The organism is Glycomyces tarimensis (assembly GCF_054776215.1).
In genome coordinates this window covers 333,191-423,198 of the sequence record NZ_BAAHCB010000020.1, presented here as the reverse complement: position 1 = coordinate 423,198, position 90,008 = coordinate 333,191, and the positions used below count along the sequence as shown (strand labels likewise).

73 protein-coding genes, 4 tRNA genes, 5 pseudogenes and 1 riboswitch are annotated in these 90,008 nt (G+C 69.7%); of the genes and pseudogenes, 47 read left to right on the top strand and 35 right to left on the bottom strand.

Annotation, left to right across the window (positions count from 1 at the left end; translation table 11 throughout):
• The 7 genes and pseudogenes from ACYVK3_RS16875 to ACYVK3_RS16845 form a co-directional block, all read left to right on the top strand.
• Positions 1-421: pseudogene (locus ACYVK3_RS16875) on the top strand (hypothetical protein); the annotation flags it as partial.
• A 312-nt stretch (positions 422-733) separates the two neighbouring features.
• Complete coding sequence (locus ACYVK3_RS16870) at positions 734-1,453, top strand: HAD family hydrolase (protein ID WP_460498517.1); 720 nt, start codon at positions 734-736, stop codon at positions 1,451-1,453.
• The gene (locus tag ACYVK3_RS16865; RefSeq protein WP_460498492.1) at positions 1,453-2,553 is read left to right on the top strand and encodes a hypothetical protein; all 1,101 of its coding nucleotides are present in this window, start codon (positions 1,453-1,455) and stop codon (positions 2,551-2,553) included. Before ACYVK3_RS16870 ends, ACYVK3_RS16865 begins: the two co-directional genes overlap by 1 nt.
• A gap of 81 nt (positions 2,554-2,634) precedes the next feature.
• Positions 2,635-3,432: a dihydropteroate synthase gene (gene folP / locus ACYVK3_RS16860; protein WP_460498516.1), complete on the top strand. Its 798-nt coding sequence runs from the start codon at positions 2,635-2,637 to the stop codon at positions 3,430-3,432.
• A gap of 230 nt (positions 3,433-3,662) precedes the next feature.
• Positions 3,663-3,769, top strand: a riboswitch (SAM riboswitch).
• 14 nt (positions 3,770-3,783) lie between these two features.
• Positions 3,784-5,061 carry a threonine synthase gene (gene thrC, locus ACYVK3_RS16855; protein ID WP_460498491.1) on the top strand — a complete coding sequence of 426 codons (1,278 nt, stop codon included), beginning with the start codon at positions 3,784-3,786 and terminating at the stop codon, positions 5,059-5,061.
• 349 nt (positions 5,062-5,410) lie between these two features.
• Positions 5,411-6,436 (top strand): GNAT family N-acetyltransferase, encoded by a 1,026-nt coding sequence (locus ACYVK3_RS16850; protein ID WP_460498490.1) that lies wholly within the window; start codon positions 5,411-5,413, stop codon positions 6,434-6,436.
• A 46-nt stretch (positions 6,437-6,482) separates the two neighbouring features.
• Positions 6,483-7,508, top strand: coding sequence for a GNAT family N-acetyltransferase (locus ACYVK3_RS16845; RefSeq protein ID WP_460498488.1), 1,026 nt, complete (start codon positions 6,483-6,485; stop codon positions 7,506-7,508).
• Here the strand turns inward: ACYVK3_RS16845 and ACYVK3_RS16840 are convergent.
• The gene (locus tag ACYVK3_RS16840) at positions 7,505-8,314 is read right to left on the bottom strand and encodes a potassium channel family protein (protein ID WP_460498487.1); all 810 of its coding nucleotides are present in this window, start codon (positions 8,312-8,314) and stop codon (positions 7,505-7,507) included. The two genes, ACYVK3_RS16845 and ACYVK3_RS16840, sit on opposite strands and share 4 nt — an antisense overlap.
• 85 nt (positions 8,315-8,399) lie before the next feature.
• Between ACYVK3_RS16840 and ACYVK3_RS16835 the strand changes: the two genes are divergently transcribed.
• The 5 genes from ACYVK3_RS16835 (at position 8,400) to ACYVK3_RS16815 (ending at position 15,718) form a co-directional block, all read left to right on the top strand.
• Positions 8,400-9,305, top strand: coding sequence for a hypothetical protein (locus ACYVK3_RS16835; RefSeq protein ID WP_460498486.1), 906 nt, complete (start codon positions 8,400-8,402; stop codon positions 9,303-9,305).
• 227 nt (positions 9,306-9,532) lie between these two features.
• Entirely contained in the window at positions 9,533-11,161 is a 1,629-nt protein-coding gene (gene groL / locus ACYVK3_RS16830) for a chaperonin GroEL (RefSeq protein WP_460498485.1), read from the top strand.
• A 219-nt stretch (positions 11,162-11,380) separates the two neighbouring features.
• On the top strand, positions 11,381-13,156 hold the full coding sequence (locus tag ACYVK3_RS16825) for a right-handed parallel beta-helix repeat-containing protein (protein ID WP_460498484.1): 1,776 nt from the start codon (positions 11,381-11,383) through the stop codon (positions 13,154-13,156).
• 23 nt (positions 13,157-13,179) lie between these two features.
• Positions 13,180-13,380 carry a hypothetical protein gene (locus tag ACYVK3_RS16820; RefSeq protein ID WP_460498483.1) on the top strand — a complete coding sequence of 67 codons (201 nt, stop codon included), beginning with the start codon at positions 13,180-13,182 and terminating at the stop codon, positions 13,378-13,380.
• A gap of 55 nt (positions 13,381-13,435) precedes the next feature.
• Positions 13,436-15,718, top strand: a complete 2,283-nt coding sequence (locus tag ACYVK3_RS16815) for a CDC48 family AAA ATPase (protein WP_460498482.1) — start codon at positions 13,436-13,438, stop codon at positions 15,716-15,718.
• Positions 15,719-15,904: 186 nt separating this feature from the next.
• Here the strand turns inward: ACYVK3_RS16815 and ACYVK3_RS16810 are convergent, their stop codons facing one another.
• From ACYVK3_RS16810 to ACYVK3_RS16800, 3 genes are all read right to left on the bottom strand, one after another.
• Positions 15,905-17,878 carry an HNH endonuclease signature motif containing protein gene (locus ACYVK3_RS16810; RefSeq protein WP_460498481.1) on the bottom strand — a complete coding sequence of 658 codons (1,974 nt, stop codon included), beginning with the start codon at positions 17,876-17,878 and terminating at the stop codon, positions 15,905-15,907.
• Between the two features lie 354 nt (positions 17,879-18,232).
• Entirely contained in the window at positions 18,233-19,291 is a 1,059-nt protein-coding gene (locus tag ACYVK3_RS16805) for a glycoside hydrolase family 43 protein (protein WP_460498480.1), read from the bottom strand.
• Positions 19,292-19,324: 33 nt separating this feature from the next.
• Positions 19,325-21,007 (bottom strand): metallophosphoesterase, encoded by a 1,683-nt coding sequence (locus tag ACYVK3_RS16800; RefSeq protein WP_460498479.1) that lies wholly within the window; start codon positions 21,005-21,007, stop codon positions 19,325-19,327.
• 212 nt (positions 21,008-21,219) lie between these two features.
• Between ACYVK3_RS16800 and ACYVK3_RS16795 the strand changes: the two genes are divergently transcribed.
• Entirely contained in the window at positions 21,220-21,474 is a 255-nt protein-coding gene (locus ACYVK3_RS16795; RefSeq protein ID WP_460498478.1) for a hypothetical protein, read from the top strand.
• A 42-nt stretch (positions 21,475-21,516) separates the two neighbouring features.
• Here the strand turns inward: ACYVK3_RS16795 and ACYVK3_RS16790 are convergent, their stop codons facing one another.
• Entirely contained in the window at positions 21,517-23,469 is a 1,953-nt protein-coding gene (locus ACYVK3_RS16790) for an ABC transporter permease family protein (RefSeq protein WP_460498477.1), read from the bottom strand.
• Entirely contained in the window at positions 23,466-24,155 is a 690-nt protein-coding gene (locus tag ACYVK3_RS16785) for an ABC transporter ATP-binding protein (RefSeq protein ID WP_460498476.1), read from the bottom strand. Before ACYVK3_RS16785 ends, ACYVK3_RS16790 begins: the two co-directional genes overlap by 4 nt.
• A 93-nt stretch (positions 24,156-24,248) precedes the next feature.
• On the opposite strand from ACYVK3_RS16785, the gene ACYVK3_RS16780 reads away from it, so the two are divergent.
• Positions 24,249-25,562 (top strand): sensor histidine kinase, encoded by a 1,314-nt coding sequence (locus ACYVK3_RS16780; RefSeq protein ID WP_460498515.1) that lies wholly within the window; start codon positions 24,249-24,251, stop codon positions 25,560-25,562.
• Positions 25,563-25,622: 60 nt separating this feature from the next.
• Here the strand turns inward: ACYVK3_RS16780 and ACYVK3_RS16775 are convergent.
• From ACYVK3_RS16775 to ACYVK3_RS16765, 3 genes and pseudogenes are all read right to left on the bottom strand, one after another.
• Positions 25,623-25,707: transfer RNA gene (locus ACYVK3_RS16775), tRNA-Tyr, on the bottom strand.
• A gap of 847 nt (positions 25,708-26,554) precedes the next feature.
• A pseudogene (recD2, locus tag ACYVK3_RS16770) lies at positions 26,555-28,756 on the bottom strand (SF1B family DNA helicase RecD2); the annotation flags it as partial.
• Between the two features lie 34 nt (positions 28,757-28,790).
• Positions 28,791-30,257, bottom strand: coding sequence for an alanine/glycine:cation symporter family protein (locus ACYVK3_RS16765; protein ID WP_460498514.1), 1,467 nt, complete (start codon positions 30,255-30,257; stop codon positions 28,791-28,793).
• Positions 30,258-30,418: 161 nt separating this feature from the next.
• Here ACYVK3_RS16765 and ACYVK3_RS16760 point away from each other — a divergent pair.
• Positions 30,419-31,087, top strand: a pseudogene (locus ACYVK3_RS16760) (exonuclease domain-containing protein); the annotation flags it as partial.
• 66 nt (positions 31,088-31,153) lie between these two features.
• On the opposite strand, the gene ACYVK3_RS16755 reads toward ACYVK3_RS16760, so the two are convergent.
• Positions 31,154-31,948 carry a hypothetical protein gene (locus tag ACYVK3_RS16755; RefSeq protein ID WP_460498520.1) on the bottom strand — a complete coding sequence of 265 codons (795 nt, stop codon included), beginning with the start codon at positions 31,946-31,948 and terminating at the stop codon, positions 31,154-31,156.
• A gap of 329 nt (positions 31,949-32,277) precedes the next feature.
• Here ACYVK3_RS16755 and ACYVK3_RS16750 point away from each other — a divergent pair, with 329 nt between their 5' ends.
• The 4 genes from ACYVK3_RS16750 to ACYVK3_RS16735 are packed head-to-tail and all read left to right on the top strand — an operon-like array spanning position 32,278 to position 35,282.
• The gene (locus ACYVK3_RS16750) at positions 32,278-32,775 is read left to right on the top strand and encodes a CarD family transcriptional regulator (protein WP_460498475.1); all 498 of its coding nucleotides are present in this window, start codon (positions 32,278-32,280) and stop codon (positions 32,773-32,775) included.
• A gap of 50 nt (positions 32,776-32,825) precedes the next feature.
• Positions 32,826-33,290: a 2-C-methyl-D-erythritol 2,4-cyclodiphosphate synthase gene (gene ispF / locus ACYVK3_RS16745; protein WP_460498513.1), complete on the top strand. Its 465-nt coding sequence runs from the start codon at positions 32,826-32,828 to the stop codon at positions 33,288-33,290.
• Positions 33,291-33,311: 21 nt separating this feature from the next.
• A complete protein-coding gene (locus ACYVK3_RS16740) occupies positions 33,312-34,136 on the top strand; it encodes a tetratricopeptide repeat protein (protein WP_460498474.1) in 825 nt (274 codons plus the stop codon).
• Positions 34,137-34,193: 57 nt separating this feature from the next.
• Positions 34,194-35,282 carry a fumarylacetoacetase gene (locus ACYVK3_RS16735; RefSeq protein WP_460498473.1) on the top strand — a complete coding sequence of 363 codons (1,089 nt, stop codon included), beginning with the start codon at positions 34,194-34,196 and terminating at the stop codon, positions 35,280-35,282.
• A 44-nt stretch (positions 35,283-35,326) separates the two neighbouring features.
• Here the strand turns inward: ACYVK3_RS16735 and ACYVK3_RS16730 are convergent, their stop codons facing one another.
• Positions 35,327-35,809: a RidA family protein gene (locus tag ACYVK3_RS16730; protein WP_460498472.1), complete on the bottom strand. Its 483-nt coding sequence runs from the start codon at positions 35,807-35,809 to the stop codon at positions 35,327-35,329.
• The gene (locus ACYVK3_RS16725) at positions 35,810-35,968 is read right to left on the bottom strand and encodes a hypothetical protein (protein WP_460498471.1); all 159 of its coding nucleotides are present in this window, start codon (positions 35,966-35,968) and stop codon (positions 35,810-35,812) included. It lies immediately after the preceding gene.
• 91 nt (positions 35,969-36,059) lie between these two features.
• Here ACYVK3_RS16725 and ACYVK3_RS16720 point away from each other — a divergent pair, with 91 nt between their 5' ends.
• The 3 genes from ACYVK3_RS16720 to ACYVK3_RS16710 are packed head-to-tail and all read left to right on the top strand — an operon-like array spanning position 36,060 to position 38,735.
• Positions 36,060-36,599, top strand: coding sequence for a hypothetical protein (locus tag ACYVK3_RS16720; RefSeq protein WP_460498470.1), 540 nt, complete (start codon positions 36,060-36,062; stop codon positions 36,597-36,599).
• A 14-nt stretch (positions 36,600-36,613) separates the two neighbouring features.
• A complete protein-coding gene (locus ACYVK3_RS16715; RefSeq protein ID WP_460498469.1) occupies positions 36,614-37,618 on the top strand; it encodes a P-loop NTPase family protein in 1,005 nt (334 codons plus the stop codon).
• Entirely contained in the window at positions 37,608-38,735 is a 1,128-nt protein-coding gene (locus ACYVK3_RS16710; protein WP_460498468.1) for an ArsA family ATPase, read from the top strand. Before ACYVK3_RS16715 ends, ACYVK3_RS16710 begins: the two co-directional genes overlap by 11 nt.
• A gap of 110 nt (positions 38,736-38,845) precedes the next feature.
• Here the strand turns inward: ACYVK3_RS16710 and ACYVK3_RS16705 are convergent.
• Positions 38,846-39,151: pseudogene (locus tag ACYVK3_RS16705) on the bottom strand (WhiB family transcriptional regulator); the annotation flags it as partial.
• A gap of 309 nt (positions 39,152-39,460) precedes the next feature.
• On the opposite strand from ACYVK3_RS16705, the gene ACYVK3_RS16700 reads away from it, so the two are divergent.
• Positions 39,461-41,980: a transglycosylase domain-containing protein gene (locus ACYVK3_RS16700; RefSeq protein ID WP_460498466.1), complete on the top strand. Its 2,520-nt coding sequence runs from the start codon at positions 39,461-39,463 to the stop codon at positions 41,978-41,980.
• A 93-nt stretch (positions 41,981-42,073) separates the two neighbouring features.
• On the opposite strand, the gene ACYVK3_RS16695 is transcribed toward ACYVK3_RS16700, so the two are convergent.
• The 4 genes from ACYVK3_RS16695 to ACYVK3_RS16680 all read right to left on the bottom strand — a co-directional run bounded on the left by ACYVK3_RS16695 (position 42,074) and on the right by ACYVK3_RS16680 (position 46,456).
• Positions 42,074-44,287 (bottom strand): acyltransferase family protein, encoded by a 2,214-nt coding sequence (locus ACYVK3_RS16695; RefSeq protein ID WP_460498465.1) that lies wholly within the window; start codon positions 44,285-44,287, stop codon positions 42,074-42,076.
• A 189-nt stretch (positions 44,288-44,476) separates the two neighbouring features.
• Positions 44,477-45,253: an ABC transporter ATP-binding protein gene (locus ACYVK3_RS16690; RefSeq protein WP_460498464.1), complete on the bottom strand. Its 777-nt coding sequence runs from the start codon at positions 45,251-45,253 to the stop codon at positions 44,477-44,479.
• A 46-nt stretch (positions 45,254-45,299) separates the two neighbouring features.
• A complete protein-coding gene (locus tag ACYVK3_RS16685; protein ID WP_460498463.1) occupies positions 45,300-46,235 on the bottom strand; it encodes an endonuclease/exonuclease/phosphatase family protein in 936 nt (311 codons plus the stop codon).
• Positions 46,236-46,366: 131 nt separating this feature from the next.
• Positions 46,367-46,456: transfer RNA gene (locus ACYVK3_RS16680), tRNA-Ser, on the bottom strand.
• A 108-nt stretch (positions 46,457-46,564) separates the two neighbouring features.
• Between ACYVK3_RS16680 and deoD the strand changes: the two genes are divergently transcribed.
• Entirely contained in the window at positions 46,565-47,272 is a 708-nt protein-coding gene (deoD, locus tag ACYVK3_RS16675; RefSeq protein WP_460498462.1) for a purine-nucleoside phosphorylase, read from the top strand.
• On the opposite strand, the gene ACYVK3_RS16670 is transcribed toward deoD, so the two are convergent.
• Positions 47,269-49,311, bottom strand: coding sequence for an acyltransferase family protein (locus ACYVK3_RS16670; protein WP_460498461.1), 2,043 nt, complete (start codon positions 49,309-49,311; stop codon positions 47,269-47,271). The genes deoD and ACYVK3_RS16670 overlap by 4 nt on opposite strands.
• A gap of 169 nt (positions 49,312-49,480) precedes the next feature.
• Between ACYVK3_RS16670 and ACYVK3_RS16665 the strand changes: the two genes are divergently transcribed.
• From ACYVK3_RS16665 to ACYVK3_RS16655, 3 genes are all read left to right on the top strand, one after another.
• Positions 49,481-51,010, top strand: coding sequence for an acyl-CoA carboxylase subunit beta (locus tag ACYVK3_RS16665; protein WP_460498460.1), 1,530 nt, complete (start codon positions 49,481-49,483; stop codon positions 51,008-51,010).
• Positions 51,011-51,018: 8 nt separating this feature from the next.
• On the top strand, positions 51,019-52,170 hold the full coding sequence (locus ACYVK3_RS16660; protein ID WP_460498459.1) for an acyl-CoA dehydrogenase family protein: 1,152 nt from the start codon (positions 51,019-51,021) through the stop codon (positions 52,168-52,170).
• A gap of 142 nt (positions 52,171-52,312) precedes the next feature.
• Positions 52,313-52,792, top strand: a complete 480-nt coding sequence (locus ACYVK3_RS16655; protein ID WP_460498458.1) for a Rieske (2Fe-2S) protein — start codon at positions 52,313-52,315, stop codon at positions 52,790-52,792.
• A gap of 82 nt (positions 52,793-52,874) precedes the next feature.
• Here ACYVK3_RS16655 and ACYVK3_RS16650 read toward each other — a convergent pair whose 3' ends face one another.
• The 4 genes from ACYVK3_RS16650 to ACYVK3_RS16635 form a co-directional block, all read right to left on the bottom strand.
• Positions 52,875-53,264 carry a DUF3151 domain-containing protein gene (locus tag ACYVK3_RS16650; RefSeq protein ID WP_460498512.1) on the bottom strand — a complete coding sequence of 130 codons (390 nt, stop codon included), beginning with the start codon at positions 53,262-53,264 and terminating at the stop codon, positions 52,875-52,877.
• Positions 53,265-53,335: 71 nt separating this feature from the next.
• Positions 53,336-54,715 (bottom strand): Na+/H+ antiporter NhaA, encoded by a 1,380-nt coding sequence (gene nhaA / locus ACYVK3_RS16645; RefSeq protein ID WP_460498457.1) that lies wholly within the window; start codon positions 54,713-54,715, stop codon positions 53,336-53,338.
• Between the two features lie 87 nt (positions 54,716-54,802).
• Positions 54,803-56,242 carry an alanine/glycine:cation symporter family protein gene (locus ACYVK3_RS16640; RefSeq protein ID WP_460498456.1) on the bottom strand — a complete coding sequence of 480 codons (1,440 nt, stop codon included), beginning with the start codon at positions 56,240-56,242 and terminating at the stop codon, positions 54,803-54,805.
• A 209-nt stretch (positions 56,243-56,451) separates the two neighbouring features.
• Positions 56,452-56,871, bottom strand: a complete 420-nt coding sequence (locus ACYVK3_RS16635) for a Fur family transcriptional regulator (RefSeq protein WP_460498455.1) — start codon at positions 56,869-56,871, stop codon at positions 56,452-56,454.
• Positions 56,872-57,063: 192 nt separating this feature from the next.
• Here ACYVK3_RS16635 and ACYVK3_RS16630 point away from each other — a divergent pair, with 192 nt between their 5' ends.
• Positions 57,064-58,533 (top strand): catalase, encoded by a 1,470-nt coding sequence (locus tag ACYVK3_RS16630; protein ID WP_460498454.1) that lies wholly within the window; start codon positions 57,064-57,066, stop codon positions 58,531-58,533.
• Positions 58,534-58,791: 258 nt separating this feature from the next.
• Here ACYVK3_RS16630 and ACYVK3_RS16625 read toward each other — a convergent pair whose 3' ends face one another.
• Positions 58,792-59,391, bottom strand: a complete 600-nt coding sequence (locus tag ACYVK3_RS16625; RefSeq protein ID WP_460498453.1) for a helix-turn-helix domain-containing protein — start codon at positions 59,389-59,391, stop codon at positions 58,792-58,794.
• A 101-nt stretch (positions 59,392-59,492) separates the two neighbouring features.
• Between ACYVK3_RS16625 and ACYVK3_RS16620 the strand changes: the two genes are divergently transcribed.
• Entirely contained in the window at positions 59,493-60,263 is a 771-nt protein-coding gene (locus tag ACYVK3_RS16620) for a TSUP family transporter (protein WP_460498511.1), read from the top strand.
• A 68-nt stretch (positions 60,264-60,331) separates the two neighbouring features.
• The gene (locus ACYVK3_RS16615; RefSeq protein ID WP_460498452.1) at positions 60,332-61,711 is read left to right on the top strand and encodes an aldehyde dehydrogenase family protein; all 1,380 of its coding nucleotides are present in this window, start codon (positions 60,332-60,334) and stop codon (positions 61,709-61,711) included.
• Between the two features lie 75 nt (positions 61,712-61,786).
• Here ACYVK3_RS16615 and ACYVK3_RS16610 read toward each other — a convergent pair whose 3' ends face one another.
• Positions 61,787-63,724, bottom strand: a complete 1,938-nt coding sequence (locus ACYVK3_RS16610; RefSeq protein WP_460498451.1) for an HNH endonuclease signature motif containing protein — start codon at positions 63,722-63,724, stop codon at positions 61,787-61,789.
• 501 nt (positions 63,725-64,225) lie between these two features.
• Positions 64,226-64,705 (bottom strand): MarR family winged helix-turn-helix transcriptional regulator, encoded by a 480-nt coding sequence (locus ACYVK3_RS16605; RefSeq protein ID WP_460498450.1) that lies wholly within the window; start codon positions 64,703-64,705, stop codon positions 64,226-64,228.
• Positions 64,706-64,797: 92 nt separating this feature from the next.
• Between ACYVK3_RS16605 and ACYVK3_RS16600 the strand changes: the two genes are divergently transcribed.
• From ACYVK3_RS16600 to ACYVK3_RS16590, 3 genes and pseudogenes are all read left to right on the top strand, one after another.
• On the top strand, positions 64,798-65,226 hold the full coding sequence (locus ACYVK3_RS16600; protein WP_460498449.1) for a nuclear transport factor 2 family protein: 429 nt from the start codon (positions 64,798-64,800) through the stop codon (positions 65,224-65,226).
• Between the two features lie 19 nt (positions 65,227-65,245).
• A pseudogene (locus ACYVK3_RS16595) lies at positions 65,246-66,097 on the top strand (haloalkane dehalogenase); the annotation flags it as partial.
• 392 nt (positions 66,098-66,489) lie between these two features.
• Complete coding sequence (locus ACYVK3_RS16590) at positions 66,490-67,914, top strand: RICIN domain-containing protein (protein ID WP_460498448.1); 1,425 nt, start codon at positions 66,490-66,492, stop codon at positions 67,912-67,914.
• 125 nt (positions 67,915-68,039) lie between these two features.
• Here ACYVK3_RS16590 and ACYVK3_RS16585 read toward each other — a convergent pair whose 3' ends face one another.
• Complete coding sequence (locus ACYVK3_RS16585) at positions 68,040-69,251, bottom strand: zinc-dependent alcohol dehydrogenase (RefSeq protein ID WP_460498447.1); 1,212 nt, start codon at positions 69,249-69,251, stop codon at positions 68,040-68,042.
• 147 nt (positions 69,252-69,398) lie between these two features.
• Here ACYVK3_RS16585 and ACYVK3_RS16580 point away from each other — a divergent pair, with 147 nt between their 5' ends.
• Positions 69,399-69,557, top strand: a complete 159-nt coding sequence (locus ACYVK3_RS16580) for a hypothetical protein (protein WP_460498446.1) — start codon at positions 69,399-69,401, stop codon at positions 69,555-69,557.
• 205 nt (positions 69,558-69,762) lie between these two features.
• On the opposite strand, the gene ACYVK3_RS16575 is transcribed toward ACYVK3_RS16580, so the two are convergent.
• Complete coding sequence (locus ACYVK3_RS16575; RefSeq protein ID WP_460498445.1) at positions 69,763-70,728, bottom strand: anti-sigma factor RsbA family regulatory protein; 966 nt, start codon at positions 70,726-70,728, stop codon at positions 69,763-69,765.
• Between the two features lie 87 nt (positions 70,729-70,815).
• Entirely contained in the window at positions 70,816-71,613 is a 798-nt protein-coding gene (locus ACYVK3_RS16570; protein ID WP_460498444.1) for a SigB/SigF/SigG family RNA polymerase sigma factor, read from the bottom strand.
• 737 nt (positions 71,614-72,350) lie between these two features.
• Here ACYVK3_RS16570 and ACYVK3_RS16565 point away from each other — a divergent pair.
• The 7 genes from ACYVK3_RS16565 (at position 72,351) to ACYVK3_RS16535 (ending at position 77,359) form a co-directional block, all read left to right on the top strand.
• On the top strand, positions 72,351-72,755 hold the full coding sequence (locus ACYVK3_RS16565) for an STAS domain-containing protein (protein ID WP_460498443.1): 405 nt from the start codon (positions 72,351-72,353) through the stop codon (positions 72,753-72,755).
• Positions 72,756-73,113: 358 nt separating this feature from the next.
• A complete protein-coding gene (locus ACYVK3_RS16560; RefSeq protein ID WP_460498442.1) occupies positions 73,114-73,467 on the top strand; it encodes a YbaB/EbfC family nucleoid-associated protein in 354 nt (117 codons plus the stop codon).
• Entirely contained in the window at positions 73,468-73,788 is a 321-nt protein-coding gene (locus ACYVK3_RS16555) for a WXG100 family type VII secretion target (protein WP_460498441.1), read from the top strand.
• On the top strand, positions 73,785-74,807 hold the full coding sequence (locus ACYVK3_RS16550; protein ID WP_460498440.1) for a WXG100-like domain-containing protein: 1,023 nt from the start codon (positions 73,785-73,787) through the stop codon (positions 74,805-74,807). The genes ACYVK3_RS16555 and ACYVK3_RS16550 overlap by 4 nt, the downstream gene beginning before the upstream one ends.
• Complete coding sequence (locus ACYVK3_RS16545) at positions 74,804-75,067, top strand: hypothetical protein (protein WP_460498439.1); 264 nt, start codon at positions 74,804-74,806, stop codon at positions 75,065-75,067. Before ACYVK3_RS16550 ends, ACYVK3_RS16545 begins: the two co-directional genes overlap by 4 nt.
• Before the next feature lie 546 nt (positions 75,068-75,613).
• Positions 75,614-75,937: a hypothetical protein gene (locus tag ACYVK3_RS16540; protein ID WP_460498438.1), complete on the top strand. Its 324-nt coding sequence runs from the start codon at positions 75,614-75,616 to the stop codon at positions 75,935-75,937.
• Between the two features lie 279 nt (positions 75,938-76,216).
• On the top strand, positions 76,217-77,359 hold the full coding sequence (locus tag ACYVK3_RS16535; protein ID WP_460498437.1) for a M23 family metallopeptidase: 1,143 nt from the start codon (positions 76,217-76,219) through the stop codon (positions 77,357-77,359).
• A gap of 311 nt (positions 77,360-77,670) precedes the next feature.
• On the opposite strand, the gene ACYVK3_RS16530 is transcribed toward ACYVK3_RS16535, so the two are convergent.
• Together ACYVK3_RS16530 and ACYVK3_RS16525 are read right to left on the bottom strand one after the other, a co-directional pair.
• Positions 77,671-77,760, bottom strand: a tRNA-Ser gene (locus ACYVK3_RS16530).
• A 90-nt stretch (positions 77,761-77,850) separates the two neighbouring features.
• Positions 77,851-78,618: a CPBP family intramembrane glutamic endopeptidase gene (locus ACYVK3_RS16525; RefSeq protein ID WP_460498436.1), complete on the bottom strand. Its 768-nt coding sequence runs from the start codon at positions 78,616-78,618 to the stop codon at positions 77,851-77,853.
• A 284-nt stretch (positions 78,619-78,902) separates the two neighbouring features.
• On the opposite strand from ACYVK3_RS16525, the gene ACYVK3_RS16520 reads away from it, so the two are divergent.
• From ACYVK3_RS16520 to mshD, 3 genes are all read left to right on the top strand, one after another.
• Positions 78,903-79,745: an IucA/IucC family C-terminal-domain containing protein gene (locus ACYVK3_RS16520; protein ID WP_460498435.1), complete on the top strand. Its 843-nt coding sequence runs from the start codon at positions 78,903-78,905 to the stop codon at positions 79,743-79,745.
• 25 nt (positions 79,746-79,770) lie between these two features.
• A tRNA-Ser gene (locus tag ACYVK3_RS16515) sits at positions 79,771-79,863 on the top strand.
• Between the two features lie 89 nt (positions 79,864-79,952).
• Positions 79,953-80,888, top strand: a complete 936-nt coding sequence (gene mshD, locus ACYVK3_RS16510; protein WP_460498434.1) for a GNAT family N-acetyltransferase — start codon at positions 79,953-79,955, stop codon at positions 80,886-80,888.
• Positions 80,889-80,892: 4 nt separating this feature from the next.
• On the opposite strand, the gene ACYVK3_RS16505 is transcribed toward mshD, so the two are convergent.
• The 5 genes from ACYVK3_RS16505 to ACYVK3_RS16485 all read right to left on the bottom strand — a co-directional run bounded on the left by ACYVK3_RS16505 (position 80,893) and on the right by ACYVK3_RS16485 (position 86,815).
• A complete protein-coding gene (locus tag ACYVK3_RS16505) occupies positions 80,893-81,648 on the bottom strand; it encodes an NUDIX hydrolase (RefSeq protein ID WP_460498433.1) in 756 nt (251 codons plus the stop codon).
• A 50-nt stretch (positions 81,649-81,698) separates the two neighbouring features.
• Positions 81,699-82,712, bottom strand: a complete 1,014-nt coding sequence (locus ACYVK3_RS16500; RefSeq protein ID WP_460498432.1) for an inorganic phosphate transporter — start codon at positions 82,710-82,712, stop codon at positions 81,699-81,701.
• Position 82,713: 1 nt separating this feature from the next.
• Entirely contained in the window at positions 82,714-83,343 is a 630-nt protein-coding gene (locus ACYVK3_RS16495) for a DUF47 domain-containing protein (RefSeq protein WP_460498431.1), read from the bottom strand.
• Positions 83,344-83,567: 224 nt separating this feature from the next.
• Entirely contained in the window at positions 83,568-85,502 is a 1,935-nt protein-coding gene (locus tag ACYVK3_RS16490) for an ATP-dependent DNA helicase (RefSeq protein ID WP_460498430.1), read from the bottom strand.
• On the bottom strand, positions 85,499-86,815 hold the full coding sequence (locus tag ACYVK3_RS16485; RefSeq protein WP_460498429.1) for an AI-2E family transporter: 1,317 nt from the start codon (positions 86,813-86,815) through the stop codon (positions 85,499-85,501). The genes ACYVK3_RS16490 and ACYVK3_RS16485 overlap by 4 nt, the downstream gene beginning before the upstream one ends.
• A 181-nt stretch (positions 86,816-86,996) precedes the next feature.
• Here ACYVK3_RS16485 and ACYVK3_RS16480 point away from each other — a divergent pair, with 181 nt between their 5' ends.
• Genes ACYVK3_RS16480 through ACYVK3_RS16470 form a run of 3 tightly spaced genes read left to right on the top strand, consistent with a single transcriptional unit; the run spans position 86,997 to position 89,994 of the window.
• Complete coding sequence (locus ACYVK3_RS16480) at positions 86,997-87,335, top strand: GroES family chaperonin (RefSeq protein WP_460498428.1); 339 nt, start codon at positions 86,997-86,999, stop codon at positions 87,333-87,335.
• Complete coding sequence (locus tag ACYVK3_RS16475; protein WP_460498427.1) at positions 87,335-88,309, top strand: prephenate dehydrogenase; 975 nt, start codon at positions 87,335-87,337, stop codon at positions 88,307-88,309. Before ACYVK3_RS16480 ends, ACYVK3_RS16475 begins: the two co-directional genes overlap by 1 nt.
• Complete coding sequence (locus ACYVK3_RS16470) at positions 88,306-89,994, top strand: DUF885 domain-containing protein (RefSeq protein WP_460498426.1); 1,689 nt, start codon at positions 88,306-88,308, stop codon at positions 89,992-89,994. The genes ACYVK3_RS16475 and ACYVK3_RS16470 overlap by 4 nt, the downstream gene beginning before the upstream one ends.
• Positions 89,995-90,008 lie beyond the last annotated feature (14 nt).

Genomic DNA, 90,008 nt, shown 5'->3' with positions numbered 1-90,008 from the left:
CGACGAGCTCGTCGCCCTGCTGGAGTCCGCGGCGCAGCGCTCGGTGGAACTGCGCGAGGCGCTCTCGTGCACCGACCCCAGCGGTGCGTCCGACGAGCTGGGCCCCGTCCCGGGCGAATGCGTCAGCCATGACGCCATCGAGGGCGTCGGCCCGTCGAACCAGGGACCGGCCGGCTCCTCCGTGGAAGGCCAGGAGTCCGGCGGCGGCCAGGGCGAGGAGGCCGAGCCCGACTCGGAGGGCACGCCCTCGAACGGCGCCTCGCTCACGCCCGACACCGGCGACGGCACCACGACCCCGGTCGTGGACGCGGTGACCGACGCCGTCACCGACGCGGTCACCGGCGAGCCGGACGACGAGGACGAGGACCATGGAGGCGTGCTCGACGAGCTCTCCGGCGTCGTCGAAGACCTGTTCGGCTGAACCCCGCGGTCCGCTGACCCCACGTGTGGGCCCTGGTACGCGCCGGAAAGCTCGTTACGGGGCCCACACTGGAAATTCACCAAGGTCGCGTCCAGGCGTTACAGGGTGTCCGCCTTCGACCGGTAGGCTTTTAGCGTGTCTGAAACCGAGGCTTCAACCCGCACCTCCTACATGCCCCAACCTGCGGCCATGCGGGCCGGCGGCCACGAGCAACCGCGACACCACTCCGTCGTCGTCCAGGCCGACGCGCCGGGCGAGGACGAGCACGCCCACTCCCCCTCAGCGGCGTTCTTCGACGTCGACAACACCATCATGCACGGCGCCTCGATCTACTGGCTGGCCCGCGGCCTGGCCCGCCACGGCGTCCTCTCCGGCCGCGACATCCTGGGCGCGGCCTGGAAGCAGGCCCGGTTCAAGCTCAGCTCCGAACACCACGGCCACATGCAGTCCGTCAAGGCCTCCGCGCTCGAACTCGTCGCCGGCTACCCGGTCGCCGAGATGCGCGAACTGTGCGAAGAGGTCGTCGACCGCGACATCTCCCCGCGCATCCTCGCGCCCGTCCGCCGCCTCGCCGACCGCCACCTCGCCGATGACCAGGAAGTGTGGCTCGTGACCGCGAGCCCCGTCGAACTGGCCGGCGTCATCGCCTCCCGGCTCGGGCTCACCGGCGCGCTCGGCACCATCGCCGAAGTCGCCGACGGCTGCTACACCGGCCGCCTCGTGGGCGACCTCATGCACGGCCCCGCCAAAGCCGACGGCATCGGGAACCTCGCCGCCGAACGGGGCTTCGACCTGGAGCAGTGCACCGCCTACTCCGACTCGGCCAACGACCTGCCGATGCTGCGCAAGGTCGGCAAGGCCATCGCCGTCAACCCCGACGCCCGCCTCGCCCGCCAGGCCCGCCACAACGGCTGGCCGGTCCTGGACTACCGCCGCGGCCGGCGCGCCGCCAAGCTCGCGCTCCCCTCGGCCGCCGCCGCGGGCGTCGCCGCCGGCCTGTTCTACCTGCTGCGAGGGCGCGACCGCGAGTAATGGACCTCGCCCAGCACTCTTCCACCCAGCGGCTCACCCTCGCCGCCGCGATCGTCCTCGCCCTCGCCTGGCTGGTCTGGCCCGCCCCCGAACGCGCCGAGACGGTCACCGCGCCCGACGCCGACACCACGCCGACGGTCTGGGACGAGTGGGACGCCGAACCGGCCGACTGGCCGGGGACGATCGGCACCGCCGCATGGCGGCCGCTGTCCTTCCTGGACGACGACACCGCGCTCGGCACCGACGAGGCCGGCCGCCGGCTGCTGTACATCGAACGCGGCGACGAGGCGACCGCGACGGTGCTCGCCGAACCCGGCGGCGTGCCCGGCGTCGTCGCCACCGCCGCCACCGACGAACGCCTCGCCTGGATCCAGTCCACACCGGACGAGGATGGCCGGGTGGTCTCCGAGCTGTGGACCGCCGAACGCGGCCCCGACGGCACGCCCGAAGCCGCCGACCTCCTCACCGCCGACACCGGCGACGTCGTGCTCGCCGGCAGCGCCTACGACCTCCAGTTCGCCGCCGAGGAGCTCCACTGGCTCGCCACGGCACGCAGCGCCGAACGCGTCACCGAGCACCGCTCCGTCCCCGTCGGCGGCGGTGCGGTCCAGGTCGTCGGCCGCCCCGGCGCCTGGCAGGCCGCCGCCTGGCCGTGGCTGGCCGGCGCGGGCGCCGACTCCCTCGGCGGGTCCCGGCTCGTGCGGACCGACAGCGGCGCCGAGCTGCTCGTCACCGCCGACGCCGACGAACTCGTGCTGTGCTCGGCGACGTGGTGCCGCCTCGTCGCCACCGGCACCGACGGCTCCCGCGTCGACCTCGTCCGCCCGGACGGGACCGGCCGCGTCACCGTCGCCGAGGGCTTCGCGTCCGCCGTCGCCGTCGACGTCGGCCTCATCGACCGCTTCGAGCCACTCGAGGAGACCACCGGTACCGTCGGCGACGCGACACGCGTCACCCTGTTCGACCTCGAGGCCGCCGAGGCGTACCTCGTCGCTTCGGCCGCGGGCGAGACCGGCGCGGACACGCGGCGTCTGTGGTGGTCGACCGGCACCGACGAGCTGCTCCGGTGGCACGTGCTGGACCTCACGGACCTCGCTTGACGAGCTGCGGTACTCGCCGGCGCGGGTAACGTCAAGATCGTGACTACGCCACACGACACTCGGGCGGCCGTGCCGCAGATCATGGGGGTCCTCAACGTCACCCCGGACTCCTTCTCCGACGGCGGACGCTACCTCGACTTCGAGGACGCGGTGGGCCACGCCGAGCAGATGGCCGCCGAGGGTGCCGACCTGATCGACGTCGGCGGCGAGTCGACCCGGCCCGGCGCCGAGCGCGTGGACGCGACCACGGAGACCGCCCGCGTGGTCGACGTGGTGGCGGCCCTGACCGAGCGCGGCATGGTCGTGTCGATCGACACGACCCGCTCGGCGGTGGCGGCGGCCGCGATCGAGGCCGGCGCGAGCGTCGTCAACGACGTCTCGGGCGGGCTGGCCGATCCCGACATGGCCGGCGTCGTGGCGGCCACGGGCGTGCGGTGGGTGCTCATGCACTGGCGGGGCCACTCGACGGACATGCAGCGCCTGGCGCACTACGAGCACATCGTCGCCGACGTCAAGGCCGAACTGGAGGACCGCGTCGAGGCCGCGCTGGAGTCCGGTGTGGACGCGAGCCGCCTCATCGTCGACCCGGGGCTCGGATTCGCCAAGACCGCCGAGCACAACTGGCGGCTGTCGGCGCACCTGCACGAGTTCGTGGAGCTGGGCTACCCGGTGCTGTTCGGCTCCTCGCGCAAGTCCTACCTGGGCAAGCTCCTGGCCGACGAGGACGGCAAGCCGCGCCCGGTCGGGCAGCGGGAGGCCGCGACCCTCGCGACGTCGGTGCTGGCGTTCGAGGCGGGCGCGTGGGGCGTGCGCGTCCACGACGTGGCCGGCACCGCCGACGCCAGGGCGGTCTGGCTGGCCACCAGGAACGCGGCATAGGCCCCACTCCGGCTCCGCCCCGCGAGCATGCCCTCGGCTCAGTTCCGTGACCGTGGTTCTGAGTTCTGAGTTCGGAGTTCTGAGTTCGGAGTTCTCAGTTCCTGGTCCCGCTCCGTGACCGTGGGTCTGAGTGCCAGGTGCCGGGTTCCACTCCGTGACCATGCCTTCGATTCCACTCCGTGGAATGGTGGTTGCCGCTTCCAGACGAGCGGCCGTAACATTCGCCTCGTACTTCATCCAGAGCAGCTGAGGGGTCCGGCCCGACGACGCTGCGGCAACCACCGGCGGCAACGCCGGCAGGTGCCAATTCCGGCCCGCACAGCGGGAAAGATGAGGGAGGAGCCTTCTCGCATGTCTTCAGTTCAGTCAGCCAACGCTCTCTTCGCCGGCAGCCCGGCCAAGGGTCTCGTCTGCCGCAACTGCGGCGCCACCTACGAGCTCGTCGCCCAGCACGCCTGTTGGCAGTGTTTCGGCCCGCTCGAGGTCGACTACGACCAGGCCCGGCTCGCCACGGTCACGCGCGAGCAGATCGAGGCCGGTCCGCAGAACCTGTGGCGCTACGCCCCGCTGCTGCCCGTCGGCGTCGACCCGGCCGACCGCGTCAGTCTCGACCCGGGCCTGACCCCGCTCATCGACGCGAAGCACCTCGCCGCGGCGCTCGGCATGCGCAAGCTGTGGGTCAAGGACGACAGCGCCAACCCCACCCACTCGTTCAAGGACCGCGTGGTCTCCACGGCGGTCTCGGCCGCGGTCAAGCTCGGCTTCGACCGCTTCGCCTGCGCCTCGACCGGCAACCTCGCGAACTCCGTGGCCGCGCACGCCGCCCGCGCCGGCATCCCCTCGACCGTGTTCGTCCCGCACGATCTCGAGCCGGGCAAGATCATCCAGACCGCCGTCTACGGCGGCCAGCTGGTGGCCGTCGAGGGCTCCTACGACGACGTGAACCGGCTGTGCTCGGAACTGACCGAGACCGACGAGTTCGAGTCGACCGCGTTCGTGAACGTCAACATCCGCCCCTACTACGCCGAGGGCTCCAAGACGCTCGGCTACGAGGTCGCCGAGCAGCTCGGCTGGCGGCTCCCCGAGCAGGTGGTGGTCCCGATGGCGTCGGGCGAACTGCTCACCAAGATCCACAAGGCCTTCGAGGAGTCGGGCGAGATCGGCCTGACCGAGCCTGGCAAGGTCCGCGTGTTCGGTGCCCAGTCGGCCGGGTGCAGTCCGATCGCGGACGCCTTCGACGCCGGCACCGACGTCATCACGCCGGTCAAGCCGACCGGTATCGCCAAGAGCCTCAACATCGGCGACCCGGCCGCCGGGCCCTATGCGATCGAGGCGTGCCGCTCGACCGGCGGCGGCATGGCGAAGGTGACCGACGACGAGATCCGCGAGGGCATCAGGCTGCTCGCGTCGACCACGGGGGTATTCGCAGAAACGGCCGGCGGCGTGGTGGTCGCTACGCTCCGTAAGCTTGTGGAATCGGGTCGCCTGGACCCGGAGGCGGAGACGGTCATCTACAATACCGGTGACGGACTGAAGACATTGGACGCGGTATCGTCCCTGGTGGGGCCGACACATACGGTTCGTCCCTCACTGAAGTCGGCCCGCGAGGCCGGGCTCCTCGATGCCTGACCAGGCGTTTTGTAAAACGCTTGCCGAACTCACAAAATTATCACTCTCTGTGACCGATGTGAAGGCAACTGTCGGGTACCCGACAAAAAGAAGCGAACTTCGGGTCTTGACCGAATTCACTGAATGAGCAAGAATTCTTCTTGCGGGAGGCCGCAGCCGTCCTGTCGCCACTCACCCGGTTGACTGCGAGTCCTGGGGCTAGAACGTGTCGAGCAGCGCCAGCCGGTGTCAGGGACTGCGGTCTCCCGACCAATCCTCCCCGCAACAGTGCTACCCGGTTCCCCAGGGCATCAAACGCCCTCCGCTTGTCTCCTTGGTTCTTGTCGGTGCCGTGGACGAGACTCTTCGCATGAGCGACTTCACCATCGGCCGGCTCGACCCGACCGATCACCGCATGCTCCGGTCCATGATCGACACCGCCCTCGCCGTCCACGGCCACGATCGAGTGCCGCTGCCGGCCCCGTCGCTGCCGGGCTTCATCCTCAGCACCATCCAGCACCGCCTCGACCACGCCGAGGAGCACTGGATCGCCGTCGCGGACGGCGAAGTCGCCGGCTTCGCCCGCCTCGTCGTCCCGGTCCGCGACAACACCCACCTGCTGCAGTTCGACGTCCGCGTCCACCCCCGGCTGCGCGGCCGCGGCATCGGCTCGGCCATGCTCGACCACGCCGAGGCCCGTGCCGCGGAACTCGAGCGCACCACGCTCACCTGCTTCGTGCGCAGCCCCGTCCCCGAAGGGCCCGACTTCCTCGATCTCGGCACCGGCTTCCTCGAGCGTCGCGGCTACGGCAACTCGATGACCATGGGCCTGCGCGTGGTGGACCTCGACGCGGTCGACGACGCCGAGCTGGACCGGCTGTGGACCGAGGCGTGGCAGCGGGCCGACGGCTTCGAACTGGTCACCTTCGAGGGCGAACCGGACGCCTCGCTCGTGGACGGCATCGCCTACCTCCACGGCCGCATCTTCACCGACTCCCCCACCGGCGACTGGGACGTCCGCGAGATGGTCTTCGACGCCGACCGCCTCCGCGACGAGGGGCGAGCGGACCGCGAGCGGGGCGTGCTCCGGCTCCAGGCCGCGATGATCCACACCGCGACCGGCGCGGTCGCCGGCACCACCGAGATCCACGTCTACGGCGGCAACGAGCGCACCGCCGACCAGGGCGACACGATCGTCGACCCGCGCTTCCGAGGCCACCGGCTCGGCACGATCCTCAAGATCGCCAACCAGCGGCGCGTGAGGGAGTGGCGGCCCAGGATCCGCTATATCTGGACCGGCAACGCCGAGGACAACCGGCACATGATCGCCATCAACGAGGCCGTCGGCTACCGCAGAGCGGCGCTCGGATCGCTGTTCCAGAAGCGCCTGGCCTGAGCGAAACCCGATTGCCGGCCCGCGGGCGCTCGGGCAGACTCAGCGCATGAGCGAATACGACATCGTCCGGATCGACCCGCTCGATCACGACCTCGTGCAGTCATGGCTGGCCGTCGGCGAGGCCGTCGAGCGCGTCGACTGGTGCGACGCCATGGGCTGGCAGCCGACTAGGCGCATGATCGGCCTCCTCCAGCGCCGGGCCGACATCGACGCCGAGAACTGGGTCGCGGTCTCCGGCGGCCGCGTCCTCGGCTGGTACGAGCTCGAACTGCCCGTGCGCGACAACCATCACCTGGCCGAGTTCGAACTCGAGGTCCACCCCGACGAGCGGCGGCGCGGCGTCGGCACGGCGCTGCTGGCGCATCTGGAGCGGCGTGTCACCGAGCTCGGCCGCACCACGCTCTCGACGTGGGCGCCCGTCCCCATCCCCGGCGGCATGCCGATCGGCGACACCGCAAGCGGCTTCGCCGCCGCGAGCGGCTACAAGAACACCTTGGACAACGTCGTCCGCATCTGCGATCTCGACAAGGTCGACGAGGCCGAGCTGGACCGGCTGTGGACCGAGGCGTGGCGGCATGCCGAGGGCTTCGAGCTCGTCGCCTTCGAAGGCGCCCCGCCGGAGGACCTGGTCGATGGCATGGCCTACATGCACGCCCGCATGTACACCGACATGCCGCTCGGTGAATGGGACCTCCAAGAGGCCGACTTCGACGGCGCCCGCTTGCTCGAGATGGACCGGGTGCGCCGCGAGCGGGGCGAGCTCGAACTCCAGGTCGCGGTGCGGCACATCGAGTCCGGCGACATCGCCGGGTTCACCCACATCGTCATCGAGGGCGGGCGCGAGCGGCACTGCCATCAGGGCGACACGATCGTCGACCCGCGCTTCCGAGGCCACCGGCTCGGCACGATCCTCAAGATCGCCAATCAACGGCGCGTGCGCGAATGGCGCCCGAAGATGCGCTACATCTGGACCGGCAACGCCGCCTCCAACGAGCACATGATCGCGATCAACGAGGCGGTCGGCTACCGGAAGGCGTGCAACGAGGTCGTCTTCCAGAAGAAGCTCGCTTAGGTGCGCGGCCCGGGGACTTCGACGGTGTCGCTCTCCCCGCGGCCGACGACGGCGGCGTGGATCTCGTCGACCTTCGCCTCGAGCGCCGCCATGCGGCGCTCGAGGTCGGCGGCCTCGGCGCGGTCGGCCTCGCCCTGCGCGCTCACCCGGTCGACGAACCAGGACGCGAGCGAACCGCTGACCAGACCGACCAGGCCGATCGCGGCGAACATGAGGATCGTGGAGATGATCCGCCCGGTGGTCGTCTGCGGCACCAGGTCGCCGTAGCCCACGGTCGAGGCGGACACGACCGACCACCACACGGCGTCGCCGAACGTGGTGATCTGCGCGCCTTCGTGGCCGCGCTCGGCGTCGAGGACGGCGAGGCTGGAGACGAACAGGATCATCATCGTCACGCCGGTGATGTAGACGCTGGCCTTGGTGCGCAGCGAGGAGCGGGCGTGGCGGCTGAACGCCTCGATGAGGACCAGCACCATCCGCACCAGCCGCAGGGGGCGCGCCAGTGGGATGAGCACCATGATCAGGTCGAGCGGGTGGGTGTAGACGAAGCGGCGCCGGTTTCCCGCGCCGGCCAGGTACAGCCGAAGCCCGTAGTCGACGGCGAAGAGCAACCACACCGCCGCGTTGACCACCGTGGCGGCGTGCATGCCCCAGGCGGGCAGCTCGGGGTAGAGGATGGGCGCGGCGTAGGCGATGAGGAACAGCAGGGCGAGCAGGAACAGCGGCGTGTTCGTCGCGCGCTCCCATGCGGTGAGCTGCTCGGGCCAGCGCGGGTCGTGTTCGCGTGGGAATGGTGAGGCGGGCACGGACCCCAGGCTATCGGCTCGCCCGGCGAACGACCCTATGCCGCTTTGACCGTATTGCGGCTTTCGCGTGGTCTACGATCCGACCATGAGCGACGATCCCTACTGGAATGCCGAGCCGCCCGGCGAGCCGCCGGGGGCGTTCGCGAGCGGCGATCCGCTGGTGACCGACAGCTTCGAGCGCTGGTGGAGCGCCTCGACCGGTGTCGTGGCGCGCTCGTGGCGCTCGATGGGGCTGATCCTGCTCATCGGCGTCGCGCTGCCCCGGTGGATCCTGGGCTCCTATTCGAATCTGGCGTCCGGCGATGCGGACTTGGGCGAAGGCGGCTGGGGCGACGTCGCCGCCGACTACTGGCCGGGGTGGCCGGCCGCGACCGTCGGCGGCCTGCTCGGGCTGGTCCTGCTGTATCTGGTGGCCGCCTCGGGCCTGGCCGCGACGCGCGCGGCCGCCGCCGAGGCCGCGGGAGGGTTCCTCAGCCTCGGTGAGGCGTTCGGCTTCGGGTTCGCGCGCGGCTGGAAGCTGTGGCTGTGGCTGCTGCTGGCGTGGGTGACGATCGGCGTCGGCCTGGTGCTGTGCGTGCTGCCGGGCCTGTGGGCGGCGTTCGCGCTGAGTCTGATGGTCCCGGCCGCGACCTTCGAGCCGCACCGCAGCCCCTTCGCGCGGTCGATCGGGCTGACGCATTCGGCGTTCTGGGCGGCGCTGGGCCGGCTCGTCATCGTCGTCCTCGTCGTCTTCGCGGCCAATCTGGTCATCACGCTGCTCGGCGCGGTCCTGACCGCGGTCTGGTCGGGCCTGTTCGCCGGCTGGCTCGCCTCGATCCTGACCGTCGTGACCGAGGCGGTCATGGCGCTGCTGCTGCTCGCGCCCATGATCTGGGTGCTCGCCGCGGCCCTGTGCTCGTACGCGTGGCTGCGCGGGCGGCGCGAGTCGGTCTCGGCCACCTCCCTGTCGGCCGAGGCGTCGTCGCCGCACGGTGCGGCTCGCGAGCCGTAGACTGGCGCGGTTCGCCCCCGGCGAGGGGGCGCGCGGCGCTTGCGGACTGCCACTGGATTCGTGCCCCGGATTGGCACTCTCGAGGCGAGAGTGCTATACCTGAATTGGCACTCGCAGCCCGTGAGTGCTAAAAGCGTGTTGAGGTGGTCGGGCCGTTCTCGGCCTGCCGTCGCGGGGTGCCGCCTCACCGTCGACAACGAACGTTATCCGAAAGGAAGCCATCTGCAATGGCGAAGATGATCGCATTCGACGAGGAGGCTCGCCGCGGGCTCGAGCGGGGTATGAACGTCCTCGCCGAAGCCGTCAAGGTGACCCTCGGCCCGAAGGGCCGCAACGTTGTGCTGGACAAGAAGTGGGGAGCCCCAACGATCACCAACGACGGCGTGTCCGTCGCCAAGGAGATCGAGCTGGAGGACCCCTACGAGAAGATCGGCGCTGAGCTGGTCAAGGAAGTCGCCAAGAAGACCGACGACGTCGCCGGCGACGGGACCACCACCGCCACCGTGCTCGCCCAGGCGCTCGTCAAGGAGGGCCTGCGCGCCGTCGCCGCCGGTGCCAACCCGATCGCCATCAAGAAGGGCATCGAGAAGGCCGTCGCGGCCGTCGTCGAAGAGCTCCAGGCCGCCTCCTCCGAGGTGGACACCGAAGAGCAGATCGCGAACACCGCCTCGGTCTCCGCCGGCGACGCCACCGTCGGCGCCATCATCGCCGAGGCGATGGAGAAGGTCGGCAAGGAAGGCGTCATCACCGTCGAGGAGTCGAACACGTTCGGCCTCGACCTGGAGCTGACCGAGGGCATGCGCTTCGACAAGGGCTACCTGTCCGGTTACTTCGTGACCGACCAGGACCGCATGGAGGCCGTGCTCGAGGACCCGTACATCCTCATCGCGAACCAGAAGATCTCCGCGGTCAAGGACCTGCTGCCCACGCTGGAGAAGGTCACCCAGACCGGCAAGCCGCTCCTCATCATCTCCGAGGACGTCGACGCCGAGGCGCTGGCGACCCTCGTGGTCAACAAGGTCCGCGGCATCTTCAAGTCCGTGGCCGTCAAGGCCCCGGGCTTCGGCGACCGCCGCAAGGCCATGCTCGGCGACATCGCCATCCTCACCGGCGGCCAGGTCATCTCCGAGGAGATCGGCCTCAAGCTGGAGTCCGCCACGCTCGACATGCTGGGCACCGCCCGCAAGGTCGTCATCACCAAGGACGAGACGACCATCGTCGACGGCGGCGGCGAAGAGGAGCAGATCCAGGGCCGCGTGAACCAGATCCGCGCCGAGATCGACAACTCCGACTCCGACTACGACCGCGAGAAGCTGCAGGAGCGCCTGGCGCGCCTCGCCGGTGGCGTCGCGATCATCAAGGTCGGCGCGGCCACCGAGGTCGAGCTCAAGGAGCGCAAGCACCGCATCGAGGACGCCGTGCGCAACGCGAAGGCCGCGGTCGAGGAGGGCATCCTCCCCGGCGGCGGAACCGCGCTCGTGCAGGCCGGCGCCACCGCCTTCGACAAGATCGAGTCCGAGGGCGACGAGGCCACCGGTGTGGAGATCGTCCAGCGTTCGCTGGGCGCCCCGCTGCGCGCCATCGCCGAGAACGCCGGCCTCGAAGGCGGCGTCGTGGTCGAGAAGGTCAAGGGCCTGCCCAAGGGCGAGGGCCTGAACGCCGCGACCGGCGAGTACGTCAACATGCTCGACGCGGGCATCCCCGACCCGGCCAAGGTGACCCGGTCGGCGCTGCAGAACGCGGCAAGCATCGCGGCGCTGTTCCTCACCACCGAGGCCGTCGTGGCCGACGCTCCCGAGAAGGAGAACGCCGGTGGCGGCGGGGCTCCCGACATGGGCGGCATGGGCATGATGTAAAGAGCTGCCCGCTCAGTACTGCACGGGAGAGCCACGCACGGTAGAGTGAGTGGTTCTCCCTTTCTCTGTACTGGCCACCAGTGCAGACAGGCAATACAGCGCCTGATGCGCACGCGGCATCCCGTTCTCCCAGAACGGGATGCCGCACTGGTTTACTGGACGTGCCCGCCACGCTACCCTGGACATATGCCCCCGCACGGTCGCGAAGCCCTACTGCCAGTGGCAATCGGCGCACTGGCGGTCGGCGCCGCGCTGGCCGCCGGCTCCCCCGCCGGCGCGGCCGAGCACGAAGCCCCCGACTACCGCGACGACGGCCCTTACCTGCTGGTGTGCCCCGCCGACGCCGAGCACTTCACCGAACGCAACGCCGAGGTGTCCTACAACCAGCGCATCGCCAACGAGCAGCTGCACGAGCGATGCGCCGACGACGGCTTCTCCGACCTCGCCGACGCCGTCGCCGCGATCGACGAGGCGGGCGCCACCGTCAAGATCCTCCCGGGCTACTACGTGCTCGAAGCGCCCCTGGTGCTCGACGGAGCCGACCGCCTCCAGATCGAAGGCCTCGGCGACGGCCCCGAAGACGTCCGGTTCACCACCGCCCAGGCCGCCGACACCGTCATCACCGCGCAAGACGCCACCGGCCTGTACCTGGAGGGCTTCACCGTCACCGGAGCCGCGACGAGCGGGCTCCACCTAGAAGGCGTCGAAGGCGCCACCGTCGCATCGGTCGCCGCGACCGGCAACGGCGAGCACGGCATCCGCGTCGGCGACTCGACCGCCGTCGCCATCGCCGACTGCGCCGCGAGCGGCAACGGCACCGCCGGCGTCACCCTCGACGGCACCGAAGGAACCGTCACCGGATGCGCGAGCGCCGACAACCTCACCGGGCTCCTCCAGACCGGCGGCGGCGACGTGGTGCTCGAAGCGAACCGCCTGTACGACAACACCACCGGCCTCGTCGTCGCCGACAGCGCCGAAGGACACCGCCTGCGCGCCACCGGCAACAGCATCTACAACAACAACGCCGACCACTACGGCGGCGACTGCGACACCGGCCTGTGCCCGCGGCAGCGTGCCCCGATCGGCGTCGGCGTCCTCATCGCCGCGGCCAACGACACCCGCTTCACCGGCAACCACATCTGGGGGCAGCGGACCGCCGCCGCCATGATCTGGGGCGAGGCGGGCATCGACGACGACGCCTCCCACCGCAACGAGTTCGAAGGCAACACCCTCGGCTTCCGCGACGACGGCCAGCGCTCCCGCAACCGCCTCGACCTGTGGTGGGACGGCCAAGGCGAAGGCAACTGCTTCAACGAGCCCGAAGCGCTCCACACCACCCCCGCCGTCCTGCCCGCCTGCGGCGGCGAATCCGGCCCCGCCCGGCTCCTCGGCGACCCCGTCAAGACCTTCAAGCTCTGGCACTGCGGGCCGGGCGAGCTCGACGGCGGGGCCGTCCCCGCCGGATGCGACTGGTACGGCGCGCAGTTCACCGACCGGCTCGAATTCCAGACCGCCGTCGTCTTCGCCGCCGCCCTCCTCTTCCTGACCGGCGCCGGCTGGCTCGGCGCCGCCCGCTCCCCGACTCCGCCGCCGCCCATGTCGATGACGTTCTCAGCCATCGCCACCGGCTCTGCCGCGGTCCTGATGATGCTCGCCGCCTGGTCCGGCCGCAGCGACTACGAGGCCCTCGCCATCGGCCTGTGGGGCCTGGGCTGGATCCTCGCCGGCCGTTCCTGGTTCTCCGCCGGTCTGCACGCCTTCGGCGGCTTCACCGCCCTCATCGGCGGGCTCGCCATCCTCGACGCCGTCGACCGCGGCGTCTGGATCGTCCCCGTCATCCCCGCCTCCCCGGCCTGGATGTGGTTCCTGCTGCTGCCGGTGTGGATCCTGCTCGCCCTCGGCGCGGTCTTCCGCCGCTACACCCCCGAGCCCGCTTCACCACCGGTGCAACGCACCCCGGTCACCGTTCCCTCCCACAACCGCTTCGACTGGTAGGCCCGATCGCGTAGGGTTACCGCATGACTTGGACCTGGCAGATCGAAGACGCCGACGGCACCACCCTCGACACCCCCGACACCGACCTGGGCAGCCAGGGCGACGCCGAATCGTGGCTGGGCGAGCGGTGGCGCGACTTCGTCGCCGAAGGCGCCACCGTGGCCGTCCTCCTCGAGGACGGCAGGCCCGTCTACCGCATGGACCTGGACGCCGCCGAGGAGTGACGGCGCCGCCGCCGGAGCTCGCCCGGCCGCGTCGATCCGCTATAGGCTGGGCGGCGTGACCGACTCTGGCCCTCTCACACTCACCGCGACCCGCGCTCGCGCCGCGCTGGACGCCCGCCGCGGCATCATCCGCCTCCACCCCGAGGTGCTCAGCGCGCTCGGCCTCCGAGCCGGCGACGCCGTCGACCTGGCCGCACGGCGCAGCACGACGGCGATCGCGCTCGCGGCCGACCGCGTCGCCTCCCGGCGGGCCCTGTACGCCGACGACCTGACGCTCGGCAACATCGGCGCCAGGGACGGCGACCCGGTGCGCATCGCCCCCGCGGAGCTCACGGCGGCCGACCGGGTCGTGGTGAACGGCCCCGCCTCGGTGATCGCCGCGGTGGACCCCGACACACTGCGGCTGGCGCTGCTGAGCAAGGTCGTGAGCGTCGGCGACGACGTCTCGCTCCTGCCGATCGAGATCGGCGACGGGCACCGGGAGATCGTCTCGGCCACCAGGCAGACGCTGAACAACACCCTCGGCATGGGCTGGACCACGATGGTGCTCAACGTGGTCGAGGCCGAACCCGCGACGTCGGCGATGATCACCACCGACACGATCGTACGGTGGGAGCACGACGCGCCGGCCTCGATCGACGTGCCGCTGCCGGGCATGGGCCGAGTCGCGAGCCTCCAGCGGGCACGAGTGGCGACGCCGAGCGGAGGCCAGACGGTCCAGCCGCGAAGCCGCACGGCCCCGCCGCGGCTCGAACCCCCGGCGGAGGCGGCACCGAAGGAGACCCGGCACATCCCCTACGAGGAACTGGTCGGGGCGCGGATCCCCGCCGAAGAGCTCCGCGAACTGCTCGACCTCGGCTTCCACCACCGCGAGGTACTGACCGTCGTCGGCACGGACATGACCCTCGGCGTGCTCGTCTCGGGCCCCTCGGGCGCGGGCAAGGCGACGGTGGTGCGCTCGGTTGCCGCCGAGGTCGGCGCGGGCGTCAGCGAACTCGACGGACCGGAACTGGCCGCGATCGAGGCGAACGCGGCGGCCGAGCGGCTGCGCGCCGCCGTGGCGGCGCTCCCGACGCCGGGCGTGCTCCTGGTGACCGGCGCCGACGCGATCGCGCCCGCGGAGCGCAAGACCCCGCTGGGCACGATGTTCAAGACGCTCGTCGAGGAGGTTCTCGACAACGACCACGCCGTGGTGTGCACGACCTCCCGCACCGAGGACCTCGACGCGGACCTGCGTGGACGCCTGGAGCACGAGGTCGTGGTCCCGATGCCGGACGCCGACGCGAGGCGGGAGCTGCTGCTGTACTACACGCGCGGCATGAAGGTCGCCGAGGACGTCGCGATCGAATCGGTGGCGCACCGCTCGCCCGGCTACGTCGCGGCGGACTTGGCGACGATGGTGCGCGAGGCCGGGGTGCGGGCGGCGATGCGCGCCAAGGACGGCGGCGCGACGGCCCTGCAGAACTCGGACTTCGACTCCGCTCTGGACTCGGTGCGGCCCTCGAGCATGGCCGGCGACTCGGTCGAGCTCGGCGGCCTGACGCTCGCCGACGTGGGCGGCATGGAGGACCTGAAGCAGACGCTCACCGAAACGGTCCTGTGGCCGCTCACCTACCCCGACGCCTTCACCCGCCTCGGGATCGAAGCGCCGCGCGGCATCCTCCTCTATGGCCCTCCCGGTTGCGGCAAGACGTACATCGTGCGCGCCGTCGCCGGCGAGGGGCACGCGAACGTGTTGAGCGTCAAGGGCTCCGAACTGCTCAACAAGTGGGTGGGCGAATCGGAGAAGAACGTGCGCGAGCTCTTCAGGCGGGCCCGCCAGGCCTCTCCGACGCTCATGTTCTTCGACGAGCTCGACGCGCTGGCCCCGGTGCGGGGCGGCGGCACGGACGGCGGCACGGCCGACCGGGTGGTCGCGGCGCTGTTGACCGAACTGGACGGCGCGGAGGCGCTGCACGACGTGGTCGTGGTGGGGGCGACGAACCGCCCCGACATGATCGACCCGGCGCTGCTGCGCCCGGGACGCCTCGAGCGGCTGGTCTACGTGCCGCCGCCGGACGCGAGCAGCCGCGCGGAGATCCTGCGCGCCAACGCGAAGAACGTGCCGTTCGCGGACGATGTGGACCTCGACGAGATCGCCGACGAGCTATGGCTGTACTCGGCGGCGGACTGCGCGGCGCTCGTGCGGGAGGCGGCCTTGACGGCGATGCGCGAATCGCTCGACGCCACCGTGGTGACCGCCGCGCACATGGAGCGGGCAATGGAACGGGTCCGCCCGAGCCTGGACCCGAAGCAGCTCGAACGCCTCGAACGCTACGCCGAAGACCGCGAGTCCTGACGCCCGTCCGTAAGCGCCAGGACCCGCCTGTTCGGCTTCGGCGCCGACCCCGAGCCCGCCCCAACTCCGGCCGACTACTCGCCCAGACCAGAGCGCAGGTCGAGCCGTACTCGACGCGGAGCTGGTCGCTCTGCACCAAGGCAGCGATGACAAGACCAAGGCAGCGATGACAAGGTGCCGGGGTGATCAGGGCAGGTCTCTGAAGTTGGCGCCGGTGTGGTCGGGCGGGTGGCCTGCTGGGCCCGGCAATGGCGGCGGGTGCGTTGGCGGGATCGGTGTCGTGGATGGCCCGGCTGCGCTGAGGCGACGACAAAAGCGGGAGCAGGTGGAGGGTGGAGGCGGTCTGCCGTCGCGGATGTGGCAGGTGGTGCCGTGCCGAGTGGCGCTGGGCTCTGGCTGGGCGGCGGATTCGGGATGATTGGTGGTCCGGTTCTGGGCCTGGGCATGGAGAAGGGCTCGAAGCCGTTGCCGGTTTCGAGCTGGCGACCTATGAGGTGCCTTCCCCGCCACGGCCTCCCGCAGCGGGCGGGTTAAGAACGGCGGCGGTCCGTAGTCCGGTGCCGGTGCGGCCCTTACCGGTTCGCGAATCCGCTTCGCCTCGGTCAGCGCTGCCGAAGTCTCGTATTCCCGCCTCTGGCCCTGCCCCAGTTCCGGCGCTGAAGCCGGTTCGGGTTCGGTCTCGGGTTGGGGCGTCGGGGTAGTGAAGCGGGCTCGTGCTTTGGCGCGGGCGGCTTTCGCGGCGGCCATGACCTGCTCGGTCTCGGCCCGCTCGGCAGCCGCTTCGAGGTCCGGTTTCAGGGTCTCCGACCATTCCTCGGGATACAGCCCGGTCGGGAAGGCGTTCGCGATGTCCTCGGCGAAGCCCAGATCCAGGTCGGTGTCGGTGCGCCAGTCCGAGCACCCGCACTTGAGGTCGGGGTCGGTGTCCTCGTGCCCGTCGTGGTGGACGATCAACGCCTTACCCGGTCCGGTCTTCTGAATCGACCAGCCGGGGGTGTGGATGCGGCCGTGGTGGAACCGGCACAACAGGATCAGGTTCTCCGCCACCGTCGGCCCACCATTCACCCAGTGGCGGATGTGGTGGGCTTCGGTCCACTGCACCGGTGCGAGACAGCCGCTCCACGCGCACCCGCCGGGCTGCTCGAGTTCCAACTTCCTGCGCAGCGCCGAGTTCGGCAGGCGCAGGGCACGACCGAGTTCGATCGCTTCCCCGGTGCGGTAGTTGAACACGTTGGGGATGACCAGGCCCTCGCAGGCGAGCAGGCGGGCCTTCCCCAGGGAGATAGGGTCGCCCTCCAAGGTGGCCACTCGTCCGGTGTCTTCCCCGGCCAGGGTCTCGATGTCGACCGACAGGTGCAGGATGGCGGTGTGCCCGTGCCGCTTCGCCGCGTGCGGGTCGGCCCCATGGGCCGCGAGCACCTGGTGGAACGCCTCGGCCCGCCGGTTCGCCGCAGGCGGCAGGCACCCGTCCTCGTCGAGCTCACCCTGACGCGGAGGCGGCAGCGCTGTCGTCAACAGCTTCGCGAACAGCTTCCCGGTATCCGAAGACAGCAGCCCGGAGAGGACGAACATACCGTTCTCGGTCTCCACCAGGTCCAGCCGTTGCAACGACTGCTGCCCGAGCCCGTCCAACAGCTCCTCACCCGAGTCGAGCGCGGCTTGAAGTTCGTCGAGTTGGGCGTGCACGTCTTTGACGGTGGCGTGGACGCAGTACTCGGCAATCAAGTGCTCCGGGGTCGCACACAGCGTCTCGGCGTCGAACGGGGAGGGCACCGGTTCCTTGTAGGGAGTGCGGGCGTAGACGCGCAGTGCCTTGGTCGCGTCCAGTCGGCGCACGGCTGCCGCGACCCGGTCGATCCGGGCCGCAGCCGACGTCGCCGTGTCGGCCAGGACGGTGAACTTCCCTGCCGTGCGGGCGATCGCCGCCAGATCAGCAGCCGTGCGCAGGTGGAAGTCGAAGGTCGACACCAACCATTCGCGCAAGGCCGAGAAGCCGTCGCAGTCGCGGTGGATATTCCACGCTTTCGCCTCGATCACCCGGGCGAGCACCTGCGCGTGAGCGGAGTTGATCAGGGAAGCGGCCTCATCGAGATCGGTGTGGATGACCTTGGCGCGTTCGCTCCGCTCGGTCCTGCTGGGCTTCGTGCTCGCTTTGGCCATGTCACACCTCCTTGAGGTCTCGTACGAACCTGCTGTTTCCGCCGGTTCGTGCTATACCTCTATTCTCCCAGGTCACAGGGTCTTTGTCATCACCCATTAGGGTGGGAAAACGCTCACGTTTCCGCCGCCCGAGACCACGAGAAGTCCTGCCCCGCAAGAGAAACCGGACACCACACGGCCCGCCGCGAAACGGCCCGCGCCCACACCGCACCGGCACGCCCGCCGACCCAACCTCCACAAGCCACCAACCTCTTCGTCGCTGACGCCTTTAGTGCAGCGCAACCATCAACGCCACACCGTTCCCGCCAGCGCCCCACCTTCCATTGCCGGTCTCCCCCGGCGGACTGCCAGCGCTCAGGCGTCTCCGTCGAGATCGGTGCGCTGTCGTACCACTTCGAGCCCTTCGTCGGTCATCGCCATCTCGTAGAGCTTCCCCCGTGCATGCTCGAACGGGCGGTGCAGCACCAGCATCAGCCGACCTTCAAAGGTGGTGAACAGCATCCCGTGTCCCGAGTCGCCGCGCACCAGCGGTTCTCCTTGCGTCCACGGGCCTTCGAGCCTGCCGCTTGTGGACACGGCGTAGGTCTGCACGTAGTCGCCGTCCACCTGCCCGCCCGATACGCGGTTCTTCTCGTAGGTCGACCACAGGCAGATCAGGGCGCCGGAGGGCGCGCGGTAGAGCTGCGGCCCGTCGGTGACGTAGGGTGCGAGCTGGGCGGGTACGCCGGCCGGGAGTTCGCGGGTGATCCAGCCCGCGTCCGAGCCGCGGAAGAGCACGACCGCGTCGCCGACGACCTCGTCGAGTGTTTCGGAGAGCGGAAACGCCTCGATGGTGCCGTCGATGCGCTGGATCCATTCGTTGGCGAAGACCATCCACGGCCTGCCGGCTTCGTCGGTGAACAGGGTCCCGTCGAGTGTCATCAAATCGGCGGGGAGGATCGGTGCTTCGGGTTTGAGCATCCGGAACGGGCCGGTGAGGGAGTCGGAGACGGCCACGGTCGTCGAGCGTCGGTAGTTGTCGAGGCCGAACGGCACCCCGTACCGGCCCGGCTCGGGCACCTTGATCTCGGCGTCGGCATTGTGGAGCGTGGTGAACAGGTACCAGGCTCCGCGCCAGCGGTGGACTTCCGGCGCCCAGGCGCCGTCGCTCGCCCACGGCTCGCCGTCCTGGTCGTCCACGAGGAACACGGGGACCGGCTCGGCCCAGTCGCGCAGGTTCTCCGAGCGGTAGACCATGGTGCCGACGCCGTCGGCGCTGATCGGGCCGGTGGCGCTCGCGGTGAAGCCCTGGTTGGCGGTGTACAGGTGGTAGAGGCCGCTCTCGGCGTCGGCGACGATGTAGGGGTCGTGCAGCGGCATCTCGGGCAGCCGCAGCGGGAACGACGTCGGCCGGGCGGGGTGGGCGGCGCTCATCCGGGAAACGCTATCAACGGCTTGTGGAGGGTGTCAATCGCTCCGGCCGAACCACGCCTCGGCCTGCGCGACGAGCCGCCGCACTGGGTTCAGACGCGGCGGTGCGGGCGGGTGGGGGGCGCGGTCGGGGAGCTTGAAGCCCGGCTCGATCAGCCGCGGGCGCAGCTCGCCGACCGGTTTGATCCACGAGTCGGCCACCGCCCCGTCGGGGTCGGCCTCCCATTCGCGCCCGCTCCGGTCGAGCCCGATCGGGTAGACCGTGATCCCCTCGCGGGCGATCTTGATCCGCAGGAAGCACTTCTGGTCGGTGATGGACAGGCCGGCGAACAGCTCGTTCGCGTTGACGCCGAGCCGGTTGGCGATCACCAGGTAGAGGCCGACCAGCCAGGTGCAGACGAGCCCGGCCACCGGCAGATAGGCCACGAACGCCCAGAAGTCGTTCCACGGCAGCGCCGTGAGCGCCCGCGCGCCCGCCCACGCCAGTCCGATCTGTGCCGCGCCGTGCCCCAGGCCGAGCAGGTAGTGCTTGAAGCCCCGGGACCCCTGACCGGGATGGGCGAAGGCGATTCCGGCGGCGATGAGCACCGCGGCGGCCGCCACGAACGGGCCCGTTCCCTCCAGAACGGAGGCCGTGGCGACGAGCATGATGACGCTCATCAGGAGCGTGAAGCCCTTGTTGAGCCACGGCAGCCGCCCGAAGATGCCGAACGCGTACCGCAGCGACCGAGTGCGGCTCGGATAGGTGTCCGTGAGCTCGTACTCCCGTTGCGCGACCTCGGGCTTGCTCACCGACTGGCGTGGCGCGACGATCGTCGGCGGGAGGTTGTGCGTCGGCGACAGGTACGCCCCGCCGCCGCCGGCGGTCAGCAGGTGCCGCGTCCCGTCGACCTCGGCGTAGTGCGCGTAGTGGTGGCGGTCGCCGGTGAGGATGAGCGGCACCTCGGCGTCCCGCTCGGCCACGATGTCGCGGATGAACTGGTCGATCCGGTCGAACGAGCTCGGGTCCTCCTCGGTCCACACCCACGACGGCTGCTGTACGCACAGGATCACCTGGTCGCCGGGCCGCATGTTCTCGGCGACGGTGGTGAAGTACTCCAGTTGCGACTGGTCGAGGTGCGCGTCGAACTGGGCGTCGATGGCGAACAGCCACCAGTTGTGCGGGAGGTTGAGCGCGAAGTACGACCGGGTCTGCGCGGTCTTGTAGCCGCCGACGCTCCGGCCCTCGATGAACTGCCGCCCGAAGGCGGTGAGCCCGTCGAACCAGTCGTGGTTGCCGGGGATCGCGTACAGCGCCACCGGCGAGGCCGGGTTCGCCGCCTCGTAGGGCCCCTTCATGCGGTGCTCGTACTCGCGCCAGTTCGCCGCCGGGTACACCTCGTCACCGCCCATGATGAGCACCGAGCCGCGCGGCAGGCGCTCGCCGCCGACCTCGAGCTCGCGCTGCCCCAGCAGGTAGGCGATCGAGTAGGTGGCGTCGAAGCCGTCGCCGATGTCGGCGACGTAGTCGATCCACAGCTCCTCGCCCGCGTTGTGCGCGAACACGCCTTGGGGCCGGCCGCCGAAGATCTCCCGCTTGTCGAGGTACCCGCCGAGGAGTCTGGCCAGGCCGAACCGGGCGGCGGTCTCGGCGAGGGTTCGGGGCGACATCCACCGCACCGGTTGCTGCGGAATGAAGCGGAGTTCTTCGGGACTCAGATCACGCGGACGGCGGGGCATGCGCACATGGTGGCATATTCTGGGCACCAACGGAACCCGGGCGAGCCGTGCAAAGGCGGACAAGACGGCGCACGAGGGCGTGCGCGCAGGGGCCGCTGTGTGCGATGACAGGACCCGCCCGATCCGCTACCGTGATGAGCGGTCGTCTCGCCGGTCCGGTCGGATGCCAAGGCCGCCAGCATTTCCCCCGATGAGAACGGAGCCATTCCATCATGGCCAATATCGATGAGTTGTCGAGCGCGATCGGCGCGAACAAGGAGGCCATCGAGCAGGCGAACGCGAGCGTCGCCGCGTCGATGAGCTCGGCCGACGAGCTTTCGGGCCAGTTCTCCTCGCTCGGCACCGAGGACAAGGTCGGTCAGATCGAGCAGATCAAGCAGGGCTTGGAGCAGTTGCAGCAGGCCCTGGCCGGTCTGGCGTCGACGACGGAGTCCCTTCAGGCGCAGACCGAGGCGCTCCGCGGCTAGCCGGCGGCCGGGTGCGGCGCCGCCGCACTCGGCCGCCTCGCGCTAGTCGGGCCGCGGGCTGACGTCGCTCATGACCGAGCGCAGGAGCGGCCTGGAGGCGGCCCCGGCGCCGATGACGGCGGCGGTCCCGATCGCGAGCGTCGCCGCGAGGATGATCAGGCCCGAGACGTCCAGGCCCATCATGCCGATGAGCGGGAGGGTCATGCCCATCCCGCACGCCACTGACGTGAAGCCGAGCGCCGCCAAGGGCAGCACGGTCTCCTGCCTCCTGGCGCGGTCGAGGACCTCCTGTGGCGTGCCGGAGAGGTGCAGGAGCCGGTAGGTCTTGCGCCGGTCGAGGACCGAGCCGATCGCGTTGATGCCGGCCGAGACGGCCGCGGTCGCGAACACCACGGCGAGGACGACGGTGACACCGACGCGCACGCTGCCGAGGATCCGGTTGGACATGATCGTCTCGTCGACCTCGCGTTCGGGCGGGTCGCCGGGGAGCGCCGCGGTGAGGATGGTGCGGGCGCGTTCGACATCGCTGCCGGCGGTGGTCGCGGTCAGTTCGGTGTACTCCTCGTCGCCGGCCGCGGTCGGGACGGACACTTCCGCGAGACCTCCCAGCGCCGCATCGGCCCGCTCGGCGAGCGCTTCGGCCTCGCCGGCGGGGACGAGCACGGTGAGCGTCTCACTCGCGCGTGGTTCGGTGTCCGTCTGGACCATGGGGAACAGGGCGACGGAGCCGGCGATGAAACCGGCCACGGCTACCCCCGAGACGGTCCGCCACGCCGCCTTCGGGTCGTCGGCCAGGCGCCGGCCCGCGAGCATCCTGGCGGGCGTCCTGGCGGTGCGGGCGAACAGGCTCCCGATCTTCTGGACGACCCAGGGCCCCATGAGGTTGAGCGCGCCGATGGCCGCGGCGAGCAGTCCGAGCAGGACGGTCGCGACGACGACCTCGCCGCCGAACTGGACCTGGGAGGCGATGAGGAACGCGATCACGCACCCGGCGAAGACCACCACGCGGATCGCCCGCAGGCCCTTGGCCCGCACCCGGCGGGCGACGCCCAGCGGGCTGATGACGACCTGGCGCAGGCCGATCACGGCCGAGACGGCGACGAGGACCGGCACGGCCAGGGCGACGGCGGCCATCCAGGGCGCGCCGGCCCACAGGTCGCCGACTCGCCAGTGTCCGCCGTCGATGGGGATGCGCGCGATCAGCGGCGTCGCGGCCATCCACAGGGCGGTTCCGGCGACGGCGCCGGCGACGGCGGCGATGAGGGTCTCGATGAGCGTCAGCCGGACGACTTGCCCGGGGGTGGCGCCGACGAGCCGCATGGTGGCGAGGCGCTCGTCGCGCCGGGCGACGGTGAGGCGGGCCGCGGCGGCGCCGAAGATCGCGACGGGCACGGCCATGAGGATGGTGGCGAGGAGCATGAGAATCCGGTAGAGCCCGTACTCGACTCCGGCCGTGCCGTGCTCGAAACCGTCGATGGTCCGCGGGGAGACGCCGTCGGCGCTGACGCGTTCGGCGGTCATGGCGGGTTCGTCGGGGGCGCGGCCGACGATGGCGAGCAGTTCCTGGTCGTGGGCGAGGGCCTCCTCGCCGACGCGGCCGGTGGCGGTGCCGTCGTAGCGGTCGAGGAAGTGGTCGTCGGGGACGTCCGCGAGGAGGTCGGCGAGCGCCGGCGAGAGCCAGATCTCGCCGGGGGCGGGGAAGGCGTCCAGGCCCGGTGGTGCGGGGGCGGCGGGGTCGAGCGCGGCGAGGTCGACGCGGGTGATGCCGTCGCCGCCGAGGTAGTCGACGGCGGTGGCGATGACCGCGGTGCCGCCGTCGGCGGCGTCGGGGTCACGCCATTCGGTGCGTTCGGCGCGTTCGGCGAACGCGAAGTTCCCGGCGACGGCGAATTGGAGGAGCATGGTCGCGACGGCGACGGCGAGGACGGTCAGGCCGGTCGAGAGGAGGGCGCCGCGCCCGCCGAGGCGGGTCAGGCGCCAGGCGAGGGCGGTCATCGGGCGGCCCCGGTGACGGCGCCGTCGTGGAGGCGGCCGTCTCGGATCTCGATGGTGCGGGTGCAGCGGGCGGCGATGAGCGGGTCGTGCGTGACGACGACGAGCGCGGCGCCGAGGTCGGCGACGGTGGCGAGGAGGACGCCCATGACCTGGTCGCCGGTGGTGCGGTCGAGCGCGCCGGTCGGTTCGTCGGCGAAGACGACGGCGGGGCGGACGACGAGGGCGCGGGCGAGGGCGACGCGCTGGGCCTCGCCGCCGGACAGTTCGCCGGGGCGGCGGTTCTCTTTGCCGGCGAGGCCGAGTTCGGCGAGGCGCTCGCGGGCGGGGCCGAGGGCTTCGCGGCGGCTCGTGCCGCCGAGCATGAGCGGGAGGGCGACGTTCTCTTCGGCGGGCAGTTCGGGCAGCAGCTGCCCGAACTGGAACAGGAACGCGAACCGGGAGCGGCGCAGGTGGCTGCGCTCGCGTTCGGAGAGGGTGTCGATGCGTTCGTCGAAGAGGCGCACTTCGCCGGAGTCGGGGCGGATGATGCCGGCGAGGCAGTGCAGGAGGGTGGACTTGCCGGAGCCGGAGGGTCCGGTCACGGCCACGGACTCGCCGCCGGCGACGCCGAAGTCGACGCCGGCGAGGGCGGTGGCGGTGCCGAAGCGCTTGTGGAGGGCACTGCCGGTGAGCATGGGCGGGTTCATCGGCTGCGTTCCTTTCGTTCGGGCGTGACGAAGGGCAGGATCGCCCCGGTGATGAGGAAGACGGCTGTGACGGCGAGGCTGACGGCCGTGCCGATGTCGATGAAGGCGTTCATGTCGTCCAGCTTCGCCGCGACGAGGGTGCGGCGGCGTCGGTTCGATGGCCGGTTTCGTCTCGGCGGGGTCGGTCATTCGGCGGAGGGGCCGTTTTTCGCGGCTACCGTCGAGGTCATGACCGCGAAGCCCGCCTGGAATGTGCGTTTGAACCGGCTGAGCATGCGCTTGCTCAAGATCGGCATCGTCTCGGTGCTGCTGTTGATGCTGGCGACCGAGTCGCTTTCGAGCGGTCCGAACGACCCGATGCCGATCACCCGGCCGATCGCCTGGTTCCAGTTCCCGGTGTCGCTGCTGGTGATCGGCGTCTACGTGTGCTACAGGCCCGGGCGCAAGCGGTGGATCGCGTATGCGGGGTTCGCATCGCTGGCGGCCACGCTGGCGGCGGTCGCGTTGTCGCCCGGGCGGGGCATCGGTATCGCGGAGAGTTTCGCGCTTCTGCTGCTCCTGCTGTTCGCGGTCCGCCACTGGGACGCCGCACCGGGCCGGTGGGTCGCGTTCGTGCTCGGGGCGGCGATCACGGTGATCGGCTTCCGGTTCTTCATCTACCCCGGGTCGCAGGTCGGCGGGACGGTACTGCTGATTCTGGCCATGTCGACCGTGATCGGTTTCGGCGCGTACCTGCGCAGCCTGGACAAGCTGCGGCGGGAGACGCAGGAGGAGGTGCGGCGGGCCGAGCGCATGGAGCTGGCGCGGGAGATGCACGACTTCGTGGCGCACCACGTGACGGGGATCGTCGTGCTGGCGCAGGCGGCGCAGGTGACCGACACCGACCCGCGCAAGTCGTTCGGGGACATCGAGGAGGCGGGGCTGGCGGCGCTGGCGTCGATGCGGCGGATGGTGAAGATGCTGCGGGCCGAGGACGCCGGCGCGGGGGTGAACCCCTTGGGGGACTTGGCGCAGATCGAGGACTTGGTCGAGCGGTTCAGCCGGGAGGGCACCGACGCGTCCTGCTTCATCTCCCCCGAGCTGGCCGGGAAGGTCGCGCCGGAGATCGCGGCGACGGCGCACCGGATCGTGCGCGAGTCGCTGACGAACGTCCGCAAGCACGCGCAGGACACCAAGCAGGTGCGCGTGGTCGTGGCGGCGGCCGGTTCGCGGGGTCTGGAGGTGTCGGTGCGCGACGACGGGCGGGCGGCGCGGGGGAAGCTCGCGGACACCGGCGGCGGTCTGGGCCTGCTGGGGCTCGGCGAGCGGGTGGAGACGGTCGGCGGGCAGTTGCGGGCCGAGCCGCGGCCCGAGGGCGGCTGGGAGGTCGTGGCGTGGCTGCCGACCGAGGCGGCCATGGCCGAGTGACGCGGGGAGCACGAAACGGCCCGTGACCGGGTTTCCCCTGGTCACGGGCCGTTTGCTCACTGGTGGCAGGTGTAGGATTCGAACCTACGTAGGCAATGCCGGCTGATTTACAGTCAGCTCCCTTTGGCCGCTCGGGCAACCTGCCTTGCTGTGTAGCGAGAGCAAGAATAGCGTCATCCGGGTGGGACCGCGCAAGCGGGTTGGCACTTGAGACTGCGTTCACTCCGGTTCGGGTGGCGGCGGGTGGGACTCGGCTCTCGCCGGGCGGTCGGACTAAGCTGGACCACCGTCGCCCCTACCGACCGGAAGGACTGGTTTCCATGGCTGACGCCTCGTTCGACATCGTCTCCGAGATCGACCTGGCCGAGCTCGACAACGCCGTGAATCAGGCGCAGCGCGAGCTGTCCACCCGGTTCGACTTCCGCGGGACCGGCGCGAGCGTCGAGCGTTCCGGCGAGGAGGCCGCGGTGATCTCCGCCGAGACCGAGGACCGGGTCAAGGCCGCCCTCGAGGTGCTCAAGGAGAAGCTCATCAAACGCGGGATCTCCCTGAAGGCCATGGAGGCGTCCGAGCCGCGCCAGTCCGGCAAGGAGTCCAAGATCGACGTGGCCTTCCAGCAGGGCATCAGTGCCGAGCACGCCAAGAAGATCGGCAAGATCATTCGAGACGAGGGCCCCAAGGGCGTCAAGCCGCAGATCCAGGGCGACAAGCTCCGCGTCACCGGCAAGAAGCGCGACGACCTCCAGGAGGTCATCCAGCTGCTCAAGGGCAAGGATCTCGAGGTCGCCCTCCAGTTCACGAACTACCGGTAGGCCCCGGTGGAGCCGGAGCTCGTCAACATCGTCGTGCTGGCGCTGTTCGTCGTCGGCGGCGGTCTGGTGGCGCTCATGGTCGTGGTCACCCAGAACTCCTACAAGGAGGACGAGCGGTCCGAGCACTGGGTCGTCTACCCCGCGGCCGAGAAGCCGCGCTCTCCCGAGGAGCGATAAGCCGGCGAGCCGGTGCGCGAGCCCGGTGTGGCGCTTGCCGCTGCCGGCCGTGCGCACCGCCACGGCGAGGGCCTTCTTCGAGCCGACGAGCACCACGAGCCGCTTGGCGCGGGTGATCGCCGTGTAGAGGAGGTTGCGCTGCAGCATCGTCCACGCGCTCGTCGTCACCGGGATCACCACGGCCGGGTATTCGCTGCCCTGGGAGCGGTGGACGGTGATGGCGTAGGCGTGGACGAGCTCGTCGAGCTCGGCGAACTCGTAGTCGACGTCCTCGTCCTCGTCGGTGCGCACCCGCAGCGTCTGCGCCTCGGGGTCGATCGCCTCGACGACGCCGACGGTGCCGTTGAAGACGCCGTTGGCGCCCTTGGCGTAGTTGTTGCGGACCTGGATGACCTTGTCGCCGACCCGGTAGACGCGCCCGCCGTAGCGGCGCTCGGGCACGCCCTCCCGCGCGGGGGTGAGGGCCTCTTGGAGCTTCAGGTTGAGGTTCCCGGCGCCGGGCCCGCCGCGGTGCATCGGGGTGAGCACCTGGACGTCGCGCACCGGGTGGAGACCGAATCGGGCGGGGATGCGGCGGGCGACGATGTCGACGATGTTGTCGGCGACCAGCTCGTTGTCGTCGCAGGCGAAGTAGAAGAAGTCGTCGTAGCCCTCCAGGGCCGGGAACTCGCCGTTGTTGACGCGGTGGGCGTTCGCGACGACGCCCGATTCGGCGGCCTGGCGGAAGATCCGGGTCAGCCGCACGCGCGGGACCGTCTCGGCGGCGAGGATGTCGCGCAGGATCTCGCCGGCGCCGACACTCGGCAGCTGGTCGACGTCGCCGACCAGGAGCAGGTGCGCCCCGGGCGGCACGGCCTTGACGAGCTTGTTCGCCAGGATCGTGTCGAGCATGGACGATTCGTCGACGACGAGCAGGTCGACGTCGAGGGGCTTGTCGCGGTCGTAGGCGGCCTCCCCGCCGGGGCGCAGCTCCAGCAGGCGGTGCAGGGTGGTGGCCTCGAAGCCGGTGAGTTCGGCGAGGCGCTTCGCGGCCCGCCCGGTGGGCGCGGCGAGCATGACCTTGGCGCCCTTGGCGCGGGCGAGGTCCACGATGGAGGAGACGGTGAAGCTCTTGCCGCAGCCGGGCCCGCCGGTGAGCACGGCGACCTTCTCGGTGAGGGCGAGCCGCACGGCCTCGGCCTGCTCGGGGGCGAGTTCGGCGTCGCGGCGGCGGCGCAGCCACGCGAACGCCTTGTCCCATTCGACGTTCGCGAACGCCGAGAGCCGGTCGCCCTCGGCCCGCAGCAGACCGAGCAGCCCGGCGGCCAGGCCCCGTTCGGCGTGGAAGAACGGCGCCAGATAGCGGGCGGGGACCGTCGAGTCGCCGGCGGGGACCTGATCGGCGATGACGTGCTCGGCCTCGCCGGCGAGCTCGTCGAGCGCCTTCGCGACCGGGCCGGCCTCCAGGCCGAGCAGGGCGACGGTGTCGGCGATGAGGTTCGGGGCCGGCAGGAAGCAGTGCCCGGCGTCGCCGGCCTCCGAGAGCGTGTACTGGAGGGCGGCCTTGATGCGCTCGGGCGCGTCGTGGGCGATGCCGACGGCTCGGGCGACCGCGTCGGCGGTCTTGAAGCCGATGCCCCAGACCTCGTTGGCGAGGCGGTACGGCTCGTTCTTGACCACGCCGATCGAGGCGTCGCCGTACTTCTTGTAGATCCGCACGGCCAGTGAGGTGGAGACGTCCACCGACTGGAGGAAGACCATGACCTCCTTGATGGCCCGCTGCTCCTCCCAGGCCGCCGCGATCGACTTGGTGCGCTTGGGACCGAGCCCGGGCACTTCGACGAGCCGCCCCGGGTCCTCGTCGATGACGTCCAGGGTGTCGACGCCGAAGTGCGCGACGATCTTCTCGGCGGTCTTGGGCCCGATCCCCTTGATCAGGCCCGAACCGAGGTAGCGCTCGATGCCCTGGACGGTGGCCGGCAGGACCGTCCGGTAAGACCAGACCTCGAACTGGCGGCCGTACTTGGGGTGGCTGGTCCACCGCCCGGTCAGATCGAGGCTCTCCCCGACCTGGGCGCCGAGCAGTGGACCGACGACCGTCAAGAGTTCCGAGCCCGACCTGGCCGTCGACGCCCTGGCGATGGTGTAGCCGGTCTCCTCGTTCGCGTACGTGACGCGTTCGAGCACCGCCTCCAGTTTCACCGCGCCGGGCCGGGTCTCGGACATGGCCTACATGCTATGCGCGGACTGCGACACCGCGTCAATCCGACTTGGACTCGCCGTCCCCGTCGCCGGACTTGGCCGCTCCCGCGGGTTCGGGCACGGCGTTGTCCGGGAGCATCCGCCAGTCCGGGTTCGCGAAGAACCGCTTGGTCTCGCGGTAGACCACCGGCGAGAGGATGGCCAGGCCGATGAGGTTCGGCAGCGCCATCAGGCCGTTGGCGATGTCCGAGAGGTTCCACAGCAGGTCGAGGCTGGTGACCGCGCCCAGGTAGGCGACCACGACGAAGATGATGCGGTAGGGCAGGATGAGCGCCCGGCCGCTGAAGCGCTCGAGGCACTTCTCGCCGTAGTAGGACCAGCCGATGAGCGTCGAGAACGCGAAGGTCGCGACGCCGATCGCGACGATGAGCCCCCCGATGGTGCCGCCGATGGTCCCGGCTCCGCCCAGGCCCGTCTCGAACGCCAGCCGGGTGAGCGCCGCCGAGGTGACGAGCGTTTCCTCGCCGTCGACGACCGCGGTGCTGCCGAGCACCCCGGTGACGACGATGACCAGGCCGGTCATGGTGACGACGATGAGCGTGTCGATGAACGTCTGGGTCATCGACACCATCGCCTGGCGCACGGGCTGGTCGGTCTTCGCCGCCGCGGCGGCGATGCCGCCGGTGCCCAGGCCGGACTCGTTGGAGAAGATGCCGCGGGCCACGCCCTGGCGGATCACCTCCATGATCGCCGCGCCGGTGAAGCCGCCGACGGCCGAGGCGCCGGTGAACGCCTGCTCGAAGATCATGCCGAACGCCGTGCCGAGCACGTCCACGTTCATGACGATGACGCCCAGGGCTCCGGCGATGTAGAACACGATCATGAGCGGGACGAGCGCCGAGGCGACGCGGCCGAGCCACTTGATGCCGCCGAGGATGACCAGGCCGACGGCGACGAGGATGACCACGCCGGTCCACGACGGGGTCCAGAAGGTGTCCTCGGGGAGCTGCTCCTGGATGGCCGAGGAGACGTTGCCGGCCTGGACGGCGTTGCCGATGCCGAAGCTCGCGATGACGCCGAAGACCGCGAAGGCGATCGCGAGGATCTTGCCGACCGGGCCGCGGATGCCCTCCGAGAGGTACCACTGCGGGCCGCCGGACTGCTGGCCCTTGGCGTTGACCTTGCGGTACTTGACGCCCAGGAGCGCCTCGGAGTACTTGGTGGCCATGCCGAACAGGCCGGTCACCCACATCCAGAACAGGGCGCCGGGCCCGCCGATGGCGATGGCGGCGCCGACGCCGCCGATGTTCCCGACACCGACGGTCGCGGCGAGCGCCACCGACAGCGCCTGGTAGTGGCTGATGTCGCCTCGGGCCTTTTCGTTCTCGCGGCGCTTGAACAGCGCCAGCCACAGCCCGTAGCCGAGCCTGCGGACCTGGATGCCCGACAGCACCGCGGTCAGGTAGACGCCGACGGCCAGCAGCAGCGGGATCAGGAGCCACGGCCCCCAGACGAACGCGCCGATGTCGGCGACGGTCTGGCCGTGCTCGGCGTTGAGATCGTCCGCCCACGACTGAATCGCTTCAGTGATGGGATCGAGAAAGTCCACTGTTCCTCCAGGGGATCGCATACGGGCATAGAAGGGGTGGCGCACTCGCGCGGCCCTGAGCATATCGGTGGTTTGTCATGGGCGGCCGTTATGGTGTCGCCATGAGCGAGAAATGGTATGAGGGTCCCCTTTTGGGCTTCGACACCGAAACCACCGGGGTCGTCTGCGAGGCCGACAGGATCGTGCAGGCCGCGCTGGTCACGGTCGAACCGGTGGGGCCGGGCGAGGCGCCGGCGGCATGGACGGGCGAGACGTGGCTGATCGATCCGGGGGTGCCGATCCCGCCGGGTGCCTCGCGCGTCCACGGCATCACCGACGAGCGGGTGCGCGCCTCGGGCGAGGCGCCCGAGCGGGCACTCGCCCAGATCGCCGGGAGCCTGGCCGCGGCGGTGGAGGCCCGCACGCCGGTGGTGGCGTTTCGGGCCGGGTTCGACCTGACGATGCTGTCGTTCGAGCTCGACCGGCACGGGATCGCCCCGCCCGACTGGAGCCGGATGGCGGTGATCGACCCGGCGGTGCTCGACAAGCGCGTCGACCGGTTCCGCAAGGGCAAGCGGACCCTGGGTGCCACGGCGCAGTGTTACGGGGTGGCGCTCGACGGCGCCCACTCGGCGGCCGCCGACGCGGCGGCGACGGTCGCGCTGGCGCGCGTCATCGGGTCCCGCTACCCCGAAGTCGGGGCGTTGGAGCCGCGTGAGCTCCACGAGGCGCAGGTGCGGTGGCACGCCGAGGACGCGGCGAGCTTGGAGGCGTACTTCCAGCGCAAGGGGCGGTCCGAGACCGTGGAGCGGCGGTGGCCGCTCGCGCGGTGGTTAGTGGTCCGCGCCGGGGTGCTCGTAGTATTCGCGGTCGGCCGGTTCGAGGGGCTGCCCGACCGGGAGCTCGACGGTGATCTCCTCGCCGTTCGAGAACAGGAAGGTCACCGGTACGTCGACGCCGTTGGGCACCGCCTCGGTCAGGCCCTCCAGCAGGAGGTACTGGCCGGTGGCCTGGTCCAGGCGGACGTAGTCGGCCGGTCCGATCTCGATCGCGATGTCGGTCGAGCCGGCGGTGGCCTCCTCGTCGGGCGACTCGGTCGTCTCACCGGTCGGTTCGTCGGCGGGGCTCTCGGTGGACTCACCGGTGGGCGTCTCGGTGGCGTCGCCGGTCGGCTCGTCGGTGGCGTCACCGGTCGGCGTCTCGCTGGAGTCGCCTTCAGGGGTCGCCTCGTCGTCGCCGGGGGCGTTCTCGTCGCCGTCGCCTTCGGGGACCTCCGGCGTCTCGGGGGCGTCGATGCCCTCGCCGGCGCCGACGAGGGTGACCGCTTCGGCCACCTCGGACTCGACGCCGACCAGGCTCACCGTCTCGGTGCCCTCGTTGGAGATCCAGACCCCCAGCGGGGCGTCGTCGCCGGCCTCGTAGCCGTCGGGGGAGGCGTACGCCACCTCGAGGTCGCGCAGGCTCAGGTCGCCGACGGCGACGTTCGCGCCGTCGACCGCCGTCTGCTTGGTGTCGGTCTGGGTCACCTGACCCGCGCCGCAGGCCGACAGCCCGGTCGCCGCGGCCGCCGCGATCGCGAGCGCCGCGGTGCGACGAGCGATGGTCGCCGTGCTGATTCCCCTGGCCACTGGTGGTCCTCCCTGAGTCCTACAGGCATGCTCACGACAGCCTAGACGACCGGCCCGTGGGCGCTTGCCAGGCCTGCCGCCGACGGAGTAGTGGGTCTCAGCGCGGCCCGCTCACCCTCTACTGCGCACACTCCCCTGACGGTGAATACCGCCCCGTCCGAGTAAGCGACGCAGGCCTCATTTGTCGCGGTCTTCTCCGTTTCGAGAGCCCAAGGTGCCGTAGAGTAGTCGGTCACATACCAATTGACCAGGGAATTCATGGCGATCCGCTGTCGGGATTAACCCCGATGACGTGTTAGGCTAGACACAGCGAAAGGGGTTTCGATCCTATGGGTTTTAGTGTCGGCGAGACCGTTGTCTACCCCCACCACGGGGCCGCACTCGTTGAAGCTGTTGAGACTCGTGTCATCGGTGGTATTGAACAGGAATACCTGGTGCTGCGCGTCGAGCAGGGGGATCTCACGGTCAAGGTCCCAGCCAAGAACGTCGAGATGGTCGGCGTGCGAGAAGTCGTGGGTGCGGAGGGCCTCAGCGAGGTCTTCGACGTGCTGCGGGCGCCTCACACCGAGGAACCCACCAACTGGTCGCGGCGTTACAAGGCCAATGTCGAGAAGCTCGCCTCCGGCTCCCCGCTCAAGATCGCCGAGGTCGTCCGCGACCTGTGGCGTCGCGATCGGGAGCGCGGCCTTTCGGCCGGCGAGAAGCGGATGCTCTCCAAGGCACGCGAGATCCTCGTAGGAGAGATCGCGCTGGCCGAGGACTGCATCAAGGACGAAGCCGAGAACGTCCTCGACAAGGTCCTGCTCTCGGAGGCTCCGGTTCAGTAGCCTCCGACTCGACTAACGGTTTCACACGAGTGGATCTCGAATTTCCGTCTGTGGTCGTCGGGCACGGCAGTGACGTGCACCGATTCGATGTCGAACAGCCGTGCCGTCTGGCGTGTCTCGAGTGGCCCGATACACCGGGCCTGGCGGGGCATTCCGACGGCGACGCCGCCGCGCACGCCGTGTGCGACGCGCTGCTGTCGGCGGCCGGGCTCGGCGACCTCGGCGCGAACTTCGGCACCTCCCGCCCCGAATGGGCCGGTGCCTCCGGCGCGGCCCTGCTGGCCGAGGCCGCCCGCCGCGTCCGCGACGCCGGCTGGTCGATCGGCAACGTCTCCGTCCAGATCATCGGGAACCGGCCCAAGATCGCGCCGCGGCGCGAGGAGGCCGAGGCCGCGCTCACGGCGGCGATCGACGCGCCCGTGCGCCTGTCGGCCACCACCACCGACGGTCTGGGCTTCACCGGACGCGGCGAGGGTCTGGCGGCGACCGCGGTAGCGTTGCTGTACCAGCGTTGATTCCCATTCGGGAGTAGGTTCATGGACTCAGACCCCACCCGGCGCACCGTCGCCGAGCACCTCGAACGCGCCGAGCTCATGTACGACCTCGACCGCCTGCCCGAAGCGAAGACCGAGGTCGACGCGGCGCTGCGGCTCGACCCCCTCGACCCCGACGCCAACGCCATGGCCGGCGTCGTCGCCCTCGCCGAACGCGATCCCGACGAGGCGCTCGTGTTCGCCGGCGCCGCCCTCGCCCACGAGCCGCGCCACCGCCGCGCCATGATCGTGCGCGGCTACGCGCTCGCCGACGCCGAGCGGCGCGACGAGGCCCTCCAGGCCGCCGCGAGCCTGCTCGAACTCGACCGGGCGAGCTGGGTCCACCATGTCCACTACGCGCTCATCACCCGCCGGGCCGGGGCCGGCCAACCGGCCCTGGACGCGGCGTGGAACGCCGTGAACCTCGCGCCCGAGCAGCCGCGCACCCATCTGGCGCTCGCCGCGGTGGCCGAGAGCCTCGACATGGGCGACCTCGCCCGGCGCTCCCGGCAGGCCGCCGCCGAGCTCGAACCCGACGCCGCGAGCCCGTCGGCGCGGTTCCTGCCGCCCGAGGCCAGGCGCGCGTCGCGGTCGTTCGTCGACGCCGACCCGGCCGATCCCGCCTGGCGCTCGAAGATCTTCGGCGCCGGCCTCTTCCGCGGCGCGCTGGGCCGGTCGATCCTCCTCGGGCTGGCCGTGGCGTTCGGGCTCCCGGCGCTGCTGGGATCCGATATCGACGCCGGTGCGCGGCTGTTCTTCGCCATCGTCGCCGCCGCGTGCTGGGTGGCGTGGTTCACAGTTCTGCGTCGGCATCGTCGCGCCGAGTGACCAAGCGGCTTCGCGCTCGTTAAACCTCCGCAAGACCAACGATGACGGAGGAACGACGTGAACAGCTGGGTGCCCGGGGCCGATGAGAGTCCGTACAACATCCACAATCTCCCCTACGGGGTCTTCTCGACCCCCGAAGAGCCTCAGCCGCGCATCGGGGTCCGCATCGCCGATCAGGTCCTCGACCTGCACAAGGCCGTGCTCGCCGGCGACTGCCAGGCCTGCGGCTCGTGCACGGCGCTGCGCGATCCCGCGCTCAACCGGCTGCTCACCCTCGGGCGCGAGGCGTGGACGCAGGTCCGGACGCAGGTCCAGCAGGCCCTCACCGAGCCGAGCCTGGAGGACGCCGCGAGCCAGTGGCTCACGCCCGTCTCCGAGGTCCAGATGCACGCGCCGCTGCTGGTGACCGACTTCGTCGACTTCACCACGCGCGCGAGCGGGGCCCACTGGCAGCCGCGCGGCTCCAACGGCCGGGCCTCCACCGTCATGCCCTCGGGCATGGAAGTGGTGCGCCCGTACGGACACAGGAGGGGCGAGACCGGCGAGATCGTCTTCGGGCCCACCGGGGCGCTCGACATCGAGGCCGAGGTCGGCTTCATCGTCGGCTCGGAGTCCGAGATCGGCCGCCCGGTCTCGGCGGACGCGTTCGACGAGTTCGTCTTCGGCGCCGTCCTGCTCAACGACTGGACCGCGCGCGACTTCGCCGAGCTCGAGACCGACGCGCTCGGGCCGTTCGCCTCGAAGTCGTTCGCGACCTCGATGAGCGCGTGGATCACCCCGATCGACGCGCTCGGCGCGGCCCGCACCGCCGCGCCCGCCCAGGACCCGAACGTGCCGTCCTGTCTGAAGGAATCGGACCGCTACGGCTTCGATCTGCGACTGTCCATCGAGGTCAACGGCGTCGCCGTGGCCGGGGCGGACTTCGGCGACTCGTACTGGACGCCCGCCCAGCAGCTCGCGCAGCTCACCGCTAACGGCTCGGTGCTGCGCGCCGGCATGCTGTTCGGCTCCGGCGAGGCCTCCTCGCCGCCGTGGCAGCTGGAGAACGGAGACCTCGTCAAGATCTCGGCCACCGCGCCGGGACCGCGCGGGACGACCATCGCGCTCGGCGAGGTCGAGACCCGCGTGGTCCCCTCGATCGGTTGACCGTCCCGGTGCGTCCGGTCGGCCCGGACGCACCGGTGGGCGGCCTACGTCAGCAGGACTTTGGCGGTGGGGGCGAGCTGCGCGATGAGCTCGACCTCCACCGGCGCTCCGAGCGGCAGCTCGGCGACGCCCACGGCGCTGCGCGCGTGCGTGCCGGCCTCGCCGAACACCTCGCCCAGCAGCTCGCTGGCGCCGTTGACGACTTTCGGCTGAGCCGTGAAGCCCGGCGCCGAGGCCACGAAACCGACGACCTTCACGATCCGCACGATCTCGTCGACGTCGGCCACCGAACCGATCGCCGCGATGCCGTTCAGGGCGCAGATCCGCGCCAGGTCGTACGCCAGGTCGACGTCGACCTCCGCGCCGACCTTCCCGACCGCGGCCATCTCGCCTTCGACCAGCGGCACCTGACCGGACACGTACACGAAGTCACCCACCCGGACCGCCGGCTGGTACGCCGCCACCGGCGGCACGACGGCGGGCAGGTCCAGCCCGAGGCGCCCGAGCGCCCCACGCACATCGGCCATCTACTGCTCCTTCTTGCGCTTGAAATAGGCCACGAGCTGCTCCGAGTTCTGCCCGGGCAGCACCGTGACGAGCTCCCATCCGTCCTCGCCGAAGGTGTCGAGGATCTGCTTGGTGTTGTGGATCAGCAGCGGCGCGGTGAAGTACTCCCATTTCTCCATGCGCCCACAGTACGGCGTCTTGATTCGCACCGCCCGCACCGCTACGCTCGGAGTGCGTCGCCTCCCCAACAGTGAATCCCAGGGAGTACCCGTGTCGCCAGACACCGCCGCGAAGCGGCCCGACAGCGCGGCCGCCCAGCGGCCCCATGGCAGGGGAGCCGGCGAGGCCGGCCCGAACGACGAGCACCACGAGCACGGCGAGCCCGAGCGGCGCGCCCGCATGTGGACCTACCTGACACTCGCGGCGGCCGCGGCGTTCCTCGGCACGCTCGTCCTCGTCGCCACCAGTCTGTTCGTCAACGTCACCGAGGTCTCCGACACGCCGGAGCGCTCCGTCGAGGAGTTCCTCGGCGCGCTGTTGGACGAGCAGAACCCCGAGGCCGCGAGCCGGTGGCTGTGCGAGGCGAAGGCCGACCGCGACCTCACCGAGGCCACCGCGGTGCTCGCGGACGCGGGCGAGCAGAACGGCCTGGGCTGGTCCGACGTGACCGAGACCGGCCGCTCAGTGGGCGGGGCCACGGTCACCGCCGAGCTCACCGGCGACGGCGGCGACGCCGCCACCTGGACTTTCACGCTCATCGCCGAGCAGGGCGACCCGCAGTGGCAAGTGTGCGGAATGGCCGTCGGGTGACTACACTCCGGTGAATGAGTGCCACCGCTCCTCCCCTGCCGCGCCTGCATATCGTCACCGGGAAGGGCGGTACCGGCAAGACCACGGTGGCCGCCGCGCTCGCGCTGGCGCTGGCGGGCCCCGGCAGGCGGGTGTTGCTGGTGGAGGTCGAAGGGCGCCAAGGCATCGCGCCGATGTTCGACGCGCCGCCGCTGCGGTACGACGAGCGCCGCCTGGCGGCCGGCCAAGGCGGCGGCGAGGTCTTCGGGCAGGCCGTCGACGCCGAAGAGGCGCTGCTGGACTACCTGACGATGTTCTACAAGCTCGGCTCGGCCGGGCGGGCGCTGCGCAAGTTCGGCGCGATCGACTTCGCCACGACCATCGCCCCGGGACTGCGCGACATCCTGCTGACCGGCAAGCTCAAGGAGGCGGTCTCCCGGACCGAGTCGGGCCGCATGGCCTACGACGCGGTGGTCCTGGACGCGCCCCCGACCGGCCGCATCGTCAAGTTCCTCAACGTCACCGTCGAGAGCGGCCGGCTCGCCAAGACCGGCCCGATCGGCAAGCACTCCCGTTCGGTCGCGAGGCTCCTGCACTCCTCGCTGACGGCGGTGCATCTGGTCACGACGCCGGCGGCGATGCCGGTGCAGGAGACCGTGGACGCGCACCGCGAGCTCCTCTCAGCGGACCTGCCGGTGGGGCACATCGTGCTCAACCAGGTCGCGGGCGCCAAGGCGGTCGACGTCACCGGGGAGCAGCTGCGCGAGGGCCTGGAGAAGACGGGCCTGCCCTCCGACGACGGTGTCATCGCCGAGCTGCTGGAGGAGTACGAGTCGGCCCGGCTGGAGATCGAGGCGGTCGACGCCTACCGCGACCGGCTCGAACGGCTCGGCCGCCCGATCGACGAGCTGGCCCTCATGCCCGAGGGCGTCGACCTGTCGGGCCTGTACCAACTGGCGGGCCACTTGCGCGCGAGCCTGGGCGCTCGCAGGCGGCCGGCCACGGCCGCCGATCCCGAAGGAGGCACCGGTGGCGAATGATCTCGACCTCGACGCGCTGCTGCGCGACGAGGGCAAGCGCGTCATCGCCTGCTGCGGCTCCGGCGGCGTCGGCAAGACGACCACGGCGGCGGCGCTGGCACTGCGCGCGGCCGAGGAGCACGGCCGGCGCACGGTGGTGCTCACGATCGACCCGGCCCACCGGCTCGCGCAGTCGCTCGGCATGGAGGCGCTCGACAACACGCCGCGGCCGGTGCGCGGCACCGAGGGCGGCTCGCTCGACGCGATGATGCTCGACATGAAGCGCACCTTCGACGACGTGGTCGCCTCGCACACCACGCCCGACCGGGCCGCCGAGATCTTCGCGAACCCGTTCTACCAGGCGGTGTCCTCGACGTTCTCGGGCACGCAGGAGTACATGGCGATGGAGAAGCTCGGCCAGCTGCGGGCATCGGGCCGGTGGGACCTCATCGTGCTCGACACCCCGCCGTCGCGTTCGGCGCTGGACTTCCTCGACGCTCCGGCCCGCTTGGCGCGTTTCCTCGACGGGCGCGTCATCCGGCTCCTGTCGGCCTCCACGCCCGGCTCGCGGCGGTCGATGCTGTCGCTCATGGGCGCCAGCGCGGCGGTGTTCACGCGGGTGTTCAACAAGATCCTCGGCGGGCACCTGCTGACCGACGTCGCCGAGTTCACCGCGAGCCTGGAGGACACGTTCGGCGGCTTCCGCAAGCGGGCCGAGGCGACCTTCCGTGCTCTGCAGGGCGAACAGACCTCGTTCCTGGTGGTGGCGACGCCGGAGCCGGCGGCGGTGAACGAGGCGGTGTACTTCTCGCGGCGCCTGACCGAGGAGCGGATGCCGCTGGACGGCATGATCCTCAACCGCCTGACGCCGGTGCGGGCGGCCCTGTCGGCCGAGCGGGCGCTGGGGGCGGCGGCGACGCTCGAGGAGGACGACCCGGCCAGCCCGGTGGCGGCCGCGCTGCGGACGCACGCGGACCTGGCGCGGCGGCGATCGACCGAGGAGCGGGTGGCCGCGCGCTATGCGGCGGCGTGCCCGGACGTTCCGCAGGTGTGGCTGCCGACGCTCGGGCCTGAGGTCGTGGACTTGGGCGGGCTGCGCGGCTTCGGCGCCGCGGCGGCGGCCGCGGGCGTGCGCTGAGCGCGCGGGGCCGGAGACGACAACGCGCCCGGACGGAGGATTCCGTCGCGGGCGCGGTCAGCCATTCGCCGCCTGAGGCGGCCGGTCGATAAGTAGTTCACATTCACCGGAACACGGCGCCGACTCGCCTTTCGGGCGCCGCGCTGTTCCTCGTCCAGCGCCACTTCGAAAACCGATCGCCAGGATCGGACGTCCGCGTGCTTGCGCAGCAGGGCGCGTCGCTCGCGTTCGGTCATGCCACCCCACACGCCGAATTCGATCCTGTTGTCGAGCGCGTCGGCGAGACATTCAAGCCGGACCGGACAGCCTCGGCAGACTTTCTTCGCATTGTTCTGTTCGGCCCCCTGCACGAACAGTGCATCCGGGTCGCCCTCTTGGCAGAGCGCTTTGGTCGTCCAGTCGATCAGCAGTCCCATCTGCATGACCTCCCCGTGAGATTTTCCCTTCATACCCCCCGACGACTTCGTCGCAGTAGTCTCTCGATTACCCAACGTCGCCGTCAAGAACGGACCCTACACCTCTTGTAAGTGTTTGACTACTCTCCGAGATGAAAATCGGACGTTGTGGGATGGCTTCACCCCTAGGGATAAGATCGCGACGACCCCTCGCGATAATAACGATTAAGAGACGAGTGCATCTCGGCTCAATGGTTGCGACGTATCTATCGGGGGCACCCGAGTACAAAGGTCCCTTATCAATCGCAACGTTCGTTCTAATCTGAGGCGGTGGAGACGTTGAATCGCGACCGGAGTCCCCTGGGGGACGCCCTAGCCCTGCTCGTATGTGGAGTCCTGGCCGGAGTCCTGGCAGCGGCGGCGGCCTTCCCCCTCGTCGCGACCGGGGGCCTCGTGGTCGGCGACGGCGTCGACTCCTTCGAGTCGCTGCCGACCGAGCTCACCAAGCCCACCCTGCCGCAGACGAGCTATGTCTACGCGTCCGATGGTGAAACCCTCATCACCTCCTTCTACGAGGAGAACCGTCGGGAGGTCTCCCTCGACGATGTCAGCCCCCTCATGGTCGACGCCCTCCTGGCTGCGGAGGACTCCAAGTTCTTCGAACACACCGGTGTCGACTGGATCGGGATCGTGCGCGCCGCCGTGGCCAACCAGAGCGGTGACGATACGCAAGGCGCCTCGACCCTCACGATGCAGTTCGTGCGTAATACCCTTATCTACTCCGCTTCAACCATCGACGAAGTGATTGAAGCGTCGGAGGACACGTACGATCGCAAACTCCGTGAAGCCAGGTACGCCATGGCGATCGAGGAGACCATGTCCAAAGAGGAGATCCTCCAGGGCTACCTGAATGTGATCTATCTCGGCAACCAGGCCTACGGGGTGCACGCCGGCTCGTACACCTACTTCAACAAGGCCCCAAGCGAACTCGCGCTCCACGAGGCCGCGACCCTCGCCGCGCTGCCGAAGTTTCCCTCCTATGCCGACGGACTGCTCGACGGCGAGGGCGACGACTCGCTCATCATGGAGCGCCGCAACTGGGTCCTCGACCGCATGGCCTCGCTCGGGATGATCTCCGATGCCGAAGCGGCCGAGACCAAGGAGCAGCCGCTCGGTCTGGACCCGCGCGAGGTCCGCTCCGAGTGCGTCGACGTCGCGACCGCCAACTGGGGCTTCTTCTGCGACTTCTTCAAGGACTGGTGGGCGAGCCAGGAGCTCTTCGGCGAGACCGAGCGCGACCGCCTGAGCCTGCTCAAGCGCGGTGGCTTCCGGATCGTCACCACGCTCGACCCCGAGCTGCAGGACTCGGCGATGGACGCCATCCACGACAAGATCGACGACGACGACGTCCGGGCGCTGGGCTCGGTCACGATCACTCCGGGCACCGGGCACGTCCGATCCATGGCCGTCAACCGCGTGTACAGCCTCGACCAGACCGACAACGGGCCGAGGTCCGACGGCAAAGACGTCCCGTCCAACTATCCGAACACGACCATCCCGCTCCTGAGCGGCAACAACGAGACGGCGGGATTCCCGGCCGGCTCGACGTTCAAGATGTTCACCATGCTCGCGGCCCTCGAGGAGGGATGGCCGCTGAAGACGACCCTGCCCTCGCCGAAGCAGTACACCTCGCAGTACAAGATCGGTGCGGAAGCCGACGAAAACGTGAAGTGCAACCGGCAGACCGACCAGTACGACAATGAGTTCTGGAGCTGGTGTCCGACCACCGAGAACTACTCGGCCGGTCCACCGCTCGACATGTGGGGCAGTTTCGGCAGGTCCTCCAACACCGCCTTCGTGCAGCTCCAGGAGATGGTCGGGACCTCCAAGGCCGTCGAGATGGCCGAGCGGCTCGGGATCACCTTCTACGGGGAGAGCGGTGTCCAGCAGGCGCGCGAGGGCAAGGACGGCGAGGAGGCCGATGAGTTCCTCGATTCGAACTACGGCGTGTTCACCCTCGGCATGGGCGACTCCACCACCCCTATAGACATGGCCGAAGCATACGCGGCCGTCGCCGCGGAGGGCCTGCACTGCGAGCCACTGCCGGTGCTGACGGTCACCGCAGCCGATGGCGAGGAGTGGGCCGAGGCCGCCGCTCCCACGTGCGACCAGGCCATCAGCAAGGAGGTGGCACGCGCCGCCATCAGCGCGGCCCGCTGCCCGGTCAACGACTCCGACTCCAAGAGCCGGTGCCAGGGCGGCACCGCCTCCGAGGCCGGCGGATTCGACGGACACATCATGGGCAAGACCGGGACCGCCGACTCCGACCGCGCCTACTGGTTCATGGCCTCCACGCCGGGCGCCACCACCGCCACCTTCGTCGGCGATCCCGACAGCTCCTCTCACAAGGACCTCGCGGCCGGTTTCCACGAAGAGGTGCGCGGCACCGGTGTGGACATCCTGGAGGCCGCCAGCGAGGACCTCGACGAGAAGAACTGGCCGGCGCCCTCGGACAAGATGGTCAACGGCGAGAACCTCGTCTCGATCCCCGGGATCGGCTGCGAAAGCGTCGACTCGGCGAAGTCCAGAGTGGCCTCCGCCGGTTTCGACGTGTCGGTCTCGCCGGGCCGATTCAACTCCGAATGCGCGGAGGGCCAGGCGTTCTCGACCTCGGTGACCGGCTCGGCCCCGAAGGGCAGCCCGATCTTCATCCTCGTCTCCAACGGCTCGGGGTACGAAGCGCCCGATCAGGACGACGAGGACGACGGCAATGGCAATGGCAATGGCAATGGCAATGGCGGCAATGGCAATGGCGGCGGTGGCGGCGGGAACGAAGGCGGCGGCGACTGAGCGACCGGCTGAGGGCCGCTCCCGATCGGCGGATGCTAGGAGTGGTCGCGGCGACTCCTAGAACCCGAGATCCACGGGAGGGGCCCTTACTCGCTACAGCCGCGGCAGGGCGTCGCCCATGACGCCCGAGAGCCATTTCGAGTACGGCGTGGTGATGTGGTTGGTGTCCCTGAGCACCAGCATGTTCCCGACGATCGGCGGGCACGCCTCGTCGACGCACAGCCACGGGACCGTGTCGACGACGGTGACGCCCGCGGCCTCTTGGACCTCGATCCCGGCCTCGCGCAACTCGGTGTTCTGGACGGCCTCGCCCTGGTCGAGAACGCACTCCCGCACCTGCTCCTGGTGGATCGCGACGCAGTCCGAGGTCGGGACCCCGCCCGTGCGGGGCGTGTCGGTGAGCGCCACGACCTCCCCGGCCGCCGCGCCCGTCCGATCGAGCAGCTCGGCCCAGCCGTCCTTCCATGCCTGGACGCCACCGCCCGAGAGCGTGACGTCGTCGGTGGTGGCGAGGACGACCAGGGCCGGCGAGGCCCGGTCCAACTCGTCGAGGACCGCCCGGCGCCAGGTGTCGCATTCGGTGTAGGCGCGGCCGAGCTGGTTGCTCTCCACGTCCGCCAGCACCGGGGTGCAGTCGCTCTTGGTGCGCGCCAGCAGCCGCCAGCCCTCCTCGTTCGCGATGGTCTCGAGCGCGGGGAACCACTGGGCGGCGTGCGAGTCGCCGAAGAGCACCACGGTGGTGTCCGATTCGGTGTCGCCGAAGACGCAGTCGTCGGGCGTGCGGATCGCCGCGTAGTCCAGGTGGCAGCCGTTGCCGTAAAGCGCCGGCACATCGTGCACGGCGCCGGTCAGCGACGGCGTCAGGTCCCCGGGCATGGTCTCGAGGTCGAGGCCCTCGCGAAGACCCTGCCGCACCGCGTCGAAGTCCTCCGCGGCCGAGACCTCGGCCAGGTCGACCGGTGCGGGCCGGTCCGGGACCCTGGTGAAGCCGACGGTGAGGATCAGGACGAGCCCCAGGATCGAGCACGCGACGCCGGTGGCGATACCGCGGAGGTGGCTGGTCTTCAGCGATCGGGCGTTGCGGATCGGCGTCTCGATGTACTCGTACGAGAACTGGGCGACCGCGAAGGCGCCCACCAGCAGGGCGACGTTGAGCGCCAGGCTCGACTCGACGCCGATGGCGAGCGGGGCGAGGATCAGGATCGGCCAGTGCCACAGGTAGAGGCTGTAGGAGATCTTGCCGACGTACTGGAACGGCGCGGTCGACAGCAGCGAGGAGACGGGATTCGCGCCGCGGGCGGTGCCCGCGACGATGAGGAGCATCGTCCCCACGACCGGCACGACCGCGGCGTAGCCGGGGAAGCGGGTGGTCTCGTCGTAGAGGAACGCCGAACCGGCCACCGCGGCGATGCCGAGGAAGCCGAGCGCCACCGCGGCCGCGCGCGGCGCCCGCTTCCACGTCGGGAGGGTGAGCGCCAGGAGCGCGCCGCCGGCCAGTTCCCAAGCGCGGGTGTGCGTGGCGTAGTAGGCGGTGGGCTGCGAGGCGAAGGTGACCAGGACCGAGGCGATCAAAGACAGGACGATGACGGCCGCGCAGCAGACGACCCCCGCGGTCACCGCCTTGCGCGGCACGCGCTTGACCGCCACCAGCAGGCAGACCAGCAGCAGCGGCCAGACCATGTAGAACTGCTCCTCGACGGCGAGGGACCAGTACTGCTGGAACGGCGACGGCATCGCGTCGGCGTTGAGGTACTCGGTGCTCGCCAGGACGAAGCGGTAGTTCACCAGGTAGACGACCACGGCGAACGCGTCCGTCAGCGCCTCCTCGAGGCGGGTGATCGGGAACCAGAGCACCGCGCCGACGACCGTGGCGACGGTGACGGCCGTCGATGCCGGCAGGATGCGGCGGGCCCGGCGGGAGAAGAACGCGCCCAAGGAGATTCTGCCGGTGTCGAAGACCTCCTTGATGAGCAGCGAGGTGATCAGGAATCCCGAGAGGACGAAGAAGACGTCGACGCCGACGTAGCCGCCCGAGGCGAAACCGAATCCCGCGTGGGACAGCAGCACGAGCATCACGGCGACCGCGCGCATCCCCTGGATGTCGGGGCGGAAGCCGGTGCCCTCCCACCGGTCCGGGTGCGGCGGCGCCGCGGACGGGGCCGGCTGGACCCCGAGCGGGACCCACTGCTCATAGGACCCGGGCGTGCGCGGGCGGGGAGCGGTCAGGGGAAGCTGCAGGGTGTCCTCGTCGAGCGTCGTTCTCGACGCGCCCCGGGTCTGGGGCGCCCGTGGCTGCGGGGCGGTCATGGGGACGAGGCTCTCCGTCCGTGAGGGTCTGAGGTGCGCGGGGTGGAGGCGTCCGAGGAGACGTGCGGATCAGCGCGGGGAACGCTCAACAGACTACTGAGTATCCGCCACATGGGGGCACCGCAGCCCGGTCTCGTGGTCCCAGTCATGGTCGCGTGCCTCCCCACCGGCGGCTATACCGCTTCGACGTCAGTGCTCGGCGACGTGGTTGCCCTCGAACAGCTCGCCGTCCCTGATGGTGACGGCGCGACCGGCGCGCTCGGCGACGTCGTGGTCGTGCGTGATGATGAGGACCGTCAGGCCCTGGGAGTGGAGCTCGTCGATGGTCTCCAGGACCGCCGCGGCGGTCCTGGAGTCGAGGTTCCCGGTCGGCTCGTCGCACAGCAGCAGGCTCGGCTCGGCCGCGAGCGCCCTGGCGATCGCGACCCGCTGGCGCTCGCCGCCCGACAGGGTCGTGGGCACCGCGTCGAGGCGGTGGGACAGGCCCACCAGGGAGAGTTTCTCGTGGGCGATGGCCTTGCGCCGGCGCCGGGGGATGCCCTGGTAGACCAGCGACATGGCGACGTTCTCGGTCGCGGTGCGGTGGGCCATGAGGTGGAACGCCTGGAAGATGAACCCGATCTTGTCGGCGCGCAGCTTGGTGCGCTTGGACTCCTTCATCGTCGAGGTGTCCGTGCCGTCGAGGTAGTACGTGCCGGTGGTGGGCGTGTCCAGCAGGCCCAGGAGGTTGAGGAGCGTGGACTTGCCCGAGCCGGAGGGGCCGACGATGGCGACGTACTCGCCGTCGGCCACGCGCAGCCGCACGGGTTTGAGCGCCTCCACGGGGGGCGGCCCGGGGTAGGTCATGCCGACGCCGTCGAGCTCGATCAGCGCGTCGCGCACGGGCTCGCCGGCGTCTTCGACGCGCGGGAGGACCATCGTGTCGCCGACCGCCGGCAGGATCAGAGTCGAGTCATCTCGCGTCACGTCTCCAAGACGCGCCGGCGCCGTGCCCGGGTTGCACGAACCCGCCTCAGAAGTCGAAGTCGGCCTGCACCGGTCGGTGGTCGGACGCGGTGGCGTCGAGGACGATCGAGTCGGTGGCGTCCAGGCCGCGGTACAGGACCTGGTCGATCCGGGCGAGCGGGTTGGAGGCCGGCCAGGTGAACCCGAAGCCCTTGCCGGCGTTGGCCTGCGCCGACTCGAGCTGGTAGGTGATCGGCGCGAGCGACCGGTCCTGGACGGTGCCGTTGAGGTCGCCGAGGAGGACCACGCGGTCGAGCTCCTCGGCGGCGATGGCCTCACCGAGGAGGTTCGCGGTGCGGTTGCGCTGGTCGGATGTGAAGCCTTCGGAGTTGACGCGCACCGACAGCAGGTGCGCGACGTAGAACGCGACGCTCGCACCGTCGATGTCGATCTCGGCGCGGAAGGCGCGGGTCCAGCCGAGCTCGAGGTCGATCGCCTCGGTCGTGGTGATGGGGTGCGTCGACCAGACCGCGACGGTGCCGGAGGCGGCCGAGTACGGCAGCTCCCGCCCGAGGATCTCGTCGTAGGCGGCGATCTGGGCCTCGGTGAGCTCGACGAGCGCGATGACGTCGGGCTCGTTCGCGACGAGGGCGGCGGCCGTCGCCTCGGTCTCGGTGTTCTCAGCGTTCACGTTGTGGGCGACGACGCGGAAGTCGCCGGGGCCCTCGGACTTGTCGGGGATGGCGCCGGCGTAGAGCTTGAGCCATACCAGGCCCGGCAGGAGGGCGACGACGATCACGAGGGGCTTGCGGCGGACGGCCGCGAGGATCAGCAGCGGAGGGATGAGCAGGCCGAACCACGGCAGGAACGTCTCGATGAGGCTGCCGAGGTTGTACCAGCGGTTCGGGATGAACCGGTGGGCGAGCATGAGCGCGGCGAGCAGGAGCGAGAACACGATGATGGTCGCGCTGAAGAGCTTTGCGGCCGTTGCTGTTCGGGTCACCGGGGCCCGTCCTTCCTCGTGGGCTCGTGATGTCGACAGCCTAGACAGTCCGCGCCGGCGCGCAGTGGAGGCATCCCGGAGTCCTCCGGGGACGAGCGAGGGGCCCTCCGGCTGGAAGGCCCCTCTGCGGCTGGCGGTGGCGGTGGGATTTGAACCCACGAAACGCGTGAACGTTTACTCGCTTTCGAGGCGAGCTCCTTCGGCCGCTCGGACACGCCACCGCCGAAAAGGCTACCGGATGGGCGGATCGGACCGGCAGCGGGTGTCGCGGGATCTGGCTCACAGGCACTGTCGAAGAATTCATGGGATGTTTATGGCATGCTGTCGCCATGACTGCGCACATCTCCGCCGAGCCCGGCGATATCGCCGAGTCCGTCCTCCTGCCCGGCGACCCGCTTCGCGCCAAGTGGATCGCCGAGAACTTCCTGACCGACGCGGTGTGCTACTCCGAGGTCAGGAACATGCTCGGATTCACCGGCACCTACAAGGGCCGGCGAGTCTCGGTCCAGGGCACGGGCATGGGGCAGCCGTCGGCGTCGATCTACACGTACGAGCTGCTCGAGCAGTACGGCGTCACCACGGTGGTGCGGGTCGGCTCGGCCGGGGCGATCCACGACGACATCGAGCTGCGCGACGTGGTCGCCGCGATCGGCGCCTCGACGAACTCGAGCATGAACCGCATCCGCTTCTCCGGCGTGGTCGACTACGCGCCGGTGGCCGACTTCGGCCTGCTCAGGGCCGCTGTCGACGCCGCCGAGGCGCGCGGGATCGACCTGCGCGTGGGCCAGGTGTACAGCTCGGACACGTTCTACACGGACGCCCCCGACGTGGAGGCGCTGCTGGCCGGCTACGGGATCCTGGCGATCGAGATGGAGGCCGCGGCGATCTACACGATCGCGGCGAAGTTCAAGGCCCGGGCGCTGGCCGTGTGCACGATCTCCGACCACATCCTCAAGGGCACGGCGCTGCCGGCCGAGGAGCGCCAGGAGTCGTTCTCGGAGATGGTCGAGGTCGCCCTCGACGCCGTGGTCGCCTAATCGCCGAGGACGGCGAGCAACTCGGCCTCCAGGTAGGGGGCGAGGGTGGCCGCGTACGTGTTCGTCAGGTGGGCGTCGTCGCGGTAGACGAGGATGTTGCCGACCACCGGCTCGCACGCCTCCGGTCCGCAGATGTACTCGATGAGGTCGACCTTGTGGACGCCGTGGGGCACCTCGAGTTCGGCGAAGCCGTCGGCGTCGGGGTAGTAGGCCTCGCGTTCGACGGCGCATTCGGGCGAGTCGGCCCCTTCGAGGTCGACGCACGTGGGCACGTCGAAGCGGGGGCTGGGCGTGTCGCGGACGGCGACCACCTCGGCGCCGGTGGCCAGGAGCTGCTCGTAGCGCTCGTTGTACTCCGGGAATCTCTCGACCGCGTCGTAGCCGACCCGTGAGCCGTAGGTGAAGACGATGTCGGGTTCGAGCCGGCCGATGGCCTCGACGGCGGCGTCGTTCCAGGCGTCGCAGGAGCGGTAGCGCTCCTGGTCCATGTTCGGCTGCTCGGTGGCGATGATGCAGGCGTTCTTGATGAACGTGACCAGCTCCCAGTCGTTGTCCTCGGCCACGGCCCGCATCGCCGGGAGCCAGTGCCAGATCTTGGAGCCGCCGTACATGACCACCGTTCGTTCCGCGTCCGGGTCCCCGAAGTCGCAGCGGACGACCTCGTAGCCCTCCATGGACTGGTTGCACTCGCCTGACAGGCCCGGGTCGCGGTCGTCGGCGGCGTCGAGGGTCGAGGGCACGAAGTCGGCGGTCGGCACCTCCAGGTCCTCGGCCAGCGCGGCCGCTCCCGGGTAGCGGCTCGTGTCCTCGATCGCGGCGGCGGGGTCGAGCCGGTGCCGCTCGTAGGCGATGAAGCCGTACAGGGCCAGGCTCGCCGCCACGACCAGGGCCAGGCAGGCCGCGCCCAGCGCGTAGGCGCCGCGGGCGGTGCGCTGGCCCCAGCCGGTGGCGGGCAGGCGCAGTTCGACGGCCCAGCGGGTGGCGACGGCGAGCGCCAAGGCGGCGGCGATGATGCCGAGGCCGCCGAGGAGGTCCGCGGTGTCGCGTCCGGTGACCGAGAGGTAGCAGATGAGGACCGGCCAGTGCCACAGGTAGAGGGCGTAGGAGTGCCGGCCCAGGCGCTGGAGCGGTGCGGTGTTGAGCAGCCTGCCCGCTCCGGCGCCGGGCTGGGCGGTGGCGACGGCGATGATCGCCGCGGCGGCGGCGACGGGCCACAGCGCGGCCGCGCCGGGGAACTGGGTGCTGTCGAGGAGCATGCCGCAGCTCAGGAGCGCGGCGACGGCGCTCCAGCCCAGGAGCGCGGCGGTGCGGCGGCCGAGTCGGAGGTACGGGAGGGTGAGCACGAGCAGGCCGCCCAGGGCGAACTGCCACAGGCGCGCGCGGGTGTCGAAGTAGGCGTAGGCCTGGTTGTCCGCGATCTCCCACACGGCGAAGGCGAACGAGGCGGCGAAGACGGCCACCAGGGCGGGGGCGAGGGCGGTTCGCACGCTGCGGCCGGCCTTGGCGCCGATCCAGGCGCAGGCGGCGATGAGGAACGGCCACAGCAGGTAGAACTGGGCCTGGATGCCGAGGGACCAGTAGTGCTGGACGATGCTGGCGCCGTTGTTGGAGGAGAGGTAGTCGACGGAGTTCTCGGCCAGGCGCCAGTTGCCGATGTAGAACGCGGAGGCGAGGATGTCGCCGAGCTGCTGGTTCCAGGTGGCGCGGGGCAGCCAGATCGCGGTCATGGCGACGGTGGCGGCGGCGACCACGAGGGCCGGCGGGAAGATGCGGCGGACGATCCTGGCCGCGTAGCGGGCCGGGCCGATGCCGCGTCCCGATTCGACGGCGCGCACCAGGCTGGCGGTGATGAAGAAGCCCGAGAGCAGCAGGAAGACGTCGACGCCGCCGGAGACGGTGTTGAACCAGATGTGGTAGGCGGCGATGACGACGATGGCGAGTCCGCGCAGGCCCTCGATCTCGGGCAGGAACTGGCGCTTCGCTCGCTCGGCGGTGGCTTCCGCCTGCGGCGCGGCGGCCTCGCTGGTGTCGGTGCTCATGGGTCTCCGGGTCGGGGGTGCCTGGGCGCGGCCCCGCGAGCGGTGCCGCGGGATGCCCTTCGAGGGTAAGCGCGCGGCGGTCGCTTGCCCACTCGGACCGAAGCCGTTGACAGCGGGTGGTTCCCGAGACACAATGTAATGACCTTAACGATCGTTAAGGTCCAGGTTCATGAAAGGGGCGCTCAACGTGGACTACCGTGCCGAACGCGAGGGCATCATGCGCGGAGGCGCCGAGAAATACCATCGCTCGGCCGCCGCGGCGGGCAAGTACCACGCCCGCGAGCGCATCCGGCGCCTCGCCGACGCCGACTCCTTCACCGAGGACGCGCTGTGGGCCAACGCCGACCCGACGCTGCCAGCCGACGGCGTCGTGTGCGGGACGGCCACGGTCCAGGGCCGGCCGGTCCGCGTCATCGCGAACGACTCCACCGTCAAGGCAGGCTCCTGGGGCGCCAGGACGGTCGAGAAGATCATCCGCACCATCGAGGCCGCCCAGGTCGAGCGGCACCCGATCGTCTACCTCGTCGACTCCGCCGGGGCGCGCATCACCGACCAGGTGCAGCTGTTCCCGGGCCGCAGGGGCGCGGGCCGGATCTTCCACGAGCAGGTGCGGGCCTCCGGGCAGGTCCCCCAGGCGTGCGCCCTGTTCGGGCCCTCGGCCGCCGGCGGCGCCTACATCCCGGCGTTCTGCGACATCGTCGCGATGGTCGACGGCAACGCCTCCATGTACCTCGGCAGCCCGCGCATGGTCGAGATGGTCACCGGTGAGCAGACCACGCTGGAGGCCATGGGCGGGGCCCGCGTCCACTGCGAGGAGTCCGGCGTCGGGCACTTCCTGTGCCGCAACGAGGACGAGGCGATCGCTTCGGTGCGCCGGTGGCTGTCATACCTGCCGTCGAACTGGACGCAGCCGCCGCCGGTCCGGGCCGCCAGGCCCGCGAGGGACGTCGATCTGGCGGCGGTCGTCCCGTCCGGGGAGTCCACGCCGTTCGACATGCACGACTTCATCGACGGCCTGGTCGACCGCGACTCCACACTGGAGGTCCAGGCGCGATGGGCCGGCGAGCTCCTCTGCGCCTTCGCCCGCCTCGACGGGCGGCCGATCGGCATCGTCGCCTCCAACTCCGCGGTGCGGGGCGGGGTGCTGTTCTCCGACTCGGCCGACAAGGCCGCCCGCTTCATCAACACCTGCGACGCGTTCAACGTGCCGCTGCTGTTCCTCGCCGACGTGCCCGGCTTCATGGTCGGCGCCGCGTTCGAGAAGGGCGGCATCATCCGCCACGGCGCCAAGATGATCGCCGCCGTCGCCGAGGCCACCGTGCCGAAGATCTGCGTGGTCGTCCGCAAGGCCTACGGCGCCGGGCTCTACGCCATGTCCGGTCCCGCCTTCGGCTCCGACGCCGTGTTGGCCCTGCCCACGGCGAAGATCGCCGTCATGGGCGCCGAGGCCGCCGTCAACGCCGTGTACGCCAACAAGATCGCCGCGATCGAGGACGAGGCCGAGCGCGAGCGGTTCATCGCCGAGCGCCGCGCCGAATACGAGGCCGACGTCGACCTGCGGCGCCTCGCCGGCGAACTGGTCGTCGACGACATCATCGAGGCCGCCGAACTCAGGGCCGACCTCGTCGCACGTTTCCGACGGCTGTCCCACAAGGACCGCCGGTTCGCCGACCGCAGACATCCGATAACACCGGTGTAGGAGGAGCTATGAGACGCACACCCGATCAGGCCGAATTCGCGGCCGCGGTGCGGGACTTCGCCCAGACGGAGATCCGTCCCGTCATCGGCGACTACTACGAACGGGGCGTCTTCCCCGCCGACCTCGTCCGCGACCTGGGCAAACTCGGCGTCTTCGGCGTCACGCTGCCCGAGGCCCACGGCGGGGCCGAGGCCGGCCTGCTCATGCTCGGCCTCGCGCTGGAGGAGATCGCCCGCGTCGACTCGTCGGTGGCCGTCACCGTCGAGGCCTCGGTGACGCTCGGCGCCGAGGGCATCGCCAAGTTCGGCACCGACGAGCAGAAGCGGCGCTGGCTGCCGCGCATGGCCGCCGGGGAGGCCCTGTGCGCCTTCGCGCTCACCGAGCCCGGAGGCGGCACCGATGCCGGCCGCACCGACACCAGCGCCCGGCTCGAGGGCGAGGAATGGGTCATCGACGGCGCCAAGTGCTTCATCACCAACGCCGGCACGCCCATGACCGACCTCATCGTCGCCACCGCCACCACCGGCCCCGGCGAGGTGTCCTGCATCGCCGTCGAGCCCGGCACGCCGGGCCTGGAGATCGGCCCGGAGTACTCCAAGGTCGGCTGGCGGGCCTCGGACACCCGGCCGGTGTACTTCGACGGCTGCCGCGTCCCGGCGGCCAACCTCGTCGGCGAGCGCGGCCGCGGCTTCACGCAGTTCCTCGAGCTGCTCGACTCCGGACGCGTGGCGCTGGCCGCCCTGGCGACGGGGATGGCGCAGGGGTGCCTCGACGAGTCCCTGGCCCACGCCAAGGACCGCGAGGCCTTCGGCCGGCCCATCGCCGCCAACCAGTCGATCTCCTTCATGCTCGCCGACATGCGGCTGCGCGCCCACACCGCCCGCCTGGCCTGGGTCGACGCCGCCGAGAAGGCCGACGCCGGAGAGCCGTTCGGCACCGACGCGGCGATCGCGAAGCTGTACGCCTCCCAGGCTGCGGTCGAGAACGCGCGGGAGGCCACGCAGATCTTCGGCGGCTACGGCTTCATGAACGAGACGCCGGTCGCTCGGGCGTGGCGCGACTGCAAGATCCTCGAGATCGGCGAAGGCACGAACGAGGTCCAGCGCATGCTCATCGCACGTTCCATGGGAGTTTTATTAAAACTTCAACAAAAACCTTGATCTCCGACGTCGCCGCGTGACAAGCTCGGTGTCGAGAGCGGCATGTTGCCGCCAAGTCCGGCGCAAAGGGAAGGACTCCCTCCTACCTCTCATACCGGCGGATTCGGCACCGTGCCGCGTCACAGCGGACTGAGGAGCGACAATGACCGACATCGACACCGGACGCGCCATCGCACGCCGAGTGCTCGCCTCGCGGCGAGGGATCATGTGCGGCGCTGCCGCCCTCGGCGCGGCGGGGGCACTGGCCGCCTGCGGCACGGCCGAGCCCGTCGCCGAGGAGGCCGCGGGCGGCCCCGGCGGCGACGGGGCCTCCGGCGCGCCCGAGGACGGGGGCGGCGGAGGCGAGGCGCTGGTCCAGACCTCCGAGGTGCCGGTGGGCGGCGGCCTCATCGTGGACGGGACCATCGTGGTCCAGCCGAACGCCGACGAGTTCCTGGCGTTCTCGGCGGCGTGCCCGCACCAGGGCACCGAGCTCAACCCGCCGGACGACGCCGGCGTCATCGTGTGCCCCAACCACGGTTCCGAGTTCGACATGGAGGGCGGGCTGCTCCAGGGCCCGGCCGAGAGCGGTCTGAGCGAAGTGGACATCACCGTGGAGGACGGCGCGATCTCCCTGGCCTAGGCCCGGGAACGGACCGGCCGGTGGAACCGAGGGGGAGGTTCCACCGGCCGTGCCCTAGGGTCTGCGATGCACAGGTCAGGCCCTAGGTGAGCGCGTCGGCGGCGGCGGGGTCCGAGTCGCGAAGGAACTGCGCGCAGCGGGCGGCCTCGTCGGCCTCCCCGATCGCGGCGGCGGCCCGCGAGAGCTGGTAGAGCGATTTCAGGAAGCCGCGGTTGGGCTTGTGCTCCCACGGGATGGGGCCGTGGCCCTTCCAACCGCTGCGCCGCAGCTGGTCGAGGCCGCGGTGGTAGCCGGTGCGGGCGAAGGCGTAGCCGGAGACGTCGTCGCCGGCCTCCAGGGCGTTCTTGGCCAGCCGCGCCCAGGCCGCGCAGAACCACGGAAAGCTGCGAACCGTGTCCTCGGGAGTGTGCTCATCGAGGTACTTCCTGGCCTCGGTGTCCTCGGGGAGCAGGGTAGGCGGGGGCTGGGCCATGAAATTCTGCGGAGCCAATGCGATGTCCTCACTCTAGGGTCGAGTCGCTCGTGAAAACCAGTGAGCCAAGACTAACCCTCCTCGGTCTCGCCCTCCAGGGGCTCACCGCTCCTGGGCGCGCCCAGGTGCAGCACGAGCCCGCCGAGGACCGCGGCGACGAGCGAGCCGCCCAAGACGCCGATCTTGGCCTCGTCGGCGAGCAGCGCGCCCTGGTCGCCGTGGAAGGCCAGTTCGGTGATGAACAGGGCCACGGTGAAGCCGACTCCGGCGACGGCGGCGAGGCCGAACATGAGCCCCCATCCCGTCCCGTTGGGCAGCCGTCCCCAACCGAGTTTGACGAGGACCCACGTCGTGGCACCGATGCCGACGATCTTGCCGACGACCAGGCCCATGACGATGCCGAGGGTCACGGCCGAGGTGATCGCGGTGGTGAACAGCTCGCCCGACAGGGCCACCCCGGCGTTGGCGAGCGCGAACAGCGGCAGCACCACGTACGAGGAGAACGGGTGGAGGCGTTCTTGGATGCGCTCGGAGGGGGGCACGGAGTCGCGGGTGAGCCTGATGAGCTTCTGGGTCTCGGCGATGGTGAGCCCGCCCTTGGCCATCTTCTGGGACTCGACGCGCGCCGCCTCGGGATCGAACAGCGGCTTGGCGCTGATGAGCAGGCCCATGATGACACCGGCGATGGTCGCGTGGACGCCCGATTCGAGCATCGCCACCCACAGCAGCAGGCCGGCGATGAGGTAGACCGGCCCGGACCAGACGTTGAGCACGCGCAAGACGACGATCACCAGGACGATGACGCCGGCCGCGGTGAGCCAGGGCATCGAGAGGTCGTCGGTGTAGAACAGCGCGATCACGGCGATCGCGCCGAGATCGTCGACGATGGCGAGCGTGAGCAGGAAGACCCGGGCCGGAGACGGGATGCGGCTGCCGAAGAGGGCGAGGATGCCGAGCGCGAAGGCGATGTCGGTGGCCATGGGGACGCCCCAGCCGTGGGATCCCTCGCCACCGAAGTTGAAGGCGGTGTAGACCAGGGCGGGGACGACCATGCCGCCGATGGCGGCGGCGATGGGCGTGACGGCGTTGCGGATCTTGCGCAGCTCCCCCGAGACGATCTCGCTCTTGATCTCCATGCCCACGACGAAGAAGAAGAGCGCCATGAGGCCGTCGTTGATCCAGTCGCGGAGGTTGTGCTCGACGGTGAAGTCGCCGAACCGGAAGGCGATCTCGAAGCCCCACACCCCCTCGTAGGAGCCCGCCCACGGCGAGTTGGCCCACAGCATCGCGACGACGGCGCAGATGAGCAGGACGATGCCGGCCGCGGGCTCGATCCTGAGGAACTGCGCGGCCGGCCGGCCGACGTAGCGCGCCAGCGGCCGCTCCGAGTACAGGAAGGTCGGGCCGGACCGCCAGATGCGGGACTTCCAGGGTTCCTTCGTCAGCCTCATGTCCGAGAGCCTATCGATGTACCGGGGACGTGCCGACACCGTCGTCACTATTGGTGCGGGCGTGCCACACGGAGCGCACGTGCCCTCTCAGACCTTCTCGGCGTCGTCCTCGGCGGTCTCCCACACCTGCATGCCCCTGATCCCGGTGACGCGGTCGCGGCTGAAGACCGGGTCGAGCCCTGCTCGCCGCTGCGCGTCGAAGTCCCGCAGGACCGTGACGACGATGCCGGTCAGGGAGAGGACGGCGAGGAGGTTGACCGTGGCCATGAGGCCCATGCTGACGTCCGCGAGGCTCCACACCGTGTTGAAGGAGGCCACCGAGCCGAGGAAGACGAGCGCGATGACGATGAGCCGCAGGGCGTTGACGCTGAGGCGGTGGTTGGACAGGAACTTGATGTTCGCTTCGCCGTAGTAGTAGTTGCCGACCACCGACGTGAAGGTGAACAGCATCAGGATCGCCGCCATGAGGTGGAGGGCCCAGCCGCCGAGCGCGGCCTCGACGCCGCGGGAGACGAGGTTGTCGCCGTGGTCGCCGTAGACGGGGTTGGTGGTCAGGACGATCAACGCCGAGATGGTGCACAGGAAGAGCGTGTCGAAGTAGACGCCGAACGCCTGCGTCAGGCCCTGCTTGACGGGGTGGCTGACCGAGGCGGTGGCGCCCGCGTTCGGGGCCGAGCCCATGCCGCCCTCGTTGGAGAACATGCCGCGCCGCACGCCCTGGACGATGACCGTGCCGAGGGTGGCGCCGGCGAACTGTTCGAGGCCGAACGCCGAGGAGACGATGTCGCCGAAGGCGGTGGGGATCTCGCCGATGTTGGCGGCGACGACCGCGATGCCGATGACGAGGTAGACCGCGGCCATGACGGGCACGGCCAGTTGCGCGAAGTGCGCGATGCGCTTGAGGCCGCCGAAGATGACGATGGCGGTGACTGCGGCGAGGACGAGGCCGATGACGGTATCGGTGCCGTCGCCGGTGGCGGCGCCCATGCTCTCCAGCGAGCTGGAGACGGCGGCGGTGAACGTGTTGGCCTGCACCATGTTGAAGGTGAAGGGATAGGTGATGATGAGGATGACGGCGAAGATGCCGCCCATCCACGGCAGGCCGAGGCCGTGTTTCATGTAGTAGGCGGGACCGCCGCGGAAGCCGGTGTCGGTGCGCTCCTTGTAGACCTGCGCGAGCGTGGACTCGGCGAAGGCGGTGGCGGCGACGACGATGGCCATGAGCCACATCCAGAAGACGGCGCCGGGGCCGCCCACGGCGATGGCCGCCGAGACGCCGACGATGTTGCCGGTGCCGACGCGGGCCGCCGCGGAGACGGCGAAGGCCTGGAAGGCGGAGATGTTCTTCTGGCCGTCCGGGAGGGTGCCGGGCTGCTCGGTGAGGCCGCGGAACATCTGGCCGAGGAGGCGGAACTGGATGCCCTTGGTGACGACGAGGTAGACCAGGCTCGTTCCCGCCAGGAGGACGATGATGAACCACCAGAAGTAGTCGTTGGCGATGAAGATCTGGTCGAGCAGTCCGTCCACGTCGGGCTCCTTCGTTCTGGCGTTCGGGCTCGTGGCCTGAAACTAGCTGTGCGCCAGGGGTGTGCGCGGGCCGTTCCCGGGATTGGGAGGGCCTGCCGAAGGTAGCGGAGCGAGGCTGCGGGGGTCAAGCCGGTCTGCGGTCTTCGACCGTTTCGTCATCCTCGCGAGACTGGAGCGCGACAGGCGGCGCGGCGGCGTTCGCCGCGCGTCTACGCCGCGGTGCCGCACGCGGGGCACAGGCCCCGGAAGGTGATCGAGGCGTCGGTGACCGTGAAGCCGTGGCGCTCGTCGCCAGGGAGCCACTCGAGCGGGTCGGCGACGGTGTGGACGTCCTTGGTGACGCCGCAGCCGTCGCAGATGAGGTGGTGGTGCTCGTGCTCCACGTTGGGGTCATAGCGCTTGGACCGGCCGTCGAAGTTGAGCTCGAGGATCTCGCCGAGGGCGACCATCTCGTTGAGGGTGTTGTAGACGGTGGCGCGGGAGAGCTCGGGCATGCGCTCGCAGGCCCGCTCCAGGATCTCTTCGGCGGTGTAGTGCACGTGAGCGCCCTCGAGTGTCTCTGCGATCACTCGACGTTGGGGAGTCATGCGCCACTGGTGGCGACGCAGACGGGTCATGAGGTCACTCATAGTCGTCTCTCAGGCGTCATTTCGGGAGTTGTTCCCACACTAGCAGCAAGAACAGTGTGGTACCACTTACTCCGGACTGGATCTTTCATTAGACAGAGTCTAAGGTAGGATCAGATCCAAAGCAGGGGTCCGGGCCGATGTCACACATCGCCGCGCCGGACTCAGGTTCAACATTGCGAGAGAGGGCGCTCTATGAGCGATCAGTTCGACAACACCGCGGGGCCGCTGACCACCGAGTCTGGCGCGCCGGTGGCCAACAACAACCAGAGCGAAGCGGCAGGTGTTGGCGGGCCGCTGCTCATTCAGGACCAGGTGCTGCTGGAGAAGCTGGCGCACTTCAACCGCGAGCGCATCCCCGAGCGCGTCGTCCACGCCCGCGGCGCCGGCGCCTACGGCACCTTCACGGTGACCGCCGACGTCAGCAAGTACACGCGGGCCAGGTTCCTGTCCCAGGTGGGCAAGCAGACCGAGACGTTCCTGCGCTTCTCGACCGTGGCCGGGAACCTCGGCGCGGCCGACGCCGTGCGCGACCCGCGAGGCTTCGCGCTGAAGTTCTACACCGAGGACGGCAACTACGACCTTGTCGGGAACAACACGCCGGTGTTCTTCATCCGCGACACGATCAAGTTCCCGGACTTCATCCACACCCAGAAGCGCGACCCGTACACCGGTTCGCAGGAGGCCGACAACGTCTGGGACTTCTGGAGCCTGTCGCCCGAGTCGACCCACCAGGTCACCTGGCTCATGGGCGACCGCGGTATCCCGGCGTCCTACCGCCACATGGACGGCTTCGGCTCCCACACCTACCAGTGGGTCAACGAGGCCGGCGAGCAGTTCTGGGTCAAGTACCACTTCAAGACCGACCAGGGCATCAAGTGCCTCCACCAGGACGAGGCCGACGCGCTCGCCGGCAAGGACCCCGACTCGCACCAGCGGGACCTGCGCGAGTCCATCGAGCGCGGCGAGTTCCCGTCCTGGACCGTCTACGTGCAGATCATGCCGGCGGCCGAGGCCGCGACGTACCGGTTCAACCCGTTCGACCTGACGAAGGTCTGGCCGCAAGCGGACTACCCGCGCATCGAGATCGGCAAGCTCGAACTCAACCGCAACCCGGACAACATCTTCGCCGAGGTCGAGCAGTCGATCTTCTCCCCGGCGCACTTCGTGCCGGGCATCGGCCCGAGCCCCGACAAGATGCTCCAGGGCCGCCTGTTCGCCTACGGTGACGCGCACCGCTACCGCGTCGGCATCAACGCCGACCACCTGCCGGTGAACCGGCCGCACGCCACCGAGGCGCGCAACGGCAACCGCGACGGCTACGGCTACGACGGCCGGCACGGGCGCCAGAAGAACTACGAGCCGAACTCGTTCGGCGGGCCGAACGAGACCGGACAGCCGCTGTGGGCGCCGGTGACGGTGAACGGCGAGACCGGTGAGTGGGAGACGCCCAGGCACTCCGAGGACGACGACTTCGTCCAGGCGGGGAACCTGTACCGGCTCATGACCGAGCCCGAGAAGGACCGGCTCATCGCGAACCTGTCGGGCTTCCTCGCCAAGGTCAGCCGCGAAGACATCGTCGAGCGCGCCATCGCGAACTTCGCGAAGGCCGACGAGGACTACGGAAAGCGGCTGACGGTGGCCGTCGCCGAACTTCGGCGCTGAGCGTTGCCGCCTTCCGCGGCAGCGGACGCGGCGGCGAGCGGCCCGCGCGCAGCGCGGCGGCTCGCCAGAGCCGCGACGGTCGCCGCCACGCAGCACCGCTGCCGGTAAGACGCCGAGAGCGCGCGGCGGGCTCATAAAGCCGCCAGGGTCCGCCGCGCCTCCTCGACACGGCTCAGCGTCGTAGGCTCCCCTGTCAACGCCGCGCTGAGTCGGCCGCGCCCGGTCGGGGTTTGAAGGGTTTCCCCGACCGGGCTTCTTCTATACCTCCAGCACCCGTCCGCACTCGCCGCATTCCGGCGGCTTCTGGCGCGGCACCTCCACGAACTCCTCGGCAACGATCCACAGCTTCCAGACGTCGTCGCTCTCGCGGGTCACCGTGATCGAGGTGATGTCGTCGCGGCTGGGCCGCTCCAGGCCCCACTCGATGTCCAGCGGCGCGGCGTGCTTCGCGAGCTTCACCTCCCGCCCCTTGAGGTAGTACCCGGCGCGCGAGTACACCAGGACCGTCTGCTCACCGTGCTCCTTGGGGACCGGCTCGGACCGCCGCCCGTTGATGAACGCGTGGTACTCGGTGTGCAATTGGCGGGCGATCTGCTGCAACGGCACGGACGAATACGCCTTGACCCACCGGTTCGCCGGCTGGTTCTTCCACTTGGTCAGCCTCGCCGAGATCTCGGCGTACGACAGTTTCGCCCCGCGGCGGCGCCACTCGCTCTGGAACACCGACAGCGACCAGTTGTACACGGCCCGAACCGCTTCGAGGGTCTCCTCAAGGTTCCGGCGCTGCTGCTCATCGGGCGTGAACGTATACTCGTAGCCGCGTTTCACCAAGTGGGTCATGGGTTTCGTCGTGTCCATGACCTGTTGATATCAGAAGATTACGCACCGCCACGTGTTCCTCACCTCATCGGCGTGTCGACTGGCCGTGCGGCAAGTAGGATCTGGCGGTGCCCCTCGAGATCGACGCCTCCTTGATCGCCCTGCTGGTCACGGCCGCACTGTTCGCCGGCTGGATCGACGCGGTCGTCGGCGGCGGCGGGCTCGTCGCGCTGCCCGCCCTGATGGTGGCCTTCCCCAACGCACCGGTAGCCACCCTGTTGGGGACGAACAAGCTCGGCTCGGTGTTCGGCACCACGACCTCGGCGATCACGTACGGGCTCAAGATCAAGCTCGACCACCGGCTGCTGTGGCCCACCGCCGCCCTCGCCCTGGCCTCGTCCGGGCTCGGCGCCGTCGCCGCCGCCTCGGTCTCCTCTGGGGCGCTGCGTCCCATCATCATCGCCGTCCTCGCGGCGGTGCTCATCCTCGTCGTCTCCCGGCCGAAGTTCGGCATCGAACCGCAGCCGAAGCTGCGCAGCGCCTGGCGGGCCGCGGGCGTCATGCTCGCCTGCGGCGTCGCCGTCGCCTTCTACGACGGCATCATCGGCCCCGGCACCGGCATCTTCCTGGCCGTGGCGTTCACTTCCCTGCTCGGCCTCGACTACGTCACGGCCGCGGCGCACACCAAGGTCGTCAACGCCGCCACCAACTTCGGCGCCCTGGTCGTGTTCGCCGTCCAGGGGCACGTGTGGTGGACGCTCGGCTTCGCCATGGCCGCCGCGACCATCGCCGGCGCCTGGTTCGGCGCCCATACCGCGATGGCCAGGGGCTCGGGCTTCGTCCGCGTGGTCCTCGTGGTGGTCGTGCTCGCCCTCCTCGCGCGCCTCGGCTGGGAGGTCTGGACCGCCTGAGCGGCCCCGGCCCTCTCCTGGCGGCACGGGCAAGCCCTGAGCGCGCCCGGAACCGTTACGCTCGACCGATGGCCATCTCGCACCTCTCCGACACCGTCGCCCGCCTCCGCTCCCATTACGAGACCGGCCGCACCAAGCCGATCCCGTGGCGACTCGCACAGCTCAAAGGGCTCGACCGGATGCTCAAGGAGGCCGGCGACGAGCTCGCCGACGCGCTGCGCGCCGACCTGGGCAAGGCCGCGCCCGAGTCCTTCCTCGCCGAGATCGACTTCGTCGGCGCCGAGGTGCGGGCGATGCGCAAGCACCTGCGGTCGTGGCTGCGGCCCAAACGGGTCCACACCCCGCCGCACCTGCAGCCGGCGAGGTCGTACCTGCTGCGCGAGCCGCTCGGGCTCGTCCTGGTCATCGGGCCGTTCAACTACCCGGTGCAGCTGACGCTGGCGCCGCTCGCGGGCGCACTGGCGTGCGGCAACGCCGTGATCGTGAAGCCCTCGGACGCCTCGGCGCAGACCTCCGCGACGCTCGCCAGGCTCCTCGGCGAGTACCTCGACCCGGACGCGGTCGCGGTCGTCGAGGGCGGTCCAGAGGAGACGCGGGCGCTGTTGGACGAGCGTTTGGACCACATCTTCTTCACCGGCTCGGCGCGGGTCGGGCGCATCGTCGCCAAGGCCGCCGCCGAACACTTGACGCCGGTGACGCTCGAACTGGGCGGCAAGTCGCCGGCGATCGTGGAGCCGGGCGTGGACCTGGCGGTCGCGGCCCGGCGCATCGTGTGGGGCAAGTTCATGAACGCCGGGCAGACCTGCGTCGCGCCCGACTACGTGATCGCACTCGACGGCGTGGCCCCCCAACTGGAGCGGCACCTGGCCGAAGCGGTGCGGGAGATGTACGGGCACGCTCCGGCTGAGAGTCCCGACTTCGGGCGGCTCGTCAACGAAGCGGCGTTCGACCGGCTCGCCGGGATGCTCGACGAGGGTCGGCTCGTGTGCGGCGGCGGGCGCAACCGCAAGACGCGCTACATCGCACCGACGATCCTGGCCGATGTGGACGCCTCGGACGCGGTGATGGACGAGGAGATCTTCGGGCCAATCCTGCCGATCATGGCGCTCGACTCGCTCGACGATGCGATCGCCCACCTCAATGCCCGACCGAACCCCTTGGCGCTGTACGCGTTCACCAACTCCGACGCTACGAGGCGCAAGCTCTTGACGCGGACCTCCTCGGGCGCGGTGGGGTTCAACGTGCCGACGGCGCACCTCGACGTGCCGGGCCTGCCGTTCGGCGGCGTCGGTGCCTCCGGCCTCGGCTCGTACCACGGGAAGTGGTCGGTCGAGACGTTCAGCCACGCGAAGGCGGTGCTCGACAAGCCGCTCGTTCCCGACACGATGCAGGCGGTCTATCCGCCCTTCACGTCGATGAAGGAGAAGATCATGCGGCGCCTGCGTTGAGACCGCGATCAGGTCTGCTGCGGTCCAGGCTCGCTCCGGTCAGACTCGCTCCGGCCAGGCTCGCTCCGGCCAGGCTCACTCCAGCCATGGCACGGGGAGACCTGAAATGGAAGCGGAAGCGCTGGCGAGAACGGGCGTGCGTGATGGTCGTTCTGCGCTGAGGCGGCGACGAAAGCGGTGGCGGGTGGGCTGGTGTTGGTTGTTCGTCGCAGAGGTGGCCGGTGATGTCGGGTCGGGGCTGGCTGGGCGGCGGGTATTAGAGTGACCTGTGCCCCGGTTCGGGGCCGGGGCATGGGAAGGGGCTCGAAGCCGTTGTCGGTTTCGAGCTGGCGCCCTATGAGGTGCCTTCCCCGCCACGGCATCCCGCAGCGGGCGGGTTAAGAATGGCGCCGGTCCGTAGTCGGGTGCCGGTGCGGCGCTGGCGAGGTCGTGAGATCGATTCGCCTCATTAGACGGTGTGGCAGTCTCGTATCCCTGTCCCTGTCCCGGTTCCGGTGCCGGTGCCGGTGCTGAAGCCGGTTCGGGTTCGGTCGCGGGTTGGGGTGTCGGTGTGGTGAAGCGGGCTCGCAGTTTCGCGCGGGCGGCTTTCGCGGCGGCCATGACCTGCTCGGTCTCGGCCTGCTCGGCAGCCGCTTCGAGGTCGGGTTTGAGTGTCTCCGACCATTCCTCGGGATACAGCCCGGTCGGGAAGGCGTTCGCGATGTCGTCGGCGAAGCCCAGATCCAGGTCGGTGTCGGTGCGCCAGTCCGAGCACCCGCACTTGAGGTCGGGGTCGGTGTCCTCGTGCCCCTCATGGTGGACGATCAGAGCCTTACCCGGTCCGGTCTTCTGAATCGACCAGCCGGGAGTGTGGATGCGGCCATGGTGGAACCGGCACAACAGGATCAGGTTCTCCGCCACTGTCGGCCCACCATTCGCCCAGTGGCGGATGTGGTGGGCCTCGGTCCACTGCACCGGAGCGAGACAGCCGCTCCAAGCGCACCCGCCCGGCTGCTCGAGTTCCAGCTTCCTGCGCAGCGCCGAGTTCGGCAGGCGCAGGGCCCGGCCGAGTTCGATCGCTTCACCGGTGCGGTAGTTGAACACGTTGGGGATGACCAGACCCTCGCAGGCGAGCAGGCGGGCCTTGCCCAGGCTGATCGGGTCGCCTTCCAGCGTCGGGACCCGTCCGGTGTCGTGTCCGGCCAACGTTTCGATGTCGACCGACAGGTGCAGCGTGGCAGTGTGCCCGTGCCGCTTCGCCGCGTTCGGGTCGGCCCCGTGGGCCGCGAGCACCTGATGGAACGCCTCAGCCCGCCGGTTCGCCGCCGGCGGCAGCGACCCGTCCTCGTCGACTTCATCCTGCCGGGGCGGGAGCACGGCCGTCGTCAACAGCTTCGCGAACAGCTTCCCGGTATCGGCCGACAGCAGGCCCGAGAGCACGAACATGCCGTTCTCAGTCTCCACCAGATCCAAGCGCTGCAACGACTGCTGCCCCAACCCGTCCAACAGCTCCTCACCCGAGTCGAGGGCGGCTTGGAGCTCGTCGAGCTGGGCGTGCACGTCTTTCACCGTCGCGTGGATGCAGTACTGCGCGATCAGATGCTCCGGCGTCGGGCACGACACCTCAGCGTCGAAGGGGGAAGGGACCGGCTCCTTGTAGGGAGTGCGGGCGTACACGCGGAGGGCCTTGGTCGCGTCCAGACGGCGCACGGCCGCCGCGACCCGGTCGATCCGGGCCGCAGCGGAGGTGGCGGTCTCGGCGAGGACGGTGAACTTCCCTGCCGTGCGGGCGATCGCCGCCAGATCAGCCGCGACGCGGAGGTGGAAGTCGAACGTGGCGACCAGCCACTCCCGCAGCGCCGAGAAGCCGTCGCAATCGCGGTGAATGTTCCAGGCTTTCGCGTCGATGACGTCCGACAGCACTCGCGCATGCACCGAGTTCATCAACGCGGCGGCCTCATCAAGGTTGGTGTGGATGGCCGCTGCCCGCTCGGTCCGTTCGGTTCTGCTCGGACTCCTGGTTGCCTTGGCCATCTGACACCTCCCTCGGTGCTTGAGATGCTCGTACGAACCTGCTGTTTCCGCCGGTTCGTGCTATACCTCTATTCTCCCAGGACACAAGGCCCCTGTCATCACCCATTAGGGTGGGAAAACCCTCACGTTTCCCCGGCCGGAACTACGAGCAGCCCTGCCCCGCAAGACAAATCGGACACCAAACAGGACCGACGCCCCGGCCCGCGCCCAAAGTGAACCCGCACGCCCGCCGCCCCCACCACTACCCCCACCCCCCTCCACCTCCACCTCCACCTCCACCTCCACCTCCACCTCCACAAGGAACAGACCTCTTCGTCGCCGCGTGCCTGAACCCGCGCCGACACGAACCCGACCACGAAGGCACAGCCCGAACAGACTCCCGCCTCGTCATCGCTGACGCCCTTGGCGCAGCGCCACCATCCACCCACCCCGTTCCCGCCGCCCCGACAAGTGCCATTTCCGGGCTCCGCAGGCGTCAGCTCGGCACGCCACTCGGCCGTCTTAGGCCTGCCCGCCCGCGAGGTGGTCGTTGAGGCGGCGCATGAGCGCGAACAGCTGTTCGCGCTCGGCCGCGCTCAGGGGTGCGAGGATCCGCTCGTTGACGTCGGCGGTGATCTCGTCGAGCTCGGCCAGGCGGTGCCGTCCCTCCTCGGTCAGGGTGATGACGTTGCGTCGCCGGTCGCCCGGGTCGGGCGCGCGGCGCACGTAGCCGCCTTCGGCCAGCTCGTTGAGCGTGGCGACGAGGTCGGAGCGGTAGATGCGGGTGCGGTCGGACAGCGCCGACTGACTGCCGGGCCCGAACTCCTCCAGGGCCGCGAGCACGGCGAAGTGGTATCGGCGGGCGCCCACCGACGCGAGCGCGTCCTGGGCGAGGCGCGAGGCCTGCGCAGCGGTCATGCCGAGGAGCCGGGAGGCCTGGGCGCGCAGACGCTCGGGCATCTGCTCGCCGTGGTCGAAGCGCATGTCGTGGTGGTCGTTCACGCGGTGATCCTACCCCGGTTGCGTTAGTGCTACTAACGATGTAGATTCATTAGAGTCATAAACATTAGTCCTTCTAATGACCAGGAGCCGACATGACCGACGCCCGCATCCAGGACCTCGCCGACCGCGCCGAACTGGCCGACCTCGTCGCCCGCCACAGCCTGTGGATCGACGAGCGCCGCTACGACGAGTCCGACCGGCTCTTCACCGATGACGTCGTCGTCACGTCGCTCCGCGGCGAGGCCCGCGGCATCGGTGCGCTCGTCGAAATGGTCCGTGCGCGCCACGACGACTACGTCCGCACCCTGCACCACAAGTCCAACCTCGTGATCGACCTCGACGGCGAGAGCGCCACAGTGCGGGCCCACGACATCGCCGTCTTCGTCTTCGACGACACGACCGAGGCCGTCGCGGCCGCGATCCACCACTACGGCGCGCGCCGCACCGAGGCCGGCTGGCGCTTCTCGTCCCTGAAGATCGAGCCCGTCGCGCTCACCGCCGGCCTCGACCGGGCACTGTGACCGCCAGCGAAAGGACACCGCCATGCGGACCATCGACGTGCTCGACTCGCACATCGCCTATGTCGACAACGGCAGCGAAGGCCCGGCCGTCGTGCTCCTGCACGGCAATCCGACGTCCTCGCACATCTGGAGGCGGGTGACCGGTGCCCTGTCCGGCTCCCGCGTCTTGGCCCCCGATCTGATCGGCATGGGCGCCTCCGGCAAGCCCGACATCGGCTACCGCTTCGCCGACCACGCCGACTACCTGGAGGCCTGGATCGAGGCCCTCGGGCTCGAGGAGGTCGTCCTCGTCGGCTACGACTGGGGCGGCCCGCTCGCCCTCGACTGGGCGGCGAGGCATCCGGGCCGGGCCCGCGGACTCGTCCTCATGGAGACGTTCCTGCGGCCGATGCGCTGGTCGGAGTATCCCGAGCCGGCCGTGCCGCTGTTCCAGCGGCTGCGGACGCCCGGCGCGGGTGAGCAGATGGCGCTGGAGGAGAACTGGTTCATCGAGTCGGCGCTGCGCGCCACCAACCCCGGGATCTCGGACGCGGACCTCGCCACCTACCGCGCGCCGTACCCCACGCCCGACTCGAGACGGCCGCTGCTGCAGTGGTCGCGCGAGATCCCGCTTGACGGCGAGCCGACCGACGTCGCCGCGAGGTTCACCGCCTTCGGCGAGTGGATGGCCGCGACACCCGAGGTACCGAAGCTGCTGCTCACCACCGGACTCGACAGGAGCCTCGTCTCGGCCGGCATCGTCGAATGGGCCCGCGAGCACGTCGCCGGGCTCGAGCTCGAGAGCATCGGCGAGGTCGGCCACCACGCGCCCGAGGACGCCCCAGAGGCCATCGGCAAGGCCGTCGCCGCGCTGGTCGAGCGCCTGGCGTGAGACGGAAAACGGGCCCTGACCAACGTCGCCGCTGATCAGGGCCCATACCCCTCGAAGACAAGCTCGACGCCCTCGCGGGCGCGGCGACCAGGGCCGGAGTCGAACCGGCATGGCGCTCTCCCGCGAGCACCTGGCCTGCTGACCGCCGTTCGGCGATCCGCGCCGACTCTATCAAGCACTTGCGCGCGCTACTCCGGCGGCCTAGGGGCTATCCTGAACGCCCCCAAGGTGATACATCCAGCCACCAGTCAGATGCAACTCCTTGGGGCGATGCGTCGCCGCACCCGTCGGGCCGCCGCGAACCGCCCGGGCGAGCCGACTTTCTCTCACCATATTTACAAGCATTTAAATATATGGAATCCTGGAGGAAGCTCTCCCCCGAAAGGACCATCATGCGAACGGCATGGAAGGCCGCCCTCGTCGGCGCCGCGGCGCTGCTCCTGGCGGCGATCGGCGCCACACCGGCCCAGGCGGCGCCTCAGACATTCACCAACGGCAGTCAGATCACGACCACCGACGGCACCGTCATGCACGCCCACGGCGGCGGCGTCATCAAGGTCGGCTCCTACTACTACATGGTCGGCGAGCAGCGCGTAGACGGCGGCAGCCTGTTCAACGCCGTCTCCATGTACCGCTCCACCGACATGGTCAACTGGACACACGCCAACGACATCCTCACCAGAAACTCCCACCCCGAGCTCAGCCCCGCGAACATCGAGCGGCCCAAGGTCATCTACAACGCCGAGCACGACCACTACGTCATGTGGGCGCACAAGGAGAACGGCTCCGACTACGGCGACGCCGAAGTGGCCGTGGCCGTCTCCGACACCGTCGACGGCGACTACACCTACCGGGGCTCCTTCCGCCCCCTCGGCCACATGTCGAGGGACCAGACCGTCTTCGTCGACGACGACGGCACCGCCTACCTCATCTCGGCGGCCCGAGACAACTACGATCTCCACATCTACCGGCTCACCGACGACTACCTCGACGTCGAGCAACTGCTGTACTCCTTCGACGGCGACCACCGCGAGGCCCCCGCCATCTTCAAACGGAACGGCGTGTACTTCCTGGTCACCTCCGGCGCGACCGGTTGGAACCCCAACCAGACGAAGTATGCGACCACCACGAACTTCCCGAACGGTTCCTGGAGCGGCTGGCAGAACCTCGGCGACAGCACCACCTACCGCTCGCAGTCGACGTACGTGCTCGAGATCGCCGGCAGCCAGGGGACGTCCTACATGTACATGGGCGACCGCTGGGCCGGCGCCACAGGCGGCACGCCGAACGAGTCGACGTACGTGTGGCTGCCGCTGCGGTTCCCCTCCAACACCACCATGGCCATGGACTGGTATCCGCAGATCTCGATCGACACCGCCACCGGCGCGGTCTCCGGCGTCGCCGGTGAGACGACCACGATGGTCGCCCGGCACTCCGGAAAGTGCGCCGACGTCGTCAACGGCTCCACCGCCGACGGCGCCGAGATCATCCAGTACACGTGCAACGGCGGCGACAACCAGCGCTGGCAGCTCCAGAGCGTCGGGGGCGGCTACTACGAGATCATGTCGTGGCGCTCGGGCAAGTGCCTGGACGTCAGCGACGCCTCCACGGCCAACGGCGCCCAGGTCGTCCAGTGGCCGTGCAACGGCGGCACGAACCAGCAGTGGCAGCTGCGCGACGCCGGCGGCGGCTACACCGAGCTCGTCGCCCGCCATTCGGGCAAGTGCCTGGACGTCACCAGCGGCTCCACCGAGAACTCGGCGCGGCTCAAGCAGTACGACTGCAACTCCGGCACCAACCAGCAGTGGACCTTGTGAGGCTCTGATTCAGGGAGCACGAGGCCCCGCCGACCCGTCCCGGTCGGCGGGGCCTCGTTCCGTCAGCGAGCGCGCGCGGACGGCACCGGCGCGCTGAGCCGCGCCCTACGGCTCGGCGTCGGCGCTCACGCCAGCTCCAGCACGGTCTTGAGCCAGCCGTCCTCACGCCGGTCGAACGTCTCGTACGCCTCGATCGCGTTGGTGGGCCGCTCATGCCGCGTGAGGAACGCGGTGGGGTCGACCGTGCCGGAGACCACGAGGTCGAGCAGGCCGGGCAAGTAGCGGCGGTGGTTGCAGTTGCCCATCTTCATGGTCAGGTTCTTGTTCATCGCCGAGCCGATCGGGAAGCTGTCGAAGCCCGGCGGGTAGACGCCGATCACGCCGATGCTGCCGGCCTTGGCCGCAGCCTCCACGGCCCATCGCAGGGCGAGGCTCGGCGCGTCGCCGGGCACCCACTGCTCGCCGCCGGGATCCCCCTCGGGCGCGGCCTGCCGCCGTTCCTGCTCGAACCGCTCGGCCATGTCCTCGGCCTGCTCGGCGGCGGGGCCGGTCTTCGGACGCTCGGCGTCCACGCCGACGGCCTCGATGACGCGGTCGACGCCGATGCCACCGGTGAGTTCCTTGGTGAGGGCCACCGGGTCCTCGCGGTTGAAGTCGATCGTCTCGGCGTTCTGCTCGCGCGCCTTGTCCAGCCGGGAGGCGATGCCGTCGACGACGAGCACCCGACCGGCGCCCTGCCGCTTGGCCGAGGCGATGGCGAACTGGCCGACCACGCCCGCGCCGAGCACGAGCACACTGTCGCCGCGGCTGATCTCGGCGAGCTTCGCGCCGAACCAGGCCGTGGGGAAGATGTCCGACAGCAGGATGGCCTGGTCGTCGGTCACCGCGTCGGGAATGCGCACCATGCTGGTCATCGCGTACGGGATGCGCGCGTACTCGGCCTGCAGGCCGTCCACAGGGCCGGTCGACTCGGGTCCGCCGAAGAAGCACGTGCCGGCGGACGGTCCGTTCGGGTTGGCGGTGTCGCACTGCGCGTAGTAGCCCGCGCGGCAATAGGAGCACGTGCCGCATCCGATCGTGGAGGGCACCACCACCCGGTCGCCGGGGCTGAAGCCGCGGACGGCCGGCCCGGTCTCCTCGACCACGCCGACGGCCTCGTGGCCGAGGATCGTGCCCTCGACCATGCCCGGCATGGTGCCCCGCACCATGTGCAGGTCGGTGCCGCAGATCGCGCTGCGCGTGATCCGCACGATCGCGTCATTCGGTTCCTGAATCTTCGGGTCGGGCACCTCGTCCAGGCGGATGTCCCCGGTCCCATGCCACACCACTGCTTTCACCGCGTTCGCCTCCCCATGTGGATGTCGTCGGCGAATGCCCGGGCCGCCGGGCGCTAAACACCTGCCGTCTCATCAAGCGGCGTGCCTGGTCGGTCCCGATGCGAGGCACTTCGCACTCGAGGATCGGCTGGCCCCATCGCCTCCCTGATGACCGACTTCCTCGACCGCACCGGACAGGACCGCACCGTGCAACCACAGCAGATCGCGACCTCGGGCGCCTGCGGGCGCCTCGGCAGCGCCATCGCCGCCGAAGCCGAGACGCGCGGGCACCGCGTCACCGTCTGGGACGCGGCGACGCCGACGTGACCGACCCGAAGCCAATGCCGTCGCCGACCGCGATGCGGTGATCGCCGCTGTCAAGGGACCGGACCAGACCGTCTCCAAGAGCGCCGCCGCGCTGCTCGACGCCCTGCCGCTAGTGGTGGCCGAGGAGGGGGGAATTCGAACCCCCGACAGCTTTCATCCGGAACCCGCTTAGGGAGGCGGGTCTCAAGGTTGGAGACCACTGGTCTTATCCCTTTTGGTGATGCGGGGCGGGCAGGCAGAGGTGAATCCGCACGGTGGTGCCGGAGCTGCTGGTGTGCATGCGGAGGAGGTCGACGATGTGATTGGCCAGCAGTAGTCCGCGGCCGTGGCGTTCATCGCCATGAGCCGGGAGGCGTCCGGCGAGCGGATCGGTGAGATGCCCGGCGTCGCTGACATCGCAGATCAGGTGCCGGTCGTCGGCCCAGACGCGGAGGGTGCCGCCGCCACCGCCGTGCTTGATGCTGTTGGTGAGCAGTTCGGTGATGACGATTTCAAGGTCAATGAGCTGAGCGGTCGAGAGGCCGGCATTCCGGCCGTACGAGGTGAGGAACCAGCGGGCGTTGTCGAGGGTGGCTGGGTCGACGGCGCGTTCGATCGCCGATCGGGGCGGTGGCGGGAGCCGATAGTTGTAGTCGTCGAAGACGCGGTCGGGGTCGTACTGGTCGCTGTGGTGGCGCCCCGTGCGGTCGATGAGGACCGGATGCGTGGCACGGGCGTCGGCGATCATGTGCCGGTCGAGCCCTGCGGTGTCGAAGGGGCACAGGATGGTGGCGGCGCGGCCGGTGAACGCGAGGTTGATCAGTGCTTCGTGTTGGGCGCAGGCCGGATATTCGGCCTCGGTGCGGCCGGGCCAGATCGACTCGTTGACGATCCGCACCCGATGGTCGAGATGGGAGTCGGCGAAGGCACGCAGCACACCGGGGATGATCCGCCCCGGATTGGCGCCGGCCTCGGCCATGTCGATCAACAGGACGTGGTCGGCGCAGGCGCCGAGCGCGTCCCGTACTGATGCCAGATTGGGTGCGGGCACGGCCACCGCGACCGGCTCGCCGGCGCTGAGGCCCGCGTCGATGTACGGGATCGTGCCTGCCAGGTAGGAGTCGGCACCGGAGTAGAACAGTGCGGGATGCTCGAACGAGACCTCCCTGGCGGGTAGGTGTGATCCGGTCATGGCGCGGCTCCTTCGATCATGATCGTGGCCACGCCGCCAGCCCACACGGCCGTATGTGGCCGCAGCTCCTCTAGTGCGACACGGTGGTCAGGATGCGGCGCTGGTCAGGCCTTCCCGAAGGTCGGCGAGCGTGCGGTTGAGCAGTCTGGAGACGTGCATCTGCGAGATGCCGACCTCTTGGGCTATCTGGGTCTGGGTCATGTCGCCGAAGTAGCGCAGTCCGAGGATCGTGCGCTCGCGGTCAGGGAGTTCTTGCAGGAGGGGCACCAGCGATTCGTGGTTGTCGACCAGTTGAAGGGCGACGTCTTCTTCCCCAAGGGTTTCGGCCAGGGGCGCCCGTTCCTCGTTCGCGAACGGCGACTCGTCGAGCGAGACCGCTCGGTATGCTTGGGCAGCCTCGTAGCCCTCGACCACTTCGCTTTCGGTGATGCCGAGGTGGCCGGCCAGCTCAGCGCCGGTGGCAGGCCTGTCGAGGTGCTGGGCCAGTTCGGCACTGGCTTGATTGAGCGACGCCCGCAGCTCCTGGAGCCGGCGGGGGACGCGCATCGGCCAGCTGGTGTCGCGGAAGTGGCGGCGCACCTCTCCCATCACCGTGGGGACGGCGTACGACAGGAAGTCGGCGCCACGCCCGGGGTCGAACCGGTCGACCGCGTGGATGAGTCCGATCGAGGCGACTTGGACCAGGTCGTCCTTGGCTATGCCCTTGCCTGAGTACCGCTGGGCGATGTGCTGGGCCAGCGGCAGGTATCCGGTGACCAGACGGTCCCGGAGCAGGAAGCGTCGCGGGTCGTCGGAGCCGAGTCGCTGGAACTCTTCGAAGAGCGGTGCGAGATGGCTGTACTCGTTCGAAGTGGAGCGTGGTTTTCTCGTCTGCTTGTCCATCATGAATTACCGTCCTGCCGGTTTGGCTGCTGGCCGCCGGCGGCATCGCCGGCTTGCCGGGACAGACCGCCTTCGCGGCCGGGCCGGGCATGTCCGGGAACCAGGCGCCCTCCGGTGGCGAGAGCGTCGGTACCGGGCAGTGTCGGTGCGTGTCTCCCTACGAGAAAGCAGTGCCCTTGCTCCACCACTTTGCTTGCGCGTCACCGCAGGTGCGGGAGCCCACTCGGGAAATATTCGCATTTATTCTCGTCATGAGACCGACACTATCACGAGGTAATGATAATTCCATTCGATCGAAGGCCGGGTATATTACTAAACATCGAAATACTGCCAACCTCGATAAATTGCCCTGGAAAACGCTCGTGCCTATTTTCATAATATTCGGCAAACTGCGAGAGACACGATGCAAAGCGAATCTCGGGCTTCGGGAATTCCCGGATAAACGGGCTGTATCCGCAGGTGGATGGGCGAATGCCGAAGATTTGATGAGGTTCCATCGTCGTGTATGAATTTGCAGACTTCCACATATAGGTCTGTGAGATTCCAATAATCCAGCCGAGGGTCTTCCATGTCCCGGATATGCGGGTCGAAACACCCCACCTCCTGCTTTTCTTCGAATTGCCAGTTCGCTTTTATCCGCCGCGGCGAGTAGCATTGGGCGGATCAGCCGTGCAGGCGCCACAGGAGCAGCGACTCCCAGGAGTACCACCGGGGCTTCGTGGCCATATAAAGGCGGAATAATGTCAAGGCAAATCAGCGCCAGAGCCGACACCGCATCTCGGGCGGGCCCCTCCCCGCCACCGGACTACGGGGATCAACTCGACAGTTCGCTGGAGATCACCGAGTACGGCAGCCCCCAGATCTTGGGCCTGCGCGCCGCGGGAGGCATCGATCTGCGCAGCCACCATGCCTGGGAACACGCACTGCGGCAGGCGGCCGGCCATGACGCGGAAGTCCACCTGGATCTGACCGACCTCGAGTTTATCGACTCCCGAGGCGCCGCCGTGCTCGTGGAGGCCGCGGACCGCCTGATCGGCGGACACCACATCGTGGTGCACCACGCCCCTCCCTGTTTTCAGCGAGTCATGCAGGTCCTGTGGCCCGAGGGAGTGCCCACCATCGTGATCGAGCGCGCCGGACGATAGCCACCGCGACCACGTCGTCCGGTCTCGATGGTGACCTCTGCGGACGTGCCGACACCGCGAAGATCACACCATGAACGACGTCCATGAACGGCAGGCGTTCACGCGCGACCGCAGCCGCGATGTGATCGCTGAGGCGTCGAAGTCGACGTCCCGGTCGGGGCAGTTCGTCGAGCAGCCCGTCGAATTCTAGGACGCGACTGGACCGGCCCCGAGCTCCTGGCCGAACCGCACCGGTCTGAATAGCGCCCTGCCGGTCCCGACTCGTTCAAGATCATGCCATTGATTGTTCACTCTTGTTGGCTAGCTTGGCGTTCGCACCATCAGGCTCAGTATGCGAACGCTACAGCGAAGGGCGACGATGCGCACTCCTGAAGAGATCATGCGGGACCTGGACGCCCGAGTGGCCCAGATCCATGAGCAGGCCGGGCGCGCCGAGCAGCTCCTGGCCGACTCCGAAACCACCGTCGCCAGCGACGACGAGGCCGTCACCGTCACCGTGAACGCCGGTGGCGCCCTCACCGGCCTGAGCTTCTCCCCGCAGGCCCGCGGCATGTCCGCCAACGGCCTCGCCGACCTCGTCCTCGACACCTACCGCCGCGCCGTCGTGGAATCGGGGCAGAAGACCTCCCAGATCATGTCGGGTCTCCTCGGCGCCGATTCCGAGGCTATGAGCGTCATCAACTCCTTCGCCCAGCCTCACCGGGAGCCGTGAATGCCCCAAGTAGACCCTCAGGAGCTGCGCGACCACGCCGATCAACTCGTCGACGGCCCCATGGCGATCGTCGTCCAGGCCGCCGACGCCGCCAAGCAGGTTCGCCTCGGCGACGTGGACGCCTACGGCATCATCTTCGCCCAGCTCATCCCCCCGGCCCTTGACCTGTTCCTCGACGACGGCTCCGAGACCCTCGATGCGATCGACGACCTCGGCAACGGCTTCGCGGAAGCGCTCCGCCAGACCGCAATCAAGTACCAGTCCGATGACGAAGAGGTCGCCGCGATCTTCGACGCGCTGCTGAAGGAGCTCGACACGTGAACGCGAACCCGCTCATCGCCGAAGACACCGCCACCCCGATGCCCCAGAGCTCCAAGATCTTCTACGGCATCTACAAGGCCGGCGGGGCCTACGGTCAGGTCGTCACCCAAGGGAAGGTCGACCTCGGCGACATCGCCTCCTCCACCTTCTCAGTAGGCCTGGACGTGCTCTCGTTCATCTCCAACCCCTTCAAACACCTCATGCAGGCCGGCGTCTCATGGGCGTTCGAGCACGTCGCGTTCCTGCGCGAACCTTTGGACTGGGTCGCCGGTAACCCCAACGCCATCGAAGGCCTGGCGCAGACCTGGAACAACATCGCCATGGCCCTCCATGAAGCCTCCACCGCGTGGATGAACGAGCTCCAGTCGACCGCCAATTGGGACGGCGCCGACGCCGACGCCTATCGGCAGAGCGCCAGCGCCTTCGGCGAGGTCATCAACGGCGCCGCTGACGGCGCGGCGTCGACGGCCAACTTCATCACCGGCGCGGGCGTCCTGGTCTCCATCACGCGCACCATGCTCTTGGAGATCATCTCCAACTTCATCGCCGAAGCGGTCCTGTGGCTCCTCAGCTCCATGGCCTCCGCCGGACTCACCTTCGGCGCCTCCCTCGCGGCCGGCGTCGCCCGGGTCGTCTCCAAGGCCGTCAGCGTCTTCGCCGACATGGTCGCCAAGATCGGCGAGCTCATGACGAAACTCGGCCGCTGGGTCGTCGCCCTGCGCAAGTTCGGCACCGGCTCAACCGGCCTCACGAAGTCCCTCGACGACGCCACCGACCATCTCCTCAAGGGCTCCGGTAAGTTCCTGACGGCCTCCGGTCCGATGCTCGGAAGGGGGTCGGACCGGTTGCGCAACCTCTCCGACGGCGCTCTCATGAGATCGTGGGACCCGCTCAAGAACAGCTGGAAGAACCCCATCGACGGGCTGAAGACCATCAAGTACACAGGGAACTCCCTCGCCGTCGGGGAGAACAATTACAGCAAAATGGAAGCGGAGCGTGAAGCGAACGGCGGCCCGTGACGTGGTGCACCGTCGCGACGACCGCGGTCGTCGCGCTCCTGATCGTCGCGGTGGCGCCCGCCTGGCGCCGCCACCGCCGCCGTGAAGAGGCCGAGACCGCCGAAATCCTCGCCGGCCTCACCGAGGAGCAGCGCGCCGAGTACAAGCGCCTGACCGCCGAGCGCCGCCGACGCCGGACCGAGGAGGACGCCGAGCGCGCTCGCACCGCCGACCTCTTGCGCGAACAGGAGGAACGCCGGCGCCGGGCCCGAGGCGATTGACCGTTCGAGCAATCGACTGCGGCGTGACGGCCCCCTGAAGCGTTCGACCACGCCGACATCGACGGCGCCTCTCACCACGAGGGCGAGGCCCGCTTCGACCGGGCCGTCACGCCCACCACCGCTGATCGCGGATCGATCGGCATCCGCCACCGGTACTTCGACTTCTTCAAGAGGCAGATACTGTCCGCTGTGGACCGCTTGCTCGCGGCGCTGCGCAGCGACTGCCTCGGCGTGCCGCTGCACCGCCCCGAGGACGGCGCGGGGGTCCGCAGTTCGGGGCTGGTCTCCTCGGCCAGCCGCCGCTGCACCCGACCTCCGCGACGCGCACGACCGCCTACGCCCCGGCCCTGGACCGGCACCTGCGGGGCCTCCGAGCCTGCGTATCGCGGCCGAACGCCGGACCGCGCTGGCCCCGCGTTCGGCCGCGTCGCATCCGCGGCCCGCTCCAGCGCGCGAAGATGACCGGGGCCCGAACGGTCGGTGAACCCTGCGGCAGCTCCTGACATCAGCGACATTCCTTGCGGCACAATGTGTCAGACTCGAAAGGTGAGGAAGAGCAGCGACCGTGAAACGTCCGCCTCCGGCATCGCCGAGGAGGCGCGCGCGTTCATCGAGAAGATGATCGAGTTCGGAGAGCGGTCCCGGCCGCTACGGCGCCTACTGGAGCCCGCCAGCATCCGCGTCGAGTCCCCCGGTGGCGAGGCGGCGGTCGTCGTCACCCTCGGCGGCGTGCTGATCTCCGTGGATTTCGGCGCGGGGCATGAGGACATGGACCAGCGCGAGCTCGCCGAGCTGCTTCTCGACGCCTACGACAGCGCCCTCGCCGAGGTCGAGCGGCGTCGGCTCGAGGGACCCGACAAGGCCGCCTGACCCTCGATGCACCGCCCGCTGGTAGCGAGATCAGCGACCGGCAACTCGCCAAGAAGGTGAGTCATCACCCAGAATTCAACACTTGCGGGCGACGGAAGCTGAGCAGGCATGGCCTTGCCAACGAAAACGTTGGCACGCTGTCGGCAAGGATCTGGCCGGCGACCGCTGGACAGAGCTGAACATAACTGGCGGCGAGGAGTCAGAGCCCGGCGGGCATTTCTCGAGACGAGGAGCGGGCAAACTCGGTCGTGGCGCTCGCCGGGGTGCTAGACAGCTTGCATGGGCACGTGCGGCGGGGCGGTGGACAAGCGCCGCGTGGGCGCCTTGGGCGCCGCCGCGGTGATCGCGCTGCCGGCCGTCGTGTTCGCGGCGCTGCTCGGGGTGTTCCGGGGCGGGCCGCCGAGCGAGGCCTGGCACGTCAGCGCCACCACGGTCGCGGGCTTCGAGTACGAGTGCGTCCTCGACGATCCCGAGACGGTGCGTTCGGGGCTGGCCGTGGACAACGGCTGGCGCGGCGCTCAGGCGGACAACGCCATCACCGTCTACCTGGGCGCCCGGGAGCGCGGCCTGGACGACCGGGCAGCGTTCGTCGGGCTCGTCGCCGCCTACCAGTCGAGCCGCCTGTACAACTACGCCAACTTCAACGTCGAGGAGAGCCTCGAGCACGATCACGACCGGGTCGGCGACACCGACGACGCGGTGGGCCTCTTCGGGCAGCGTCCGAGCGACGGTTGGGGCGCGGTCAGGAAGTTGATGAACCCCGAGTCCGCCGCCCGGGCGTTCTACGACCGCCTGACCGCCGTCGACGGCTGGGAGGATATGGCGCCGGCCGAGGCCGCCCAGGCGGTGCAGGGCGCCGCCTCTCCAGACGGCTACGACCGCTGGGAGGACTACGCGAGCCAGGCGATCGCGCGCTTCGCCGAGCGGGTCTCCTGCGTGCTGGCCGGGGGCGAATGGACGCATCCGGTGCCGGGCGCGCCGATCTGGTCGAGTTTTCGCACCGCGAACCGGCCCAACCACGACGGAGTCGACTTCGGCGCCGACACGGGCACCGAGATCCTCGCGGCCCGGGACGGGATCGTGGTGCGGGTCCGCTGCAACGCGACCCGGGACGGCGAGGAGTACTCGTGCGACGTCGACGGTTCGCCGGAGATCCGCGGGTGCGGCTGGTACGTCGACATCGAGCACGCCGACGCCACGGCGACGCGCTATTGCCACATGGTGTCCGAACCGCTCGTGGACGTCGGCGACGCGGTCAAAGGCGGGCAGGTCATCGGCCATGTCGGCAGCTCGGGCAACTCATCGGCGCCCCACCTGCACTTCGAGGTCCACACCGGCGTGGAGAGCCGGCATTCGGGCGAGCCGGTGGACCCGGTCCCGTTCATGCGCCGATTCGGCGTCGATCTGCGCGGGGGCGGCTGACTCGCGGCGTGGCCGCCCGCGCTTCACCGCCGAGGCGTCTCAGCCGGTGGCTCGAACGCCACGGAAGAGTCGCGGCGGGCCGGTCTTACTGAGCGCTGATCTGCCAGTACAGATTCGGGGGTTGCCGGTATTTGGCCGGAGAGTAGTGGGACCAAGCCGGCCCCAGTTGGATCATGCGATCCGGAATTCCCGCGTATTCGCAGCTCATGGGCTTGCAATCGCGCAGATTGGGATATTTAAGCAAAGTTCGAAGCATTGAGACCAATACAGCCCCGGCGATCCTGGGTTTATGCAGGTCAACAGGGCTTTGTTGGCGGAGGATGGGGGATTCGAACCCCCGACCGGTTTCATCCGGAACCCGCTTAGCAGGCGGGCGCACTAGGCCACTATGCGAATCCTCCGAGCCGTGGGAGCCATGAAACGGCCCTGGCACGTACCGAGAAATGAGCATACCGGCCCCGGTCCAGATCGGCGAGGCGGGTGCGGCCCGGTCAGAGCCAGCTCACGTGCGGCGCGACCAAGAGGTACCCCACGAAGGCCGCGATGTCGAGGATCGTGTGCGCCACCACCAGCGGGCCGGTCCGCTTCCAGCGCAAGAACACGAGGGTGAATACGGCCCCCATGACCGCGTTGCCGATGAAGCCGCCCAGGCCCTGGTACAGGTGATAGGTGCCGCGGAGCGCGGCGTGGGCGAGGACGATCGCCACCGGGCCCCAGGCGAGTTGCTGGAGGCGTGTCACCAGGTAGCCGACGCCGACCACCTCTTCAAGGACGGCGTTCTTCGCGGCGGCGAGGAGGAGGATCGGAACGGCCCACCACACGTCGTTGAGATTGGCGGCGGCGATCGTCACGTTCAAGCCGAGCGCACGGGCCGTGAAATACAGGCCCAGCCCGGGGATGCCGATCGCGGCGGCCAGAACCATGCCGCCGAGGACGTCGAAGCCCGGCCTGGTCTTGTCGAGCCCGATGAGACGGAACGGATTGCCGCGGTCCAGGGCCAGCAGGTGCAGCGCGAGGGCGACCGGGGCGAGCGCGAGGGCGAGGCTCACCAACTGCCGCGTCAGGTCCAGCAGGGGTCGCTCTGCTTCGGCTCGCGCGCTGTTCATCGCGACGGTGGCGTCGGCGAGCCCGCCTGGCTCGGTCAGGGTCGCCACGAAGCTCACGACGGCCCAGATCGCGGAGGCGCCCAGCGAGAGCGCCAGGACGATGACGATTTCGCGCCGGAGGACGGGAGCGGCGAGGGCCGAGTCGTTCGACATAAGGGCCAAGCCTGCCAGAGCCCCATGGGAATTCCCCCTGGTGGTCGCACCTCGTGTGCGACGGCGAACGCGCAGGCGAGCGCAGACTCAACGGTGTAAAGGCGAGGTGCTGTGAACCTCAACCCACTCGGCGACGCTCACCCTCACGGCACCTCGCTTTTTACGCGCACTTTTCCGGTCTGTCAGTCAGCTCCTTGACACTTTCGCTTCCGAGTCAGGTAAGGTTAGCCCAGCCTTACCTGAGAGGGGTCGCCAATGGGAGTCGCATGCGTGGAGGGCCTCACGTGCTGAGTGCCGCCGCCATCGATCTCCAGCGTCTTGAGCTGCGGGAGCTCGTACCGCAGCATCCTTCCTTCCCCGACCTGGCCGCGCCGCTGCGCAGCGCCGCCGACCACGTCGAACGCCACCACGGGCCCCAGCCGCTCATGGGCCTGCGCCCGTGGCTCGACGGCGACACCGTCGAGGGCACCGAGCTGCCCGGCTCGGCCCTGGCCGACGGCAGTCGCATCAAGGAGCTCCTGGCCGATTCGGCGCGCTTGTGGGGCGGCTCGCCGCACGCCTCGGCCGCGCTGGCGTGGAAGACCTACTGCTACTGGGTCGTCGTGCCGGCGGTCCTCGGCTACATCTCCGCGCGGCGCGTTCCGCTGCTGGAGGCCGACAACTTCGTCTTCACCATCGCCGACGGCGAGCCGATGTTCTCCGGCCGCCAGGTCAGCCCGCGGTTCCTCGGACTGCGGGACGACCCGTCGAGCGCTTCCCCCGGCGTCGAGCGTGTCGCCGACGACGCGGCCATGCTCGAGCGGATGCGCGAATCGGTGTTCGAACGCCACCTCGACCCGGTCCTCGAGGCCATCAGGGGCGAGGTGCGCATCGGGCGGCGCACCCTGATGGGCTCGCTGGCCTCGGGCATCGCCTATGCCACCGCCACCTGCTCCAGCGCCGGCCGCGAGCCCGCCGAGGTCGTCGCGAGGCGCCTGCTGGAGGCCTTCGACGTGGCCGAGCTGGTCGATGTGGCCACCGGCGAGGACGGCCGCCTGGTCTATCAGCGCCACACCTGCTGCCTGGCGTTCACCATCGACGGCTGCGGCACCTGCGCCACCTGCTGCGTGCAGACGGAGCAGCGCTGAGCGTTTGGTAGATTTGCGGTTGCCCGGAGGGGTCGCATAGTGGACTAGTGCAGCGGTCTTGAAAACCGCCAGGTCGGTAGCCCCGGCCTCGTGGGTTCGAATCCCACCCTCTCCGCCAGATACGCGTGAGCCGAGAAGAGGCTCGAGAAACGTAAGAGGACTCAGCACCCCGGCACGGTGCTGAGTCCAGGCACCTAGAGTATCTGAATGCCGCAACATGCTTCACTCTCGGGTCGGGATATTCACAAGATCGTTACCCTTGCACACCGGTGCACCGAGGTCGACGACATCGAACCGTTCAACGAGCAGACCACCCTCGCCATGCACCGGCCGGCCTCACCTGAGCTCAAGCATTTCGTTGTGCCCCATGACGAAACCATCATCGGATACGCCCAAGTCGAGGCCGTCGGGGACGGTGCGTCCGCCGAATTGGCGGTCGGTCCGGACCACCGGCGTCGCGGACTCGGCCGCGCGCTGCTCCGCGAGGTGATCGACTCACTTGAGGCACAGATCACGTCTGTGAAGGTCTGGGCGCACGGCGATCTGCCCGCGGCGTCCGCTTTGGCTACTTCGGAGGGTTTTATCCGAGATCGGGTGCTGTTCAAGCTGAGCCGTGACATGGAGGGCTTCGTGTGGCCCTCGGCGTGGCCGTCCCGGACGAGGGGCGACTGGCCTGTGGGCGACGGCCCGGCCCTGAACCTGCCCGAAGGCGTGTCGTTGCGCGCCTTCGAGGTCGGAGCAGACGAGCCGGAGTGGCTGCGGGTCAACGCCGCCGCGTTCGCGGACCATCCCGAGCAGGGCCGCTGGACGATGGAGGACCTGCGGGCCCGCCAGAGGGAGGCCTGGTTCGACCCCGAGGGACTCCTCGTCGCCGAGGACGCCGAAGGGCTGCTGGGCTTCCACTGGACGAAGGTCGAGGGCGGGGTCGGCGAGATCTACGTCCTCGGCGTCGACCCGCGCGCCCAGGGCACGGGCCTGGGAAAGGTGCTGACGCTGGCCGGCCTGGCGCACCTGGCGACGCGCGGCATCCGCCAGGTCGATCTGTACACCGACGAGTCGAACGCCCGGGCGGTCGAGCTGTACCGCTCGCTGGGCTTCGCGATCGTCCGCTCCGACGTCCAGTGGGCGAAGCGACCGGTGTGAGGCCTCAGAGGTGGCTGAGGGCCGCCGACGGGTAGCCCTCCTCGCCGGGCAGCACCAGGCGCGGGTGGTCGTCGTCGGCGCTCAGGCGCGGCAGGATCGGCGACATGTCGCGCTGCTCGGCGGAGGCGAAGACCTCGCCGACGGTGGAGAAGCGGCTCAGTTCGGCGAGCGTGGTGGCCTCGGGCATCGACATCTGCCCGCCGTACTGGCAGACGGCCTGCTCGGGGCCGACCCACGTCGCGTACTCCGGCTCGCGCACGCGGATGCGCGGCTGGAAGCCCTCGGCGAGGGTGGCGACGTAGATCCAGGCGTCGAAGCGGACCGGCTCGTACTCGGGGGTGATCCACCGCGACCAGGCGCGCTGGAGCGCCACCATCGCGCCGGTCTCCTCCTCGACCTCGCGCACGCCGGTCATCGCGACGTCGGGGTCGTCGGGCTTGTGCCGCCCGCCGGGGAAGCCGTAGCGGCTGCCGATCGAGAGGCGCTCGGCGCCGCCGAAGCCCGGCTCGGTGTCGGGCGACCAGCGGTCCTGCACCGACTCCAGCGTCCCGCGGTCGCCCTCGAAGACGACACCGAACGGCTCTTTCGCGGTGTGCCTCAGCAAGAAGACGCGCAGCGGCGCCTCTCTGAGCAGAACCACCGACGCGGCGCGCTCGGGTTCGGCGGGCGCTCCGCGCTCTCTGAGGCGGGCCCGGGCGCGGGCGGCGACCTTGCGGTCTACCGCCCGGAAGTCCCACTTCCCGTAGCGCTGGATGGACATAGCCCCACGCTATCCGAAGCGCGGGGCCAGGCCCAGTGCAATCCGCGAATCTAGAAGATCCAACTGATCGGGAAGTAGAACAGCGCCCCCACCAGTGCCGCGGTGGGGAAGGTGAGGATCCAGGCCATGACGATGGTGCGTGCCACGCCCCACCGGACGGCGCGCTTGCCGCCGGTCGATCCGACGCCCATGATCGAGGAGGTGATGATGTGCGTGGTGGAGATCGGCGCGCCGATGAGGGTGTTGGCGAACAGCACCGAGGAGGCCACCGTCTCGGCGGCGAAGCCCTGCGGGGGGTGCAGGTCGATGATCCGGCGCCCGAGGGTCTTGATGATCCGCCATCCGCCCTGGTAGGTACCGAGGGCCAGTGCGGCGGCCGACACGATGTAGACCCACTCGGGGATGGCGGTGGAGCTGTCCTGGTAGCCGCCGACGTAGAGGGCCAGGACGATGATGCCCATGGTCTTGGCGGCGTCCTGCATGCCGTGGCCGACGGCCATGGCGGCGGCCGAGACGCTCTGGGCGTGGCGGAAGCCGCGGTTGAGCTTGTCGGGGCGGCCGTTGCGGAAGATCCAGAAGACCGCGAGCATCACCAGGAAGCCGAGCGCGAAGCCGACGAGCGGGGAGACCACGGTCGGCAGGGCGACCTTCGTCAGGAAGCCCATCCACAACACGTCGGCGCCGCCGACGAGCCAGCTCGCGACGAGCGTCGATCCGGCGACGCCGCCGAGCAGTGAGTGGGAGGCGGAGATCGGCCAGCCGAACCACCAGGCGACGTAGTTCCAGCCGATGGAGCCGAGGACGCCGGCGATGACGATGATCAGGCCGGTCATGGAGACCGGGAGGTCGACCAGTCCGTCGGCGACGGTCTTGGCGACCGCGCCGCCGAGGTGGGCGCCGATGAAGTTGCCGACCGCGGCCATTGCCAGGGCGGTGCGGGGTTTGAGGGCCCTGGTGGAGATGGAGGTGGCGATGGCGTTGGCGGAGTCGTGGAAACCGTTGGTGTAGGCGAACAGCAGTGCCGCGCCGACCGCGACGAACACCGCTATGAGGTTAGCGTCCACGTCAGGATTCCTTGACGTACACGGCTTCGATCACGTTGCTGACGTGCTCGAAGGAGTCGCAGGCGGCTTCGAGTTCGTCGGCGACCTCTTTGAGCTTCATGACGGTCAGGGTCTCGTATTCACCGGAGTAGAGGCGCACGAGCAGCATGCGGTAGGCGCGGTCGCCGTCGTTCTCGAGGCGGTTGCACTCGACCCAGTACTCCTTCATCGAGGAGTTGAGGCCCTTGAGCTTGGGCATGTAATCGGCCAGGAGGTCGGCCTGGGCGTCGAGCACGGTGATCTGCTCGATCATCTCCCGGGGGATGGCGGGCAGCTCGGACAGGCCGTAGAGGTAGATGAGGTTCGCCGCGGCCTCGACGTGGTCGAGGACGTCGTCGAGTTTGCCGGCCAGCTGGTGCATGTCGTTGCGGTCCATCGGCGTCACGAAGGTGGAGTTGATCTTGTTGAACAGCCGGTGGGTGAGCGTGTCGTTGTCGTGTTCGACGTCGACGAGGCGCTCGGAGATCGATTGGAAGTCGGGCTTGTCGTCACCCAGTTCGGAGAGGATCGTGAGTCCGCGCTTGATGTTCCCTGCGGCCTCGGTGAAGAAGGCATAGAACGCGCCTTCTTGAGGTTTCAGCGAGAAACGCACTGGGCACCTCGATCTTTCAGTCGTCGGTATGTCCTCACTGTACCGATCTGGTAGCAGGAGGGGTGGAATTCGTCCAGCCGAAGGTAACATCAGGGTGAACAGAACCCAATAGCTCGCATGATGCTGTGTGCAGGTACACGTAACCGCTTTAAGCTGGGGTTACACATCAATTCACTATGAATTCACCAGTTGTTCACCTTTAGACGGCGGCCGATATCGGGCCCTCAATCGGTGGGGCCCTCCGCAAGTCGCCCGAGCGCACCGACGACGGCGTCGGACTTCGTCGTGTACCACATGGGCGGCAACGAATCTCGCAGAAATCGCCCGTAGGAGCGGCTGGTCTCCAACCGCGAGTCGAGGATCGCGACGACGCCGCGGTCGGTCGTGCGGCGGATCAGCCGCCCGGCCCCCTGCGCGAGTCGGATGGCCGCGGCCGGCACCGAGACCTCGCTGAAGCCCGAGCGCCCGTCCTTGTCGGCGGCCTCGGATCGGGCGGCGGTGAGCGGCTCGGTCGGGCGCGGGAACGGAATCCGGTCGACCACGACCAGACGGCACGTCATGCCCGGCACGTCGACGCCCTGCCACAGGCTCATGACGCCGAGCAGGCACGTCGACTCCTCCTCCTTGAAGCGCTTGACGAGGCTCCCGAGCGTCTCCTCGCCCTGGAGGAGGACGTCGAAGTCGACGTGGGACCGCAGCAGCTCGGCGGCGGCCTCGGCCGCGCGCTTGGAGGAGAACAGGCCGAGCGCCGCGCCCCGGCTGGCCTCGACCAGGCGCAGCAGCTCCTTGCCGGCCTCCTCGGACAGGCCCGAGGCCGTCGGCCGCGGCAGGCCGGAGGCGACGTAGAGGATGCCCTGCTTGCGGTAGTCGAACGGCGAACCGACGTCGAGCGAGTGCCAGTCCTCGCCCTCCTTCGGCAAGCCCAGGCCGCGGGCGACGGTGTCGAACTTCCCGCCGAGCGTGAGCGTGGCGGAGGTGGCGATGACGGTGCGCTCCTCGTAGAGGCGCTCGGAGAGCAGCCCGCCGACCGACAGCGGCGCGGCCACCAGCTGCGGGCCCTTCGGCTCGGACCAGATCACGTCCTCGGCCGACGGCGCGACGCAGCGCCCGGCGGTCGTCTGCGTTTCGGTGAGGCCCGCCTTCAGCTGCTGCGTGCTCAGCTGCTTCTTCGTCTCGGCGTCGAGGGTGCCCATCAGGGTGGTCGCCTTGACGCAGGCGCTGTTGATCAGATGGAGCGACTCGACGAGCGGCGCGGGCAGTTCCTCCGTGAAGCGGCGCTCCCCGGTCATGTTCAGGGCGTTCTCCAGCGCGTCGGCGGCCTCGCGCAGCTGCTCGGCCGCGTCGGCGTCGATCAGGCGCCGGCCGCGCTGGGCCAGCCAGCGCAGACGTGCGGGGCTCAACTCGGCCCGGGCCGCCGAGGTGACGCGGTCGACCAGTTCGTGCGCCTCGTCGACGATGAGGACGGTGTGCTCGGGCAGGACCGTGCGGCCGTGCATCATGTCGATCGACAGCAGCGCGTGGTTGGTGACGACGATGTCGGCCTCGCGGGCGCGTCCCCGGGCCAGTTCGGCGAAGCAGTCGGCGCCCTGCGGGCAGTTGTTCGCGCCGACGCATTCGGTGGCGGAGGTCGAGCCCTGGCGCCAGGCGCGGTCGCTCACGCCCGGATCGAGGTCGTCGCGGTCGCCGGTGTCGGTGTCGTTCGCCCACTCGAACAGCCGCTGCACCTGCTTGGCGAAGGACTTCTGCTGCCCGGCCCACTTGAGCTCCTCGGTGCCCTCGAGCGCGCCGTCGTCCTCGTCCTCCTCGCCTGAGAGCTTGCGCTTGCAGATGTAGTTGTGGCGGCCCTTGAGCAGCGCGAACGTGGGCTTGCGCCCGAGCACGGGCGCGACGGCCTCGACCAGGCGCGGCAGGTCAACCGCGACGAGCTGGTGCTGGAGCGCCAGGGTGGCGGTGGAGACGACGACCGTCTCGCCCGCCGCGAGCGCGGCGCACAGGTACGCCAGCGACTTGCCGGTGCCGGTGCCGGCCTGGACGAGCAGGTGGCGGCCCGAGGCGATCGTCTCGGCGACGGCCTCGGCCATCTGGCGCTGGCCCTCGCGGGGCTGCCCGCCGGGTGTGGCGGCGACGGCCGCGTCGAGGACTTCCAACGCTGTCGTCACGACGTCGCCACCGCTTCCTCTCCGGCGTCGGCTTCGGCCTCGCGCGCCTCGATCGCGCGCTGCCTGGCGTGGAAGCGGTTGAGGGCGAGGACCGTGCCGTTGACGATGGCCAGCAGCGGGACCGCGATGAGCGCGCCGACGATCCCGAACGCGAAGCCGCCGGCGGTGACGGCCAGGACGATCGCGAGCGGATGGAGTTTGACCGCTCGGCTCATGAGCACCGGCTGGAGGAGGTTCGACTCGATCTGCTGGACGGCCAGCACGATGCCGAGCACCAGCAGGGCGTTGACCAGGCCGTTGTCGGTGCCGACGAGGGCCACGACGACGGCGACCGCGCCCGAGACCGTGGCACCGACGATCGGCACGAAGGCGCCGAGGAACACCAGCGCCGCCAGCGGCAGGGCGAGCGGGATGTTGAGCAGCCACAGGCCCAGTCCGATGAAGACCGCGTCGACGGCCGCGACGATGATCATCATCCGCATGTACTGCACGAGCGTCTGCCAGCCTGCGCCACCGGCGTAGCGCAGCGGCTCGCGCGCGGCGCGGGGCGCCATGCCGGTCAGGAAGTGCCAGATCTTGTTCCCGTCGCGCATGAAGAAGTACGTGGTGAACAGCACCAGGAACAGGCCGGTGAAGAAGTAGCCGATGCCCGAGGCCGTCGAGCCGGCGATGTCCAGGCCGCTTTGGACGAGCGTGTCCTGGTTCTCGCGGAACCAGTCGCCGATATTGGCCTGGACATTGGCGAGTATCTCGGCCATGTCCTCGCCGTCGAGGCCGTACGGCCCGCGCTCCAGCCACTCCTGCGCCTGGTTCAGGCCCTGTGTGATCTGGTCGTAGAAGTCCTGGATGCCATCGATGAACTGCACCACCACGAAGGTGAGCACCGCGGCGACGACGGCGAGCCCGGCCACGAGCACGAGGATCGAGGCGAGGGACCGGTTCCAGCCGTGGCGGATCAGCGAGCCGGCCACGGGTTGGAGCATCGCCGCCAGCAGGAACGATACCGCCAGCGGGATGACCACGACCGCGACGTGGCTGAGCAGCCACAGCACGCCCCAGATGGCGACCGCGATGACCAGCAGGCGCCACGACCAGGCGGCGCCGACGGCCAGACCGACGGGGACGTAGCGGCGCTCTGGTGACGCGCCGTCCGCGGTCTCGGAGATCTCCGGGGGCGCGCCGTCCGCTGGGGGCATCGCCTCGTCGTCGGGGAGGTCGTCGTCAGACTGCTCGGCATGTCCGGCGCTCGGCTTGAGGCGCATGCCGATCCACAGTCGTCTCGCTCGTTCGGTGGTGCGGCGGAAGCGGCTCACGTTGTCTCCAAACGACACTAAATCACGGCTCCGCAAGCGTCGCCGCGGACGCGGGTGTGACGTCATCAGTACGGTACCGGTTCGATGCGACTCCGAACAGGCTGACCATGGCGTGGCCGAGCACAAAGCGGCGATGCTCACGCTGCGGGCCCGCCTCGAGCGGGCGGTAGGCTCCGATGTTGTGACCGATACACCGTTGGACTCAGCGACCGGGCTGCCGATCCGGCTGCTGCACGACCGGCTCCTGGTGCGACAGGACCCCGAGACCGAGCGCCGCTCCTCCGGCGGCATCGTCATCCCCGCCACCGCCGTCATGGGCCGGCGTCTGGCGTGGGCCGAGGCCGTCGGCGTCGGCCCGCTCGTGCGCTCCGTCGAGGCCGGCGACCGCGTGCTGTTCGACCCCGAGGAGAAGGCCGAGGTCGAACTCCAGGGCCACCTGTACATCCTCATGCGCGAGCGCGACATCCACGCCGTGGCCGCCAAGCGCGTCGACGACAGCGACACGGGGCTGTACCTCTGATGCGCGTCGCGGTCCTCGGACTCGGCCTCATCGGCGGCTCGGTCGCTCTGGCGCTCAGCGAGAAGATGCGCGGCACCGACCACGAGATCATCGGCTACGACCCCGACCCCGAGGTCCGCTCGGCCGCGGCCGAGCGGTTCACCGCGGCCGCCGACCCCGAGGAACTGCTCGACACCGACATCGCGGTCGTGGCGACACCGTACAAGCACATCGAGTCCGTCGCCCGGGACGTGCTGCCCGCCGGCGGCTACCGCGGGCTGATCACCGATGTGGCCTCCGTGAAGGCCACCGTCCGCCGGCGCTTCCGCGACCATCCCCGGTTCGTCGGCGGTCACCCCATGGCGGGCAAGGAGACGGCGGGGTTCGCCTCGGCCGAGCCCGGCCTGTTCACGGGGCGCACATGGGTGCTGTGCATCGAGGAGGAGACCGAGCTGCGCGACTGGGTGGCGCTGGCGCGCTTGTGGATCGGCGTCGGCGCGACCGTGGTGCCGACGACCGCCGCCGCCCACGACGCGGCCGTCGCGAAGTCCTCGCACCTCGAGCACCTCGTGGCCGCCGCGCTGACGGTGAACGCGGCCGACCCGCTGACCCGGACCCTGGGGGCCGGCTCGTTCCGGGACGCCACCCGCGTCGCCGCGAGCGCGCCCGACCTCGTCGAGGGCATGGTCGCCGGGAACCGGCTCGGGGTGCTCGAAGCGCTGCGCGGGTTCGACCAGGCTCTGAACACGGCCCGGACGGTGATCGCTCGCTCGGCGACGACCGATCTCCAAGGCCCGGACGGTCCCCTGCGGGGCTGGCTGTCGCAGGCGAGGGAACTGCGCGATTCGTGGCCTCCCGAGGCGGGTGAGGCGGAGCGGATCACGATCACCCGCGAGGGCCTGCTGGCGCTCGGCGAGGCGGGCGGTTGGGTGGAGTCCGTACAGGACAAGGAGGTCGCCACCGTCCGGCGGCCTCGCGTAAAGTCCACCTCATGAGAAAAATCGATCAGATCGCCGACAAGTACGTCGACGATGTCTTGGCGCTCAGCCCCATGACCGCGACCTACCTGGGCGTGTCCGGCTCCGATCACCTGCTCGACGACCTCTCTCCGGCCGGGAGCACCGAGCAGGCCGATCTGGCCCGCCGGGCGATCCGCGACGTCGAGGCGACCGAGCCTGTCGACGAGCGCGAGCGCATCGCCAAGGAGGCCATGCTCGAGCGGCTGCGGCTCCAAGTCGAGCGCTACGACGAGGGCGACACCTACCTCTCCCTGAACGTCCTGACCTCCGGCGTGCACGATGTGCGCCAGATCTTCGACCTCATGCCGACCGAGGGCGAGGAGGCGGCCGGGAACATCGCGCAGCGCCTCGCGGCGGTCACCGATGCGTTCACCCAGTACACCGAGACGCTGCGCGCCGAGGCCGCCGCCGGGCGCGTCGCGTCCAAGCGGCAGGTGCTCGAGGTCGCGAAGCACTGCGACAACTGGAACGGCGCGAACGGCGACGACTTCTGGGCCGGTCTGATCAACCGCGTCACGGTCGACGGCGAGCCGATCACCACGGGGAAGCTGAAGATCGACCTGGGCAACGGCGCCTCCTTGGCGCGGTGGGCCACGACGAAGTTCGCGAAGTTCCTGCGCGAGGAGCTCGCCCCGCAGGCACCTGAGAAGGACGCCGTGGGCCGCGACAGGTACTCGCGGGCCTCGCGGTACTTCATCGGCGCCGAGATCGACCTCGCCGAGACGTACGAGTGGGGCTGGACCGAGTTGGCGCGCATCGAGGGCGAGATGGCGGCCGTGGCCGAGGCCATCAAGCCGGGCGCGTCGCTGGAGGAGGCCATCGCCCACCTCGACGCCGACCCCGAGCAGAACGTCGCCGACAAGCACGCCTTCCGCGACTGGATGCAGGAACTGGCCGACCGCACCATCGCCGAGCTGGCCGACAAGCACTTCGACATCCCCGAGCCGATCCGGCGCATCGAGTGCATGATCGCGCCGACCGAGGACGGGGCGATCTACTACACCGGACCGAGCGAGGACTTCTCACGTCCCGGCCGGATGTGGTGGTCGGTGCCGAGCGGCCAGGAGATGTTCTCCAAGTGGCGCGAGGTCACCACCGTCTACCACGAGGGCGTCCCGGGACACCACCTCCAGATCGGACAGACGCAGGCGCGCTCCGAGCTGCTCAACCGCTTCCAGCGCACCATGGTCTTCTCCTCGGGCCACGCCGAGGGCTGGGCGTTGTACTCCGAGCGCCTCATGGACGAACTCGGCTACTACGACGAGGACCCGGCCGGCAGGCTCGGGATGCTCGACGGGCAGGCGTTCCGCGCCGCGCGCGTCGTCGTCGACATCGGACTGCACTGCGAGTTCGCGATCCCCGCCGACAACCCGTTCGGCTGGCGGCCGGGCGAGCAGTGGGACGCGGACAAGATGTTCGAGTTCATGCGCGCCCACTGCCGCATCGAGGACGACATGCTCCAGTTCGAGTGCAATCGCTACCTCGGCTGGGCCGGCCAGGCGCCGTCGTACAAGGTCGGCGAGCGACTGTGGATGGCCGCCCGCAACGATTACGCGGCCCGCAAAGGCGCCGACTTCAGCCTGAAGCAGTTCCACACCGACGCGCTCAACCTCGGTTCGATGGGCCTCGACCCCTTCGCCGAGGCGCTCGGACGCATCTGAGCGAGCCTGCGGCA

Coding starts and splice junctions, on each gene's coding strand:
- ACYVK3_RS16790 (WP_460498477.1), bottom strand. CDS start 23,469: ATGACCGCCCTCGCCTGGCGCCTGACCCGCCTCGGCGGGCGCGGCGCC.
- ACYVK3_RS16845 (WP_460498488.1), top strand. CDS start 6,483: ATGAGCGAATACGACATCGTCCGGATCGACCCGCTCGATCACGACCTC.
- ACYVK3_RS16730 (WP_460498472.1), bottom strand. CDS start 35,809: ATGGCCGATGTGCGTGGGGCGCTCGGGCGCCTCGGGCTGGACCTGCCC.
- ACYVK3_RS16750 (WP_460498475.1), top strand. CDS start 32,278: ATGGGTTTTAGTGTCGGCGAGACCGTTGTCTACCCCCACCACGGGGCC.
- ACYVK3_RS16565 (WP_460498443.1), top strand. CDS start 72,351: ATGTCAAGGCAAATCAGCGCCAGAGCCGACACCGCATCTCGGGCGGGC.
- groL (WP_460498485.1), top strand. CDS start 9,533: ATGGCGAAGATGATCGCATTCGACGAGGAGGCTCGCCGCGGGCTCGAG.
- ACYVK3_RS16525 (WP_460498436.1), bottom strand. CDS start 78,618: ATGTCGAACGACTCGGCCCTCGCCGCTCCCGTCCTCCGGCGCGAAATC.
- ACYVK3_RS16575 (WP_460498445.1), bottom strand. CDS start 70,728: ATGACCGGATCACACCTACCCGCCAGGGAGGTCTCGTTCGAGCATCCC.
- ACYVK3_RS16555 (WP_460498441.1), top strand. CDS start 73,468: ATGCCCCAAGTAGACCCTCAGGAGCTGCGCGACCACGCCGATCAACTC.
- ACYVK3_RS16650 (WP_460498512.1), bottom strand. CDS start 53,264: ATGGCCCAGCCCCCGCCTACCCTGCTCCCCGAGGACACCGAGGCCAGG.
- ACYVK3_RS16835 (WP_460498486.1), top strand. CDS start 8,400: ATGAGCGACGATCCCTACTGGAATGCCGAGCCGCCCGGCGAGCCGCCG.
- ACYVK3_RS16870 (WP_460498517.1), top strand. CDS start 734: ATGCACGGCGCCTCGATCTACTGGCTGGCCCGCGGCCTGGCCCGCCAC.
- ACYVK3_RS16505 (WP_460498433.1), bottom strand. CDS start 81,648: ATGTCCATCCAGCGCTACGGGAAGTGGGACTTCCGGGCGGTAGACCGC.
- ACYVK3_RS16795 (WP_460498478.1), top strand. CDS start 21,220: ATGGCCAATATCGATGAGTTGTCGAGCGCGATCGGCGCGAACAAGGAG.
- thrC (WP_460498491.1), top strand. CDS start 3,784: ATGTCTTCAGTTCAGTCAGCCAACGCTCTCTTCGCCGGCAGCCCGGCC.
- ACYVK3_RS16580 (WP_460498446.1), top strand. CDS start 69,399: ATGACCGACTTCCTCGACCGCACCGGACAGGACCGCACCGTGCAACCA.
- ACYVK3_RS16610 (WP_460498451.1), bottom strand. CDS start 63,724: ATGGCCAAGGCAACCAGGAGTCCGAGCAGAACCGAACGGACCGAGCGG.
- ACYVK3_RS16670 (WP_460498461.1), bottom strand. CDS start 49,311: ATGAGCACCGACACCAGCGAGGCCGCCGCGCCGCAGGCGGAAGCCACC.
- mshD (WP_460498434.1), top strand. CDS start 79,953: ATGCCGCAACATGCTTCACTCTCGGGTCGGGATATTCACAAGATCGTT.
- ACYVK3_RS16725 (WP_460498471.1), bottom strand. CDS start 35,968: ATGGAGAAATGGGAGTACTTCACCGCGCCGCTGCTGATCCACAACACC.
- ACYVK3_RS16600 (WP_460498449.1), top strand. CDS start 64,798: ATGACCGACGCCCGCATCCAGGACCTCGCCGACCGCGCCGAACTGGCC.
- ACYVK3_RS16635 (WP_460498455.1), bottom strand. CDS start 56,871: ATGAGTGACCTCATGACCCGTCTGCGTCGCCACCAGTGGCGCATGACT.
- nhaA (WP_460498457.1), bottom strand. CDS start 54,715: ATGAGGCTGACGAAGGAACCCTGGAAGTCCCGCATCTGGCGGTCCGGC.
- deoD (WP_460498462.1), top strand. CDS start 46,565: ATGACTGCGCACATCTCCGCCGAGCCCGGCGATATCGCCGAGTCCGTC.
- ACYVK3_RS16820 (WP_460498483.1), top strand. CDS start 13,180: ATGACTTGGACCTGGCAGATCGAAGACGCCGACGGCACCACCCTCGAC.
- ACYVK3_RS16805 (WP_460498480.1), bottom strand. CDS start 19,291: ATGAGCGCCGCCCACCCCGCCCGGCCGACGTCGTTCCCGCTGCGGCTG.
- ACYVK3_RS16630 (WP_460498454.1), top strand. CDS start 57,064: ATGAGCGATCAGTTCGACAACACCGCGGGGCCGCTGACCACCGAGTCT.
- ACYVK3_RS16800 (WP_460498479.1), bottom strand. CDS start 21,007: ATGCCCCGCCGTCCGCGTGATCTGAGTCCCGAAGAACTCCGCTTCATT.
- folP (WP_460498516.1), top strand. CDS start 2,635: ATGGGGGTCCTCAACGTCACCCCGGACTCCTTCTCCGACGGCGGACGC.
- ACYVK3_RS16665 (WP_460498460.1), top strand. CDS start 49,481: ATGAAAGGGGCGCTCAACGTGGACTACCGTGCCGAACGCGAGGGCATC.
- ACYVK3_RS16715 (WP_460498469.1), top strand. CDS start 36,614: ATGAGTGCCACCGCTCCTCCCCTGCCGCGCCTGCATATCGTCACCGGG.
- ACYVK3_RS16850 (WP_460498490.1), top strand. CDS start 5,411: ATGAGCGACTTCACCATCGGCCGGCTCGACCCGACCGATCACCGCATG.
- ACYVK3_RS16615 (WP_460498452.1), top strand. CDS start 60,332: ATGGCCATCTCGCACCTCTCCGACACCGTCGCCCGCCTCCGCTCCCAT.
- ACYVK3_RS16865 (WP_460498492.1), top strand. CDS start 1,453: ATGGACCTCGCCCAGCACTCTTCCACCCAGCGGCTCACCCTCGCCGCC.
- ACYVK3_RS16660 (WP_460498459.1), top strand. CDS start 51,019: ATGAGACGCACACCCGATCAGGCCGAATTCGCGGCCGCGGTGCGGGAC.
- ACYVK3_RS16695 (WP_460498465.1), bottom strand. CDS start 44,287: ATGACCGCCCCGCAGCCACGGGCGCCCCAGACCCGGGGCGCGTCGAGA.
- ACYVK3_RS16470 (WP_460498426.1), top strand. CDS start 88,306: ATGAGAAAAATCGATCAGATCGCCGACAAGTACGTCGACGATGTCTTG.
- ACYVK3_RS16780 (WP_460498515.1), top strand. CDS start 24,249: ATGTCGATGAAGGCGTTCATGTCGTCCAGCTTCGCCGCGACGAGGGTG.
- ACYVK3_RS16590 (WP_460498448.1), top strand. CDS start 66,490: ATGCGAACGGCATGGAAGGCCGCCCTCGTCGGCGCCGCGGCGCTGCTC.
- ACYVK3_RS16570 (WP_460498444.1), bottom strand. CDS start 71,613: ATGATGGACAAGCAGACGAGAAAACCACGCTCCACTTCGAACGAGTAC.
- ACYVK3_RS16475 (WP_460498427.1), top strand. CDS start 87,335: ATGCGCGTCGCGGTCCTCGGACTCGGCCTCATCGGCGGCTCGGTCGCT.
- ACYVK3_RS16740 (WP_460498474.1), top strand. CDS start 33,312: ATGGACTCAGACCCCACCCGGCGCACCGTCGCCGAGCACCTCGAACGC.
- ACYVK3_RS16785 (WP_460498476.1), bottom strand. CDS start 24,155: ATGAACCCGCCCATGCTCACCGGCAGTGCCCTCCACAAGCGCTTCGGC.
- ACYVK3_RS16810 (WP_460498481.1), bottom strand. CDS start 17,878: ATGGCCAAAGCGAGCACGAAGCCCAGCAGGACCGAGCGGAGCGAACGC.
- ACYVK3_RS16655 (WP_460498458.1), top strand. CDS start 52,313: ATGACCGACATCGACACCGGACGCGCCATCGCACGCCGAGTGCTCGCC.
- ACYVK3_RS16560 (WP_460498442.1), top strand. CDS start 73,114: ATGCGCACTCCTGAAGAGATCATGCGGGACCTGGACGCCCGAGTGGCC.
- ACYVK3_RS16625 (WP_460498453.1), bottom strand. CDS start 59,391: ATGGACACGACGAAACCCATGACCCACTTGGTGAAACGCGGCTACGAG.
- ACYVK3_RS16535 (WP_460498437.1), top strand. CDS start 76,217: ATGGGCACGTGCGGCGGGGCGGTGGACAAGCGCCGCGTGGGCGCCTTG.